This window comes from Gammaproteobacteria bacterium (assembly GCA_040183005.1).
Classification (GTDB): domain Bacteria; phylum Pseudomonadota; class Gammaproteobacteria.
This window is the reverse complement of sequence record JAMPIW010000007.1, coordinates 1,210,447-1,325,789: the sequence shown is the minus strand read 5'-3', so window position 1 is coordinate 1,325,789 and position 115,343 is coordinate 1,210,447. Positions and strand designations below refer to the sequence as shown.

Below are 115,343 nucleotides of genomic sequence, written 5' to 3'. Positions count from 1 at the left end.
GCGCCAGAGAGCATTGTACGTCTGCTCGACATAGGCATGGATCCTTTCAACTTCTCTGATGCCTTGCTGGGCATCTTGGCTCAACGCCTGACAAAGCGCTTATGTAGCGATTGCAAACAGACATATATTCCGGACGACCAGGAAATGTATGGTCTGTCCGAAGAATATTGCGAAAATCTTGCTAAAAATGAAAGTAAGAAGGAATGCATAGTTCAAGTGCTGAATGAGTGGAAAATGCGTTATGCAACGGAGGACGGCAAGCATCACTTGTGTCGAGCTGTTGGTTGCGAAAAATGTGACAATACTGGATATCGAGGGCGTCTGGGCATTCACGAATTGCTTATTGCAAGTGATGCGATAAAGAAAGCCATTGTCGATCATCTGTCAGTGCCGCAGGTCACCGCTATTGCTCTTGATGAAGGTATGCGCAGTCTTAAACAGGATGGAATAGAGAAAGTGGTGCAAGGCCATACAGATATCAGTCGCATACGCGCTGTTTGCTCGAAATAATACAGACCGTACTGGCAGCTCACGGAAAAAGCACGCGTAATATAGTGGATCCCACAGTCAAGGCAATAATGCATTGAGTTTAATTCTACTTTGTCAAATTAGAAGGCTGGCCAACGACGCGCAGGAATTATTCAATAACCAATTGTTTAATAATGGTAAATAACGATGTCGACGTGAAAATATCTCCTCCTGTCTCGAAGCCGTCCTTCAACGCCTCCCTCGCGCCCTTGATGCGCATTTGGAGGGCTACTCCTCGTTTTTGTCTCGCGTACACGCAACGTCCTGGCAAGCCTTCCAGGGTTACGTGCGCGGTTTATTCCAGTCTGAGCGAGCCAACATGCTGAGGATCAACGAGGCCAATTGCCACCGACCATCAGACGATGCCGCACATGCTGACCGAGGCGAGTGTTGATTGGGAGGGTTTGGGCGATGCGCTCGCCAAGGAGACCGATGATCTGCTGGGGGGAGAGTCCTCGGTGCTGATTCTCGATGAGAGCGCCATCGCCAATAAAGGCGAGTCGTCGGCGGGTGTAGCGCGACAGTGAAACGGCCGGCTGGGCAAGGTAGATAACTGTCAGGTGGGGGTGTTTGCGGCCTTATGCCGGGGCGAACACGCGAGCCTGATCGACGGCCGGTTGTATCTACCGCAACGGTGGGTGACGGATGCGGCCCGCTGCCAGCGGTAGTTGTCAAGCTAGTTGTCGCCTGAATGCTTGAATTTATGCTGCCTTTTTGAGTTCTAAATTTTCCTCCTTTGGATCGGGTTTTTCGGCGACTTGTTGATCGGGATTCAAGTGAACAACGCGGACTGGCTGCCAGTTTCGAGTAACGCCACTCCAACGCTCTGGATGTCTTTTCTTCGCTGCTTCATAGACGTCGACGCGCTTCTGTAGCAACGCAGTGTCCAGGCCCGCATGGCGCTCTGCGGGGGTAACGAATCTGATGGCACTGTGACGATGTTCATGGTTGTACCAATGAACAAACATGCTGACCCACTGCCTGGCGGCAATGAGACTTTCAAACGGTCGGAGGGGATAGACTGGCCGGTATTTCAACGTCTTGAATAGCGACTCCGAAAAAGGATTGTCGTTGCTGACCGCCGGGCGACTGAACGATGGCATCACGCCCAGCGCTTGCAGGGTGGCCAGCATCGTGGCGCCTTTCATCGGGCTGCCATTGTCAGAATGCAACACCACCTGATTCAGTGCGATGTTTTCCCGCTTGCAAATATCGCGCATAACTTCGCTTGCCAAGTCACTACTTTCTGCATCATAGATCTGCCAGCCAACGATTTTTCGGCTAAAAATATCCATGAACAAATACAGATAAAAATAGATTCCCTTCACCTGCGTTCGCAGATAAGTGATGTCCCAGCTAAATAACGCATTGGGCGCCGTTGCACAGAGCGCACGCGGCTTGTGGCGCTGTTGCGCGGGTCGTTCTGCGCCACGATGCCTGAGCTGATTTTCTTCTCTCAGAGCGCGGTAAATGGTTGACTCGGAAGCGATATATTGCCCACGGTCGGCCAGCCGTGGAACGATTTGACCTAGCGGAAGATCCCCAAATTCGTCTGAATTTACGACTGCCAGCAGGCGTTCGCGTTCCAGCACACTGAGCTTGTTTTTGGGCGCCTGCAACCGCATGGGTCGCTGATCGCCGCGTAATGGGTCGAGCTGCCAGCGTTGCAAAGTGCGTTCGCCCAGAGAGATCGCCGCACAGGCGCGATCCTGGTGCGCACCTGCAGCGATTGCTTCCGCCACCAGTGCCATGACTTGGCCGCGCTCTGCGAGGGAGGTCATTTGACCTCGTCCTCCCAGAGTGCGCGGAACTTTTTTTGCAGGATCAGCAAGGCTGCCGCCTCCGCCAATGCCTTCTCTTTTCGCACTAACTCACGCTTGAGTTTCTCATTTTCATCTTTCAATGTCCGAAATTCACGGGTGCCTGGTACCGCTTTCACCTCGGTACAAAAAGCCGTTTTCCAGCTTGTCAGATGATGGGCAAATAAACCTTTTTCACGACACCACGCATGCAAGGTCTCGCCTGACAAGCCATGGGTTTCATGCAATGCCACCAGTTGCTCCTCCGTACTCCAGTCCTGGGGCCGTTTCTCTTTTGTCACCGATACACTGAGCTTGCCCATCGATTTCCTTTTCATCCAATTCTTTAAAGTATGGAAACTAACGCTCAGGTCTTCCGCCACCGACCGGACTGTCCGATCTCCACGAGAAAATACCTTGACCAGTGCTTGTTCTATAAATGCCTCAGAATACGTTATTTTCATCGTCGCCTCTATTTTAGAAAATTAAAATTTAGAGGCGACAACTAGCCTGACACAGGGGGCCAGAAGGCGGCGATCCCGGAGGCAGAGCGCCGCTATCGCAGCAAGTCGGAGCTGGTGCTGGAAATGGTGGACACGGCGGTGCGCCGGGGCGTGCGTTTTGGCGCGATTGCGGTGGGCGGTGGCTATGGCAAGGAACCGACCTTCCTGCGCGAGCTTGACGGGCGCAGCCATCGTTTCATGGCCGACGTGCATTGCGATCAGCGTGTGTATGAGCAAGACCCGGCGCCAGTGGTGCCGGAGCGGTTCGGGTGGGGGCGCCGCCCCCGCCAGGCGGTAGCGCAGACATCCGCCGTGCGGGTCGACGACTGGGCCGCTGCCCAGCCGGCGACGGCGTGGCGCAAGTTGACGGTGCGCCAAGGCGAGCGAGGCAAGCTGGCGGCAGAGTACCTGCACGCCCATGTCTGGGTATGGGATGGGCGCGAGGCGCAGTCGCGTCGCTGGCACCTGCTGGTGCGACGGGAGGTGGGCGCCGGCACCGTTTCGCGCTATTGCCTGTCCAATGCCTCCGACGATACGCCACTGGAAGCACTGGCCCGCCTCCAGGCGCAGCGCTACTTCATCGAGCACAGCTTCCGGGAGGCCAAGACCGAATGCGGATTGGCAGACTACCAGGTGCGCCGCTGGGATGCGTGGCACCATCACATGGCGCTGGTGATGCTGGGCACCTTGTTTCTGGTCAAGCAGAAGCGGGTGGCCCGACAGCGCTGGCCGATGCTGTCGCTCAATGACCTCGTCACCGCCATGGCTCAGCTGTTGCCGCGTCGGTCGCAGACCGCCGAGGCAATTGCCGATGTGATCAACAGGCGCCACCGCATGCGCCAGTCGGCCCAGGAATCGTGCGTCAGGCGGTCAATGGCGGCACGGGAATGAAATGTGACAAAGTAGAATTAATGGGGTCGAACACTGGCGCCTAACGCATGACAAAACGGCTGTCGCAAAGGGCCAATGGTTCAAAATAAATTATGGGTGTCCTTGTCTTTTCCTTTTTCCTTGTCTTTTGTCTTTTCTCTGCCCCCCGGCGCTGTCCACACTCACCCGGGTGGTGGTGTCCGGCCTCTGCCCAGCCGGGTGATAGCAGCAACCCACCGACCAGGGTGATCAGGAATAGGCCCTTCGAGAAAGGCGTTTTTATAGCCGTCGCCGCCTCGAACAGCGCACGGGTGGCCATCAGGTAGTTCTTTGGCGCCTGCCAGGGAAAGCGACGCGTAAGCGAGCGCAGGCCGACACCTGTGAGGGCGCTAAACCGTGCTGTATTGGCACAGCTGGTGAAGTCGATGGTCACCGTGCCGCTCCCCGGAATAGCCCCCACACCTAACGGAAACGCGGTGGGGCGGGTAATCACCGGGGCGCAGGTGGCGCCAGCGGTCTGCGTCAACGTCAACCCGTCGATCTGCGCATTCTGGAGGCTGGATTTGCCGGTGATGAGGGCGGACGGGTCGGCGCTGCATTGATGCACAAAAACATCCTCTGTACCGTACCATTCGTGTCCCCCTCCGCCAAGTTGCTGGCGACCGATGTGAATGTCACCAAGCGCCCGTCGGCGCTCTTAGGCAGTCCTGCGACGGCGGGCAACGGCCAGACCGGCGAGACCCAGCCCCACCAGTGCCAATGACGCGGGTTCGGGAACCGTGGTGTGGGGGCCAAGCGCCGCAAGCAATATGGCCTGATCACCTGCGGTGAAGGACTTGTTGCGTGCGGCTTCGATGCCTTCATTGTTGACCCACATCAAATCGAAACAAGGGGCGGCACACGCTCCAGGGTGACCCACGCCGAACAAATGGGCGATCTCATGAGCAGCGCTGTTGCCCAGCGCCTGTGAGATCTCGGCAACGGTCGCGTTCAAAAGAGATGGCGACGAAGGGTCAGCGCTTCCCGCTCCCAACGCAAAACTACCTGCCCATGTTCTGGCAAAGGTGGGGTTAAATATTGAATTGCCGAACTGGTCGTTGGCATTGACCGCGCCTGCTTTGCCGAATAATCTGCTGCAACCGGTTTCAGTAGCCGGGCACGGCAAGGCGGGATTGATGGCCGGATATGGCACGCCTGGCGGATTGCTGTAATTGTTCTGTGAAAATACATACGCGCTATCGTCGATTCCCCATGTGTACCAGGAGGCAAGGCCACCGGTATTTGTCACGAAGGATATGTCGTAAGACGCGTAATCTTGGGATACGAGCGACATGATGTTGTTGGCTACTGTGTCGCGCTGGGCCGCATTGAGCCCGAAGGCGCTGCCGGTGAAACTCGCCAACCCGGCGGTGTTGGATTGATAGGTCAGGCTCGGAAAAGCGGCGTTGCCATCAAAATCCATCAAAACATAGGCAGTGGCATTGGCTGGGGAATTTGCCAACAACAGTGAACTCAAGGCGATTGCCGTGGATAGAATTTGTCGATAGAACATTTTGAACGCGCCCCTCTTAATATATATAAAATTAGTATTAATGGGGTCGGACACGATTCAATGAACAAACCTATCCCTTGCCGCTCCACTGCACGGCCCCTATCCGTATTCGATTTGGTCTTCAGTAACGCATCAAACATGGCCCTGCTCCTCTTTGTTGTCGCCGCCACCCCTGCCTACGGTGCCACGTGATACTGTTCACTCTATATGACCGACCGCCTGTCTTCTCGACCTTGACTTAACAAATAACACACGTCTGACAGCACTTCTTTGATCTAGATCAATCTTTCATTACATAAGCACGGCGTTGCTTTAATTTCCCTTCCGTCAAACTTACCTAAAATGATGCACCCGCTTGATTAAATCATTATTATTCAAAAATAATCGACAGCTATCAGGAGATCAGTCATGGCGCAAACAGAAACCAAGGTGCTTACCGCCCACGTTCCATTGCCGCTGGCCGAGAAAGTCGATCAGATGGCCACTCGCCTTGAGCGTTCGCGTGGCTGGATCATGAAGCAGGCGCTGTCGGACTGGATCGAGCAGGAAGAGGAACGTAGCCGTCTGACGCGAGTAGCATTGGCCGATGTGGATGCTGGGCGCGTCATCGACCATCAGGCCGTGCAGGCGTGGGCCGATAGCCTCAGCACTGACGCCCCGTTGCCGATACCGCGCTAATGGAATTGAAGTGGACGAGCAAAGCGTTATCCGATCTGGCGCGGCTATATGAATTTCTGGCTCTGGTGAACAGGGGAGCTGCTGCTCACACTGTGCGGTCGCTTGCCGCCGCACCAGCAAGCCTGTTGGCGAACCCGCGCATCGGCGAAAGGCTCGAAGAATTCGAGGCGCGCGAGGTACGTCGAATTCTCGTCGGGCGCTACGAAATTCAGGAATCTACCATTTATGTGCTGCCGCTGTGGCATACGCGCGAGGATCGTTAGGGTGATATGGGTATTTACGTGACAAAATGATGTCAGCTCCCCCGAACTCCGCAGGGCTGTCAAAATCACCAATAGGAACCAACTCATGAATTCATCACTTGCACACCCCACGCCCTTTCAACAATTGCGCGCCGTTGCCGGGATTTATCCGGACGCCTTGGATTTTTCCACGATGCACGGCTTCCTGACGGGAATGGCCATGGTTCCATATGAGGTGATTGACCAGCCCTGGTTGCCGCTGGCCCTGGGTTTGCCCGATGAGGCAGATATTCCTGATGAAATTATCGATCTTGCGATGCAGGTGTCCGATGACATTGTGGAGGATTTGATCAAGGGGACATTCGAGCCCCAGGCGGCAACAGAGCTGCGCGGTGGTGATACCCTGCCCAGGATGGATCTTTGGTGCCAAGGCTTTGTTCAAGCCTGTGCATTGGCAAGCGAGGACTGGGAGGACATGACCAGTGACGATCTTGATCTCGCCAAACTGTTGTTGAGCATCAATGTCATCGCTGACCCGGAGCGTTATGGGCCGCTCTTGTTCAGCAAGGACGTGTCCTTCACTGATGCTGGCTTTCTTGCTGAAATTCGTGGGCTTACGGGGGCTATCATCAATAATATGGCAGGCCGGGTATTTGAAAAAGGTTTGCTAGACGAAGAGGATGATTTTGCAGGGCAGGATGTGGAATTTGATTTTACCGAGGACGAACTGCGAGAAATCCCGGAAGAAGGCTTGATGTTATTCGTCCTTACCATGGGCGATCGTCTGCCGCGCGTGGTGGTCGATGAATGCGTGCGGCGTGGCGCGGACATGCTGCTGTTCCTGACGGCTTATCTTGCTGATGATCAACACTGGGAGCCGGATGTTGCAGGTGACCGGTGGTGGGCCTTGCTGCACTGTATCTTCATTCTGGGCGCCATCGACGACCCCCGCGCCGCCGTCCCGCTGCTGGGCCTTTTCAAACGCATGCCGGATCTGCCGGATGATGATCTGTGGGACTGGGTGTCTGCTTACTGGCCGGCCCTGTTCAGGAACAAGCGCGAAGCTGCTGCCCCTGCCTTGCGCCGCATCGCCGAAGACCGCACCTTGGGCTGGTATCCCCGTAGCTTTGCTACGGAGTGTGTCCTGGAGGCCGCCGCGGCATCAGGCAGTGAGGCTCTGGAAGAGGCGCTGGACGGGGTTGTTGCTGCCATTGCTGCCGACGAAACCGAAGATGACGATACACGCTACCGAATGGGAGCGATGCTCTTGAATTTTCCGCGTGAACGGCACAGGTCATTGCTGGAATCGCTGGTGCTCAGGCAGCAACAGGCCGGATTGCTGTATATGGACTTTAATCTCGATGACATAGCTGACGCTTTTCAAACCGGTGACGCCCCTGAATGGGAGCGCTTTCCCGATCCCTGGTCCTTTTATGACCCCGAGGCCATCGCGCAGCGCCAGCGCCGCTGGGCGGAAGAAGATATCGCCGGCGAGGACAGTTTTTTGTTTGACGATGAAGAGTTTATGCCGGTTGAGACCTACGTGCGGGAACAGCCCAAAGTCGGACGAAATGACCCCTGTCCCTGTGGAAGTGGTAAGAAATACAAGAAGTGTTGTTTACATTGACCTGCTTGGCGGTTCAAGCGCTTTTTAAAGGTGCCTGGGGTGCTACTTACGCAAAGCCGCGCGTCGCCCACGCTTTACATCGACGCCCGCGAGGATCAACAATCCCAGCACGAAATAGCCGCCGGTGATGAGCATGGCGAGGCGGTGGTCTCCACTGGATAGCCAGCTTACCAAGCCATAGGTGATCGGGCCAAAGATGGCGGAGAGTTTCACCGCCAAACCCCACAGGCCGAAAAAATCGGCGTGGCGCGCGGCGGGGGCGAGCAGCCCCACCAGGGCGCGGCCCGCCTATTGGCTGGCCCCCAATAAATTATGGGTGTCCTGATCTGCTGGTGATCTGCTCTGGGGGGAAACGGACCATGGATGTTCACGGAGAAAGATGGGCAGGTTTGCAGGATAGCATGAGGTAATCATGCCCGGCCCCATTTGTTCGAGCACGGCGGTACTATCGCTTCCGCTAGAAAAATAACCCCCCGCAGTGAACACGGGGGGTTATAAATAGTACTACTTCAGTTGTCAGGCGGAAGCTTGTGATGAAACGCTGCTTTTCCTGCGCCGTGCCATGAAGCCCATCAACCCCAGGCCGACCAGCATCATCGCGTATGATTCCGCTTCGGGTACGGGTGTCACGTCAATCCCGGTGTAGCGAATGCCCGCATCCGGAAAGGTCATGCTGGTGATCAAAGTGCCACCTAACGTGTAGTTGTACAGGTTGTTGCCCGATGCGAGAAAAACATCGTTGTTATTGCCCAGCGCCAAGCTGTCAATATTGAAAGTCACACCAAAGAAGCTAGTTTGGTTCAGTGCCAAGTTACGTAAGGTCACACCTTGTTGCGAACCGGTATAGGAGGCGACGAGCATGTTATTGCTGTAGTCAATATCGGTATAGTTGATGGCGGCATCAGGGAAAGTCATGTTGGTGACCAGCGTGCCATTTGTCATGTAATCATACAAATGGTTTCCGGAAGCCAAGTAGACATGGCCACTATCGCCTGCTGCAATGCCGCTGATGTTGAAGCCAGTCGTCACGGCGTTCAGCTGATTCAAACTGTAGTCGCGAACCGTAAAACCCATTTGCGAGCCGTTGTAGGAAGCCAGAACGTTGCCGCCACCAACGGCAACGTCAGTGTAATTAATGGCCGAATCCGGAAACGTCATGTTGTTGATCAGTGTGCCATTGATGTTGTAGTTGATAAGATGGTTGCCTGCCGAGATGTACAGATCATTGTTCACCCCCAGGGCAATACCGCTAGCTGTCACACCTGTACTGAAAAATCCCGTCTGAACCAATGCTTGGGTACGCTCAGTCACGCCCAACTGAGATCCTGCATAAGTCGCGTAGATATTCTCTGCCTGTGCGGAGATGGAAAATATGGATGCCACAGCAATAATTGCTAGCTTTGATTTCACGGTTGAACCCTCCAGTTTTATGATTTAGGAAAATTAAAAAGCAATAAGTTGCCCATGGTAGGCTCACGCAAAGTACTTGAGTTGGAGGCAAATTACAATCAGGGCAAAGGGAGTCAGGCACGTTTTTGTGCATGAGCTTGCCCCCTTCGCTTCATCACATCATACTGCATCCATACCCAATTGATCTTCAGGAACACATTAAGCATGACCCATCTTCCTCCTTAACGGGCGAGGTGAGTTGAATGCTCGTAGGGCGCTAATTAAGCGAGTGCAGGCTTGGCGCCTGAGAGGGCAGCAGATAGAAATAATCGCTTTAATATGGCGCATCCCCATGTTGGTGATTGATGGACCCTGTTGTTTAGCGAATTTAATGGGGGGCGATGGCGATACTACTTACGCAACGCCGCGCGCCGCCCACGCTTTACATCGACTCCAGCCAGGATCAACAATCCCAGCACGAAATAGCTGCCGGTGATGAGCATGGCGAGGCGGTGGTCTCCACCGGATAGCCAGCTTACCAGGCCATAGGTGATCGGGCCAAAGATGGCAGAGAGTTTGACTGCCAAACCCCACAGACCGAAAAATTCGGCGTGGCGTGCGGCGGGGGCGAGCAGCCCCACTAGGGCGCGGCCCGCCGATTGGCTGGCGCCCATGCACAACCCGGCTACGTTGGCGGCGGCCCAGAACATGCCCGGCCCCTGTGCCGTCCACGCCAGCGCAATCATCACGAGCCAGCCCAGCAGGGTCAGGGCAAGCGTGGGGACGTGGCCGAGGCGGTCCTGGATGTAGCCAAACAGAAAGGCCCCGCCGGCGGCGGTGACGTTGACCACCATGACCAGCAGCAAGGTCTGTTGGGTGTCAAAGTGCATTACCTGCTGGGCGTATATCGCGGCGAGGGTGATAACCGTATTGATGCCTGCCGAGTAAAATACCGTGCATATCAAAAAGCGTCGCAGGTCACGGTAACGGCGCGCGTGTTTGATGGTGGCGCCGAGGCGGGTGAATGCCTCGCCAATCAGGTTGCGGCCCGGAGGGTGTGGCTGGGGGATGGCTCGTTCGCGCAGGAACAGGAATGTTGGCAGGCTGGACAGGGCAAACAGCCCGGCGGTGATCAGCATGGTCACGGGCACAAATGAAGATGCCTGGTCGCCACGCGCTTGCGCCCAGCTTACATAGGCCAGCGATAACCCCAGGCTTACCAGGCCGCCCATATAGCCCAGGCTCCAGCCCCAGCCGGATACCTTGCCCAGGCTGCGGCTGCGCGCCAGCTCGGGAAGAAAGGCGGCGATGAGATTTTCGCCGCTGCCGAAAAAGAAGTTGGAAAGCACGATGAATACGATGGCGAGCGCCAGGTTGCCGGGGCCGGCCAAGGCAAGTCCTGCGGTGCCCAGCACGCAACCTGCAGTGGTAAAAAGCAGCAGTTGTTTCTTGGCGGCGTAGGCGTCCGCATAGGCGCCCAGCACTGGCGCTGTCAGCATGACCAGGAAGTATGAGATCGCCAGCGCCGCCGTCCAGGCAAACGTCGCCCAATCCTGGTTGCCCGCCACCACCGAGACGAAATAGGCGTTGAAGATGGCGGTGATGACGACTGTGGTATAGCCCGAATTGGCGAAGTCGTACATCGCCCACGCCCAGACTTCGCGGCGTGAGACGCCAGCGGCCAGGGAGGAACGCGTAGCCATCAGGCCCCTTCCAGCAGCGCTAAAAATTCCTGTTCCGCAAGCATCGTCACGCCTAGTTCCCGTGCCTTGTCCGCCTTGGAGCCGGCTTCGGCCCCCACAACAACGTAACTGGTCTTGCGCGAGACGCTGCCGCTCACTTTGCCACCCAGCGCCTCGATGCGCACCTTTGACTCATCGCGGCTCATGCTGTCCAGCGTGCCGGTGAGGACAAAGGTCTTGCCGGAGAGCGGCGTATAGGCACGGCTGATCTCCTCCTGTGGCCAGTGGATGCCGGCATAGAGCAAGGCGTCGATGACCTCCCGGTTATGCGGTTGAGCGAAGAAATGATGAATGCTCGCGGCGACCACCGGGCCGACATCGGGAACGGCCTGCAGCTCATCTATAGAGGCGTTAATAAGTGGTTCGAGGCCGCCAAAGTAACGGGCAAGCTGCTTTGCGGTCACCTCGCCGACTTGACTGATGCCCAAGGCGTAGAGAAAGCGGGGCAGGGTAGTGCGTTTGGATTTTTCGATGGCGGCGAGCAGATTGTCTGCCGACTTGTCCCCCATGCGCTCCAGCGCCACGAGCGCCTCTTTGGTGAGGTGATAGAGGTCGGCCACGGTCTTTACCTGCCCTTTCTCCACCAGTTGCGCCACCAGTTTGTCGCCCAGGCCATCAATGTCCATGGCGTGGCGCGAGGCGAAATGGAGGATCGCGCCCATGCGTTGCGCTGGGCAGTAAAGTCCGCCTATGCAGTGGTGTGCAGACTCGTTTTCCAGGCGCACCACCTCTGAGCCGCACATCGGGCATGTCTTGGGCATATGCCATACACTGGCGTGCTTGGGACGCTTTTCCGCGATCACGCCCACCACCTCGGGGATTACATCCCCCGCGCGGCGCACGATGACGGTGTCGCCGATATGGATATCCTTGCGCCGCAACTCATCCTCGTTGTGCAGCGTGGCACGGCTCACGGTCACACCGCCGACCTCGACTGGGTGCAGCATCGCAACCGGGGTGATGACTCCGGTGCGGCCTACCGAAGCGAGGATGTCCTCGACGACAGTGGTCTCTTCCTGGGCGGGGAATTTGTGGGCGATGCCCCAGCGTGGCGCACGGGCGGTAAAGCCGAGGGTATCGCGAGCGGCAAGCTCATCCACCTTGTAGACCACCCCATCCACTTCAAAGGGCAGATCGTTACGGCGCGCGGTTATTTCCTGGTAATAAGCCAGACACTCTTCAATACCGTGTACGGCACGGAAGAATTCAGTGACGGGGAAGCCCCATTCCTTGAGGTGTTTTACGATCTGCGAATAACGCGGCGCAGGCAGTTCCGAAACCTCGCCCAGCCCCCACGGAAAGAAACTCAAAGGGCGACCGGCAGTGATGCGTGGATCGAGTTGACGCAGACTGCCAGCGGCGGCATTGCGCGGGTTGGCAAAGATATTTTCACTTCGCGCCAAGCGTTCTTCGTTGAGACGTTCGAAGTCGCGCTTGGGGATGACCACCTCACCTCGCACTTCCAGTACCGCCGGCCAGCCTTTGCCGAGCAAGCACAGCGGCACGCTCTTTATGGTGCGTGCATTGGCTGTCACGTCCTCGCCCTTCGTTCCGTCACCGCGTGTCCCCGCCCGCACCAGTAGGCCGTTTTCATAGCGCAAGCTGAGCGAGGCGCCGTCGAATTTAGGTTCGGCGGTGTAGCGCACGGCTTCGGATGTTTCAAGCCCTTGGCGCACGCGCCGGCCCCAGTCCCGGACTTCCGCTTCGTCGAAGGCGTTGTCCAGTGAGGTCATGGGAATGCCATGGTGTACCTCGCCGAGGAATTCCAGCGGCTTCGCCCCCACGCGCTGGGTGGGGGAACCAGGAGTGATCAGATCGGGGTGTTCTGCCTCAAGCCGTTGCAATTCGCGCAACAGACGGTCATATTCGGCATCGGAGATGATGGGGGCGTCGAGGACGTAGTAACGGTAGTTGTGATGATTGATTTCGTCACGCAACTGGGTGACGCGATTATTGGTAGGCTTGGTGTCGGAGATGGGCATGGCTGCCTATGCCAGTACACCCGCCAACAGCGGATGCAAAATTGTGGCGCTCCCTAGGGGATTCGAACCCCTGTTGCTGCCGTGAGAGGGCGGCGTCCTAGGCCTCTAGACGAAGGGAGCAGTGTGCAAAAAGAAGTGGTATTATACGCGCTAATTATGAATGCTCAAGATTCTTTTAATGACAGGTTAAAAAAGGCAGGGAAAACCATAAGCACGCCCAGAGTCATACCTCGCGCCGAACATTCCATCTCGCGCACCAATATCAGCGACAGCGCAGTCAAGGTGCTTTACCGCCTGAAGGACGCCGGCTATAAGGCCTACCTGGTCGGCGGCGGTGTACGTGACATGCTGCTGGGTCGCGAACCCAAGGATTTCGATATCGCCACCGATGCGCATCCCGAGGAAGTGCAAGAGCAGTTCCGCAGTTGTCATCTCATCGGGCGCCGCTTCCGGCTGGCCCACGTGCGTGTCGGGCGTGATGTTGTTGAAGTGGCTACGTTCCGTGCCAATGTGCCCAGCGCAGAAGAAGGTGAGGCCCGCAGTGCAAAAAGGGGCGAAGACCTGCATACCGAAAGCGGGCGCATCATGCGCGACAACGTCTACGGCACGCTCGAAGAAGACGCTTGGCGCCGTGATTTCACCATCAATGCCCTGTATTACAATATCGCCGACTTTTCCGTGGTGGATTATACCGGCGGTCTGGAAGACCTCAAGGCAGGCTGGATACGCTTGATCGGCGATCCCGTGCAGCGTTACCGCGAAGACCCGGTGCGCATGCTGCGTGCGGTGCGCTTTGCCGCCAAGCTGGGTTTCCGCATCCACCCCGACACCGAGGATCCGCTGTTTGATCTGGGCTATCTGCTGGAGGATATCCCCTCCGCCCGCCTCTATGAAGAAGTGCTCAAATTGTTCATGGGCGGCTGTGCCTTGGAAACCTTCGAACTGCTGCGTCATTATCGCCTGTTCGAGCATTTATTCCCGCAGACCGAGGATGATCTTGCGCAGGAGCGGGAAGGCTTCCCCTCTGAATTGGTGGCGCGCGCCCTGGCCAATACCGATGCGCGTGTTGCCGCCGGAAAACCCGTGACCCCGGCATTTTTATTCGCGGCCCTGCTGTGGGGCCCGATGCGCCGCCAGGCCGAGCCGTTGCAGGCGGGAGGGGAGAGCGAAATCCAGGCCATTCAGGAAGCGGGTGATGTGGTGGTCATGCGCCAGGTGCAGCGCATAGCCTTGCCTAAACGTTTCAGTCTGCCAATGCGCGAAATCTGGACCATGCAGCCCCGTTTCACCCAGATCAACGGCAAACGCCCCTTTAGTTTGCTTACCCACCCCCGTTTTCGCGCAGCTTATGACTTCCTTCTCTTGAGAGGCGAGTCGGGCGAGGATGTCCTGGACTTGTGCGAGTGGTGGACAAAGTTTCAGGAAGTGAATGCCGACGCACAGGGACGTGCTAGTGCTGCGGGAGGCAGGATGCTGGGAGCAGCCGACGCACACGGACGTGCTAGTGCTGCGGGAGGCACGACTGCACGGATGCAGGAGGTAGAGCAACGCAAGGAGCGGTTGCCGAGGATGCCGGGAGCGGCCGACGAACGGCACGTGCCAGTGGCGGCGATAGATGCGGAAACTCGCGCGCCCGCCAAAAAACGCCGCCGCCCACGCAAGCGTCGCAAACCGGCTGGCGCAGCGGCAGGGTGATGGGCTTGTGATTCGGGCCTATATAGGGCTGGGTAGCAACCTCAATGATCCAGTGCGGCAGGTGAAGGCTGCGCTTGCCGCATTGAACGACATCCCCGAAACCCGCTGTGTGCGGCATTCGTCGCTGTATCGCAGTGCGCCGCTGGGGCAGGCCGGCCAGCCGGATTACATCAACGCCGTAGCCATGCTCGACACTCATCTGTCGGCACAGCAGTTGTTGTCGGAACTGCAAGGGATTGAGCGCATTCACGGCCGTGTGCGCGGTTCCGAGCAGTGGGGGCCGCGCACCCTTGATTTGGATTTATTACTGTACGGAGATATGCGTTTGGAGAGTGAAGAATTGACGGTGCCCCATCCACGGCTGGCGGAGCGCAGCTTTGTGCTGTATCCCCTGTGCGAAATCGCCCCCGACCTGGAGATTCCAGGGTTTGGCGGCGTACGGCAATTGATGGCCGCGTGCCGGGCGCATGATACGCTATCTTGTGAGGTGCTGGCGTGACGCGCGGCCAGCCTGGCTATATCGTCGTCGAGGGGCCGATAGGGGTGGGTAAGACCAGTCTCGTGAAGCGCCTGGCGGAGACCTTCGGTAGCGAGCTGCTGCTGGAGGATGCCGCGTCCAACCCCTTTCTTGAGCGTTTTTACCAAAACCCACGTCAGGCAGCCCTGCAAACCCAGTTGTACTTCCTGCTGCAGCGCACACGCCAGATGCAGGAGCTGCGCCAATCGCTATTGCTGCCGGAAACCTCCCAGCCGGGGCGGGTAGCGGATTTCTTGATGGAGAAGGATTACCTGTTCGCCCAACTCACCCTGGACGACGATGAGTTGCGCCTCTATGAACAGGTGTACCGGCAATTGACGCTGGATATCCCCCCGCCGGACCTGGTGATCTACCTCCAGGCGCCAGTGGAAGTGTTGCTGGCGCGTGTCGCCAAACGTGGTCTCGGCTATGAAAGGCTGATCGAGTCCGCTTACTTGCAACGCCTGGCGGAAGCCTATGCGCGGTTTTTCCACAACTATGCCGCCGCGCCGCTCCTGATCGTCAACGCCGCTACCGCCAATTTTGCAGAAAACGACAAGGATTACAATGCACTGGTAGAGCATGTGCGCACCCCTCGGGGCGGGCGCCATTACCTTAATCCCCTGCCTTTTGCTGTTTAGAGCCGCGAAGAAACGCCAACAGGCTCGTGGCCCCTGCCTGAATATTTTTGGAGATGACGTCATGAATGCCCAGCCTCTACCCCACGTCACCCTTAACACTCTGCGCGATATGAGGCGCGCGGGTGAAAAATTCGCCTGCCTGACCGCCTATGACGCCAGCTTTGCGCGTCTAATAGATGACGCAGGCGTTGAGGTGATTCTGGTGGGAGACTCGCTGGGTATGGTGGTGCAGGGGCGCGAGACCACTCTACCGGTGACGGTCGATGACATTGTTTATCACAGTCGTTGTGTGACACGTGGCTGCAGCCGCGCACTGCTGATGGTGGACATGCCATTCATGAGCTACGCCACGCCGGAGCAGGCATTGCGCAACGCTGCACGTTTGATGCAGGAAGGCGGGGCGCATATGGTCAAGCTGGAGGGGGGCGCTGTGCAAGCCGACATCGTGTGTCAGCTTACCGAACGCGGCATTCCAGTGTGCGCCCACCTGGGACTCCAGCCGCAATCAGTACATAAGCTGGGCGGCTACCGGGTGCAGGGGCGCGAAGCCTCCGCCGCGCAAGTAATGCGTGACGACGCTCGTGCATTACAGGCCGCAGGCGCCGATATGCTGCTGCTGGAATGCGTGCCCGCTGCCCTGGCAGCGGAAATCACCCTCGCAAGCGAAATCCCAGTGATCGGCATCGGCGCGGGGTCGGGCTGTGATGCTCAAGTGCTGGTGCTGTATGACATGTTGGGCATTACGCTGGGTAAACGGCCCAAGTTTTCCAAGAATTTCATGCAGGGCAATCATACCCCGCAGGCCGCCATCGCAGCTTACGCGCACGCCGTCAAAAATGGCATCTTCCCCGCGCCAGAGCACACCTTTAACTGATGCATACCGTTCGCGCTATTGCCGATGTGCGTAGCATGGTTCGTCTGTGGCGTGGCCAGGACGAGCGTATTGCCTTTGTGCCCACCATGGGCAACCTCCATGCGGGGCATATCCATCTGGTCAATCAGGCCAGGCACCGCGCTGACCGCGTGGTAGTGAGCATATTCGTGAATCCCATGCAGTTTGGAGAAAATGAAGATTTTGCGTCCTATCCCCGCACATTATCCGAAGACAGCATCAAACTGGCCGAAAATGGTGCACACCTTTTGTTTGTGCCCGAGTCTGGTGAGATCTATCCCAGGGGAGTTGCCGGTGCCACGCGGGTAGAGGTGCCAGGAATCTCGGATATCCTGTGCGGCGCGTCTCGCCCCGGCCACTTTACCGGCGTCGCCACCGTGGTCAATACGTTATTTAATATCGTCCAGCCCGATATGGCGCTGTTTGGTGAAAAGGATTACCAGCAGCTGCTGGTAATCCGGCGTATGGTGGCGGATCTGTGTCTGCCCGTCACGGTTGTTGGCGTGCCGACCGTGCGCGAGCCCGATGGGCTAGCCATGAGCTCACGCAACAGCTACCTCTCCGCCGAGGAAAGGGCGCGCGCCCCCCAGATCTACCGGGTGCTATGTCAGGCGAAAGAGCGGATTCAGGGCGGCGAGGTCAACTATACGGCGATCGAGTCAGAGGCTGGGCAAGCGTTGACCGCCGCAGGTTTCCATCCTGACTACGTCAGCGTGCGCCGCGCGGAGGATCTGATGCCTGCATCCGTGGCGGACCACGCCTTGATGATTCTTGCAGCAGCCAGGCTGGGAAAGACGCGCCTGATCGATAACTTGCCGATAGAATTGAAAAACCGGCAACAAAACCCCATAATATCAGTCTAATGGGGTGCGTTAGGCTCTACTAACGCATCCTGCATAGCCTAGAGGAGCTGCCAAATGCAGTACACCCTACTGAAGTCCAAGCTGCACCGCGCCTGCGTGACCCACTCCGAGCTGGAGTATGAAGGGTCGTGCGCGATTGACGCCACGCTGCTGGAGGCGGCGAGTATTCACGAATACGAGCAGATCCAGATCTACAACATCACCAATGGCGAGCGCTTCACCACCTACGCGATCCGTGCCGAAGCAGGCAGCGGCATCATCTCCGTCAACGGCGCTGCCGCGCACAAGGCCAAACCGGGGGATCGAGTCATCATCTGCACTTATGCGGTGTTAAATCAGCATGAGCTGGCTTCCTTCAGGCCCGTCATGGTATACCTCGACGAAACCAACCGCATCACGCATTACCGCAATCACATCCCGGCCCAAGTGGCGTAAAGTCAATCGATCTTAATCGATTGCGGAGTTCCCTGACCCGCAATTGTGGGTCAGCGTCGCCCAGGACTTGGGGAAGGGGGCAGCGCCTTGGCGCTGATCTTCTAAGGCATCGGCTGTCTCTCTCCGTGGCGCTACTGGTAATCTAGCAAGAGCGGTCGCTGTGACTGGCACCGTTAACTGCTGACACGCCTTCGGCACCCCCTTCCATCAGAGCGCACCATCGGGATGATTCGGGCCAGGAGGGGCAGGTTGGAATGATGAATCTAGACCTGCAGCGTGTCGCATCTCACGCGGGGTGGGTGCGGCCTCATATGCGGTCAGGCAGGAAAAAGTCGCGCCTAATATGGCCTGATGGCCAGGAAAAAGTCCTAGATCGGGGTAAATTAGAGGCTAAGATGAGCTTAATAGGTGGGGTACGATCCAAATTGCCTTGGTCGACCGTCGGTGGGAGGCGGCCCTTAAGCGAACGGGCCGGGGAGTCCTAGCGCAGAAAAGGCGAATGGGGCTTTGGTTGGTGGTTAGATGCTCAAGGTGTACACGGCGCAGAGCCCGGATTTTGCTTATATGACCAGCATGTATTAATCCCTGGTTCATACGCGGCCTTCCAATCTATGGCATTTATATTGAAATTACCGTCTGTGTAATTATATGTGCCATTGCTTTGGCCGAAACCTGTTCCAGGAGTCCAAGTGAAACTGCCTGCAGTTACATTATTTTTTTGTCCTCCAGCGACCACGTCGAAGCTCCCGCCGGAGGAAGAGGAGAGTAGGTTGACCGTATTGGTGACTATTGCTGGTGTTGAGGTTGCGGCGGCGCCTGTGTACGGTATGGCGCTCATGTCCACAACAAAACGAGCGGAGATATCAGGGGTTTCAATGTCTTGAGTGATCTTGGGCTTTGTAGCGAAGGTGCTTTTCAAGAATTCCTGAGCCATTCCCCCATCATTTAGCACCATCCGCAATTGTACTCTCTGGGGGTTGCCAGTGCCGGAGCCGGAGCCTGCTGAAGCGGGGTCCAAGGGCGCGAGTCCAGGGCCGCTAAAGCCCCCATTGCCTATAAGCCCGGCAGAGGACGTGCCAGGCTGGCCATTTGGCCAGCAGCATACTCCTACTCTAATGTAAGTCTCCTGGGCGAAGCCTTTAGTGGGGTCGCCTATGATTTGGTGCCAATAGTCAGTAGTGCCTTCTCTGACGAGTTCGCTTAAGAAAGGTGTCTTCTGTGGGTCTGCCGTAGTGCCATGAACGCAGCCTACATCCACTCCCCCCCGGTTACAGCTGAGGTTGATGATGCCAGGAGTGGGCGATAGGCTGGGACTCGGCTGAAAATTGAGCGCAAATTCGGCCGCGCCTTCTTTTATGCCAAGCATAAAAATGAAGAGGGCGGCAAGGACTGGCAGCAGGTATCTTGGCATTATATCCATCGGCAGTCCTTGTTAATTCCTAAAAGTTTGGTGTGATTAGTCAAGCTGAAAATGTCTATTTAACGCATTCATCAGGGATGATATGTATATATCATAAAAGGCAGGCTATCTCAAGAGTTAGGCGTGTCTTTTTTGGGTTGCCATGTTTTTGACGCCCGAGAGGTAAGGTGACGGCATGAGGCCAAAGGCTGGGTGGGATTGCAATTGTGAGTTGGATACTTGGCGCCGACTACCTGTTATTATTATATTTATCGTAATTATGTATTATTTTGGATTTTGGCATTTGAATCGTTGGATTTAAGGTGTTATTCATCCATTCTCCTGAGGAAGATTATGGCAGAATTATCTAAATTACAGATAGAAGCAGCGCTCAAGGCCTTCATTGACCCTTATCTTCAACGGGACTTGGTGTCGGCAAACGCCGTGAAGCAGGTTGCGATTGATGGCGGCAAGGTAACTGTGGATGTGTTGCTGGGTTATCCGGCCAAGGGCTATCAGCAGGAGCTTGCGGCCGCGCTGAAAAAGCAGATTGAGGAAGTCGGCGGTGTGAAAAGCGCTGAGGTGCGTGTTTCCTCTAAAATTGTCACACATGCTGTGCAGCATGGCGTTAAGCCATTGAAGGGCGTGAAAAATATTATAGCCGTGGCGTCCGGCAAGGGTGGTGTTGGTAAGTCGACGACGGCGGTGAATCTTGCGCTGGCGCTGGCGGCGGAGGGCGCGGCGGTGGGGATTCTGGATGCGGATATCTATGGCCCCAGCCAGCCGCTCATGTTGGGCGTTCATGCCCGGCCGGAGTCGCGTGACGGTAAGTCCATGGAGCCGTTGATGAGTTACGGTATCCAGTCCATGTCTATAGGATACCTTGTCGACGACGAGGCGCCGATGATCTGGCGTGGCCCGATGGTTACGCAGGCGCTGGAGCAACTGCTGAGAGATACCAATTGGCGGGATTTGGATTACTTGATCGTTGATCTCCCTCCGGGTACGGGTGATACGCAACTGACCCTCACGCAAAAGATTCCGGTGAGTGGTGCGGTGATCGTCACCACGCCGCAGGACATCGCTCTAATGGATGCGCGCCGGGGGCTGAAAATGTTTGAGAAGGTGGAAGTGCCGGTGTTTGGCGTCGTCGAGAACATGAGTACGCATATTTGCAGCCACTGCGGGCACGAAGAACATATATTCGGTTCAGGTGGTGGCCAGCGAATGGCTGAGCAGTATGGGGTGGATTTCCTGGGGTCATTGCCGCTCGATATCCGCATCCGTGAAGATGCCGATGGCGGCCGTCCCACCGTGGTGGCCGATCCAGACGGGAGGATTGCGCAGATCTATCGCGACATTGCCCGGCGCGTCGCGGCCAAGCTGTCGTTGCGGGGGAAGGATTACGCCGCCAAATTTCCCAATATCGTGGTTCAGAACACGTAATCCGAAAAAAGCTATTGAACCGCAGAGTACGCAGAGGACGCAAAGAAATTCAGGGAGTTAGCGTAACAAGCGTGCCCACCTGGCGGGGGTGGTTTGGCATATTTTGTCAAGGTCTCGTTTTTCCTCTGCATTCTCTGCGCGCTCTGCGGTGAATCGCCATTTTCAGGATAATATTAGGGCGGGCGAGGAGTCTTGTCCCTACTTCGAGAGGTTGTTGAATGAGTATCAAGTCTGATAAATGGATCCGGCGCATGGTCGATAAGCACGGCATGATCGAGCCGTTCGAGCCGGGCCAGGTGCGCGAGCGCGAGGCGGGCAGGATTATTTCTTATGGCACGTCCAGCTACGGGTACGATGTCCGTTGTGCGGATGAATTCAAGATTTTCACCAATATCAATTCGGCGATTGTCGATCCCAAAAATTTCGATGCCAACAGCTTTGTCGATGTGCAGTCGGATGTGTGCATCATCCCGCCGAACTCCTTTGCCCTGGCACGCACGGTGGAATATTTCCGCATCCCGCGCAGCGTGCTGACCATCTGTCTGGGTAAGTCCACCTATGCGCGCTGCGGCATCATCGTCAATGTGACCCCGCTGGAGCCGGAATGGGAAGGGCATGTGACCCTGGAGTTTTCCAACACCACGACCCTGCCGGCCAAGATTTATGCCAATGAAGGTGTCGCCCAGATGTTGTTTCTGGAATCTGACGAGGTGTGCGAGACCTCGTACAAGGATCGTGGCGGCAAATATCAGGGGCAGACCGGGGTGACGCTGCCGAAGGCATGATGTTTTGGGCGGGGTTCAGGCCGGAGGGGTTTGCTTTTTGCTTTCAGGTTTTTGGTTCTCGAACTGCATAGATTCGATCTGCATTTTAAGCCAGCCATCTTCGTCATCGTGCTGCTCCAGAACTACGGGCAGGTAGTGAAAGTCGATAGCGCACCACACTGTGGTGTTTCTGCTGTCGCCTGTGCGCCGGATCTTTAGTGTGCGCAATGTTCCCATGGCGGTTTTGACCTGTTCTTCGCCCAGGATGACGAACCGGTAATTCTTGACTTTATCGCTATCCGCGATCAGGTATTCCAGGGTTTTTCGGCCATTTTGCAGGTCGTTCATGATGGCAAGCTGGTAGCTGAGCTTGTCCTGGATTTTTGGGCGCAGTGGCGTATGCCACGATTTGCTGCTGGTGATGTTGGTGGTGGTGTTTTTTTCCCAGTTGAAGATCTGCTTTATCCATTTGTCGCTTTTCCCGCTACGGCGGCTGAGGTATTCCAGTGGGCGAGGCTGCGCGTTTTGTCCCTCGCCTTCGTAGGTCCACTCGCTGCGTTCTACGATTTCTTGTTTTACAAATTTGGCGAGCAGTCCGGTAGCGTGGGTTACCGATTGATAAAGATACCCTCCGTCGTCGGTCTTGGTCAGGGTGCGGATGTTCTCGCCCAGCGGGATGCCTGCTTTGCTCAGGGTGTAACGGGCGGTGAAAAGGGGGAGAGGGTCGGCAAAGGCGGTGGAATAAAGGGTCATGCCCAGCAAGAAGGCTGCGAAGTAGGGCCACAGGCTAGATATCTTGCGGTTGTGTCTATCATTGCGGATCGTGCGGGTTGTTATCGGCATCGGTATAGTCCACTGGCGATGTTAGGCGTGTTCCGTCAAGTACTACTTGATTGCGCTCATGGTCGAGTTGCAGCCGTCCTTCAGCGAACCAGTGTATCGCCAAGGGATAGATGCGATGTTCCTGTTCGAGTACCCGGTGTGCAAGTGTCTTGACGTTGTCATCCGGTAATATCGGCACGCGCGTCTGAACTATGACAGGTCCGCCATCCAGTTCATTGGTGACAAAGTGGACGCTGGCGCCGTGTTCCCGCATGCCTGTCCCAAGTGCGCGGCTGTGGGTGTCGAGGCCGGGCAAGGCGGGCAGCAGAGAGGGGTGGATGTTTAGCATACGCCCAAGATAGTGCGTCACGAATCCGGGGCCGAGGATGCGCATGAAACCGGCGAGCACGACCAGTGCCGGTTCGAAGCGGTCGATCATCGTTTGCAGCGCGGTGTCAAACGCGTCCCGGCCTGGGAAGGTCTTGTGGTCAAGCACCAGTGCCGGGATGCCCGCCCGCCGGGCGCGCTCCAGGCCGAAGGCGTTGGGGTTGTTGCTAATTACGGCGCGAATCTCGACGGGCGGTGTTTTGCGGGCGGCTGCGTCGATGATCGCCTGGAGATTACTGCCGCTGCCGGAGATCAGGACAACGATGGGTAACGGAGCGCTTGCATCATGCACGGATTAAAACCTGCTCCAGGCCGTCTTGCGCTGCTTCAATCGAACCGATGCGCCACGCTGTTTCGCCCTGCGCATTGAGTATGTCCACCGTGGCGTTGGCGTCGGCCTCCGCCACGCACACGACCATGCCGATGCCGCAGTTGAAGGTACGGTACATTTCCTGCTCCGCGATATTGCCTTTTTCCTGCAGCCAATCAAAGATGGGGAGGCGTGGCCATGCAGTCTTGCCGATCACGGCCTGGGTGTTGTCGGGCATCACGCGCGGCAGGTTTTCCAGCAGTCCGCCACCGGTGATGTGGGCCAGGGCATGCACCTGGATCTGCGCAAACAGTTTGAGTAATGGCTTGACATAGATGCGCGTGGGCTCCAGAAGGGTGTCGCCCAGCGTGCGGCCATGAAAGTCCTGGGATAGATCCGCGCCGCTGACGGCGATGACTTTGCGGATCAGGGAATAGCCGTTGGAGTGCGGGCCGCTGGAGGCGATGCCGATCAATGCGTCGCCGGGCTGGACTTTGCTGCCGTCGATGATGTTTTCCTTTTCCACTACGCCGACGCTGAAGCCTGCCAGGTCATAGTCACCATGGCTGTACATGCCGGGCATTTCGGCGGTCTCTCCGCCTACCAGTGCGGCACCGGCGAGTTCGCAACCTGCGCCGATGCCCTTGATGACATCCTCCGCCTGGTCGATGCTCAGGTGGCCGGTGGCGTAATAGTCAAGGAAAAACAGTGGCTCGGCGCCCTGCACAACCAGATCATTGACGCACATCGCCACCAGGTCGATGCCGATGGTGTCGTGTTTGCCCATTTCTATCGCCAGCTTCAGCTTGGTGCCGACACCATCGGTGGTGGAGACCAGTACCGGCTTGCGATAGCGGTCGAGTGGCAGTTCAAACAGCGCACCAAAGCCGCCCAGGCCGCCGAGCACGCCGGGACGGGTGGTGCGTGCTGCAATGGGTTTGATTCTTTTTACCAGGTTGTTGCCGGCCTCAATGTCTACGCCTGCATCGCGGTAGCTCAGGCTGGTTCCATGTTGGGCAGTGTCGGATTTCGAGTTCATCTGGGTAATCGCATTATTTTATTCTATGGGGAAGGTGTATTATAACTATTATACGCGGGGTTATTTTCAGTGGCATGATTTTTTGAGGATGCGGGTGTCTAATTGTAAAACGCAGTTGCGCATCAGGGTTATTGCCCTGTTTACTCTGTTGATGAGTAGTGTTATGCCAGGTTTGTTGTCTGCCGCCGAAGTGGAAGGCCTGTATGAGGCCGAGATCCAGGTGGTGGGTCAAGGCAAGGCGGAGCAGGGCGAGGCAATACGTGCGGCGCTGGCTGAGGTGCTGATGAAGGTGACGGGACGGCGCGGAGTTGCGGCGCTTCCGACGCTGGCCCCCATGTTCAAGCGCGCCGATAAGGTGGCGCAGCAATACCGCTACCGCCCACTGACGGAGGATATGGCGCGGATCATTCCGGTGGCTCCCTCCGCAGTTCAGCCTCCCGGCAAGCCAGTGGCGGCGAAGGGGCAGGTATTATGGGTAAGTTTTGATTCTGCTACCGTGAATCAGGCATTGCGCCAGGCCGGGTTGCCGGTATGGGGGCGGGTGCGCCCGGCGACATTGATCCTGTTAGCGATGGAAGGACAGGATCAGCGCACTGTTTTGCTGGGCGATAGCCGCCCCGAGTTGCAGTCGATTATGGAAAACCGCGCGCGCCGCCGTGGCTTGCCGGTTCTCCTGCCGCAGGATGCGGAAGCAGAGGGTGGCGTGCGCTTTGCCGATGTTTGGAGTAATGCACGGGATGCCCTGCTCAAGGCCGCAGCACGCGGGCAGACCGAGGCGGTGCTGGCGGGCCGGTTAAGCCTCCGCTCGGGCACCTGGCGGGTGCGCTGGACGTTTTATCAAGGCGGCGGGGAGGCCGTCAACTGGGAGAGCGTCGCCAGTGCGCCGCAGGATGTGCTTGAGGCGGGTATCGATGGTGCGGCGGATGAGCTGGCCAAAAGGTTTGCCCAGGTGTTGAGCGATGCTGCCGCCACCAGTGTATTGATGACGGTGACAAATATCACTACGCTCGATGATTATGCACGGACCATGAATTATTTGCAGTCGCTGGCCGGTGTGACGGAGGCAGCGGTGGTGCGTGTGAAAGCAGACAGCGTAACATTCCGTGTATTGACCCGCAGCAGCGATTCGGGTCTTGCTCAAAGCATTGCTTTAGGCAGCATCCTGAGCGTCGCCAATTCTGATCCCGCTGCGTCGGAGTTGAAATACATCTTATTGCCATGAACCGTCGCGACATCCCGAACATCATCAGCATGGCGCGCATACTGCTCGTGCCGCTGGTGGTGTGGCTACTCATGCGGGAGCGCTTTGCCGAGGCGTTGCTACTGTTCGCCGTGGCGGGGGCGTCGGATGCGCTGGATGGCTATCTCGCCAAGCATTTCCATTGGACCAGCCGTCTGGGCTCCATTCTGGATCCGCTCGCCGACAAGCTGCTGCTGGTGTCGTCGTATCTGGTATTGGGTTGGCTGGGCATCATTCCGGTGTGGCTGGTGGCTGCCGTGATTGTCCGCGACGCGCTGATTCTGTTTGGCGCCATTGCCTATCACTATCTGATTGGCCATGTTGAAATGGCACCTACCCTGGTGAGCAAGATCAATACCCTCGCCCAGATTGTGCTGGTGCTTGCGCTGGTAATGTCGTTGAGCGTGATACCGTTGCCTTCGTGGGCTATCACTGGCATGATTTATTTTGTTCTGGCGACGACCGTATTGAGCGGGCTGGATTATTTTAGAACCTGGACCCTTCGTGCGATGCGCGGACGCTCGGACCGGCATTGCAGATAACATTATCATTGATAAGAAATAGAGAATAAATGCCGTCGCTGACTGATTCTCAAAAGTGGCTGACGCTATTAGGTGTCGCAGCTGTTGGCGCGCTGTTGTACCTGCTGGCGCCGGTGCTTACGCCATTTCTTGTCGCGGCCCTGCTGGCCTATGCCATGGACCCGCTTGCCGACCGCCTTGAAAAGCTGGGATTATCCCGCACCATGGCGGTCGTGCTCGTCTTGGCCGGACTGTTGGCGCTGTTGCTGCTGCTATTGCTGATCGGTCTGCCGTTGCTGGCGCATCAGATCGAGATATTGATAAGCAAGCTGCCTGGCTATGTCGACTGGCTGCAATATACTGCGTTGCCCTGGTTGCAGACGAAATTGCAGCTTCAGGAACACTCCCTGGATCTGGATACCTTGAAACAGGCCATTGCCGATCACTGGCAAACCGCCGGTGGAGTGGTGGCGGGGGCGATGGCCTCCGTCACCCGTTCCGGTTTGACGCTGCTGGGCTGGCTCGTGAATCTGCTGCTGATCCCGGTGGTGACCTTTTACCTGCTGCGTGATTGGGATGTGCTTGTGGCCCGCATCCAGGAGTTGTTGCCGCGCACCGCAGAGCCGGTTGTAACCCGTTTGGCGCGTCAATGCGATGAGATGCTGGGGGCGTTTTTGCGTGGGCAGATCATGGTTATGCTGGCGCTGGGGACGATCTATTCCATTGGTCTGTGGATGGTCGGCCTGGATGTTGCCCTGCTGATCGGCATGGCGGCGGGGCTGCTCAGTTTCGTTCCTTATCTTGGGTTTGCCATTGGCCTGCTGGCGGCGAGCATTGCCGCCCTTGTCCAGTATCAGGATCTGTTCCATCTATTGCTGGTGTTGGCGGTGTTTGGCGTGGGGCAGATGCTGGAAGGTATGGTGCTTACGCCGTTGCTGGTCGGAGACCGTATCGGCCTACACCCGGTAATGGTGATCTTTGCCGTCATGGCGGGCGGGCAGTTGTTCGGCTTTTTCGGTATCCTGCTGGCGCTGCCGTTCGCCGCCGTGGTCATGGTGTTGCTGCGCCATGCGCATGAGCGTTATATGCATAGCCGGATCTATGACGCCGGGAATGGCGGTTCTTAGGATGAAAGATGCGGTCCTTCCCGTGATGGCACAACTCCCATTAGGCATAGGCTTGCGCGATGATGCCTCGTTCGCCAATTATTTCCCTGGCGCCAACAGCGAGGCCGTCTCCGCTGTGCAGCGCAGCGCGTGTGCCGAAGGCGAGCAAATGATCTATTTGTGGGGCGCCCCTGGGGTTGGCAAGACCCACCTGTTGCAGGCCGCCTGCCATGAGGCGAACGCGCGCGGCGAGGCTGTCGCCTATGTGCCATTGGCGCAGGCCGATGAGTTCTCGCCCAGACTATTGGAGGGATTCGAGCAGCTCGCATTGGTGTGCATCGACGACATCCAGGCGGTAGCCGGGATAGCGGCATGGGAGGCGGCACTGTTTCATCTATACAACCGCATGCGCGACAGCGGCTCACATTGCATGATCGCTGGCAGCGCCGCGCCCGGCGGGTTGGGTGTGGTGTTGCCCGACCTAACCTCGCGCCTGGCATGGGGGCTGGTATTACATCTTGATGCCCTCGATGACGAGGGCATGCTCGCTGCATTGCAATTGCGTGCGCGTCAGCGGGGGCTTGAGCTGCCGGTTGACGTGGCGCAGTTTCTGTTGCGCCGCGAGCGCCGCGACATGCCCGCCCTGTTCACCTTGCTGGAGCGCCTTGACCATGCTTCCCTGGCTGCCCAGCGCAAATTGACCATACCGTTTATCAAGGGAGTTATTGGAACCTAAAAACGGCAGTTGACCGCTTCTTTGGGTGGCTAGTAATATGTTTGTGAGACTTTATCATATCCTGCGGGTTCATCTGTTTGGTGAGGCCCGCTACGGGGTGGATTGCACGATTTTCAGTGCGCATGGCGGCGTTGCAACTCCTTGGAATGGAACAACCATTCCGCGTCGTTGCGCCTTGCCCTGCACCCCGAAAACCGCACACTCTACCCCGTCCAACTGCCGTTTTTAGGTTGAAGCGTGAGCGAAAAACGCGTATTACCCAGCGACATTGATGCTTCCGTGCGCCGCGCACTCGCCGAAGATATTGGCAGCGGCGATGTCACCGCCATGCTGATCCCGGTCGATGCGGTGTGTGATGCCACCGTTATCAGCCGTGAGGATGCCGTGCTGTGCGGAACGGCGTGGTTTGACGCTGTTTTCCGGCAGATGGATAGCGCCATTCAGATCACCTGGCATGCCGTCGACGGCGATGCCGTAACTGCCAACCAGACATTGTGCACACTGCATGGCCCGGCGCGGCCGCTGTTGAGCGGGGAACGCACCGCTCTGAATTTTCTGCAAACCCTCTCCGGTACCGCGACCCAGGCGCGGCATTACGCCGATGCGGTGCAAGGCGCCAAGGTAAAAATCCTCGACACCCGTAAAACCATTCCCGGCCTGCGCGACGCGCAAAAATACGCCGTGCGTTGCGGCGGCTGCCACAATCACCGGCATGGGCTGTACGACGGCATTCTGATCAAGGAAAATCACATTCTCGCCGCAGGTTCCATCCGGGAGGCAATAGCAACGGCACGCGTCCATGCCCAAGACCGGCCGGTGGAAGTGGAAGTGGAAAATCTCGACGAGGTGCGCGAGGCTTTGGCGGCGGGTGCGGATATCCTGCTGTTGGATAATTTCGACCTGGAACAGATGCGTGCGGCGGTTGCGTTAAACGCTGGACAGGCTAAACTGGAGGCCTCTGGCGGCATCGGTCTGGACAACCTGCGCCAGATCGCCGACACTGGGGTGGATTTTATTTCGCTGGGCGCAATCACCAAGCACTTGCATGCGATTGACCTTTCCATGCGCTTTACCGAGACGTATTGGCTGGCTTGACAGGAACTACGTGTCCCAGTTGTCTGTCATAGTGAATGAAATAGGCGTTGTGCGCCTCTGGATTGATGATTAATACGATAAATTATGGAGGTTTTGTGAAAATATCTTATTTACCCGCTGCTATGGCCCTGATAACGGCGGTTTCGTTCGGACCGCTGCTGGCGGTAGGCGCGGAAAAGGCTCCCGTAGATGCGGCCCACGGCAACGTGGCGCAGGTTGCCACGCCCAGCGAAGGCAAGGTGGTCTCCACTAAGGACGCTTCTATCTATACCTACATGGAGCTGGAAGGTGCCGACGGCAAACGGTTCTGGATTGCCGCGCCGACCACCAAGGCCAAAGTGGGCGATAAGGTGCGTTTTGCCGAGAGCATGGTGATGGAGAAGTTCACCAGTAAAACGCTGAATCGCACATTCGATAGGATCATTTTTGTTTCTTCGGCTTCGGTGGTCAAATAATCCACCGGGTGGTGCATAGAAAAGGGGCGCATTCGCGCCCCTTTGTTTATACCCTGACTTATTCACTCACCACGCTGAAGTTCGGCGTGGCAGGTAATCTCGGCATTGCCTGCTTGGGGAATTCCCCGGTCAAGCTGTTGAGGAACGCGACGATGTCGCTGACCTGTTCCGCACTCAAATCCTTGTTGAGCTGGGTTTTGCCCATTACCCGCACCGCTTCGTCCAGGGTCTTGACGGCGCCGTTGTGGAAATACGGTGCGGTCAAGGCCACGTTGCGCCAGGTCGGTACGCGGAACATGTGTTTGTCGGCCGCGTTCTTGGTGACTTCAAAACGCCCTTCATCCTCGGCCAATTTGTACTTTGCCACATAGTCGTTGTTCTCCATCATGGGGAATTTCTGGTAAAACCCTTCGCCCATCGGCAATGCCGGCCCAGCGAAATTCACGCCGCTGTGACACGCAGTACACCCCACATCCTGCGCGGTTTTCATGCCGCGCTGCGCCGCCGGTGATAATGCTTTTTTATCGCCCTTCACAAAGCGATCAAACGCACTGTTGGGAGTGATGAGGGTGCGCTCGTAGGCTGCAATGGCCTTCGCTATGTTGTCATAGCTCAGGGCATTGGGGCCGCCGAACACCTTGGCGAACTGCACCTTGTAGCCAGGGATCGACGAAAGGCGGTCGACCACCGCCTTCTCGTTGGGCATGGCCATCTCGATGGGGTTCATGATCGGTCCCTTGGCCTGATCCTCCAGCGTGGCGGCCCGTCCGTCCCAGAACTGGGTGGTGAGAAACGCCGCATTCCATACGGTGGGGGCGTTGCGTCCACCCGCCTTGCCGCCCACGCCGATGGATACCGGGCGGTTGTCCGTGCCGCTGCCGCTCACGTCATGGCAGGAGTTGCAGGATAGCGTGCCGTTCACGGACAGGCGCGGATCAAAATATAACTGCTTGCCCAGCTCCACCTTGGCGGCGCTCATGGGGTTGTCCTTGGGGATGGGCGGCTGTTTGGGCAGGGCCTCAAAGGCCGATGCGTTTGGCGCTAACCCTATGGACAAGACACTGCCGATGACAAACGGTAATGCACGAATCATGATTTTCATTTTCTGCTCCTCCTGTTGATTTTACTAATGCCACTGTTATGTAAGTAAATTTTTTCCAATTTCGCCCGCCACTGCCGCTGAGTTAGACTTGATCTAAATTTAACCATGTAATTTAGACTTTGTCTAGATTTTTTTTGGCCGGATGGTGGCTCTGTGTAAAGAGTGGCTTAAAAAACACGCATGGCATTTGATATAGATCAAAAAAAGTGCACTTCGGTTTGTCTGCCGGTCGAATGGACATACAGGCTATTTGAATGCCGCGGGCATTTCTGTTAGGTTGGACTGGCTGTTTGCTCTGTTGGGAGGTAAGACCATGCGAGTATTTCAAGTTATCGTATGCCTCGTGCTGGTCGTGCTCGGCGGCTACGCAAATGCATCCGTTCACATACTACCTTCAGCGCAGGACTATCTCCTCAAGACGGATCTGGAGCTGTCCTCTGGACAGATTCTGGCCGCTGGCACCCAGTGGTATCGCGCCCCGGACATTGAACGTTTGAGGAAAGAATTGGCCGCTGGTACGTTCGCAGGAGATGCGAAAAAGGGACGGTTGATTTTATTCGGATATGGTCTCGTCAATAACACCTATACGACGATCGGTGATGGCCGGAAAGATGGCAAGCCTTCGCTCGCTGAAGGGAAAATCATCAATTGCACGTCATGTCACGGCCAAAGCGGCACCACCCCCTACGCTTGGCCATTCTTCCGTACTCTCACGCATTTCGGCCTGAAGGAACAGGGTGATCGCGGCGAATATTTCGGCGGATTGGGGTACCATCGAGACGCACGCCTGCGAGCGCGCGATTGTGGGCGTGAATGTGGCAGCATCGTCGTTATACCCACCGAGTCATTCGAAATGGATGCACTGATCGCGTGGATAACAGCAGTGCGCGATGGGGTTTACCCTGGCGAGGGTATTCTGATTCCGGCCTTTAAAACACTGAAGGACGTGGCCAAGATCCCGGGCAGCCGTATTCCGCTTTTTCCAAACATTTTGGAAATGAAAGCCGATCCAGTGGCGGGCACCGAGATATTTAAGAACAGCTGCGCCGGTTGTCACGGCGAAGACGGCCTGGGGCAATGGGAAGATGGCGTTGGCTTTGTATTTCCGCCCCTCGCGGGCAGCGCATCCTTCTCTCATGCGGGTGGACCATTCATGATTCCAGTGGGGGCGGCATTCATAAAACATCAGATGCCGCTCACCAGCCCCGGCGCGCTGACTGACCAAGAGGCCCTGAATGTAATGGCTTATGTCGCGACCCTGCCGCGTGATTCGGTATGGTGGCAGACCTATTATTTTCAGCACTCGCCCTGCAGTCGACCACCCTACCTGCCGCTTAATGTTGGCGCCATACCCAAGGGCTTTCCCTTCTCTGCCGAGCAAGCTCAGTTTGGCCCCTGGAAACCCATCGCCGACTGGCTCGCCAGCGACACTTGCAAGAACCTCAACCCATCGAGTACACCGTCTTTGGGTGAGGGATTTGAGGTCAATAAGTCTAAGAAACATCGCGTTAAATAGCATGGCCTATTGGATGCCGAATGCAGGGTTTCTGGTATTTCCACTCTGCTGCGCGAACATGAATAGATCGAATGGCCCCGGACCAATCGGCCAAGGCACCAACCGGCAGCGTGGTCTTCACACGTTCTCCTTAGTCCGCCGCCTGAGCTTCTCGTTAATGATTTGGCTTGTAGCCGCATGTGCTGCTCCGCCCGTAGTAAAGGAGGTGCCACGCGTGCCCCCACCAGTGGCGGTCAAGCCACCGCCACCACCGAAGATCGCTTTGGTGCTGGGTGGTGGAGCGGCGCGGGGATTCGCTCATATCGGTGTCATCAAGGTTCTCGAGGCGCAGGGCATCGTGCCGGATATGGTGGTCGGCACCAGCGCCGGAAGCGTGGTCGGTGCGCTATACGCCGGTGGGTATACCGGCTTTGATCTACAGAAAATCGCATTCCAGCTGGAAGAATCCAGCGTGAGCGACTATATGCTGCCGTCCCGTGGCTTCATCAAGGGTGAGCAATTACAGACGTTTATAAACAAGGCGTTGCAGAACCGGGGTATCGAGTACCTGGCTAAACCCTATGCCGCCGTGGCTACCGACTTGCAAAGCGGGGAAATGGTCGCGTTTCGGCGCGGCAATACCGGCATGGCAGTGCGCGCCTCCAGCAGCGTACCAGGCGTGTTTCAACCGGTCTCGATTGCCGGGCACGAATATGTGGACGGTGGGTTGGTCAGCCCCGTTCCCGTCAACGCGGCGCGGAGCCTCGGCGCTGATATAGTGATCGCGGTAGACATCTCCAAAAAACCAGGCGCCGCCAAGATCGAAGACACGCTGGACGTCCTGTTGCAGACCTTCACCATCATGGGGCAATCGATAAGCAGCTATGAATTAGCCGGCGCCGACATAGTGATTCGCCCCAACACGGGCATGATTGGCGCCACCGATTTCGAAAGCAAGCATCTTGCTATTCTGGAAGGAGAGAGGGCGGCGCAAGCGGCATTACCGCTGATCCGCAAGCAAATCCAGGGATGGCGTAGGAAGTGAGCCGCGTCCACAGCAAAGGCGGAGTTTGTTTTTGCACGGAAAATTACGACAGGTGTTGCGGGGGAGTCTGAACACATGCGAACAAGAGTGAGGCTTATTGATTGTATGGTAAAAGCTGGGATTGTCATCCCAGCCTACGGTACTGGCGGCCTGCCGGAGAGACTCCTACACTTTTCCCATCATAAGCACAGGAAGAGTGCGTGACCTGTCGCTTTCATAAGGTTACGTCAGCTTGTACAGGGCTGTACGTGGTGCATATACACCAGTAGAATTCCATGACTTCACTTAAGAAAGACACACCATGCGCGTATCACGATTTTTATTATCTACCGTCAAAGAAACCCCGTCCGATGCTGAGGTGATTAGCCACCAACTGATGCTGCGCGCCGGGATGATCCGCAAGCTTGCTGCCGGCCTTTATACATGGCTGCCTTTGGGGCTGCGCGTATTACGTAAGGTAGAGGCCATCGTGCGCGAGGAGATGGACCGCGCCGGGGCGCTGGAGGTGTTGATGCCCGCCGTGCAACCCGCCGAGCTGTGGCAGGAGTCCGGACGTTGGGAGCAGTATGGGCCGGAGCTGCTGCGTCTCAAGGATCGCCACGGTCGTGAATTTTGTTTTGGCCCGACGCACGAAGAGGTCATCACCGATCTGATCCGCCGCGAGATCCGCAGCTACAAGCAGCTGCCCTCCAACTTTTATCAGATTCAGACCAAGTTCCGCGATGAGACCCGCCCGCGTTTCGGCGTGATGCGTGCCCGCGAGTTCATCATGAAGGATGCCTATTCCTTCCATCTCGATCAGACTTCGCTGCAAGAGACCTATGATCTGATGCATCAAACCTATACGCGCATCTTCACGCGTCTCGGATTGGAATTCCGTCCCGTGGAGGCAGACACCGGCAGTATCGGCGGGCGCTACTCGCATGAATTCCATGTGCTGGCCGATTCGGGCGAGGACGCCATCGCATTTTGCGATAGCTGTAACTACGCCGCGAATGTAGAAATGGCCACCAGTCGCCTGCCCGCGCCCGCGCATGAAGCGCCACGTGAGAAGGAGAAAGTCTCTACACCGGGCATCCGCACTGTCGACGAACAGGCGCAGATGCTTGGCATCTCCTTTGAGCGCATCGTCAAGAGCGTGGTGGTGATCGCCGATGATAAACCGGTAGTGTTTTTTATTGGTGGAGGTGACGAACTCAACACGATAAAAGCGGCGCGTGCTCTCGGTGCGACAAATCTGCGTATGGCGGAAGTCGCCGAAGTATTTTCCGCCACCGGCGCACCGGTGGGTTTTGTTGGCCCGCTGGGACTGCCCGCCGGTTTGACTGTGATGGTGGATCAGCAGGCCGCCCAGGCCCGCAATTTCTCCAGCGGCGCGAACGAGCTGGATTACCACTGGATCAATCTCAATTGGGGCGAAGACTTGGCGCTACCGCCGGTGGCCGACCTGCGCACAGTGCGCGCGGGTGAGCAATGTCCGCGTTGCGAGGGACGGCTGGCGATCCGCCGTGGCATCGAGGTAGGCCACATTTTTCAACTGGGCGACAAGTACAGCAAGGCGCTGAACGCCACCTGTCTGGATGAACAAGGACGCAGCATCGTGATGACGATGGGTTGCTATGGCATCGGCGTGTCGCGCATCGTCGCTTCCGCCATCGAGCAGAACAACGATGACAAGGGCATCATCTGGCCCGACGCTATCGCGCCTTTCCAGGTCGCACTGTTGCCGATGAATATGCACAAATCACAGCGCATCCGTGACGCCGCTGACACCCTTTATAGTGAATTGCAGGCGGCAGGCGTCGAGGTGTTATACGACGATCGCAAGGAGCGCGCGGGCGTGATGTTCACGGATATGGAGCTGATTGGCATCCCGCACCGTTTGGTGCTTGGCGAGAGCAAGCTGGACGAAGGTGTGATTGAATATAAGGGACGGCGTGACGCAGAGAGTCAGAATATTCCTCTGATCCAGGTTGTGGAATTTATCAAGGCCAGATCAGGGCTGAAATAACTAAAACATCTCCATCGGATCCACATCCAGCGCCCAGCGTACCTTGCGCGCCAGCGGCAATTTTTCAAGGCGGGGTATCCAGGCGTCGAGCAGGCGGTGCAGATCGCTGCGGCGCGTGGCCTGTAGCAACAGGTGGGCGCGGTAACGGCCCGCGCGTTTTTCCATTGGGGCAGGCACAGGGCCCATTAATTCAATACCTTCCATCATCTGTATTTCAGCAGCGGTGCGCGCCTCGTTGAGGAATTGCTGAGGGAGCTCACGGTTGCCCGCCTCGGCGCGCAGCAGCACCAGGTTGCTGAACGGGGGCAGATGTGTCTCGCGCCGTTCTTCCAGTGCCGCTGCGGCGAAGCTGTGATAGCCCTGGGTGATGAGCAAATGCAGCAAGGGATGATCGGGGTGGTGGGTCTGGATTACCACCTGCCCCGGTTTGTCGGCGCGTCCCGCGCGCCCGGCCACCTGAACAATCAACTGCGCCATGCGCTCACTGGCGCGGAAGTCGGCACCGAACAATCCTTGATCCGCGTCCAAAATGCCGACCAATGTGACATCGGGAAAGTGGTGGCCCTTGGCGAGCATTTGTGTGCCGATCAATATTTGACTTTCGCCTGTATGCACGCTGTCCAGCAAGGCCTGTAATGCGCCTTTGCGCCGCGTGCTGTCGCGGTCAATGCGCAGCACGGGGGTGTTCGAAAAGTGGCGTTGCAGCGCCTGCTCTATGCGCTCGGTGCCGTGTCCCAATGAGCGTAGATCCGCGCTGTTGCACTTCGGGCAGTGCTTGTCTATGTGGCGTTGCGTGCCGCAGTGGTGGCATTGCAGCAGGCGCGATCCGTGATGTAATGTCAGTCGCGCGTCGCAGCGCCGGCACTCGGCAACCCAGCCGCAGTCGTGACAGAGCAGGGTGGGCGCGTAGCCGCGCCGGTTCAGGAACAGCAGCACTTGATTGTTGCCGGCAAGGTGGCGTTTGATCAGGCTGAGCAAGGGCTGGGACAGGCTGTCTTCCATGGGCTGGTGGCGCACGTCCAGCACTTCAATAGTGGGGTGCAGCGCGCTACCTGCCCGTTCCGGCAGCGTGAGCAGGTGATAACGCCCGGTGGTGACGTTATGCAGGCTTTCCAGCGCGGGGGTGGCGGAACCCAGGAGGATGGGAATCTGTGCCTGATGCGCGCGCATCACCGCCACATCGCGTGCCGAGTAACGAAAACCCTCCTGCTGTTTGAGTGACAGGTCGTGCTCTTCGTCAATAATAAATACACCGGGCCGGGCCAGTGGCGTGAACACCGCTGAACGGGTGCCGATGACGATAGGTGCCTGTCCGTCACGCGCCATCAGCCAGGCGGTCAGCCGTTCCCGGTCGGATAGCCCTGAATGCAACACCGCCAGCGGCACATTGAAACGATGCTGGAAACGCGTGACAAGCTGCGGGGTAAGTCCAATCTCCGGCACCAGCACCAGCGCCTGAAGTCCTTGAGCAAGCACCTGCTCAATGATGCGCAGATAAACCTCGGTTTTGCCGCTGCCAGTGACGCCATCCAGCAGAAATGCCTGATAACGTTGCAGCGAGCCGCACACTGCTGTGACAGCCTCGTTTTGAGCGACATTTAATGATGGTGGGGATTCGTTGGGTTTTCGATCCGGTACCGTCAGGCAGGGACTTTCCTTGCTCTCCACCCAGCCTTTTTCGATGAGCGCGCGCATCGCTCCCCGCCAATCGCCGGTTTGCTCCGCCAACTGTTCTGCGATCATCCCGTCAGGAGAGGTTTGCAGTAAACGCAACAGGGCCGCTTGTCGCGGGGCACGGGACAGGTCGCTGATTTCAACAGTCTTGCCCGCCTCAGTAAGCAGCCAGCAGCGAGTGCCCCGTATTTGCAGCGTATGCCCCGTGCGCAGCAGTCCAGGCAGTGCAGCGGAAAGCACCTCGCCCAAGGGGTGATGGTAGTAGCCGCTTGCCCACCTGGCGAGCTGCATGATGTCCGGCGGCAACACCGGCTGCTCGTCCAGCACCTCCAGCACCGCCTTGAGCCGTGCGCCTTCCACCGTGCTTTGCGAGTCCACCTCCAACAGTATGCCAATTGTTTTTGTCCTGCCGAACGGCACGCGCAGACGCACACCGGGCAGGAGCTGGGTAGTATCGCAGCCGGGTGGAGGCAGATAATCGAAATTGCGGTGTAGCGGTGAGGGGATGGCAAGGCGCAATATAGGTTGGGATTTAGGCATAGCATCATTTTAACAGTACGCCGGAAATAATGGCCTAAAGAAAAGCAAGCAACAGGACGATATGAGCATTACCCACTTTGGCTTAACCAGGACTCAACCGCTCAAAATAAGGAGATGTACATGACGACCCCCCATGAACTTGTTAAAGGTATCTCTGGCCTTGTCTCCCTTCCTGAGGTGTGTGTGCGTGTCAACGAAATGGCCGAGAACCCCCGTTACTCTGCCTCGGACATTGGTAAGGTGATCGGCCAGGATGCAGCGTTGACGGCGCGTCTGCTGAAGATCGCAAATAGCCCGTTTTACAGCCACGTGTCGCGTGTCGACACGGTGTCGCGTGCCGTTACATTAATTGGTGCGCGGGAGTTGCGTGATCTGGTTGTGGCGACATCGGCGATGCGGATGTTTTCAGGTATCCCCAGCACACTGGTCGATATGGACAGCTTCTGGCGCCATAGTATTTGCTGCGGTGTGGTGGCGAAGATGCTAGGGCCACATTGCGGCGTGCTGCATAGTGAGCGCTTGTTTGTTGCCGGCTTGTTACATGATGTTGGGTACTTGATCATGTATACCAAAATAGCGGAGTTGATGAAAGTTGCGTTGGTGCGCGCCCGTGATTCCGGCACCCCTGCCTATCTCGCCGAACGTGAGGTGATAGGCTTCGATCATGCGCAGGTGGGTGGCGAGCTGATGCGTTTGTGGCGCCTGCCGGTGAGCCTGCAAGAGGTGTTGGAGTTTCATCATGAGCCAGGCAAGGCGGAGCAATTTGGCCTGGAGACCGCTATCGTTCATATCGCCGGCGTGGTCGCAAACCAGGTGGAGCCGGACGGGGCGCGCAAGAAATCGACGGAAACCGTGGATCCTGTGGCATGGAAAATCACCGGTTTGACAGAAGAGATCATTGAATCCATCCTGCCGGAAGCCCGCGCGCGGTTTGTTGAGGCACAGTTATTGATGCTGCCGGGAATGAGAGCGGCGCATTGATTGTCGCCAAAACCTAGACCCTCGCTGTCCTTGAGGGTCTGAGTTTCGTTTGTGAATGGCAGCCGTTTTTATTCGTTCATCAATTCCGGCGACCAGCCTGCATCACGCGCCTTGCGGATCGCCTCGGTATGGATGCGTTCGTGGCGCTGGCGCATTTCTTCGGGTAGATGTTTTACGAGGTGGCCGTGGTGGTCCCATTCCTGGCAGACCTTGTCCATGATCATCTGAATCTGCGCCAAATTCCATCCTTCGCACGTTTCTGTTTCTGGGATAATGCCGAAAACCCAAGCGTCCTTGATGACGCCGCCGATGGTGGTCATACCGCCGAATTCATCGTTGGCTATACCGACGTAGATCTGGTCTTTTTTCACTAGGGTTTTCCTTTCAGGTGTTCTGATTCGCTGCTATTATACACCTGCTTGTTCATCAGATAGCCGAACGCCCTCGATATAAAGATGAAAGACTCGACCCAGAATCCAATCCGCGCGCATATTGAAATATACACCACGCTGATATGCCCCTATTGCGTGCGCGCCAAGGCGTTGCTCAAGCTGAAAGGCGCGGAATATTTCGAATACAACGTCGGTTTCGATGCGGAAGCCAGGGAGCGCATGCTTGATCGCGCTCAAGGGCAGCGCAGCGTGCCGCAGATTTTCATCAATGATCAGCATATCGGCGGGTTCGACGATATAAACGCACTGAACCGGCGCGGCGAACTCGATGCGTTGCTGGCTCAAGCTCCGATGGAGTCGAAAGCATGAAAATTGGCACCCCGTTATCCCCCGGCGCAACTCGCGTGATGCTGCTCGGTAGCGGTGAACTGGGCAAGGAAGTTATCATTGCCCTGCAGCGCCTGGGAGTGGAAGTGATCGCTGTGGATCGCTATCCCGATGCGCCGGGGCATCAGGTGGCGCATCGTGCGCATGTCATCAATATGGCTGACGGAGAGGCGTTGCGTGCCCTGGTGGAGCAGGAACGCCCGCACATCATCGTGCCTGAAATTGAGGCCATTGCCACCGACATGCTGGTACGGATCGAGGAAGAAGGTCTGGCGGAGGTTATTCCCACTGCGCGCGCCGCACAGCTCACCATGAATCGTGAAGGTATCCGCCGCCTGGCGGCGGAAACGCTGGAGCTGCTGACCTCGCGCTACGCCTTCGCTGAAAGCCTCACCGAATTGAAAATCGCTATCGATGGTGGCATCGGCTATCCGTGCATCGTCAAACCGGTGATGTCGTCCTCGGGCAAGGGGCAGTCTACCGTCAATGAACCTGAGGATGTCGCCACCGCCTGGGAGTATGCCATGAGCGGTGGGCGCGTGCATCGGGGCCGGGTCATCGTTGAAGAGATGATCGACTTTGACTTCGAGATCACCCTGCTCACCGTGCGGGCGCAGGGTGAATCTGGCGCGGTCGAGACTTATTTCTGCGAGCCCATTGGCCACGTGCAGGTCAAGGGTGATTACGTGGAAAGCTGGCAGCCACAGGCTATGAGCAGCGCGGCGCTGAAGCGCGCGCAACAGATCGCCAAAGCGGTTACCGATAATCTTGGTGGGCGTGGCATCTTTGGCGTGGAGCTGTTCGTGAAGGGGGATCAGGTCTGGTTCAGCGAGGTTAGCCCACGTCCACACGACACCGGCATGGTCACCATGATAAGCCAGACACAAAATGAATTTGAGTTGCATGCGCGCGCCATCCTGGGTTTGCCGGTGTCCACCGCATTGCGCGCTCCCGGCGCCAGCGCGGTGATCTACGGTGGCATGGAAGAGCAGGGCATTGCTTTTGAGGGCGTCGATGAAGCGCTGCGTGTGCCGCAGACCGATCTGCGCCTGTTCGGCAAACCCGAAGCATTCGCACGCCGCCGCATGGGCGTGGCACTGGCTAATGGTGCAACCACCGACGAGGCGCGCAACCGCGCCAAGCTGGCGGCGAGCAAGGTGCGGCCGGTTATTTCGTAGGGTGTTACTGCATGAACAATAGACAGCAAATCACCCAGGCGCGACGTTGGATCGTCAAGGTCGGTAGCTCACTGCTTACCAATAACGGGCGAGGTCTGGACGAAGGCCTGATCGGCGCCTGGGCAGCACAGATCGCCGCATTGCGTGCCAGCGGCATCGAGCTGGTGCTGGTCTCCTCTGGCGCAGTGGCCGAAGGCGTTAAGCGCCTGGGCTGGACGCGCCGCCCCAGCGCGCTGCACGAATTGCAGGCTGCGGCGGCGGTGGGGCAGATGGGGCTGGTGCAAACCTACGAGACCTGCTTCCAGCGCCACGGTATCCGCACCGCGCAGATCCTGCTCACCCACGACGACCTCGCCGACCGGCAACGTTACCTGAACGCGCGCAGCACCTTGCGCACCTTGCTCTCCCTGGGTGTGGTGCCGGTGGTCAACGAAAACGATACAGTGGCGGTGGAAGAAATCCGCTTCGGCGACAACGACACCCTCGGTGCATTGGTCACCAACCTGATCGAGGCCGACCTTCTGGTGTTGCTCACCGATCAGCCCGGCATGTACGAACGTGACCCGCGCAAAGATCCCGGCGCCCCCTTGATTAGCGAGGCCCTTGCCGGAGATCCGCAACTCGAACAAATGGCCGGTGCCGGTGGCGTGGGCAGCCTGGGACGCGGCGGCATGCTCACCAAGGTGCGCGCCGCCGCCCGCGCCGCGCGCTCCGGCGCTGCTACGGTCATCGCCTACGGGCGCGAGGCCAACATCTTGCAGCGCATTGCTGAAGGAGAAAAGGTCGGCACTTTGCTGTTGCCCGGCCAGGAGGCGCTGGCGGCACGCAAGCAGTGGCTGGCTGGACAATTGCAGGTTCGGGGACGATTGGTGCTGGATGCGGGCGCGGTGCGTGTGTTGCGTGAGGCTGGACGCAGTCTGCTTCCTGTCGGGGTAGTTGCTGTGGAAGGCAGTTTCGGGCGCGGTGACGTAGTGGCTTGTGTGGGTGAAGACGGCACAGAAGTGGCCCGTGGCCTAGTGAATTACAGCGCCGAGGATACACGTAAAATCATGCGCCAGCCGAGCGATAAAATTGAGGGATTGCTGGGTTACGTGGACGAGCCGGAGCTAATGCATAGAGATAATTTGGTGTTGACGTAATTGTTTAGCTCGGGAGATGTGATCCCCGGCTGGCAACAACATCAGGATTGAGGGGTGGGGCAACTCGGAGAGAGTTGCCCCAGGCAGAAATTAAGCCTGTAGCGCCCGGATATGCTGGTTCAAGCGGCTTTTGTGGCGGGCGGCCTTGTTCTTGCTCATGATGCCCTTGCGCGCCATGCGGTCGATGAGCGGGGTGGCGCTGGCATAGGCGCTTTGCGCCTGGGTCTTGTCACCCGACTCGATGGTGTTTACCACCTTCTTGATCGCGGAGCGTACGCTGGAGCGCATGCTGGTGTTGTGTTGACGATGTACTTCCGCCTGACGGGCGCGTTTTTTAGCTTGTGCAGTGTTGGCCAAGGTTGTGGACTCCTGAAATCCGGTAAATTCGTTAAGTCTGTTACTATGCTGGTTTTCCCATCTTTTGTCAATTCCGGCATGCGCATAGTAAGATAGATGCTATTGATTCCTCCGCGTATCCCCCGCCTTTGAGAATATTGTTATGGGTTTATTGAGATCCACCGCCACGGTCAGCGCAATGACCATGGTCTCGCGCGTGCTGGGTTTTGTGCGCGATATGGTGATTGCGCGGGTGTTCGGTGCGGGTGCGGGTGCGGATGCCTTTTTTGTGGCGTTCCGTATCCCTAACTTTTTGCGCCGTCTGTTTGCGGAAGGGTCGTTCTCTCAGGCCTTTGTGCCCGTGCTGTCCGAATACAAAACCCAGCGTAGCCACGACGAGGTGAAAAAACTGGCCGATGATGTGGCGGGTACGCTGGGGGCATTGCTGTTTCTGATTACGCTCGCCGGCATCATTGCTGCGCCGCTGCTGATCATGATCTTTGCGCCGGGTTTTCTGGACGAACCGCACAAGTATGATCTGACGGTGGAGATGTTGCGCATCACCTTTCCCTATATATTGTTCATCTCGTTGACCGCGTTTGCCGGGGGCATACTCAACAGCTACGGACGTTTTGTCGTGCCGGCCCTGACACCGGTTTTTTTGAACCTGGCGATGATCGGCACCGCGCTTTGGCTCGCGCCGCTTATGGATGAGCCGATAGTGGCGCTGGCGTGGGGCGTGTTCATTGCCGGCATCGTGCAGTTGTTGTTTCAGTTGCCCTTTTTGTATCGCCTGCGCCTGCTGCCACGCCCGCGCTGGGCATGGAAGCAGGAAGGGGTGCAGCGCGTCCTCACGCTGATGCTGCCCAGCCTGTTTGGCTCGTCGGTGGCGCAGGTCAGCTTGCTGATTGATACAGTCATTGCCTCATTTTTAGTGACAGGCAGCGTGTCGTGGCTCTACTACTCGGATCGCCTGGTGGAGTTTCCGCTGGGGGTGTTCGGCGTTGCGCTGGCCACTGTAATCCTGCCCAGCCTATCGCTTAAACATGCGCAGGCGTCAAGCGAGGGGTTCTCGCACACCATGGATTGGGGGTTGCGGTGGGTGATGCTAGTCGGCACACCAGCAATGGTCGGCTTGCTGGTGTTGGCGGGACCCTTGCTTATCTCGCTGTTCCAATATGGCAAGTATAGTGCGCATGACGTGGAGATGTCCTCGCGTAGTCTGATGGGGTATGGTCTGGGCGTGCTCGCCTTTATGCTCATCAAGGTGCTGGCGCCGGGCTTCTTCGCGCGGCAGGACACCCGCACCCCGGTGCGCATCGGCCTGATCGCACTGGGTCTCGGTTTGGCATTCAAGGCGGTGCTTGTATTGCCGCTGGCTCACGCGGGGCTTGCATTGTCCTCGACGCTGGCCGCCTATCTGAATGCGTGGCTGCTGTACCGCGCATTGCGGCGCGAAGGAGTCTACCGGCCCGAACCGGGGTGGTGGCGATTGATGCTGCAAGTAGGATTTGCCAACGCCGCAATGGCTGCCTTGTTGTGGTGGGGCGCGGCGGATTGGTCAGTGTGGATGGCCTGGAGCGGCTCGCAACGTATCATGTATCTTTTGCTTTTGGTGAGTGCAGGCGCAGCGGCCTATTTTGCCTGTTTGTGGGTGACAGGCGTGCGCTACCATCACTTTCGCCAGAAGGCCAAGTGAGGGTGTCAAGCGTGTATAATCTGAAACCCTGCCGCTATGTTTTCCGTGGCTAAAGTAGACATTTTAAATTCATGGAATTAATCCGCGGCCTTTGCAATCTTCGCCCCCGTCATCGCGGTTGTGTGGCGACGATTGGTAATTTTGACGGTGTGCATCTGGGGCACCAAGCGGTTTTGGGGCAACTGGCGGAAAAGGCGGCGGAGCTGGATCTGCCCTCGGTGGTGATCACCTTCGAGCCGTATCCACAGGAGTTTTTTGCGCAAAGCGCGGTGCCGCCACGCCTGACGCGATTCAGGGAAAAGATCCAGGCGTTGCGTCGCTTTTCAGTTGATCGTGTGCTGTGCCTGCCATTTAACCGCACACTCTCTGAAACAAACGCACAGGATTTTATCCGCCGTATTCTGGTGGAAGGGCTGGGAGTGCGTTATCTCGTGGTGGGTGATGATTTCCGTTTCGGCCACCAGCGCCAGGGTGATTTTGCCATGCTCAAGGAAGCGGGTGCGCGGTACGGTTTCCAAGTGGTGAACCGGCATACCTTCAGCATTGATGGCGCGCGCGTCAGCAGCACACGTATCCGCGAGGCGTTGGCCCATGGCGACCTGAATACCGCCGGGAAACTGCTCGGGCGGCCTTATCGCATGTGCGGGCGTGTGGCGCATGGTGACCAGCGGGGACGGACCATCGGTTTCCCCACCGCCAATATTTATCTGCATCGCAAGGCATCGCCAGTGCAAGGCGTGTTCGCGGTGGAGATGTTTGGACTCGATGCGGAACCTCTCCCCGGCGTGGCGAATGTCGGCACGCGGCCCACGGTGGACGGTACGCGTGCCCTGTTGGAGATACACCTGTTAGATTTCGCACAGGATATTTATGGTCGCTACGTGCAAGTGGATTTCCTGCACAAACTACGCGATGAGCAGAAGTTCGCCTCGCTGGATGAATTGAAGCGGCAGATAGAGTTCGATGCCGTGCAGGCGCGGGGCTTTTTCGACAATAAAATTGAATTGATTTGAAGTTTTGCCACAGGGGCATGGAGAACACAGAGGATTCTTTCATAGAACTTTGTGTTTCTGTGGCAATAAGAAACGACTTGCTAGAATGAGGTTGATGTGACTGATTACAAAGATACGCTAAATCTGCCCCAAACAGATTTCCCTATGAAGGCCAATCTCGCGGGCCGCGAGCCTGAAATGCTCAAGCGTTGGCAGGAGCTGGGCCTGTACCAAAAGCTGCGCGCGACGCGCGCCGGGCAGGAGAAGTTCGTGCTTCATGACGGCCCACCCTATGCCAACGGTGATATTCACATCGGTCATGCGGTGAACAAGGTGCTCAAGGACATTATCGTCAAGGCGCGCAGCATGAATGGCCTGGATGCGCCTTATGTGCCGGGCTGGGATTGCCATGGCTTGCCTATTGAGCTGATGGTGGAGAAAAAAATCGGCAAGGCGGGCGTCAAGGTCGATGCCAAAACCTTTCGTAAAGCGTGCCGCGATTATGCGCACAGCCAAGTAGCGCGGCAGAGCCAGGATTTTCAGCGCCTGGGCGTGATCGGCGACTGGGAACGTCCTTATCTGACGATGGATTTCAAAACCGAGGCGGACATCATCCGCGCCTTGGGCCGTATTATCAATAATGGTCATTTGCACAAGGGCGCAAAGCCTGTGCATTGGTGTACAGATTGCGGGTCGGCGCTGGCCGAGGCAGAGGTGGAATACGAAGACAAGACCTCGCCCGCCATCGACGTGCGCTTTGCGGTGCTCGATGAAGTGGCACTGGCAGCACGTTTGCAGCATGTCCCGGAACACGAAGGCCAAGGACCCGCCTCAGTAGTAATCTGGACCACCACGCCATGGACGCTGCCCGCTAATCAGGCGGTGGCGCTGCATCCCGATCTGGATTATGCGCTGGTGCAATGCACCACGGAACATGGCGCCGAGCGGCTATTGCTCGCTGAAGGCTTGCTCAAAAATGCAATGGCGCGTTACGGCATCGAGGATTATCACGTCATCGCCTATGGCCGTGGCGCGGATCTGGAAGGGTTGAAACTGGCGCATCCGTTCTATGATCGCGAGGTACCGGTGATCCTCGGTGAGCATGTCACGCTTGAGGCGGGCACCGGTGCGGTGCATACCGCCCCAGCGCATGGTCAGGAAGATTATGTGGCAGGCGCGCGCTACGGCCTGCCGGTGGACAATCCGGTGGATGCGGGCGGTAAGTTTCTGCCGGGTGTCGAATTGTTCGCGGGCGAGCATGTGCTGAAGGCAAACGATCATGTGCTCGAAGTGCTCAAGGCCAAAGGCGCACTGCTGCATGGCGAGTCGATCCGCCACAGCTATCCGCATTGCTGGCGGCACAAAACACCGATCATCTTCCGCGCCACGCCGCAGTGGTTTATCCGCATGGACGCGGTGTATCCTGGCGCCGTAGGGAGCGAGCGCCAGGACATCAATATGGAGCAGCGCGGCTTGCGTGAACAGGCGCTCGCAGCTATTCGCGATGTTAAATGGATTCCCGGCTGGGGTCAGGCGCGCATCGAGGGCATGGTGAACAACCGCCCCGACTGGTGCATCTCGCGGCAGCGTACCTGGGGCGTGCCGATTGCACTGTTTGTGCATAAAGAGAGCGGCGCGCTGCATCCGCGCACGGCAGAGTTGATAGAGGAAGTGGCGCAGCTTGTCGAAGCGGGTGGCATCGACGCCTGGTTCGAGCTTGACCCGACTGAACTACTGGGCGTTGAGGCCGGTGATTATGACAAGGTGAGCGATACGCTGGATGTCTGGTTCGACTCCGGCGTGACGCATGCCGCCGTGCTGGAACAACGCGGCGAGCTGCAATTCCCGGCGGATATGTATCTGGAAGGTTCCGATCAACATCGTGGCTGGTTCCAGTCGTCGCTGCTGACCTCGGTGGCGATGCGCGGCATTGCGCCTTACAAATCGGTGTTGACGCACGGCTTCACTGTGGACGCGCAGGGCATGAAAATGTCCAAATCCAAGGGCAATGTCGTCGCGCCGCAGCAGGTGATAAGCACGCTGGGCGCGGACATCCTGCGCCTGTGGGTGGCCGCCACCGATTACAGTGCGGAGATGAGCGTATCCGACGAGATTTTGAAACGCATTGCCGATGCCTATCGCCGTATACGCAATACCGCGCGTTTCATGCTGTCCAATTTAAACGGCTTTGATCCGGAAAAACACCTGGTTGCCACTGACAAAATGCTGTCTCTGGACGCGTGGGCAGTTGAGCGCACGCGGCAGTTACAAGAAGAGGTGTGCGCTGCTTATGAACGATGCGAATTTCATTTTATTTACCACGCAGTTCACAATTTCTGTACTGTGGAGATGGGTGGTTTTTATCTGGACATCATCAAAGACCGTCAGTATACCACCCAGGCCGACAGCCACGCGCGCCGTTCCGCGCAAACAGCGATGTATCACATCCTTGAAGCTATGGCGCGTTGGCTGGCGCCGGTTTTGAGTTTTACCGCAGAAGAGATTTGGCAACACATGCCTGGACAGCGCAGCGATTCTGTATTGCTGGAGACATGGTACGCATTGCCGTCGTGCATCACCGCCAATGAAGTGAACTGGCCTCACGTCATTGAGCTGCGTCGGCAGGTTCAGACGGTGTTGGAAGGAAAGCGCGTGGCGCGTGAAATCGGTTCTTCGCTGGATGCAGAGGTGGATCTGTATTGCGATGAAAAGTTGAAGGAAGAACTTTTAAAATTGGAGGATGAGTTGCGTTTTGTACTGATTACTTCCTATGCGCGAGTCCATCCGGTAGAAAAACATGTTGACGTGGCCGGTGCAGTGAGGGCGTCATCCTCAGAAGGCGAATTGCTGATGAAAGTTGCGCCATCAACGCATACCAAGTGCATCCGCTGCTGGCATCATCGCGAGGACGTAGGAAGCCACCCGGAACACCCGGAAATCTGCGGGCGCTGCGTCGAAAACGTCGCAGGCAACGGCGAGCAGAGGCGGTACGCGTGATGCTGAAATGGCTATGGGTGTCGCTGGTCGTGATCGTACTCGATCAGGCGACCAAGTTTCTCGCCAGCGGCACGCTGATTTTGCACGATCCGGTGGCGGTGCTGCCGTTTTTCAATCTCACCCTGATGCACAACACCGGCGCAGCATTTAGCTTCCTGCACGATGCCTCCGGCTGGCAGCGCTGGTTCTTCACTGCGCTGGCGGCCATTGTCAGCGTGGTGCTGGTAGTGTGGCTGCGCCGTCTTCAGCCCCAGGAAAAGTGGATGGCTGCCGCCCTTGCGCTGGTGCTGGGTGGCGCTGTGGGCAATCTCATTGACCGTGTTATGTATGGCTACGTTGTCGATTTCATTCAGTTATATTATGAAGACTGGTACTACCCGGCCTTTAACATTGCCGACGCGGCTATCACTGTGGGCGCAGTGATGCTGGTGATTGATACGCTACGCAGCAAGGAAAAGCAGGGTAGACTGAGCTGATCCCATTTTTAAATCCGTAGGGTGCGTCCCACGCACCAATGATTGTGGTGCGTGGGACGCACCCTACATAACCAAGAGGTTGTGAAAAACCACTATATCTACCGCAGTGGAATATTTTTATAGCCTCTGAGGGCCGCTCCCTCCCCACATCTCGCCGCTGGTCTTGCCTTTTGTCTCCCCAATACCTCTTTGGCGCACAAGTTGCATTGTCTCGGACATCAACATAGCCAATGAGGGAAGATGATGTCTGACATGCTGACAACGCCACAGCCAACCAATGGCCGTGGGCCGGCGCTGAATACCGGGAACCCTGCCGCCAAAAGCGCGGACACAGGGGAAAAAAGTGTTTTTTATGATGCGCTTGCGGCGCTGCTAGGGTTGGGCGAGGCGCCGGGTTCGGCTGCGGCTGTTTCCCAGTCTTCCATAGATTCGCCACCTCAGGAGCCGTCAACGGACGGCAATTCCTTGCCATCGGCGGCCGGTATTGGATTGCCGCTTGTTGTGCCAGCTTCCGTGCCTGTTTCCTTGGTGCCAGGTGGAGGGACGCTCCCTGCCGCAAGTGATGCTCCCCTAGCACCCTCACCTGATGCGCTTGCCGGAAAGCTGACGACGCTTATACCGGCGGCAGGGAATCAGCCCTTGCTATCACCGCTTTCTCAAGCTGGAGCTTCCGCGTTTGTAATACCATCCGCTGCATTGCCCGCAGCGCTTCCAGCGACGATGGATATGGCTGCCGGATTGTTGCAGGGAGCGGTGGCGGATAAAGCTGACGCGCGTGATGTGGCGTTACCACTGGCTGGCGTAACCGGTTATGCGGCGGCACCTTTGTCTAGCCTCCAGGCAAGCTCATCCGCCCCGGCGCCAATCAGCACTGCCATAACTCTCCCCGTCGGCGCCGATGGCTGGGGCCAGGAGCTGGGAAGCCGCGTCCAATGGTTGGCTCATAATAATGTGCAGGCAGCGGAGTTGAGAATTAATCCTCCCCATCTGGGGCCCATCGAAATACGTATCAAGGTCGACGGGGATCAAACCAGCGTGTCGTTCAGTTCGCAGCATGTAGTGACGCGCGACGCCCTTGAAGCCGCCATCCCGCGGTTACGCGACATGCTCGGCGATAACGGCCTTAACCTGGCAAATGTTAATGTCTCATCCCAGTCCTTTTCCGATCAGCGCGGGCAGCAGGCCGGTTCTCACGATGTCTATCGTGCGTCCCTAAGCGAATCTTCGGAGGCGGTGCTAGACGATTCCTCATCAGCCAATCTCAGCAGGGATATAGCTATTGGATTGGTGGATTATTACGCCTAAATGAGCGCTCAGAGATTAGTCCTACTGTGTCACAAAGTGATCAAGGGATGCAGTGCAAGGCAAAATCGGGCGAAAAAGCGCAGTTTACACGTGGTAAATGAGCATTTTGAGCCCGATTTTAACACCGCAATGCGCCCTTCAGCACTTTGTGACACAGTAGGATTAGCGGCCCGGCAAAAAAAGCGCCGGGTCGACGCGGGTGTTGTTGAGGCTCACGCTCCAGTGCAGGTGCGGGCCGGTGGCACGCCCTGTCATTCCCACCGCGCCGATGATCGCGCCGCGTGCTAATCGCTGGCCGGGCTGGACGGTGATGCTGCTCAGGTGGCAATACATGGTGACGAGGCCTTGGCCATGGTCGATGAATACGGTGTTGCCATTGAAGAAATAATCGCCGGTGGCGATCACCATTCCGTCCGACGGGGTGCGCACCGGCGTGCCGCTGGGGGCGGCGATGTCCAGGCCGCTATGCGGGTTGCGCGGCTGGCCGTTGAAGAAACGCCGTAGGCCAAAGGGACTGGATAAATCGCCCTGCGCCGGCCGAAGGAAGTCCAGTGATATATCGCGCTGCTCGCTCCACTGAGCGAATGCCGCTTTGATCTGTTCCGCTTCTTTTTCGATGCGTTTCAGATCCTCTGGTGGCGGTTCAACCTTGCGCTGGTCTTTGAGGGTGATGTGCTGGGCGGCATACTCCTTGCCGCGCACAGTAAATTCTATGGTTTCTTTTATGCCTGTCACGGGCTGCACGTCCAGCCTGTATTCGCCGGGTGTGGTGTCCAGGGGTATGCCAACGATAGCGGCCCAGCCCGTTTCATTCGGGGTAATGAGTACCCGTTGTCCATTGAAGTAGGCGACGGGGGGTGTCGGTTTGTTGTCCTGTGCTATGCGCGCCCACCAATCCTTTTCAGGGACGGGAGTTACTGGCAGAGAAATAATGGCGACACCGCCCGGCACGGGTTCGGTGCGGGGCAGGGTGTTGGCGGCCAGCAAAGTTGTGGAAAAGGCCAGCATGAGCAGCAGCGCAAGTGCCCGCGATATTAACCCAGATTGTCCCACGGCGAAATAGAGCGTACAGCGCCGTTCGTGGTGAGCTTGTCGAATCATGAACGGCCCTTCGACAGGCTCAGGGCGAACGGTTTTGGGGCTAATGGATAATCTGTGATTAGCTTAATCATCAAGCACCTTTTCGACACTACAAATCAAACGCCCACGCGCGAGGCGTGCCTCTACCTTATCGCCCGGCGCCGCGTCGGCTGCGGCGCGCAACACGGTGCGTTGCGGCAGGCGGCTGACGATGGCGTAGCCGCGGCCTAGTGTGGCCAGCGGGCTGACAGTGTCCAATGCGCGGCTCCTGGAGATTAATCGCTGATGGCTTCTTTCCAGCGTGAGTTGCAGGGCGCCGTGCAGGCGTTGCTCAAGGTTTGCATGGTGAATCTGGAGCTGCGTCAGCCGGTGCAGTGGGGTGTGGCGATGCAGGCGTGCGGAGATTTCGGCCAAAGATGCATGTTTGTGCCGAAAAACAACACGCTGTGCATGGTTCAGGCGTTGTTCCAGTTCGTCGAGCCGTTGAGTCTGATGGCGTAAGCGGCTTCCGGGATGCTGCTGTTGCAGGCGCCGCTCCATCCAGTCCAGCGTCTGGCGCTTGCGGTCCAGCTTGTCGTGGATGCGCGTTTCAAGACGCTGTTGTTGACGGACGAACTGCTGCAGCCATTCGCTTTGATCGGGGCTGGCCAGCTCGGCGGCGGCGGAGGGTGTGGCGGCGCGCTGATCGGCCACGAAGTCGGCAATGGTAACGTCGATTTCATGGCCGATACCGGTGACGACCGGTAACTCGCAGGCATGGATGGCGCGCGCCACTATCTCTTCATTGAATGCCCATAAATCTTCCAGTGAGCCACCGCCGCGCGCCACAATCAACACATCACAGTCCTTGCGCCGTGACGCGGTGCGTATCGCTAGTGCAATCTGTGCCGCTGAACCTGTTCCTTGCACCGGTACAGGATAGACAATCACCGGAATGGCAGGAAAACGCCGTTTTAACACGGTGAGTATGTCGCGGACCGCCGCGCCGGTGGGGGAGGTTACGACGCCGATGCAGTGGGGCAGGGCGGGGAGTGGTTTCTTGCGCTCGGCATCGAACAGACCCTCGGCGGCCAGGCGCTGCTTGAGCATGTCGAACGCACGACGCAGCGCGCCATCCCCCGCCTCTTCTATGTGTTCAACAATGAGCTGGAATTCGCCGCGGCCTTCATACAGGCTGACCTGCGCGCGCGCCAGTACCTGCATGCCGTTTTCCGGCGTAAAGCCCAGGCGCAGGTTGCGCTGACGGAACATGGCGCAGCGCACCGCCGCAGCCTCATCTTTGAGGGTAAAGTAGAGGTGGCCGGAGGAGGGCTTGGCCAGATTGGATATCTCCCCTTCCACCCAGATTAACGGGAAGCTTCCTTCCAGCACTGAGCGCGCGGCGTGATTGAGTTGCGACACGCTGTAGACTTCGCGCTGAGGGAGATCTTTCCGAGGATCATCAAAGAGTTCTTGCATGGCATGAATGATACCATTCATGGTCGGCGTTTTGCGGGTTGTCCGCAGAAAGGGAGATAAGGGTAGGAGCGGCTGCTCGTGGCCCCGCGCAAAAAGGCGGGAGGGGGTGCCAGTATGTAACGGGTCCCCGAGGTTACCTGCCACTCCTACAAACTGTAGCTGCTAAATTTGAAACTCTAAATCAATAGTGGTGCGTGGGACACACCCTGCATATGATTAGTCGTGGCCTCAGCCGTCCATGGCGACCCACGATGCATCCTTGCTCACTCAGGCCAATCAGGCGCCGAAAGTTTGTGGTGTCTTTATTCCCATGGCCGATGAACCGGCCATCTCACCTAAGTTATTAAGGACCTTCTGTGCCGATTGAACCAGATAGCCAATAGGATCCCACTCCATGATCGCCGTCAGGACGAAATAGGCCCCGATCATTGGGAAGACGGTGGCGCACAATGTCGACGTTGGATCTGCCAACGCCATGCCCAATAAGGCCATTCCGACAATTGTCCTAAAGCCCTTGTCGGCGCCACTTATGTTCGCTGTCATTTCAAAATACTTCATTACATGTACCTCCATTTGATAGGGACTTCCTCGCATCCTTGTCCGCTCAGGCGTAATCAGGCGCTGAAAGCTTGTGGTGTCCTTATTCCCTTGGCCGATGAACCTGCCATCTCACCTAAGTGATTAAGGACGTTTTGTATTGACTGAACCAGATAGCCAATAGGATCCCATTCCATGATCGCCGTCAGAACAAAATAGGCCCCGATCATTGGGAAGACTGTGGCGTACAATGCCGACGTTGGATGTGCCAACGCCATGCCTAGCAAGGCCATTCCGGCTATCGCTCTAAAGCCCTTGTCGGCGCCACTTATGTTCGCTGTCATTTCAAAATACTTCATTACATGTACCTCCATTTGGTAGGGACTTCCTCATGCCATCCAGGAGAGAGGGGCCGGATGGCATGAGTTAGTCTGTCAGTGTTTTGTTGCACCACGATTAAAAAACAGTATCTGTTCCGTGGACTGCTCGCCGTTTCCGACTTAATTGGGAATTTATTCCCAATTAAGTCGGATGTCAAGCCTCTTGCCGGAAATTTTTCACTTGATGGCAACAAAAGGAGGGGTGGTGGGCAAGTTCAGCGATAAGAAGGTGGTGGATTTCTGATGCCGGGCACGAGGAAACAGTTTTTCACAAAAGACAACGTGCATGTCATGACCGGTGAGGGTGGATATGCGTTTTGCGGGTTATTTGCGGAAATTGAAATAAAAGGGTAGGAGCGGCTGCTCGTGGCCCCGTGCCAAAAGGCGGGAGGGGGTGCCAGTATGTAACGGGTCCCCGAGGTTACCTGCCACTCCTGCAAACTGTTGCTGCTAAATTTGAAACATTAAATTGACAGTGGAGCAGTAATGCGTCCCGCGCACAAATGGTTGTGGTGCGTGGAACGCACCCTACATGTGTTTAGTCGTGGCCTCAGCCATCCATGGCGGCCCACGGTGCATCCTTGCCCACGCACCTGCCATCAGGCGCTGAGAGCTTGTCGTGACATTAACCCCATGGCCGGCGAGCTGACCATCTCACCCAGGTGGTTAATGACCTTCTGTGCTGACTGAACCAGATAGCCAATAGGATCCCATTCCATGATCGCCGTCAGGACGAAATAGGCCCCGATCACTGGAAACACGGTGGCGTACAATGTGGATGTTGGGTGTGCCAACGCCACGCCTAGCAAGGTCATTCCGACAATCGTTCTAAAGCCCTTGTCGGCGCCACCTATGTTCGCTGTCATTTCAAAATCCTTCATTCCATATACCTCCATTTAATGGGGACTAACTCATGCCATCCAGGAGAGAGGTGCCGGATAGCATGAGTTAGTCTGTCAGTGTTTTGTTACGCCGTGATTAAAAAGCACTGGGTTACGGTGTAAAAAAGCAACTGGGTTGCTGCACGCAATATCACGCAGACATCGTGCCATATTTTTCTTTCCGGGGTTACTAAAATTAACATTATGAAAAATATAACAAAAAATTATGATGTTGATGGGTTAGCCGGTATGCGCAAGCAAGATATTGCACATTTATAAGGCGGCAAGAGCAAGGTAAGGCACCCGTATGTCGCAGTAATAAGCGCGCGGAAGGCGCTAATCAGGCCAAAATCCCCAAAGAATCTGCACGAACGTCCCTGAATGGGGACATCCCATAGCTTGCTATTATTTATCTATTTGATTTTATTGTATTTCGTATGTCTTCATATCACTACGCGCAAGCATGCTTGGAGTTGCTGGGATCAGGCAGGTGTATGATTGCATTTAAGATATCCCGGCAGTTCGGTGCAGGACGCACGGCAATCCCATATTTTTTATGCTATTTACCTGGTCAAGGATAAAATTTATACTTATCAGTTAATTCTTTTCCCAATTAAGGCGGAACCCTCCCCATGCGCGTCCTCCAGGAAGCCCTTACCTTTGATGATGTTCTGCTGGTGCCGGATCACTCCACGGTGTTGCCCAAACAGGTAAGCCTGGAAACCCAGCTTACCCGTGGAATCAAGTTGAATATTCCCTTGCTATCGGCCGCCATGGATACCGTGACTGAGGCGCGGCTGGCGATTACGTTGGCGCAGGAAGGCGGTATCGGGATTGTCCACAAGAACATGAGCACCGAAGAGCAGGCGGAGCAGGTGCGCATCGTCAAAAAGTTTGAGAGCGGCGTCATCAAAGATCCTATCTCTGTTTCGCCGAATACCAGTATTCGCGATGTGCTGGCTTTGACGCGCGCCCATAATATTTCGGGTGTGCCGGTGGTGGATGGGGAAGATCTGGTCGGTATCGTAACCAATCGGGATCTGCGCTTTGAGACGGAGAGTCGTTACGGCAACCCTGTCTCCACCATCATGACACCCAAGGAGCGCCTGGTCACCGTGCGCGAAGGCGCCGGGCGTGATGAGGTGGTGGCGCTATTGCACAAGCACCGCATCGAAAAAATCCTGGTGGTGAACGACAGGTTTCAATTGCGCGGGATGATCACCGTGAAGGACATTCAGAAGGCCAAGGAAAAGCCTAATGCATGCAAGGACCATCTGGAGCGCTTGCGTGTCGGAGCGGCTGTGGGTACGGGTGAGGGCACTGATGAGCGCGTTGCCGCGCTGGTGGCCGCCGGTGTCGATGTCATTGTCGTTGATACCGCGCACGGCCACTCACAGGGCGTGCTGGACCGGGTGCGCTGGGTGAAGCGCAATTTTCCGGAGATACAGCTTATTGGCGGCAATATCGCTACCGCCGAAGCAGCGCTGGCACTGGTGGACGCAGGCGCCGATGCCGTGAAGGTCGGTATCGGTCCGGGATCAATCTGCACCACACGCATCGTCACCGGTGTGGGCGTGCCGCAGATTACGGCGATTAACAACGTCGCCAACGCCTTGCAGGGCATGGGTGTGCCGGTCATCGCCGATGGCGGTATCCGTTATTCGGGCGATCTTGCCAAGGCCATCGCTGCGGGCGCCTCTTCGGTGATGATCGGCAGCATGTTCGCTGGCACCGAGGAATCCCCCGGCGATGTCGAGCTTTACCAGGGCCGTTCCTACAAGTCATACCGTGGCATGGGTTCGATAGGCGCCATGCAGCAGGGCTCCAGCGACCGCTATTTTCAGGAACTGACTGCTGAGGCCGAGAAACTGGTGCCGGAAGGCATTGAGGGCCGCGTGCCCTATAAAGGCAGCATGGTGGCCATCGTGCATCAGTTGATGGGCGGGGTGCGCGCCAGCATGGGCTATACCGGATGCAAAGATATCGTGGAGATGCGCACCAAGCCAAAATTCGTGCGCGTCACCAGCGCCGGTATGCGTGAAAGCCATGTGCATGACGTGACGATCACCCGCGAAGCGCCGAATTATCGGATTGACTGATCTGTATTAACAAATCCGCAGATACAAGCCACAGAGTTCACAGAGAACACAGAGGTGGTGCGGGTTCTCGTCCCCGTGAAGGGTGCAATGCCGCATTGTCTCCTTCATGGGGAAATCGTTTTTTCTCTGTGAACTCTGTGTTCTCTGTGATTAATAAATTAAAACGGGCACAACATTGACTAATATCCACGACCACCGCATCCTGATCCTCGACTTTGGTTCCCAGTACACCCAGCTCATCGCGCGCCGGGTGCGCGAGGCGGGAGTCTATTGCGAGCTGCATCCCTACGACATGGATGAGGTAGCGATTCGCGCCTTCAAGCCGCGTGGTGTCATCCTCTCCGGCGGGCCGGAATCGGTCACGCTCGAATCAACGCCGCGCGCCCCGCAAGTGGTGTTTGAGCTGGGCGTGCCGGTGCTTGGCATCTGCTATGGCATGCAGACCATGGCCGCGCAATTGGGCGGCGCCGTAGAGTCCTCCACGCACCGCGAATTCGGCTATGCCCAGGTGCGCGCGCGTGGACATTCACGGCTATTGCGCGACATCGAGGACCACACCACCCCCGAAGGCTACGGCATACTCGATGTTTGGATGAGCCACGGCGACCGTGTCGCCCGTCTGCCGGAAGGTTTCAAGATGATTGCCAGCACCGAAGCTGCGCCCATGGCGGGCATGGCCGATGAGACGCGCGGTTTCTACGGTCTGCAATTTCATCCCGAGGTGACCCACACCCGTCAGGGCGCACGTATCCTGCAACGCTTTGTGCTCGACATCTGCGGCTGCGCGGCATTGTGGACCATGGGAAATATCGTCAGCGACAGCATTCGTCTGGTTCATGAGCGAGTCGGGAACGATGAAGTGCTGCTGGCGCTGTCCGGCGGTGTGGATTCCTCTGTGGTGGCGGCGCTGCTGCATAAAGCGTTGGGTGATCGGCTGACCTGCGTATTTGTCGATAACGGCCTGCTGCGTCTGAATGAAGGCGACCAGGTGATGGCGACCTTTGCCCGGCACATGGGCATCAAGGTGATCCGCGTCAATGCCGAGCAGCGTTTTATGGATGCCCTCAAAGGCGAGGCCGACCCGGAAAAGAAGCGCAAGATCATCGGCAATCTGTTCGTCGAGATTTTCGAGGAAGAGGCCGCCAAACTCACCAATGTGCAATGGCTGGCGCAGGGTACTATCTATCCTGATGTCATCGAATCCGCCGGAGCCAAAACCGGCAAGGCGCACGTCATCAAGACTCACCATAACGTTGGCGGTCTGCCTGCGGACATGCGGCTCAAGCTGATCGAGCCGCTACGCGAGCTATTCAAGGACGAAGTGCGCCGCCTCGGTGTTGAGCTTGGCCTGCCTTTCGACATGGTCTATCGCCATCCCTTCCCCGGGCCGGGCCTGGGCGTGCGCATCCTCGGCGAGGTGAAAAAAGAATACGCCGATCTGCTGCGCCGCGCCGACGCCATCTTCATCGAAGAGCTGCGTAAAAACGATCTGTATAACAAGGTCAGTCAAGCCTTCGCCGTGTTCTTGCCGGTGAAGTCCGTGGGTGTTATGGGCGATGGGCGGCGCTATGATTATGTTGTAGCGCTACGCGCCGTCGAAACTGTCGACTTCATGACCGCGCACTGGGCGCATCTGCCCTATGATGTGCTGGGAATTATCTCCAACCGCATTATCAATGAAGTGCCTGGAATCTCACGCATCACCTACGACATCTCCGGCAAGCCCCCGGCGACCATTGAATGGGAGTGACGAAGTAGCGGGAGAAGCACGTGATACTCGAAACGGATGTCAAATGGATGCGCCACGCCTTATCCCTCGCCGAACGCGCGGCTACAGAGGGTGAGGTGCCGGTGGGCGCGGTGCTGGTAAAGAATGGTCAGGTTATCGGAGAAGGCTGGAACCGGCCAATTACGGAGTACGACCCTACTGCTCACGCCGAGATTATGGCGTTGCGGGCGGGGGGTAAACTGCTTGAGAACTACCGTCTGCTAGACACCACGCTCTATGTGACCCTGGAGCCCTGCGCCATGTGCGCCGGAGCCATCATTCATGCGCGCGTAAGCCGGGTGGTATACGGCGCGGCCGATCCCAAGGGCGGAGCGGCGGGCAGCGTATTTAATATTCTTTGTTCAGATCGCCTCAACCATCGGGTAACCTGCGAAGGCGGGCTGCTCGCCGAGCCGTGCGGCGCAATGCTAAGCAGCTTCTTCTCGGCGCGGCGCAAGGCGCAGCGGCCTGATGGAGTTGTTTTCGTCGCCGCGGATGAAAATCTTGCTGATCCCCGTGATCCCCGTGATCCCCGTGAAGGTGACAATGAGGGAGCAATGTGAAAACCAAGATTGCTAGTTGTTCTGAAGCCGGAAAACGCGTATTCTAGCGCTCTCTTTGGAGAGGTACCGAAGCGGTCATAACGGCGCCGACTCGAAATCGGATGGGGGTGCGAGCCCCACGTGGGTTCGAATCCCACCCTCTCCGCCAGATATACTCAGGGTCGAGCATGATTCAGGTGGTCTTGGTTGATGACCATGCGCTGGTGCGCAGTGGCATAAAGCGCATGCTCGCGGACGTTCCGGGCATTGACGTGATTGCCGAGGTTGGCAGCGGCGAAGAGGCGGTCCTCCTGGTCAGGCAATGTAAGCCCGATGTCGTGCTCATGGATGTGAATATGCCTGGCATCGGCGGGCTAGGGGCGACGCGCAAGTTGCTGCAGATCGATCCCACCATAAAGATCATTGTCGTCACAGTCCATGATAGTGAGCCTTTCCCTAACCACTTTATGCAGGCCGGCGCCGCCGGTTATCTGACCAAAGACTGCGGCATCGACGAAATCGTGCGCGCCATAGAGACGGTATACAAAGGAGGCCGCTACATTGCCCCTGCTATCGCTCAGAGTCTGGCGCTGAGCCTGTTGCCGGGCGCGGCTGAGTCGCCTTTTGACAAGCTGTCGTCACGCGAGATGCAGGTGATGCTAATGGTGGCGAAGGGGATCAAAGTGCCGGATATCTCGGACAAGCTTTGCCTTAGCCCCAAGACTGTCAACACCTACCGTTATCGCCTGTTCGAGAAGCTGGGTGTGCAGGGCGACGTCGAATTGACGCATCTTGCGATGCGTTATCGAATGATTGAGGATTGAGCCATCGCCTTTTTTGCAGCTCCATGCTGCTCTCGATAATAATCCCCGTCCGCTGTGATTCAATCCATGCCCAAGGATGCACTCCCGCCCGCCATTTTTCTCATGGGGCCGACCGCCGCAGGCAAGACTGATCTTGCCCTGGGGCTGGTCCGCCATCTGCCGTGCGACATCATCAGCGTCGATTCTGCGCTTGTCTATCGCGGCATGGATATCGGTACCGCCAAGCCGGGGCCAGACGTGTTGGCGACTGCGCCGCACCGCCTGATTGATATTCGCGACCCCTCTGAGACGTATTCGGCTGCGCAATTCCGTGATGATGCCCTGCGGGAGATGGCGCAGATTACCCAGGCGGGCCGGATTCCCCTGTTGGTGGGTGGGACAATGCTGTATTTCCGGGCTTTGCAGCAGGGGTTGACGGACATGCCGTCCGCAGACAGTGCGGTGCGCGCACGCCTGGAAGCCGAGGCGGGCGACTTGGGATGGGCTGCGCTTCATGCCCGGCTGGCGCAGGTGGATCCTGTCGCAGCGCAACGGATACACCCCAACGATCCACAGCGCATTCAGCGCGCCCTGGAAGTGTATGAATTGAGTGGGGTGCCGATGAGTGAGTTATATGCGCAACATGCCGCCGTGCGACTGCCTTATCGCATATTGAAGCTGGTGGTGTCGCCAGCGGATCGCGCCGTGTTGCATCGGCGCATTGGGGTGCGATTTCATGCTATGTTGGAGGCTGGATTCGTGGACGAGGTCATAAGGTTGCGCAGTCGCGGTGACCTGCATGTGGATCTTCCCTCGATACGTGCCGTGGGTTACCGGCAGGTGTGGAGCTATCTTGAGGGGGATATGGCATACTCGGAAATGGTCGAGCGTGCCATCATAGCCACGCGCCAGTTCGCCAAGCGGCAGATGACCTGGCTGCGTAGTACGCCGGATGCGGTATGGTTTGACGGCGGGCAAAATATTTTTGATGAGGTGTTGCAATATCTTGCTGGCGCCTTGATCATAAAGCGTTGATGGTGGGCTATGTTATACTCTGCCTGAATGCACGGCTTGAAAAACCGTTTGGACTACACAACAAAAAAAGGAGACACTCACATGACTAAAGGGCAAGGTATACAAGACCCTTTCCTGAATGCACTACGCAAAGAGCGGGTGCCCGTTTCCATCTATCTGGTGAACGGAATCAAGTTGCAAGGGCAGATCGAATCGTTTGACCAGTTCGCTGTGTTGCTGAAAAACACAGTCAGCCAGATGGTCTATAAGCACGCCATTTCCACTGTTGTACCGGCGCGCAATGTCAAGTATGCGGGTGCTGGCGAGGCAGTAGCAGAGAGTGATGAAGAGTAACAGCCTGCGCCCCGGTGAATGGAGTTGTTCGCCGGAGTGAGTTTGCCCGAACACTCACGGAAAGCGGAGCGCGCGATCCTCGTCAATGTGGATTTTCGCGCGGCAGGGATCCGCGAAGAGCTCGATGAGTTTCGTGAGCTTGCGCGTTCTGCGGGGGTCGAACCCGTTGCTGTTATTAGCGGCAGCCGTCAGACTCCCGACCCCAAGTATTTTGTGGGCAGCGGCAAGGCTGAGGAGATTCGCGCCTGCGTCGAAAGCATGAAGGCCGACGTGGTGCTCATCAATCACGCCATTTCGCCAGGCCAGGAGCGTAATCTGGAGCGCTTGCTACAATGCCGGGTGCTGGACCGCGTTGGCCTGATCCTGGATATTTTTGCGCAACGCGCCCATTCGTTCGAGGGAAAGTTACAGGTCGAGCTGGCGCAGTTGCGCCATTTGTCCACGCGACTGGTGCGCGGCTGGACGCACTTGGAGCGGCAGAAGGGCGGTATTGGCCTGCGCGGCCCAGGTGAGACACAGCTCGAGACCGACCGGCGGCTCGTTGCGGAAAGGATCAAGCAGCTCAACAAGCGCCTCGAAAAGGTGGGCGGGCAGCGCGACGGACGCAGAAAAGCCAGGCGCAAGGCGGCTATCAAGACGGTATCCCTGGTGGGTTATACCAACGCAGGCAAATCGACGCTGTTCAACCGCTTGACGGGTTCCACGGTTTATGCGGCGGATCAGTTGTTCGCTACGCTGGACCCTACCTTGCGGCGTGTCAAACTGCCCGGCGCTGATCCTGTCATTTTGGCCGACACGGTAGGATTTATCCGCCATCTGCCCCATAATCTGGTAGCGGCGTTCCGTTCCACGCTGGAAGAGACCAGTGAGGCGGCTCTGTTATTGCATGTTATCGATGCGCATAATGACAAGCGTCATGAATGCATCGAGCAGGTGAACGAGGTGCTCAAGGAAATCGGAGCTGACTCCATTCCGTGCATTGAGATCTACAACAAGATTGATATGCTTGAAAGTTGTGCCCCACATGTCGATTATGATGCCGAAGGCCGGGTGCAGCGGGTCTGGTTATCCGCCGCGACGGGCGCAGGGCTGGACATGTTGCGGCAGGTATTGTCGAACTATTCATGGGACGATGGTCAAAAGCAAGAGCGCGCGGAAGCCGCTGATACAGAATGTCCGGAATGCGCATAAATTGCAGATTTTTGTAACTGTAAGATGTACCTTTAATAAAAATATTATGGAGTATCTATCTGATGGCCTGGAATGAACCGGGTGGTTCCCGCGATAACGACCCTTGGGGTAACCGCGGTGGCAATCGTGGCAATAAACAGTCTCCACCTGATCTTGACGAGATGATTCGCAAGGTGCAGCAAAAACTTGGCGGCTTGTTTGGCGGCAAGGGTGGTGGTCGACCCGAAGGCCCCAAAGGGCCGGGGACTGCGCCCGCCAAGATTGTTGGCATAATTGCAGGTGTTGCGGTAGTCGTATGGGTAGCTACGGGTATTTATATCGTTGATGAAGGAACGCGGGGCGTTGTGACGCGCTTTGGTCAATATGTCGACACCACCTTGCCCGGTCCGCATTGGCATATCCCGGCCCCCATTGAGACGGTGCAAGTTGTCAATGTCGAGCAGATCCGTACTGTAGAAATCGGCTATCGCTCCGGTGGTGGAGGCGGGGGCGCCCAGGCCGGTTCGGTATCGAACGAGGCCCTGATGTTGACCAAAGATGAAAACATCATCAATGTCAAATTTGCCGTGCAATATAAGGTCAAGGATGCGCGCGATTATTTGTTTAATACCCGTGATCCCGATGCTGCCCTGCGCCAAGCGACGGAAAGCGCAGTACGTGATGTCGTGGGCAAAAACAACATGGATTTCGTACTCAAAGAGGGGCGTAGCGAGATTGGCGCCCGCGCTATCGAGCTGATTCAGAAAACGCTGGATCGCTATGGCGCCGGTTTGTTAGTCAGCAGCCTCAACATGCAGGATGCCCAGCCTCCGGAGGAGGTGCAGAGCGCCTTTCTGGATGCGGTTAAATCGCGTGAAGATGAGCAGCGGCTGATCAACGAGGCCGAGGCCTATGCCAATGACGTGATCCCCAAGGCGCGCGGCGGCGCGGCTCGCCAGATAGAAGAGGCGAATGGCTATAAAGCCCAGGTGGTGGCACAGGCAAAAGGTGAGGCCAGCCGTTTTGAGCAGGTGTTGACGGAGTATCAAAAGGCACCCAAAGTGATGCGTGACCGTCTCTATATCGAAGCCATGGAGTCTGTGCTGTCAAAGAGCAGCAAGGTGATGGTGGATGTGAAAGGCGGTAACAATCTTCTGTATCTACCGTTGGATCGCATGACCCAGCGGCAGGCCGGTGGCGCCGCTTCCGGCAGTTCGGCCATTGAGCCGGCGCAGATACCGGACGGCTCGTCGGTGATCCCTTCGGATGCCGGTCGCGCGCGTGACAATGTACGTGCACGGGAGCAACGTTAATGGACCAGAAAAAAATATTTGGCTTGATTGGCCTGATCGGCGCCGTGCTGATAATAGGCTCGATGTCGGTGTTTACTGTGGGTGAACAGCAGCGCGCCGTACTGTTTCGTCTTGGTGAGGTGGTGGATTCCGACTTTGCACCGGGGCTGCATTTTAAATTCCCTTTTATCAATAATGTCCGCAAGTTTGATGCGCGCATTCTTACCCTGGAAGCGGCGCCTGAGCGCTATCTGACGGCGGAAAAGAAGAATGTGATCGTTGATTCTTTCGTCAAATGGAAGATCAGCGATGTGGCTCGCTATTACACCACCATGGGTGGCGATGAAGAGCGTGCCAACGTGCGTCTGGCCCAGCTTATCAAAAATGGCCTGCGTGATGAATTCGGCAAGCGCACCATTCAGGAAGTGATATCGGGTGAGCGTGAGCAGATCATGGCGATTCTGACTGCCAATTCCAACAAGCAAGCCAAGGAGTTCGGCATAAGTGTTGTCGACGTGCGCATCAAGCGCATTGATTTGCCGGAAGAGGTCAGTAGCTCGGTGTTTCAGCGCATGGTGGCGGAACGTTCACGAGTAGCCAAGGACCTGCGTTCGCGAGGTGCTGAAGCGGCAGAGCGCATCCGCGCTGATGCAGATCGCCAGCGCGCCGTGATCGTTGCCGAGGCCTATCGCGAGGCGGAGCGCACACGTGGTGAAGGCGACGCCCAGGCGTCCGATATTTATGCCCAGGCATTCAAAAAGAACCCTGAGTTCTATGCTTTCTACCGCAGTATTAATGCCTACAAAGCGACGTTTAAAGACCAGAACGATATGGTTGTCCTTGATCCTGGTTCGGAGTTCTTCAAGTATTTCAAGAGCTCGAACCCCAAGTAATTTTTGTGCAGGATAAACAAGCAAGGGGGGTGTGTGGCGAATAAAAACCGTCGCCACCCCTTTTGTGTGGTCTCGGCCGGGGAGGGTTAATGTGGCAAGATTTCCTGGCAGCGGTCGCGTTGGTGCTGGTACTTGAAGGTGTCATGCCGTTTCTCAATCCCCAGGGTATGCGCCGGACCATGCTGCTTATCACGCAGATGGATGACCGCTCGTTGCGTATCGCGGGCTTAGTCAGTATGGTGCTGGGTGTTATCGTGCTGAGTCTGGTTCGCTAGCTGGATTTTTGGTATTCTTATGCCTGCTTCTCCTGTGCTCCTTCTTGAAAATACCATGCCCATCCATTCCGCTGTCTGTATTTTTGGCCAGATTTGACTCCCAATGATTGATCGTTCCTTTTCAGAGAAAGACCGCTGGCTGTTGCCCGAGGGCATAGAGGAAGTTCTGCCGCAGCAGGCCGAACACCTTGAAAGATTGCGCCGGGATTTGCTCGATTTGTTCCATGGCTGGGGTTACGAGCTGGTTATCCCGCCACTGATCGAATATCTCGAATCGCTGTTGATCGGCACCGGCGATGATCTCGATGTGCAGACCTTCAAGCTTATCGACCAGTTGACGGGCCGTCTGATGGGTGTGCGTGCCGATATGACGCCACAGGTGGCGCGCATTGATGCCCATCGCCTCAAGCGCGAAGCGCCCACCCGCCTGTGTTACATCGACACGGTACTGCGCACCTATCCGTCCGGCTTTACCCGCAGCCGCAGCCCGTTGCAAATCGGCGCCGAACTCTATGGTCACGCCGGTATCGAGAGCGATGTCGAAGTGCTGCACCTAATGGTGGAGATGCTTTCTGCAACTGGCATCAAGCAGGCGCATATCGATCTTGGCCACGTCGGCATCTTCCGCGCCCTGACGCATGATGCCGGGCTTGAGCGCGAGCAGGAAATGGCCCTGTTTAACGCCTTGCAACGCAAGGCCAAACCTGAAATAGAGGAATTGCTGGCGCAGCTTGCGATGAGTCCGGAGCAGCGCCGGAGATTGACCTGCCTGGTAGATCTGAATGGTGGTGAAGAGGTGCTGGCTGAGGCGAGCGTTGCGCTCAGCGCCGCCGGTGATAGGGTGCTGGCCGCACTGGATAACCTGCGGCAAATCGCCGCCCTGGCGCGTCGTCGTATGCCCTCCACCCCGCTGCATTTTGATCTTGCCGAGCTGCGTGGTTATCACTATCAGACAGGTCTGGTATATGCGGCGTTTGTACCGGGCCATGGTCAGGAGATTGCGCGCGGCGGACGTTATGACGACATCGGCAAGGTCTTCGGACGTGCCCGTCCAGCCACGGGATTTAGCGCCGACCTTAACACCCTGATTTCCCTGAGCGCCGTCACGCCTTACCAGGTGCGCGCGATTCTGGCGCCCGACGATAATGCTGACGATCAGAGCCTGCAAGCGCTGGTGCGCGAGCTTCGTCAACGCGGTGAACGGGTTATCCATGCCTTGCCAGGCGCTGGAGGTGATATCCGCGAGATGGGCTGTGACCGTATTCTGGAGCGGCGCGAGGGCAAATGGACGGTTGTTTCTTTGTAATGGCTTGTATCAATACCTGCAAAAATTAAGTCGAGAAAGCACATGGGCAAGAATGTTGTTGTTATAGGCACGCAATGGGGCGATGAAGGCAAGGGCAAGATCGTGGATCTGCTCACCGACCGCGTCGGCGCTGTGGTGCGTTTTCAGGGCGGGCATAATGCAGGCCACACGCTGGTCATTGACGGCGATAAAACCGTCCTGCACCTGATTCCCTCCGGCATTCTGCGTGAGAATGTTTCATGCCTGATCGGCAATGGCGTCGTGCTCTCCCCACAGGCGTTGCGCGAAGAGATCACCATGCTTGAAAAGCGCGGCGTACCCGCGCGTGAGCGCCTGAAAATCAGTGAGGCATGCCCGCTAATTCTGCCCTATCACGTGGCACTGGATCGTGCGCGCGAGATTGCGCGCGGTGCGGCGGCGATAGGCACCACCGGTCGCGGCATCGGTCCGGCGTATGAAGACAAGGTGGCGCGCCGCGCGTTGCGTCTGGGCGACTTGTTCCACCGCGAGCGATTTGCCGCCAAGCTCGGTGAAGTGCTGGATTATCACAATTTTGTGCTACAGAATTATTTCAAGATCGATGCTATTGATTTTCAGCAGGTGCTTGATGAGACGCTGGCCATGGCCGACTACCTCAAGCCGATGGTGGCGGACGTGACGGAGTTGCTGCATCAGTATCGTGGTCGTGGCGAAAGCGTGCTGTTCGAGGGTGCCCAAGGGGCATTGCTGGACATTGATCACGGGACCTATCCCTTTGTCACCTCTTCCAATACCACGGCGGGCGGTGCGGCCACTGGAACCGGCATGGGGCCGCGCGACCTCGATTATATCCTCGGTATCACCAAAGCCTATACCACGCGCGTCGGCTCCGGCCCGTTCCCCACCGAATTGTTCGATGAGATGGGCGAACATTTATCCAAGCGTGGCCATGAATTCGGCTCCACCACCGGCCGCGCACGCCGTTGCGGCTGGTTCGATGCCGTGGCCTTGCGCCGCACCTTGCAGATCAACAGCGTCTCCGGTTTGTGCATCACCAAACTTGATGTGCTGGATGGGCTGGACACAATACGGCTGTGTGTCGGCTACCGCTGCGGCGGCGTGGAGCGGCTCACCCCGCCCGTGGGCGCCGAGGCGTTTGCCACCTGTGAGCCGGTATATATCGACATGCCGGGGTGGACAGAGTCTACCGTGGGCATCAAGTATTACGATGAATTGCCCGAGAATGCGCGTGCCTATCTCAGGCGCATCGAAGCGATAGTCGAGACGCCAATAGACATCATTTCCACTGGCCCGGACCGCGCGGATACGATTGTGCTGAGGCATCCGGCGGATTGAGCGTCTGCGCAAACAAGGCTCCACCTGTTGCGGGCGTCTTTGGCAGCCTGTCCACCAGGGCTATTTAAGCCTCATCGCTGACGAGTCGAAGGTAGTTTCTCCTCTTGAAAAAGGAGTGTGAGAGGGGGCCATAGTGCGGTCAATTGCCGTTTCTAGTTTGGCCCCGTCAAACTCGCCGCCACGCGCGAATTTAACCTCCCCGAGGTGCCTAAAACGCCATCACAAAATATAGCGCCGCACGCTGTGTTTCTTGTGATGTGATTTGCTATGACTACCCTCTTGAATAAAGTATTATTACCGGGTTGTGCCATCAAGAGTGATCTAGCAAGGAATTCTGCGTGTTTGAAATAGTCAAAGCCGGCGGCTGGGTGATGGCGCCAATCATATTGTGCTCCATTGCCGCGCTGGCGATCATCGGTGAACGGCTATGGTCGTTGCAGAGAAAACGCATTTGCCCCTCGCGCCTGGTGCCGCAGATCTGGCAATGGGTAAAGGACGGTCAGCTCGATGCCAGCCATGTTGCCGCGTTGCGCAATGACTCTCCGCTGGGTCGCATCCTCGCTGCCGGTTTGATTAATCTGCGCCGTGACCGCACGATCATGAAGGAGGCGATTGAGGACGTGGGCCGCCAGGTGGTGCCGGAGCTGGAGCGCTACCTGAACACGCTGGGCACGATTGCGGCGATTTCGCCGCTGCTGGGGCTGCTGGGCACGGTGACGGGCATCATCCGGGCTTTTCACGCCATTTCCGGGGGGGAAGGCATGGGCAGTCCCGCACTGCTGGCCGGGGGTATTTCCGAAGCGTTGATCACCACTGCTGCGGGTCTGGTGGTGGCGATTCCCAGTCTGATGTTTTACCGCTACTTTCGCGGACGTGTGGACGAGCTGGTGGTCTACATGGAACAAGAATCCCTTAAAATGGTTGAGATGCTGCACGGCGAGCGCGACGGCGAAAAAGAGGCCACGCCAGTGGTGCGGAAGAAGAGCGCGTGAATTTCCGCAAATCCCGCAGAGAAGAACCCGATGTCAACCTTATCCCGCTGGTTGATGTAGCGCTCCTGCTGGTGGTGTTTTTTATGCTTTCCACCACGTTCAATAAGCAGTCTGCGATTACCCTTGATCTGCCGGAGGCCTCCGCCGAGCATCGTCAGGAGTCGAAAAAACCGCTGGAAATTACCATTGACGCTGAAGGGCGTTTCTACGTCAATCAGCAACGGGTGATCAATACCCAGATTGAAACCCTGAAACAGGCGATTCGCGCGGCGGCAGGTGATGACGCAAAAATTCCACTACTGATCAGTGCCGACGCCAAGACCGCGCACCAAGCCGTTGTTACCGCCATGGATGCCGCAGGCCAGCTTGGTTTCACGCACCTTTCACTGGCCACCACAAAAAAGCCAGATCACCGATAATTAATAATGACTGATTCATCCTCCCCGAGCATCTCCATGGTATATCGCCGCCTGCTTGGATATGCGCGGCCCTACTGGAAAATCTTCGCTATCTCTATCATCGCCATGGTGATTCTGGCGGCCACCGACACCGGATTTGCCGCGCTGATGAAGCCCATGCTGGATGGCAGCTTTGTAAACAAAGACCCGGATACCATCCGCATCATCCCGCTGGCGATTATCGGATTGTTTATTCTGCGCGGTGTCAGTGGATTTTTATCCTCCTATGGGATGACCTGGGTGGGGCGGCAGGTGATCAATAATCTGCGCCGGGAGATGTTCGAGCATATGCTGCGTCTGCCTGCCGGGTTCTATGACAAAAGTTCCTCAGGGCAGTTGATTTCAAAGTTGGTCTATGATGTGGAGCAGGTCGCGGAGGCATCCACCAGTGTGTTGACCGTTGTTGTGCGGGATACCTTGACCATCGCCGGCCTGCTGGCCTGGATGTTTTACCTGAACTGGATGCTGGCCATTACCTTTATGTTGACCGGCCCTCTCATCGCATTACTGGTGGTCTATGTGAATAGGCGTTTCCGGCGCATCAGTGGCCGCATCCAGGCAAGCATGGGCGGTGTTACCGAGGCGGTGGGCCAGACTATTGAAGGGCAGCGTGTCATCAAGATTTTTGGCGGTCAGCGCCACCAGGCGGAAATTTTTGACAACGTGAACGCAGTCAACCGGCGTCAGCACATGAAAATGACGGCGACGCGGGAAGCGAGTGTCCCTTTGGTTCAGCTGGTTGCGGGGGCTGCGCTGGCTGGCATCATCTATTTGGCGACCATGGATTCCATGCTGGCAACGATTACGGTGGGCACGTTTATGTCGTTCATCGTTGCCATGACCATGCTGCTTACACCGCTCAAGCGCCTGACCACTATTCATTCCTCGATTCAGCGCGGCATCGTTGCCTCGGAAAGCATTTTTGGCCTGCTGGATTGTGAGGCGGAAAAAGATACCGGCACGGTACGCATCGAGCGTGCGCGTGGCGCCATCGAATACGGCAATGTCTCGTTTAGCTATGACTCAACGAAGGGCAGGGTGCTGGAAAATATCAGCCTGAAGATCGAACCCGGCCAGACAGTCGCATTTGTCGGACGCTCCGGTAGTGGTAAAACAACGCTGGTCAGCCTGCTGCCGCGTTTTTATGACCTGACTACAGGCCGTATCACGCTCGATGGTTGCGATATCCGCGACTTCAAGCTTGAAGACCTGCGCAATCAAATCGCACTTGTGGGCCAGGATGTGACCCTGTTCAATGACACTATCGCCAATAACATTGCATATGGACGCTGGAGTGATGTGAGCGAGACAGATATCATTCGTGCCGCCGAGGCGGCGCATGCGATGGGGTTTATTCGTAAGCTGCCGGAGGGTTTGCAGACCATTGTCGGTGAGAAGGGCATGATGTTGTCCGGCGGTCAGCGGCAACGTCTGGCGATTGCCCGTGCTCTGCTGAAGGACGCGCCTGTGCTGATTCTCGATGAGGCCACGGCCTCGCTGGATACCGAATCAGAGCGCATGATCCAGGCTGCGCTTGCCCAGCTTGTGCGCAACCGTACCACGTTGATTATCGCCCACCGGCTGTCCACCATTGAACAGGCGGATGTGATTGTGGTGATGGATGCCGGGCAGATCGTGGAGCAGGGCGGGCACACCGAACTGCTGGCGTGTGGCGGGCATTACGCCAATCTGCATCGCATGCAGTTTGCTGCGGAGATCAGTTAACGCGCATGCAGCGGCTGGATCATTATTGGTACAGCAATAATCCCATATCGGTATTGCTGGCGCCCCTGTCCTGGCTGTTCTGTCTGGTGGTCATGCTGCGCCGCATGGCCTATCGCGCCGGATTGCGCAAGGTCACGCGGCTGCCCGTGCCGGTAATTGTGATTGGAAATATCAGTGTCGGTGGTACTGGCAAAACGCCGTTGGTGGCGTGGTTGGTTGGGCATCTCGAACAGGCTGGATATTCGCCCGCTATTGTCAGTCGCGGCTATGGTGGCAAGGCCTGCCAGTGGCCACAATTGGTGAATGCAGGTAGTGACCCCGCGCTGGTGGGGGATGAGGCTGTGCTGTTGGCGCGGCGATGCGGATGCCCGATGGCAGTTGCGCCAAATCGCGTTGCCGCAGCCAGAAAGGTGCTGGAAAGTGCGGCGTGCGACATTATTATCTCCGACGATGGTTTGCAACATTATGCGCTGGGCCGTGATATAGAAATCGCAGTGATCGACGGCACGCGCCGCTTCGGCAATGGTTATTGTCTGCCAGCAGGGCCATTGCGCGAGCCACAAGGCCGATTAAAGAGCGTGGATCTGGTCGTGGTGAACAACGGGCAGGCAGGGCAAGGCCAGTTTTCCATGCGACTGCGTAGCGGCTTGATCCGTAATTTATGCGATGAATCCATGACGCGCCAACCCACGGATTTTCAGGGGCAGGTTATCCACGCGGTTGCAGGCATTGGCCATCCGTCGCGGTTTTTTGAGCACCTTAAAAGTCTCGGAATGACCATCATCGAACATGTTTTCCCGGATCACCATCCGTTTGTGGCGCAGGATATTCAATTCGGCGACAATGCGCCTGTTATCATGACTGAAAAAGACGCGGCAAAATGCCGCAGGTTTGCCGGTGCGCAGCACTGGTATCTGCCGGTGGATGCAGAGCTGGATGAGGGGTTTGGTAAGCGATTACTTAACTTGCTAAGAACCTGTTCACGATCTCGCTGAAGAGCGCATTGCGGCGTTAAAATCGAACTCAAAATGCTCACATAGTTCGTGTATGCTCCGCTTTTTCGTTCGATTTTGCCTTGCACTGCATCCCTTGATCGAGATCGTGAACAGGTTCTCACATTGAAGAAGGTGAAAAATGGATAAAAAATTACTCGATATTCTTGTGTGCCCCATCTGCAAGAGTCCGCTCGTTTACAAAAAGGCAGAAGCGGAACTCATCTGCAAGGCGGATCGCCTGGCCTATCCAATCCGCGACGAAATCCCCGTCATGCTCGAAGAAGAGGCGCGTAAACTTGGAGCGGACGAGGAAGTCTGACAATGTTCCGCGTCATCATTCCCGCACGTCACGCGTCCACCCGGTTACCCGGCAAGCCGCTACTTGAGATTGGCGGCAAGCCCATGATTCAGCACGTCTATGAGCGCGCGCTGGAAAGCGGTGCTGCCGAAGTGGTGGTGGCCACCGATGACGAGCGCATCCGCAGCGTAGCGCTAGGCTTTGGTGCGCATGTGTGCATGACGGCAGCGCATCACCCCTCCGGCACTGACCGCCTCGCTGAAGTGGCGCGGCTGATGGGCTATGCCGGCGATCAAATCATCGTCAACCTGCAAGGCGACGAACCCCTCATGCCGCCCGCGCTGATCCGTCAGGTCGCCGAAAACCTGCAAGCACACTCGCAGGCCAGCATCGCCACATTGTGCGAGCGCATCAAGACCGCAGGCGAGCTGTTCGATCCCCATCTTGTCAAGGTCGTGATGGATCAACAGAATTACGCCCTCTATTTTAGCCGCGCCGCCATCCCCTGGGATCGCGATGCCTTCACCGCAACTACCGGCGAACTGCCTGCCCGCTCCGAACACTACCGGCATATCGGCCTGTATGCCTATCACGCCGCCTTCCTCCAGGACTATGTCCAATGGCCGCCGTGCGTGCTGGAACAGACTGAATCCCTGGAGCAGCTAAGAGCCTTGTGGCAGGGCCGTAAGATTCATGTCGCCGAGGCGTTGGCGCCGCCGGGGATTGGCGTTGATACGGGGGAGGACTTGCTGCGGGTGCGGCGGGTGCTTGAAGATTAAGCGCCCAGCAAATTCAGGTCCAAAAACACCGGATTGAGCTCGGTTTTATCGCCGTTCAGGACAGGGATGGTAAAGGTAGAGGGCACACGGCGGTGGGCCTCGCCGAGCTGATCCGGCTGGATCATGGTGTGCCTCTCGCAATCCTGAAGGATTAGCGCTGGCTCATCCTCCAGCACTTCAATAATCTGGCAGCGCGCGCCGTTATAGTGAACATGCAGGCCGATCAGGCCGCGCAATTGCGTCAGGGAGTAAGAGGGCGTGTGTTCGGGGTAGTACGTCATGATCCTATGCTAGAAGTAGTCAGATTGAAAAGCAAGGTAAGGCTTAAAAACGGCGATTCACCGCAGAGCGCACGGAGAACGCAGAGAAAAAAGACCTTGGCAAGTTGTGTCGAGTCACCCGCTGGGTGAAAGTGCGCCTTACGCTAACCATATGAATTTCTTTGCGCTCTCCGCGCGCTCTGCGGTTCATATAGTTTTTTAAAGTTAAACCACCGTATTCCGGAGTAGAAAATGGTACGTGTTTTATTCGTTTGCATGGGTAATATCTGCCGTTCGCCGACGGCTGAGGGTGTGTTTCGGAATCTGGTGAGCCAGCATGGCCTGGAATCCATCGTCGAGATCGATTCGGCGGGTACGCACGCCTATCACATTGGACATGAGCCGGACCGTCGTTCCCAGGTAGCGGCGTTGCGGCGCGGGGTTGATCTCAGCGCACAACGCGCGCGCCGGGTAGACGTGACAGATTTTGACAGCTTTGATTATATTCTGGCGATGGATGAGGAAAACCTGGATAACTTGCGCGCGGTTTGCCCACCGGGTTATCAGCACAAACTCAAGCTGTTTCTGGAATACGCCCCGCACCTCAGTGAGAAGGAAGTGCCCGATCCGTATTATGGCGGACTCACCGGATTTGAGCGCGTGTTGGACCTGATCGAGGCCGCCGCCGAGGGGCTGATAGCAGAGGTCAGAAAACCTCGACGTTGAGAGCAGGCTACTGAGGCTGGAAACAAGCGATGGGCCAGTTCGCCATTGAATTATTCTCATCACCCCTCGTTTAATTTGCAATCCCTGCCAATATGAAAACAATCGCTATCGACTATGGCACCTCAAATTGTGCCGCATCGTTTGTACATGATGGCGAACCCTGTCTGGTTCAGCTCGAGTCCGGGAGCGCTTTTCTTCCTTCAGTATTGTGGGTGGCACGTTCACCGATTCGGCACCTTACCCTGTCCAATAGCGACATTGAAATCATTGCCGCATCGCTGCGAGAAGAACAGGCAGCGCTCAGGCAAAGGCGACAGACTGAAGGACACCTATCGGGTATTTCGATAGAGCCAACTGGCCTGGAGGCGCTGGACGAAGCCGGCATCCAAATGATGGCGCGTAATGCTGTGCGCAGAGAGGCCTTGCTGCACGCCGAACAAGGAGGTAAACCACAGAGCTTGAGCGCATCACTGATTCGGACGTCTGAGGTACTGCTGGGTACTGAAGCGCTACGTATGCATATGGATGACCCAAGTATTGGGTATTTGATTAAATCGCCTAAAAACTTTCTTGCCGTGGAACTTCACCCCGACAAAGTTGAATTATTTGTAGCGATCACAGCGGTGTTTTTGCGCCACCTCAAGTTGAGTGCAGAACGGGCGCTGGGGGCGGAAGCCGAGCTAATCGTGCTGGGCAGGCCTGTCAAATACCACGGCGCGCGCGCCTTTGAACCGGGCGCGCTGGACATCATGCGTCGCGCAGCCGCTGAGGCAGGGATCAATGATTTTATTTTCGAGTATGAACCGATTGCGGCGGCAGTGGCTTACGAGCATCAGCTCACTACCGATAAGACCGTTCTGGTGTTGGATGCGGGCGGCGGCACTACCGATTGCACCCTGATGAAGCTGGGGCCAGACAGAAAAATGAAGGCGGATCGAGAGGCCGACATTCTCAGTACCACTGGGGAGCGGCTGGGCGGTACCGATCTGGATGTGTCGTTTGCCAAGGCATTCTTTGGTCCGGCATTGGGTATTGGCACGCATTTCAAATCGGGATTGCCGGTACCCAAGCGCGGCATCATGGATGCGCTGTCTGTTACCGATATCCCAGCCCAGACCCGATTTTATGGCAGGGCCATGGCGAAGGAGCTCAACGACTATTTGCGCGATGCGGTTGATCAAGTGCCTATTCGGCGGCTCATCGAACTCAGGGAAGGTCATTTATCCATGCGGGTCAATCGCAGTGCAGAGCTAGGAAAAATCGGGCTTTCCGATAAGGATGATACGATTGTGCCGCTCGATTACTTTGAAAATCCGATAGACATATCTGTGAGTCGGGCGGAATTGGAGCACACCATACATCACTATATCGGAAAAATTATCCACCTGATGCAGGCCGCTTGTAGTCATGCTAAAGCACCGCCGGATGAGATATTCATGACCGGTGGAACGTCGAAAATTCCCCTGATGAATCAGATCGTCCGTGAACAATTTCCAGGCGTCCCCATCGTCTATGGCGATAGTTTTGGCAGTGTGGCAAAGGGGCTTGCGATACGGGCAGAGACTATTGCCAACGGATGAGAGGAGTTCGCAGGTAAAAGTAGAACGTATTGCATCATCCTAAATACGGCAATTGGACAGGGCAGTACTCAGAGTGTGTCCCGGTTCATGAGACGATCACACCCGCGAGGTAACGTGGTAATGCTCGCCTGCAAGCTCGATAGTAGACCCCATGGACGTGTGATAACTGGGGTGTGATATGAAAAAAAATAGGGGTCTTCGTGAAATCGAGTGGGTGAAATTTAACATGAAAACCTCCGCAAGCCTTGTGGCATCAGGCAAAATGCATCCTGCACCTGTTGCAGAAAATGGGAGGTTTTTTCAATGGCTATTTCACGCAAACCCAAACGCATTCTCGACGCATACCGATTCCCCTGTTTTCGCCCGCTGGAAAAGATACGCGGCATCTTTGGCGACTCCAAAGCACGGATCATCACGCTCGTTCGGCGCTCAAAAAAACGGCCTGCAACAGTTGCGGCAGAACGCGCTCTGGTTGGTACGACAAGAGGCTTCGACGAGTTCGCGACCTCTCCTGTGGCGACACACGTATCTATCTGGAAATCGAAATTCGACGGGTGCTTTGTCGGCACTGCGGGAAAGTGAAACGCGAACGACTCGACTTTCTCGCCGACAACCCACTCTATACAAAGCGATTTTCTTGGTATGTAGGCAGACGGTGTCGCGCCAGCACGGTGTCGGACATTGCCCGCGAATTGCTTCTGGACTGGCACACCGTCAAGGAACTGGACAAGCAATACATGACCGCGCAACTGGAACGCGCCGGAACGCCAGCACCCAAGGCCATTGGCATCGACGAAATATCGATTCGCAAAGGACATACCTATCGCATTGTAGTCAGCGACTTGATCCGTGGTCGTCCCATCTGGTTTGGCGGTGCCGACCGTTCGGAGGACAGCATGCGACAGTTCTATGACTGGCTGGGAGAGAAGAAATCCAAAGGCATTTGTCTTGCAGTGATGGATATGTGGAAGCCCTTTCGTAACGTAACCAACGAACGCGCCCCGCAGGCGGCCATCCTGTTCGACAAATTCCACATCATGAGCCATCTCGGCGATGCTCTGGATAAAGTCAGAAAGATGGAATATGCACGTCTTCAGGGCAAGGATAGGCGCTACATTAAGGGGCAGAAATACGTACTGCTTTCCAATCACGAAAATATGACACTGGACGGCAGACGTTCTTTGAAGGCTTTGCTGGCAGCGAACAAACGGCTGAACACGGCGTACCTGCTGAAAGAGTCGTTTGGCCAGTTGTGGGATTACAGGAGCGAAGCATGGGCGCGGCGTTTCTTCGAGAATTGGAAAACCAGCCTGAAGTGGCAGCGCCTGAAACCTTACGAGAAATTTGCCGAGATGATTGAGCGCCATTGGGATGGGATCGCAGCCTATTGCAAGCCAGAGAATAAAGTTTCACTCGGCTTTGTTGAGGGGCTCAACAATAAGATACGCGTCATCCAACGCCGTGCATATGGTCTGCGCGATGAAGAATATCTGCGACTAAAAATACTCACGTCTATGCTCCCGAGGCTCTAAAAAACATGAAATTTACCCACACGATCACGCGAAGAGCCAAAAATAGTAAGTGGCCAGGATCGAGTAACACTCAATTCGGGGTGCGACGGAGAGCCCTCGGATTACGCTATCGCTTCATCCGGGTTACTTGTTTTAACCTGGCGCCACAATCGCCGCCCGGATATTAGAAATATCCTGGTTAAGTAGTATACTGCCCCACTAAATTTCAATAAATTTACAGAGCAAACCATGCGTAAACAGGAACTGGGCTCGCTTAAACATCAAGCCAAGCGACTAACCGCGATTCAATTCCGTCCACTTAAGCGTGGCGGGTTACCTCGGCCACTGGATAAAATGGGCGGTAAGCGTTTACTTGTTGCTGGGCCGGCGCAAGTTGCCGATAACTTGTTGGTTATATTTCTGGTGCGTGATGGTGACACTCTGGAGCGCCGTGCGTTTTTTGCGCACTTGTTTCAAGACGGGCTGCCTAGTGGGGGCTGCTCCCGCTCGCGATTTTGCATTATCATCCCAGCCACAAAGGGATACGTATCATGTATCATGCTTAACTGTCAAACTGACCGAGATTACTTAGACCGCCTTTTGCCCGGCGCCCCAGAGCTTGCTCTCGACACGCCGCAAGGTCTAAACCCAGCCAACGCGACAGACCGTCTTCAGCTTGTAAGTATTTTTTGTCGCTGTTGTGGTATTACACTGGGCGAAGGCGAGTTGCTGTCATGAAGCCAGATTTTTGCAAATCGCTGGTATGGCGCGAAACAACAGAGGGCGGGCAGTTAATCACCCCGTTTCATTTTGATGATGGCGATAACATCGTAATTTTTGCCCGCCGCCTATCACAAGGCTGGCAGTTGGACGATAATGGTGAAGCTTTGTTTCGTCTTGCTGCAAGTGGCGTTGATCCCGAGTCCGAACGGGTGCAAGCACGTATTGCAGATTTGCAATCATTGCTGGGGGTATGTTGCGACCAAGATGGTGAGACGCTCTATTCACTAGCGGATAATATAACAATCGCCGAGCGAGCTTTTGCAGTTGCCGAAGCAGCCTCTCAGCTTGTTGCACTGTCCTGTTTGCGCCAAACACGCCAAACTTCAGGTTTTCGTGAGCGTATTATGGATATCGTTGAACAAGTTGCAAAATCCGCCAATATCATCATGCGCCGCGATGTGGCTGCTGACGAAAGCAAATCCATTTTTGTGGATGCTTACTTGGTGGTCCCCCGACCAGTATTGATTGTTGCTGCAACATCTGCGCAACGGTTAATGGAGGCCGAGATTATTTTTCTTGATTGTGCGCGCCGCAAAGAATCAGCTTACGTTTTAGCTTTAGTCGAAGATGTGCGTGCAATTGGTGTAAAACAGTACACGCGGGCAAACTACTATACCGACAAAACTGTAGAGTTTGCCAGTGACATTGCCATTGCTGATTTAATTCGTGGCCAGATTTCCTCCCCGGTACATTAGCGCGTACCCTGGGTTAGCTTGGTAGGATGCGGTGACCAACGGGAACCGCATCCTACGAGCTTGAGCACGGTTTTAAACAGCGCAGGCAAACCAATAGGGTTTAGCGTTTGTACCCCGAGACCATGATAAATGGGCTGGGGGGTGCCATTTGCTCTGATTTTATGTCCACAAACCCCACTTCGCGGAGGATATTTTCCATCTCGGTGGTGGAGTAGGAGGTGCCGCTGACGGTGTTGATGATCTGGTTGACTCCAATCAGCGCAGCGAGCGCAGGCCCTTTTTTGTCGGCATGCAACAGCTGTTCCTGGATCATGATGACGCCATCTTTGTTCATGGAGTCATAACACTTCTTGAGCAGTTTTTTGATGTTTTCCGGCGATTCCTGGTTGGTCATCGACGATAGCAGCATGGCGTCATTGCCGGTGCCCAGGCTGTCGGTGTTGTAGTCGCCGGGCAGGAGCTTGACGCGATCCTGCATGTGGTACATGTCGACGATTTCTTTGGCGATTTTCAGGTTCTGCGGGCGGTCCATGGCCACGGCATTCAGGCCGGGATAACTCTCGCAGAATTTCACGGCAAAGGTCGCCGGGCCGCAGCCCACGTCCATCAGCTGTTTTTTACCCGAAAGATCGAACAGGCTGGTCAATAGATTGGATTGCGACAGCGCGCGATTGTGCATGCCCATCATGTAATTGCGTGTTTCTTCGTCGCTGTACTCCTGATGCATCAGCGCCGACGGCGTGCCGGTTTTTACCGTGTTATACAGTCCGCCCCAGGCCTGATACCAGTTTTCGAACATGTAGACGATGCCGCCCTGGTAGAATTTGCTGGAGCTGGTGAGAAAGGTTTGACTAAACGGGTTGTTGCGGAACACATCGCCATCACGGTCGAGGAAGTCGATCGAGACCAGGGCGCTGAGCAGTGCGCCCAGACAACGCCGGTCGGCGCCGGTTTCATTGGTCAAGGTGTCCAGGTCTTTTGCTTTGCCGTCCAGCAGATTGAAAATATCGAGCCGGTTAGCCGCGTGCAGGACGCAGGATTGCCAGTAGCCGGAGGCCACTTGCATGACCCGCATCGGGTCCATGCCTTCTGGTACTTCCCAATTGCCCTGGTTTTCATTTTTCGATGATGCAGACATCGTTGCCCTCCATTGTATTTTTAAAGCATATTAATAACGTACGCAGCACTATGAAGTATATTGCCAGATTTATCCAGACCGAAAGCCTGAGAAGCCGATAAGTCGCTTAAAATCAGGCGATTATAAAGCCTCTGCGAGGCCAGGGATAGTATGGGCCTGGGCGCAGCGTTTACAGATACAGGCCTTGTGCTTTGCGGCAGGCGGAACTGCGTCCAGCAGGGTTTGAGGAAAAGATTCCTCGCGGCACCAGCAAGGTTGGTGCTGGCGATCGTTGGCCATATTGCATTCATTTTCAGCGCCGCACAATGGGCAGCGACGAGGGTCGATAGCGGAGGGTTCTGTCATGGCAGTGTTTTATTCATGCCTGAATGTTTGCAGCTAAAACCGGCGATTCGGTTGTCAAAAAAAACGGCGGGTACGGTATTCCGTACCCGCCGGTCTTGAAGCTAAAGTTTATTCGCTTCCTGTCGAATCCGTTTTTGGATTGACGGCAGGAGTTTCGACGGTGGCTTTGGGCGCTACCGGGATGACATTGGACGGGGTCGCGTCGGTAGACGGTGCTTCGCTCATAAACGTCATTTGCCTGGGCGCGCGGGCCTCTTCTTGGCCCCGGTTTTCCTGGATTGCGACAGGGGCAGGCGGTGTCGCTTTAATGGGTGGCGGCAAGGAAGGTGCGTCACCTGTGTTTTCAGCCGCTACAGCCACGTTGCCGGAGTCCGGCGATGGCTGATCAATATTCCCTGGGCGATAGGCATTTCTGCGCGGTGGGTAATAAGGCGCAGACGTTTTCTTCTCGACTTGGGGCGATTCGCCAGTTTCAGTTGATGCGTGGCTGGCTTCAATCCTGGGTTCCGTGCGGGGTGTGGCGGCGAGAACATTATTCTCATTCTGCCGCATTTCTTCTCCGCCTGCGTCCTCGGTGTCTCCGGCAAACTCCGTGCCGGCTTCTCCAGGAGCCCTTGGTTCTCTACGGCGGCGGCGTCCACCACGGCGTCCACGCCGGCCACCGGGACGCTGGCCGGCGGTTCTTGCCGTAAGCTCTGCTTCACCTGAAACGGCCTGCCCGGCTTCCGTTGTGGTATCACCCGCAGCGGCTTCGATAATGGGTTCTTCAAAAGTGGGCTGTGGCAGCGCCCTTGATGGCGTTCTTTGGGCAGGAAGGGCCGCTTGCGGGGCTGTTTCTGCCTTTGCAGGCAACTCGGAAGGCACCGTTTTCTTGCGTTCCTCTGTGCCGCGCGGCGGCCTCTTGCGCTGCGATTCGTCGCGGCGCGGTTTGGCTTGCTGAGAAGGTGCGGACCGCGCCTTGTGAGGCGGAGCCTTTCTCCTGGAATCTGATTCGTCGATGCTTGTCGTAGCCTTGGTCTCAACCTCGGTTTTGGTTGCTGCCGGTAGGCCACCGCCAAACAAGCTTGCCCATAGCCGCTTGATGAAGCCGCCTTCAGCTTCTGGTCGCGCAGATTTCTGGGCGGGGGAGGGTGCAGGAGCAGGGGTAGCGGGAACCACGCCTTTTACAGCGGGTTCTTCGATGCCGACCTTTTTCGCAGGCGCGACCCTTCTTTCAACGGTTTCTTCCGGTTTTTTTACCAGTTCATAACTTGCCGGCGCGCCTTCCTCCGCAACATCATCGGCACGCACGCGTTCGATTTCATAGTGCGGTGTTTCAAGCGCGGGGTTGGGTATCAATGTGATACGACTCTTGTGCCGGTTCTCGATGGCGCTGATTGCCGCACGCTTTTCGTTAAGCAAAAAGGTGGCGACAGCCACTGGCAGCTGAGCGAGGATCTTGTCCATCCGGCCCTTGCCTTTGGAGGCCTCTTCTTCGATTATGCGCAGAATGGAGAGCGCCAGCGATTCCACGTTGCGGACGTTGCCTTGTCCCTCGCAACGCGGACAGACAATCTGGCTGAACTCGCCCAATGAGGGCCGCAGGCGCTGGCGTGACATCTCCAGCAGGCCGAAGCGCGAAATGCGGCCGATCTGGACACGCGCCCGGTCCATTTTGAGGGCCTCTTTGAGGCGGTTTTCCACCTCGCGCTGATTGCGCGCGGGGGTCATGTCGATGAAATCGATGACGATCAATCCGCCCAGGTCACGCAGGCGCAATTGGCGGGCGATTTCGTCAGCGGCTTCGAGGTTGGTGTTGAGCGCGGTCTCTTCGATGTCTCCGCCCTTGGTGGCGCGTCCTGAGTTGATGTCGATGGCCACCATCGCCTCGGCATGGTCAATGACGATTGCACCGCCGGACGGCAGGCGCACTTCATGCTGGAACGCTGTTTCGATCTGGCTTTCGATCTGGTAGCGCGAGAAGAGCGGCACGCTATCCTGATACAGCTTGATTTTATTCAGGCTGTTGGGCATGACCTGCTGCACAAAGTCACGCCCTTGCTGGTATACCTCTGGGTCATCGATGAGGATTTCGCCGATGTCCTGGCGGAAGTAATCGCGGATGGCGCGGATGATGATGCTGCTTTCCTGGTATACCAGGAAAGGCGCGGATTTCTGGTTGGAGGCGGTTTCGATGGCTTCCCACAAGCGCAGCAGGTAGTCCAGATCCCACTGAAGCTCCTCGGCGCTCTTGCCGACACCGGCGGTGCGCACGATGATACCCATGCCGTCAGGGACGTTCAGTACGCCCATGATGTCGCGCAATTCACTGCGGTCTTCACCTTCAATACGGCGCGATACGCCTCCGGCGCGCGGATTGTTGGGCATCAAGACCAGATAACGGCCGGCCAGGCTGATAAAGGTGGTGAGCGCCGCACCCTTGTTGCCACGCTCTTCCTTGTCGATTTGCACGACGACTTCCTGGCCTTCGCGCAACACGTCTTTAATGTTGACGCGGCCGCCCTCGGGCGTGTGGCTGAAATACGAAGGGGTGATTTCCTTTAACGGCAGAAAACCGTGCCGTTCTCCGCCGTATTCGATAAAGGCGGCCTCCAGGCTAGGCTCGACGCGGGTGATTTTCCCTTTGTATATATTGGATTTTTTCTGTTCCCGTGACGGTGTTTCGATGTCCAGGTCGTAAAGGTGTTGTCCATCAACCAAGGCTACGCGCAACTCTTCCGGTTGAGTTGCGTTAATTAACATTCTTTTCATGTTTTAAATTTCTCTGGCGTTCAACCACAGCCAGCGACGGTTGCCGTACTGTCGAACCGGGGGCGAGGGGAGGCGCCGGGCACGCCTGCTCATGGCAGAATGCCGATCAACCTTCTCTTCGCCCGCACTCTTTATCGGACAATTGCGCCAGGCAGTGCGCACCATGGATGCAAACGCATCGCTCTCGCTGATTCTTGAGTTATTGATTCGGTCCTCGCAGGCACAGGCCGCGCGGATCATCAACAAAAACGGTGTGTTGCTTATAGTGTTGTATCTGCCTGATACGCCATAAATCCGGCACACCTCGATGGGCGGCGAGGTGGTTCGATATACCGCATAGGTCGCGTTTTGTGGGAACGCAATTTATTGATCGCTCTTTAAACGGGTCGAGCGACACCAAACCCCATCAACGTAAATGTATGTTATGTGTCATTTTCATGCGGACGTTCCGGAGCCTGTTCAAGCGGCGGTGTATTGGGCGATGAGTAGAAGCCCTACCGCCTGCCTTGATATGAGGCATCAACGTTGCCAAAGTTCCGTTTCCAGCGCCGCATACGCATAAAATGGTTATCGTCCTCTCGCGCCACTGTCATACGTTATGCATCAACAAAATGAACTGTCGCGGGTACATCATAATATAACACGTTAATCAACAGCATCAAATCAGTCAAATAAAATGTTATTATTTGACGCATGTCTATTTCAAAAACTCATCAAGGCCCCCGGCTCGTCAGTATTGACGACGCCCACGAGGGGCAGCGCATCGACAATTTTCTGATTACAGCCCTGAAAGGTGTCCCGAAAAGCCATATATATCGCGTATTGCGCAAGGGCGAGGTGCGGGTCAACAAGGGACGCATCAAACCTACCTATCGCTTGCAGGCGGGCGATACGGTGCGCATTCCGCCTATCCATGTGGCGGAGCCGGGTGAGTATGTGCCGCCTACCGCCCATGTCTTGCAACGGATAGAAAACAGCATTATTTATGAAGATAGTGCGTTGATTATCATAAATAAACCGTCGGGGATCGCAGTTCATGGCGGTAGCGGCCTGAGCTATGGTGTGATCGAGGCGTTGCGCGCCGCCCGCCCGGATGCGCACCATCTGGAACTGGTGCATCGCCTGGACCGCGATACCTCCGGATGCCTGATGATCGCCAAAAAACGCAGTATGCTACGCAGTTTGCATGAGTTGTTGCGGACGGATCACGGCATCGACAAGTGCTATCTGGCGCTGATTATGGGGCAGTGGCAGGGCGGAAAGCGGGTCGTCGATGCCGCGCTGAGTAAAAATGAGTTGCGCTCCGGCGAACGCGTCGTGCGCGTTTCCGACGAGGGCAAGTCCTCCGCCAGCGTGTTTCGGCCGCAGCGGGTTTTTGCCGAGGCCAGTTTGATGGAGGTGCGGCCTTTGACGGGGCGTACCCATCAGATCCGCGTCCATGCCGCGCATGTCGGGCAGCCGGTTGCCGGGGATGAGAAGTACGGTGACGCGGAATTTAACCGGCGGATGGCGGCGCTGGGCGTGAAACGCCTGTTTTTGCATGCCCACGCGCTGACCTTCGAGGTGCCGGAAACGGGTCAGAAGGTTAGTGTCACGGCCCCGTTGAGCGATGACTTGAAAGAGGTTTTGGCGCGTCTTGAGAAGGCTGAGAAAGCCCATGATGCCGAGTAGGTTCAAGCTGTTGGTGTTTGATTGGGACGGCACGCTGATGGACTCTGAGGCGCGCATCGTCACCAGTTTCAACGCGGCCATGACGGATGCGGGGCTGGCGCCGCTCGCGGATGAGGCTGTCAGGAATATCATTGGCCTGGGCTTGCGCGAGGCGCTGGATCAATTGGTGCCGGGGGCCGATAACCTGCTCCAGCAGCGCTTGGCGGATCGCTATCGCCACCATTTTCTTTACGCCAATCAAATCCCTGCGAAATTGTTTCCAGGCGCGGCGGATATTGTGTACGATCTGCGCCAGCAGGGCTATCTACTGGCGGTTGCGACCGGCAAAGGGCGGCAGGGTCTCAATCGCTCGTTGGCGGAATCGGGCTGCGAAGGTCTGTTTCATGCCACGCGCTGCGCCGATGAGACCTTTTCCAAGCCACATCCCCGCATGTTACTGGAGATTATGGACGAAATGTGCGTTGCCCCGCATGAAACGCTCATGATAGGTGATACCGAATACGATATGCAGATGGCCGGTAATGCGGGAACGGCGGCGCTGGCGGTGAGCTATGGCGTGCATGGGCGCGACCGCCTGTTGCAATGCGGCCCCTTGGCGTGCCTGGATAGTATCGCGGAAATCAGGGAATGGCTAATACCTGTCAACCTGAACACCAAAACTCCAGAACCCCAGAACCCTCTGAATAAAATCAGAGAGCTTTAATAGATTTTTACAACAATTCAATAAGCGGTACATCATCATGTCAGATAATCAGCAAGAGTCCTCAGCCTCCGCAACGCCGGGTGGTGAACCCGCCAAACCAGAGGATAAGTGGACTGGCGGAGCGCCCGCGCCCACCACGTCCGCTGCGCCATCAGGTGAAGAGGGTGGCGAGTGGGAGCGCGGCGTCCTCAAGAAGCTGGCCTTCTCCGCTATTGACGAACAGCGCCGCACTCGCCGCTGGGGCATCTTTTTCAAGGTGCTGACCTTCGCCTATTTGTTTACGTTGCTTTATCTGGTGCTGCCCAAGGATCATGCGATCGACGTTGGCAAGAAGCACACCGCGCTGGTGGAAATCCGTGGTGAAATCTCCGATAGCAGCGAGGCCAATGCCGATAGCATTATTACCGGCTTGCGCGCCGCATTTGAGGACAAAAATACCAAAGGCGTGATTATCCGGATCAACAGCCCCGGCGGCAGCCCGGTGCAGGCGGGGTATGTCAACGACGAGATCAAACGCCTGCGCACTGAATATCCCGATATTCCCTTGTATGTGGTTATTACCGATATCTGTGCCTCGGGTGGCTATTACATTGCCGCCGCTGCCGACAAGATTTATGCCGACAAGGCCAGCCTGGTAGGCTCCATCGGCGTAATCATGGACGGCTTCGGATTCGTTGATACCATGAAAAAACTTGGGGTAGAGCGCCGCTTGTTGACGGCGGGTGAGCATAAAGGCTTCCTCGATCCCTTCTCACCGCAAAAGCCGGAGGAGGTTGAGCACGTCAGGACGCTGCTCGGCAACATTCACCAGCAGTTCATTGATACTGTTAAGAAAGGGCGGGGAGCGCGTCTCAAGGACGATCCCAATCTGTTTAGCGGTTATATCTGGACCGGCGAGCAGGCCATCGGCGTCGGGCTGGTCGATGCGCTGGGCAGCAGCAGCTATGTTGCCCGCGAGGTCATTGGCGCGGAGGATATCGTTGATTACAGCGAGAAGCCGCCGTATTTGCAGCAATTTGCCCAGCGCTTCGGTATGGCGATGTCGGGTGCCTTTTCATCGGCATCAAACGCCGGCCTGAAACAGTTGGGTGGCTTGAGTGACAACATCAAATAATAACCGTTGAAACAAGCACACACCGGCCATGTCAGGAAATACTATCGGAAAACTTTTTACGGTGACCTCGTTCGGCGAGAGCCACGGTGCGGCGATTGGTTGCATCGTCGACGGCTGCCCACCGGGCATGGCGCTGTGCGAAGAGGATTTGCAGCATGATCTGGACCGCCGCAAACCCGGCACCTCACGCCATACCACGCAGCGCCGTGAAGAGGATAGGGTGCAGATCCTCTCCGGCGTTTTTGAAGGGCACACCACGGGCGCGCCGATTGGGTTGCTGATACACAACACCGATCAGCGTTCCAAGGATTATTCCAAGATCATGGATCAGTTCCGCCCCGGTCACGCGGACTATACCTACCAGCAAAAATATGGTCTGCGCGACTATCGTGGCGGTGGACGTTCCTCGGCGCGAGAGACGGCCATGCGCGTGGCGGCAGGTGGGATCGCCAAAAAATACCTGCACGAGCGTTACGGGGTAACAATCCGCGGTTATCTGGCGCAACTGGGGCCGATCAAGGCCGAGGCCTTTGACTGGGATGAAGTAGAGAAAAACCCTTTCTTTTGCCCAGATGCGGTCAAGGTTCCGGAAATGGAGGCGTACATGGATGCGCTACGCAAAGAGGGCAACTCCATCGGCGCGCGCATCAATGTGGTGGCCAGTGGCATGCCGCCGGGGTGGGGCGAGCCGGTGTTCGACCGCCTCGACGCCGATATCGCCCATGCCCTGATGAGCATCAATGCTGTCAAAGGCGTGGAGATTGGCGCCGGTTTCGGCTGCATCGAGCAAAAAGGCACTGAACACCGTGACGAGATCACGCCGCAAGGCTTTTTGAGCAACCATGCGGGCGGTATTCTGGGTGGCATTTCATCCGGCCAGGATATTGTCGCCAGCATCGCGCTCAAGCCGACCTCCAGTATCCGCCTGCCCGGGCGTAGTGTGAATGTGCATGGTGACCCGGAGGAGGTGGTGACGCATGGCCGCCACGATCCCTGCGTTGGCATCCGCGCCACCCCAATTGCCGAGGCGATGCTCGCCATCGTGCTAATGGACCACATGCTGCGCCACCGTGCGCAGAATAGGGATGTCGTATCGCAAACACCGGTTATTCCCTCTCAGGCACAGTAGGTGTGGCTTGCACGCGAGGGGTGGTTCGCGGGTAATAACCCTGAGCGGGTAATAGCCCTGAATAGCGTATGGCCCGCTCCTGCAATTAACTCGTAACCGTAGCTATGCCCTATTGGCGCCTGTCCGCGTTTTATTTTTTCTTTTTCGCCTCGCTCGGCGCGCTGCTGCCTTACTGGGGGCTGTATCTCGAATCGCTGGGGTTTAACCCGGTCCAGATCGGTGAATTGATGGCGCTGATTATGGCGACCAAGATCATCTCCCCCAATGTCTGGGGCTGGATCGCCGATCACACCGGCAAGCCCATGGCTGTCGTGCGGCTGGGTTCCCTGGCAGCGGCGCTGGCCTTCAGTGGCATCCTGCTTGGCAGCAGTTATGGTTGGCTGGCGTTGGTGATGATTGTATTCAGCTTTTTCTGGAATGCCACGCTGCCGCAGTTCGAGGCCGCTACCTTTAGCCATCTGGGTGATCAGGTGCATCGCTACAGTAGTATCCGCTTGTGGGGGTCTATCGGGTTTATTGTGGCGGTAGCGGCGCTGGGTCCGCTGTTCGAGCATGCTGGTGTGGGGCTGTTGCCGCTGATCTTGCTGGGGCTGATGGCGGGCATCTGGTTGATGAGCCTGCTGGTGCCGGAGCGCGCCGCTGCTCACTTGATTCTTGATCACGAGCCGTTACGCAAGGTGTTGGGGCGCCCCGAGGTGCTGGCTCTGCTGGCGGTGTGTTTTCTGGTGCAGGCCAGCCACGGCCCTTACTACACCTTCTATTCCATCTACCTCGAAGATCATGGCTATTCCCGCAGCCTGATCGGACAGTTATGGGCACTGGGCGTGATTGCTGAGGTGGGTGTTTTTCTTGTCATGCACCGGCTGGCGCCACGTTTTGGCTTGCGCGCCATATTCCTTGCCAGCCTAGCCCTGGCCGCGCTGCGCTGGGCATTGATCGGGCTGTTCGTGGACAATCTGCCGATGATGTTTTTTGCGCAAATCCTGCACGCCGCCAGTTTTGGGGTTTATCATGCCGTGGCGATACAGCTTGTGCATAAATATTTTACCGGACGCAACCAGGGACGTGGCCAGGCGCTCTACAGCAGTCTCAGCTTTGGTGCGGGTGGCGCGGTTGGCAGCCTGTACAGCGGTTACGCCTGGAGCAGCTTAGGCGCCACCACTACCTATTTTTTGGCAGCGTTTATAGGCGTTGCGGCTTTTCTGGTGGCCTGGCGCTTCATTAGGGCGGATCAGCTGGTGGACGCAAGAAAAAATTGACGTGGCGCACCGCTATGGGTATCATTCCCCGCTTCGTGCTGCACCTGCTTTGGTGGACGTTGCGATAGTAATGCAGGACGTTCGGGGTATAGCGCAGTCTGGTAGCGCGCCTGCTTTGGGAGCAGGATGTCGGGGGTTCGAATCCCTCTACCCCGACCATATTTATGGATTTATGGCGTTATACTGTGCGGCTTGGACCAAGCGCCCGTAGCTCATCCGGATAGAGCATCGGCCTTCTAAGCCGAGGGTAGCAGGTTCGAGTCCTGCCGGGCGCACCAGTATCTAAAGCTGCATGTTAGGTCTGGAAAAGAAGTTAAGTTATGGTGGCCGTAGCTCAGTTGGTAGAGTCCCGGATTGTGATTCCGGTTGTCGTGGGTTCGAGCCCCATCGGTCACCCCAATTCAAAGCCAAAAGCCATACCCGCAAGGATTTGGTTTTTTTGGCGGTAGATTCCAATGCCGCGAGGCAGTTGGGTTTCTACCCTGAAGGGTGCAAGTCAAAAGCCTCTTCAGGTATTGATCACACTGGCAAAGTGTGTTTCACTACCTATCCCCTTATATGGGCCGTTAGCTCAGTTGGTAGAGCTGCTGACTCTTAATCAGTAGGTCGCAGGTTCGAGTCCCGCACGGCCCACCATTTAAGCAGATGTTGTAAAGTGACGGCGGATACGTCCCCTCAGGCTGGATACTCATCCAGACAGGAGGCTGTATGGCCGTCAAGATCACCATCGTATCGACCAAGGGCGGGGTCGGCAAGACCACGCTCACCGCCAATCTCGGCGGCCTGCTGGCGGACCTCGGGCAGCGCGTGCTGCTGGTGGACGCCGACATCCAGCCGACCCTCTCCAGCTACTACTCCCTGCAATTGCGCGCCGCCGGCGGGCTGTCCGACCTCATTACCCGCAGTGCACCCGCCGAGGTGATCAGCCGGACGGTCTTCGAGCGGCTGGACATCGTCGTCTCCGACGACCCGGAAGGGCGGCTGCAGAACTGGCTCCTCTATACGCCCGACGGCCGGCCCCGGCTCAAGCATGTCCTGCTGTCCGCACTGGACAGCGCGTATGACGTCATCCTGATCGACACCCAGGGCGCGGTCGGCCCCCTTCAGGACACCGCCGTGCTGGCGGCAGGGTTCGATCTGTGTAAAGTACTCCCGCACCTGGTTGCGCCGCAACATCCGCTTACTGATCTCCCGATGCTTCTCGTCAAAGCAGACGGCTCTTTGCCAAGTCCAGCCCAATCGTTGTAATCTTCATCTCGGTCTCCTCTCCTTTCGTTTCGATGGTTTGTTACAGCTCCATCGTGGCGCATTCGACGCCGGTTTAGAAGGAGGAGGAGACCATCACATCAGGCATTGGATCAACTCATTCACCACAAGGCGCACAGAGTTCGTAGATGTGACGGAGAGCATTCGGTGCATGCACCTTCGGTTATTGCACCCTGCCACTATGTGGTCCGCTCATCCAAGGCATTAGAGTTAACGTTGATTTAAGAGCTCTCCCGTGAAACGACCATGCACAGCCCAGTTGGAGCATTGCGGGCATTTCTCACTCTCTCGCGAGAGAGTTATGGGTGTCCTTATTGTTTTTTGAAAATATCGACCACACATTTAGCTTGATCCCAAAAACGGCGATCGTAACTTACTGTTCAGGTCAAAATACGATCGTCCAGCCCTCCCGCTGGGCCTGTTCTTTGGTGTAAGCGACGCCATCGACCTTGAGGCCTTCGTGGTTCAACAGTGTAATAATGCCCCCCTGGTTTCCGAGTTGCACGGTTTGCGGCAAGGTAACCACCTTTGCCTCGCCTGGCGGCAAGATCCCGCTGAGCGGATGCTTTTGTTTGGCTTTGTTCGCAATGGTCCAGCCAGCCAGATCGATCGGCTGCGGGGAGGTGTTGAGCAGTGTCACTGTTTCCTTTTCCGGTGCCGGGCCGATCGGATTCACCAGCGCGGCAACGATGCGCACTATGCCTTGCGGTTCAAACGGCTGGGGTGTTGGTCCTGGGGTGGGAGTCGGTTCGATGCGGTGGCCGGTGATGTCGTCGCTGTGCCAGCCCTGCGACTGGAATTTCAGGAAGACCGCCACCCACTGATTTTGTGCCGGAAAGTGGATGAGCATGGCGCCATCCTGCCATACCCCGTCGTCTTCCCGAAACTGCGCGGAGTTGGCCTGGTTCATGTGGATATCGTGGATGCCATTGCCGGGCTTGAAGCCGAAGATCTTGTCCTTGATGTCTTCCGGCCCCCAGCGCTCGCCAAAGGCATAGACCAACGCGCTTTCATCGGCCATCACACGCTGTATATAATGGTCGATGACTTCGTTCAGGTCATTGTCCGGGCCGGGCACATTGAAAGGCAGCGGGCGCATCCGGCTGCGATCAAAGAGGTTGCCACGGATAAAGTCCAGCGCCAGGCCATTGGGTTTGCGTTCCAGCGGCGTGAAGCCGAGCGGCAAGTCGACCAAGCCCGCCGTGACGGGATGCTGAAATGCATCGTCCACGAGATATTCGAGTTCAGAAGGGCTTTGCTGTGATTTGACGTTGACAGCGATCCGATAGTCCGTCCCTTCGTCCACGATGTGCACTTGATAATGCGGGCTCTCCCCCTGGCCGAGCCGCCGGTCTATCGCCCGTCCCTTCAGAACTCCATAGCGCTGTAGTGACATGGTGTTTCCCTCCTGGATTACATTGTGACCGTAATTTTCAACCACCGTTTTTAGGATCATATCAGCGGCTTTCCCCTTTTGCCACCTGCTGTAATACCCAATCCAGTGCACCGTGCGGCAGCAGCCGTTTGAGGGTGGCAAAGAAGTGCGCAGGCGCCGTGACGGGGTAGCGTATCTTTGGGCGCGGGCTTTCGAGGGCGTGGATCACTTTTTTTAACACGGCTTCGGGCGGCAGGGTGAAGGGTGCGGCGGGGCCTTGCTTGGTCAGGCGCCGTTCCAGGCCGCGATAGCGTTCGCGGTGGGCGCTATGTTCAGGGTCGATATTTTGCCGGTAAGCCGCATGGGCGTTGGCGCGGAAGCGGCTTTTGATCGGGCCGGGTTCGATGATTGAGACGTGGATGCCGCTGCCCGCCAGCTCCAGACGCAAGGTATCGGTAAGGCCTTCCAGGGCGAATTTGCTGGCGTTGTAGGCGCCGCGATAAGGCAGTGCGACGAATCCCAGCAGCGAGCTGTTCTGGATGATGCGCCCTGTGCCTTGAGCACGCATCACTGGGATGATGCGATTGGTCAGTTCCAGCATGCCGAACAGATTGGTCTCGAATTGCGCCCGCAATACCTCACGCCGCAAATCCTCCACCGCCCCCGGCTGGCCATATCCCGCATTATTGAACAGCCCATAGATCCTGCCCCCGGTACGAGCCAAGATCTCGTCCACGGCAGCGTGGATGGAGTTCGTGCTGTTCAGATCGAGGAGCAGGCTTTCCAGCCCTTTGGCTTGCAAGGCTTCCACATCCTCCATCTTGCGCGCCGTAGCGAATACTCGATAACCGCGAGCCTTCAGTCCTTCGGCCACGCATCGTCCGATGCCGCTGGAGCAGCCGGTGATTAATATGGGTTTTATTTTCATGTGATTGATGACCGGCGATTTTTTGTGTGGCTATATTCTACGCCAGCAGCACAGCCACAATCCCGTATAAAAATCTCGTCAAACATCGCCGCACCGCAACTCGCCGACCTTACTTCCTCTGGTTTCCATTGTCGTATACCAAAACGGTATCTTGCTTTTAGTGCTTATCGGGTCGTCTCCTGCAAACGTTACGGATAGCGGTAACTACGGTGGTAAAGATCATTATCTGTAGTGGTCTTGGGTGCTAACCCCACAAGCACCCTGCTTTCATCAAACGAGGCGTACGCGACCAAAATGGCCTGGGTATCTCACGCTACGTTCTGGCCAGGCTACTTGCTAATGCATGGACTTCCTCGGCCGATACAGCACGTAGACCGACAGCGTTTTTCTTTCATCCGGATCAAACGAGGGTTATTAGTGTGCCTGTGTTCCGCTATTTTTTAATTGCTTTGGTGCTTGGCCTCATGGGGTCATTAACGGCCTGTGGTGGTGGGTCCGGCGCAGGGGCTGATAATGGCGGTGCCCCATCGGTTGCCGTGAATCGCTCGGTGATTGCAGTCAATGATCCGACATGTCCTAACGGTGGCATCCTCGTTGAGACTGGGATAGATAAAAATATCAATGGGGTGCTAGACGCAAACGAGGTAACAAAGTCAGAAGCTGTGTGCAACGGTGCTAACGGAGTTAATACCCTCATCACACAAAGCATCGAACCCGCTGGATCTCATTGTCTCAACGGTGGCGTGCGGCTCGACTCCGGCATGGATACCAATCACAACGGCACCCTAGACTCCGCCGAGATCAGCTCATCGTCTTACGTGTGCAACGGTGGAGGTGTGTCATCATCCTCTCCCGCAGTCTTGGTCGCGAGCACGTCCGAGCCGCCTGGTAGTAATTGCCTTGCCGGGGGTTCGAAAATTGAGGCTGGACTAGACTTAAACAGCAGTGGCGCTCTTGATCCAAGAGAAATCACGTCCACGACATATGCCTGCTTGCCCCACGAGGCAGGGATCGTGGAAAACATGAAAATTCATGCGCTTGGTGCCGGAGACTTTATTGCGGTATGGACCCAACAGAATGGCACGGGTGCGGATCTGTGGGCGAGCCGCTACCGTGTTGGCCCAGGTTGGGATATACCCGGGATGCTGCAAAATGGTGCTGAAAACAGGCTTTCGTCGGTAGACCTTGCAGTAAATGGCAAAGGCAGTGCGGTCGTGACGTGGCGGGAATACATACGCAAAAATGGAAGCATTAGCTACAAGGCCAGATACTATACTGCTGCCGGTGGATGGCAAGCTGCAAGCACGATCAATACCGTAGACCTGTCTTCGGTGAGTTGGGGTCCCAACGTCGATAAAGTTGTTATGGATGCAAGCGGAAATGTGACCGTGATGAGTGGAGTAGCCACCTTTAGTGGCACGAATAGTATCTGGGCGCGCCGGTATCAGCCAGGAACTGGCTGGAACCCGCTGCAAAGCATTGCGAATCTCGGTGCCGATTTCAACATCTACGAAGCACTGCCGCGTGCAATAACCGATTCTGCGGGCAACGTCATGATGACATGGGCCTCTGCGGGTGAGATATGGTCCGAGCGTTATCTGGTTGCGTCGGGCTGGGACGGCCCCCATAGCCTCGGTGTCCCATGCGTTAGCTCTGGAGGCGTATCATCGCATGGGCTGGATCGTTTTGGTAACGTGTTGGCTGCGTGCGTATCAACCGGCATAGACGGTGTCACCAAACTATCGGCGAACCGCTACGCTCCGGGCAAGGGATGGGGCATCGCCGGTGACATGGATGCGTTGGATATCAACCTTGAGATTGGTGTGTCCTTCGCTATGGACCCCGCTGGCAATGCTATTATCTATTGGATCGGGACGGATGGGATAAAATCAAATCGGTATAACGTTACTCTAGGCTGGGAGACGCCACAGTTGTTGGGGCCGCACGTTTTTTGGAGCGGTTCGAATAAGTTAGCGTTCAACTCCGGCGGCAATGTCATCGCGTTATGGGCCGATACTGGCGGTACCGTTCTACACGCAAGCCAGAGTACAAGCGGGTCCGCATGGCAGGCCAGCAACATTTCTGGCGCCATTCCTTCGGTTTCAAGTGCTATATCCTCTGAGCGTGGCTATGACGTTGCGATTGATGACGCTAGCAACGCAGTTGCCATCTGGAGTCAGTTTGACGGCACGCGCAGAAATTTTTGGTTTAATACATTCATTCCCGGTACGGGGTGGGCCAGCCCACAGTTAGTGATCCCCTAGCACGACAAATCAACAAGGAGTTCGGATGATAATCCGGGAACACCGTGCTGGGTCAATACTGCTGTCGGATGGGATGCTGATGTTGCGGCGGTTTCCCCCCGGATTACGCTACGCTTCATCCGGGCTACTTGCTTCACCAGTCATGATGCGGCAGGCTGGGTTTTGTTTCTTCATTTCTTCGTCAGCCGCTTCTGCCTTAGCAAAGAACCGCACAGGGATAGCAGTAAGCCCGTCCATTGATAGCTACGCAGCATACGGCGCTACAGACATTTCTTCTAGGCAGTGCCGGTACTACCATTTCATTGCGGAAGTTGGACGCATCTCTCGTTTCCTTATATGACAAGCTAGGCGTGTGAAGCGAGGCTTCCGCAGTAAACCTTGGCATGTTCATGTCAAACCTCCTCTCGTTTATGATATTTATATTTACGGTTACAATGAGATGATTCGTCTCAAGTTGCTGCGCCCTGCGCTAAACTTCCTCGCAAACGCTCTGTTGCAAGTCTGTATCTTCATAACAATGCCAGCCTTTGCATCCTTTGCCACGGGTACATGTAGTAACCCAAATTTCGTTTTGGCGCATCTGCGGAAAAATCCGATTGCCGCTTTCAAAGGACGTGCTCAAACTGGTGCCTGAATATTTTGCGCTGCTCGTTTTTAAGCTGTTTTGTGCGGTAAATCCTGGAATGTTCATGTTTTATCTCCTTGTTAATTGTTGAGCCTATCGATCATAATATGGCGACATTTTGGTAACCAAGAATGGAAACTCCTCGGTCACATCCACACGTACGTAATATTTCTCGGCGACATCGGTCTGTCGGTGGTTGTACGAAAAAATCACATCCATTATCTTGCGCGTTCCACTCAGGCGAGATGGGCGCACATCCACCCCGGTGAGCGCGCAATCCCTTCCGAAACACTCGGCCGCCGTGGCATAGATGGCGGGATAACGCATGACCAGATAGTTGAGTGCACGGTGTTCATCCGTTGCCCCGGCGTTGTCCGCCATCTGCATGACTCGGTCGAACAATTCGTCAGCCATGGGTTTAAACTTTTCCGCAGTGATTTTGTCCGGCTTGGGAATCGCCTTTATCAGCGACTTTCGATCGAAGGAATAGATCTGATCGAATGCAACCATTGGTACCATCAGTCCGTTACACGCCTCGGGTGGAGCAATGGGGCCGCGTAGACCGATGACAATGTCCAAGTCCATTGGGCTGGGGGCAGGGCGGATGGCCTCTATCAGCAGGTCGAGGTCCACGGGGTCGCGTGGCTGTAGGATATAGGTTTCCATGCCTTGAATAATGAATACCCAGCAGAGTTGCCGCGCGAGATAGCGGTTTTCCCGTTGCGATAATGCGGAGAAAAACGCCTCACGGTCTGTTTTCCCGGCTGTTTCAGAGCGGCCGATCGCTTGCATAAACTCCTTCTCGATGCCAAGGCGCGGAAAGCGCGGCTCGATTCGACCTATGGCATAGATGTACGAAGGGGGTGTGGAGACCGCTCCGCCCCCACAGGTTGCACATGTCCCACCGTTGCCTCCGGGTGGTGCCATCATAGTGGATGTATCATCAGAAGATGCACTAACCAGTAGTTGTATCGCTTCATTTTGTTCCATAACACTTCCCCCTGAAAATAGAGATGGATCGTTGTGGCTTGAATTCTATTTACTTTGAATGATGCCCTGTAAAAGTCATCCAGCGGTTGAGGATGGCAGTACGCCGTATACAGCCATCGCAGGGTTTGATACCAATCGCGTATGTCATGTGCTTGATGACATCACCCAAACCGACGTCTTCCTGTACGAGGAATCCAGGAAGACGTACCCGGTGGGGTTGGTGTCCTTTCTTTGTTCTTTCATCACTCATAGCGTCCTCCTTGTTTTACGTTATTGTCGTGCATGATTCCTCGCCACCGCTTGGTATGCTGCCCAAGCATCCATCAGAGGCGGTACAACGCTGTTTCGTCGTGGAGAATTGCCGTGAGTTATGGCCATTCTTATCTCCCCTGCGGTTGCAGTAGGAAACAGCGACCACAGCAACGCAATCGCGCCCGTTACGAATGGGGTCGCAACACTTGTTCCTCCTTGCGTGAGCGTTTTACCATCGGTGCTGAGGCTGGTGATTCCTTCGCCGGGCGCACTCAACCCCTGTTTTCCGATAGAGTTTCCCAGATTTGTGTCATTTATCGGTCTTCCCGAAAGGTCGCAGGCCGCTACCGGGATGACCCATGGATGCCGGGTGATGGCAGAGCTGCCGAGGGTGCCCTGATTACCAGCCGCAGCGACAACGATGACGCCGCGCATTGCGGCATATCCCAGGGCATCTTCCAGTGTGCGCTCACCATTTGGGGAGGGCTGTGCAAGGGAGGCGCTCAGATTAATCAATCGCGCGCCAGCATCAATACACTCTATGAGTGTTGTGGCGAGTTCTTGGGGAGTTGTGCTCGGTATCTCTCTATTTACCGAGGCCGATTCTGCGAAGATGGGGCGCACTAGCAGGGTGCAGTTGGGGCAGATGGCCGGCGCGGCGGTATACCTTTTTGCGAACAAGATGCCAGCCACAAAGGTACCGTGAAAGCAGGCGAAGCTATTGGCTTGAGTACAAGCGCTGTGAAACGCGCTTGTTGCACGGATATTTTCATTGGCAAGATCAGGATGATGCGTGGCGACGGGGCCATCTATCAGGCCGATGATGATTTCAGGCCTGCCACTGCTGAGGGCCTTCAGCTCTTTTAACTTTACCAATTCCAGAGGATCCATGGCATTTCCTTGTCAACCAGCTCAATTCGAATCCAAGTTATTGAGGTACAACTCAATTTCGTGGGAACAGTTTGACGTTAGCACAAGTGTTGATCACAATTTTTGATCTGGATCAATAAAACCGTATTTTTAAAGAGGGATCCCCATGGGTCTGCTACATCTCACGCCAGCAACACCGCCACAATCCCCGTAATAAAAATCCCGTCAAACGTCCCCGCGCCGCCGATGGAGGCAATGGGGGTGCCCATTTTGCGGATATCTTTCAGGCGCAGCAGGTCGGCGCCGATCAATACGCCGAGGGTGCCGCATATATAGGCGAGTGCCGCGCTGTGTTCCGGCGCGATGATGATGGCGGTGAGCGCGGCGGTAACGGGGCCGACGAAGATCGGCATACCTATCCCCAGGCCGGGAATGGGGCGGCTGGTCAGGTGGCTGACGGTGGCGACGATGGTGATGGCAAGCGCGGCCTGTGTCAGGTCGATGGGATTGTGGCGCATCAGGTAATAGGAAAAGAGCAGGGGGATCAGGCAGCCGCCGACATTGACGGCGATCACCGTTTTGCCGGTGAATGCCGGCATCCGCGGACGCAGCAGGCGGCGTAGCGACTCAGGGATGACCATGTCCGGTGGCGGGCGTTCGGCCTTGATCTGAAACAGTGGCAGGTTGATGGCGCTGCCGAACAGCGAGGCGAACAGCAGTGTGAAGGCTGAAGAGGGTGACATGCCCAGCTTTTCGACGGCGACCGTTAGCAGTCCGATCTGCACGAAGGCAAGCAGCGTGCTTATCAGCAGGACGAGCAGGATTAGATATAAGGGCGAGAAGGGACACCTTGGTTATTGTCCGAGCCGAAGCGCGTCTGCCAGAAGCCCTGTGAGGCAGATGGCATTGGTGGGGTGGGTGATGCTGTCGGTGCTCCAAATATTTTTCACCCCGGCCCGGATCAGTGTCTCTTCCGTGTCCTCGGCGAAGATAGCATGAGTGATCAGGCAGTGTATGGCAGCCGCGCCGGATGCCTTTATCTGCCGTGTTGCGACGGCGAGGGTGTGGCCGGTGCTGGCGATGTCGTCTACCAGAACCACAGTCCTTCCCCGGAAGTCTATGGAAGGCAGCGTGATGTTGACGGTGTGGTCATCAATGCGCTCTTTGCGTGCCACAGCATAGTCCGTGTAGCAATATTCGGCGATGCGGCGCACCCATTGCTCCGACTCACTGTCGGGGCCGAGCAGCAAGGGTTTGTCAAGGCGCGAGCGCAGAAAGTCGGCCATCAACGGCGCTGAATTTAGGGCGGTGGCGCGGGCGGCGGGCACTGCTTCTTCCAAGCGGCTAATGCGGTGCAGATGCGGGTCCACCGTGATCACGGCATCGAACAATCCCGCCAAAAAATTACCGATAATGTGTTGGCTTACCGCCTCGCCTGGTTCAAATGCGCAGTCCTGGCGCATGTAGCAGAGGTAGGGCGCGACCAGGGTGAGATGGAGTACGCCCTGTTTGCGTGCCTGCGTGGCGCACAGCATCAATTCAATCAGCTTGTGATTGGGCTGGTTTAGGCTGCGGCAGACAATAACTTGCGAAGGGAGTCCGACGGGCAGGCGCACCCTGCTTTCGCCGTCCGGAAAGCGGTGGACATCGGCAATCCGGCAGGGTACATCCAAAGCTGCCGCCAGCTTTTCCGATGGCTCCGCATAGTCAGGAAAGCCCAGCACGAGCATTAGAGTTCCCCATAGAATTGAGACACACCTTCCGCCGTGCCAACGGTATACCCGCTGCCGCGCTCTTGGGTGAGCGCGCGTGCAAAATTGAAATCGGCGTTGAATTCGGCGTGTACCCGGTACAAAGGCTCGCCCTTTTCCACCAGGTCGCCGAGTTTTTTGAGGAGATCCACGCCCGCGCCCTTATCCATCGGCGCCCCTGCCATACGCGCCAGGCGGGCCAGCAGGAAATTGTCTATGCCCGTGATCACGCCATCTTGTTCGGCGGTCACTTCGTAAGTGAGATGGCCAGGAGCTGGTTGTGTGGTTTGCCGCCCCTGCGCCTCGATGATGGCGTTCATCTTGGCCAATGCCCGGCCTGAATCGAGGATGTCGCGTGCTATGGCATAGCCAAAGCCACCGCGCACATCAGGGTCAAATTCCAGCACGCGGCCAGCCAGGCGCAGGGCCTTCTGGCGCAGATCGGTTGGCGCTCGCGGATCGTTTTCCAGCACCTGCATCACGTCGCGTGCCTCCAGTACCGGGCCAATACCGCGCCCTACCGGCTGGCGGCCATCGGTGATGATGACCTCCAAGTGCAGCCCCAGGCGGTCGCCGACGAATTCAAACAGCTTGCGCAATTGCAGTGCCTCGTGCATGTGGCGCACCTTGGCGCTTGGTCCCACCGGGATGTCGATCAGCAGGTGAGTAGAGCCGGCGGCCATCTTTTTGGCGAGGATGGAGGCCACCAACTGGCCTTGCGAGTCGATCCCCAGCGGGCGTTCGACGGAGATCAGCACGTCGTCCACCGGCGCAAGCCGTGCGGTGCCACCCCACGCCAGGCAGCCGCGCTGGCTGCGCACGATGGAATGCAACGCCTCCGGCGGTAGATCGACCCTGGCCAGCACCTCCATGGTGTCGGCAGTACCGGCGGGCGAGGTGATGGCGCGGCTCGATGTCTTGGGGATCAACATGCCATGCGCCGCTACAATGGGCACCACCAACATCGAGGTGCGGTTGCCGGGGATGCCACCGATGCAGTGCTTGTCGGCCACCAGCGCTTCGTGCCAATTGAGGCGGTCGCCGGATTCGAGCATGGCATGAGTAAGATGGAGCACCTCGTCCCGGTCGAGCCCGGTCTGGCCCGACGCCACCAAAAAAGCCGCCATCTCCATTCTCGAATAGCGGTTGCCGGCGATGTCCTGGGTGATGGCGTGAAAATCCTCCGCGGTGAGGCGTTCACCAGTTATTTTGCGCCGTACCGCATCCATGGAACGCGGAGGCTCGGCATGCGCCACCTTTACCAGCCCGCCCTGGGCAATACCCATCTGGGTGAATGCCTGCTCGGAAAGCCCCAGCTCATCAGGAGTGACTATGGAGGCATCATCCACCACGTTGAGCACGGCAAGTACGGTGTTGCCATTGGCGCTGATCTCGATCTTCGATAGGGCCTGAAAACCCTCGGCGCGATAGATCACGCACTCGCGGTGCAGGTAGGCGACATTCTCCCGGTAGGTGTCAATCGCTACCCGCCGCAGTTTCAGCGTGTCAGGATGCTGTGTGGTGCGTTTGGCGGTCATGGCTTTATGTTACAGCCAGATAGCTTTCTGTGGCGATAGCTGGTATTGGTTCCGCCGCCTCTTCTTTCCGCCGCTCCTGCTGCTGCAACGCCCACATGCGCGCGTATACATTGCCCTGTTGCAACAGATCACTGTGCGTGCCGCGCTCCACAATGCGTCCGTGCTCCATGACGATGATCTGATCGGCGTCCACGATGGTGGACAGGCGGTGGGCGATGACCAGTGTGGTGTGGTCGGCGGCGACTTCGGCGAGTGCGGCGAGGATTGCCTGTTCGGAGTGGGAGTCTAGCGCCGAGGTCGCCTCATCGAAGATCAGGATCTTGGGGTTTTTCAGTATGGTGCGCGCGATGGCGACGCGCTGTTTTTCGCCGCCGGAGAGCTTAAGGCCACGTTCGCCGACCTGGGTGTCGTAGCCCAAGGGCAGTGATTCGATGAAGTCGTGTATGTGCGCCATCCGCGCGGCGCGAATTACCTCTTCGCGCGGTGCGTCGGGTTGGGCATAGGCGATGTTGTAATAGATGGTGTCGTTGAACAGCACCGTGTCTTGTGGGACGATGCCGATGGCCGCACGCAGGCTTTGCTGGCTGATCTCGCGTATGTCCTGGCCGTTGATCAGGATGCGCCCGCCGTCCACATCATAAAAACGGAATAGCAGGCGCGACAGCGTCGATTTGCCCGCGCCGCTGGTGCCCACCACTGCGACTTTATGCCCCGGCGGAATGTCAAAGTCGAGATCGTGCAGGATCTGCCGTTCAGCTTGATAACCAAAATTGACATGCTCGAAGCGCACTGCGCCGTTGCCGACTACCAGGGCGGGCGCGCCGGGCTTGTCGCGGATATCCAGCGGTTTGTCGAGCAGGCTGAACATCTTTTCCATGTCGGTGAGCGAGTGCTTGATTTCCCGATAAACGAATCCAAGAAAGTTGAGCGGGATGAATAATTGCAACAGATAAGCGTTGACCAGCACCAGATCGCCCATGGTCATGGTGCCATCCACCACGCCCTGGCTGGCCAGGATCATCAGCAATGTGACACCGGCAGCGATAATCGCACCCTGTCCGAAGTTAAGGAAGGACAGTGAGGTTTGGTTCTTGATCGCGGCGTGCTCCCACCCCTTCATGTGTTCGTCATAACGCCGCGCTTCGTAGTCCTCATTGTTGAAGTATTTCACTGTCTCGTAATTAAGCAGGCTGTCGATGGCGCGGTTATTGGCCTTCGAATCCATCTCGTTCATCACGCGGCGTACGCCCATGCGCTGCTCGGTGACCACCAGGCTAAAGATGATGTAGATAATGATCGTGACAGTGGTGATGATGGCGAACCATGGGTTGTAATTGGCGAACAGAATCACCGCCACCATGGCGATCTCAAGAATGGTTGGCAGAATGTTGAACAGCATGAAAGACAGCAAAAAACTCATGCCGCGTGTGCCGCGCTCGATATCGCGCGACATGCCGCCGGTCTGGCGCTCCAGATGAAAACGCAGCGCCAGCGAGTGCAGATGGCGGAATACTTTGAGCGCGATGTTGCGGATGGCACGTTGCGCCACCTTGGCAAACACTACGTCGCGCAGCTCACTGAATAAAGTGCTCGCCAGGCGTAGCGCCCCATAGCCGATCAGCAGGGCGAGTGGCAGGATGATAATAGTGTGGTGAGTCTTGTCCAGGGCGTCGACCACCCCTTTGAGCGCCAAAGGTATGGTGACGCCAGCCAGCTTCGCCAGCACCAGAAAAGCCATCGCCAGTACCACCCGCGCGCGGTACTCCCAAAGATAGGGCAGCAGGGTGCGGATGGTTTTCCAGTCGTTGCGGTTTTCAGACGGCGGGGCAGTGTGTTGCATGTGCATAGGGTGGGGCGCTCAGAAAAGCTCTTGTTAGGAATAGAGTTTACAGGATTTATCTTGTTATCGCCCTGGCATGGTTATGCCATTAGACGTCTTGAAAAGTGTATAATCATGCCCATTTGATTGTATTCTCGTCGTTTTGCCTTGTTCGTTGAGAGGATTTTAGTGTTATGCCCATTTACGAATACCGATGCGATGCCTGTGGCCACTCTCTGGATGCCATTCAGAAAATGAGTGATTCCCCGCTGATTGAATGTCCGGCGTGTGGCCAGCCGCAATTGAAGAAACTGATCTCCGCCGCCGGATTTCGTTTGAAGGGAAGCGGCTGGTATGAGACCGACTTCAAGGGGGGTGCAAAGAAGAAAGAGACGGCATCCGCCACCTCCGATGCGCCGAGCGGCACGAGTGCCACACCACCCTCTACCCCTAAGTCCTGAGGGTGACTAACTAATGCCGCGTCTGCGCCGTTATTTGATCGCTGGCCTGTTGGTCTGGCTGCCGCTGGGTGTTACCGTGCTGGTGATCAAGCTGCTGGTCGACTTCATGGACCAGACCCTGCTGGTGCTGCCCGCCGCCTATCACCCCGATAAGCTGTTGGGTTTCCATATCCCCGGTTTGGGGGTGCTGCTGTCTGTTGCGGTGGTGCTGGCCACGGGCATTGTGGTGGCCAATTTCTTTGGGCGGCAGATGGTGGCGGTGTGGGAGAAGTTTTTATCGCGCATCCCGCTGGTGCGCCCCATCTATTCGGCGGTCAAGCAGCTCACCGAGACGGTGTTCACCTCCGGCGGGCAGTCGTTCCGCAAGGTACTTCTCATTGAATACCCGCGCCGTGGCCTGTGGACGCTGGCATTCCAAACTGGCACCGCCGTCGGCGAGGCCCAGGCCAAGACTGCGGATGAGGTGGTCAATGTCTATGTCCCCACTACCCCCAATCCGACGTCCGGCTTTTTTCTCATGGTTCCGCGCAAGGATGTGGTGGAACTGGAGATGAGTGTCGACGATGGACTCAAGATGATCATCTCCATGGGCGCAGTGGTGCCGAAGTGGAATGGCAAGGGCGTGGCTGAAGTGCGTGCCGACGTTGCCCCGCAGGGCGGCGAAACGTAATATTTATCTGCTCACCCTTCCCCCTCTATCGCTTGCGGGAGAGGGCTGGGGAGAGGGTGAATGCGTAACATATCTAACCCCAAAAATATTAGGAAAAGCATCATGCGCAGTCATTACTGTGGGCATTTGAACGAATCTTTGCTGGGCCAGGATGTCGAATTATGTGGCTGGGTACACCGTCGCCGTGATCATGGCGGAGTGATCTTTGTTGACCTGCGCGACCGCGAAGGACTGGTTCAAGTGGTGTTCGATCCTGAAAATCCTGAGACATTCATGACCGCCGAGCGTGTGCGCAGCGAATACGTGCTACGCATCAAGGGTACGGTGCGCCGTCGCCCCGCAGGTACAGAAAATCCCAATATGGCAACTGGCCAGGTTGAGATCGCATGTCAATCCCTGGAGATTCTTAACCGCGCCGAGCCGCCACCGTTTTCAGTGGTTGATGCCATATCCGATGAAAGCGATGTCAACGAAGAAACCCGTTTGCGCTACCGCTACATCGACCTGCGTCGTCCGCAGATGTTGCAGCGCCTGCGCATGCGTGCGCACGTGACGCGTACGCTGCGTGGGTTTCTCGATGCGCAGGGTTTTCTGGATGTCGAAACCCCGATACTGACCAAATCCACGCCGGAAGGCGCGCGTGATTACCTGGTGCCGAGCCGTACCCATCCTGGTGAATTTTTCGCGCTGCCGCAGTCACCACAGCTTTTCAAACAGTTGCTGATGATGGGCGGGCTGGACCGCTATTATCAGATCGTGCGCTGCTTCCGCGATGAAGACCTGCGCGCCGATCGTCAGCCGGAATTCACCCAGATCGACATCGAGACCTCGTTCATGGATGAGGATCAGATCATGAACCTCAAAGAAGACATGCTGCGCGAGTTGTTCGCTGAGGTGTTGGAGGTTGCTCTGCCCAAGCCATTTCCGCGCATGACCTATGCCGAGGCGATGGCGCGTTTCGGCGTGGACAAGCCCGATCTGCGTATCCCGCTGGAGCTGGTGGATATTGGCGACCTGATGAAAAATGTTGACTTCAAGGTGTTCTCCGGTGCAGCCAATGATCCCAAGGGGCGTGTGGCGGCGTTGCGCTTGCCTGGCGGCAGTTCATTGAGCCGCAAGGAAATCGACGACTACACCCAGTTTGTGGCGATTTATGGCGCCAAGGGCTTGGCCTATATCAAGGTTAACGACCGTGCTGCGGGCCGCGAAGGTTTGCAGTCGCCGATCCTCAAGTTTATTCCTGACGACGTGGTTGAGTCGATCCTGGCGCGTACCAGTGCGGAAAATAACGATCTGATCTTCTTTGGTGCCGACAAGGCTACAGTGGTCAATGAATCACTGGGCGCGTTGCGTATCAAGCTGGGGCATGATCGTGGCTTGGTGGAACGTGAGTGGCGACCGCTGTGGGTGGTTGATTTTCCGATGTTCGAGTGGGATGAAAAAGGTAATCGCTGGTCGGCCTTGCATCACCCGTTCACAGCCCCTACAGTAAACGATATTGAACAGCTCGAAGCCAATCCCGGCGCAGCCCTGTCGCGCGCTTACGACATGGTTCTCAACGGCACCGAGGCGGGCGGTGGTTCGATCCGTATTCACCGGCCTGAAATGCAGGCGGCAGTATTCCGTATTCTGGGCATCGGCGAGGAAGAGGCGCGTGATAAATTTGGCTTCCTTCTCGATGCCCTCACCTACGGCTGCCCGCCGCATGGCGGTATTGCCTTTGGTCTGGACCGATTGGTGATGTTGATGAGTGGCGCGCAGTCGATTCGCGACGTGATGGCCTTCCCCAAGACCCAGACCGCCGCATGCCCGCTCACATCCGCGCCTTCGCCCGTGGGTGATGCGCATTTGCGGGAGTTGGGTATCAGGCTTCGTGCCACCACGACGGCGGCTTAGAAATGTAGGGTGCGCCATGCGCACCGTTTTTAGGATTATGGTGCGTGGGACGCACTCTTGAGGTGTAAATAAATGGCGGCAACAGCGCGAGCAATTCAGCAGTTCAGCGAGCTTTCCGACGAGGAATGCGACGCGCGCATCCGTGCTGCGAAGGCTGCGCTGGGTGAGCGGCTGGTCATTCTTGGCCATCACTATCAGCGCGAAGAAGTGTACCGCCATGCCGATTACACCGGCGATTCGCTCAAGCTGTCGCGCAAGGCCGCCAGTTCCAACGCGGAATTTATTGTATTTTGCGGTGTGCATTTCATGGCGGAGGTGGCGGATATTCTGTCGCGTCCCGAGCAGATTTCCATATTGCCGGATCTCGCGGCAGGCTGTTCGATGGCCGATATGGCGAACCTCGCCAAAGTGGAGCGTGCCTGGCGTGAGTTGAGCGAGGTGCTGGATCCCGATGAACAGGTGACGCCCGTCACCTACATCAATTCCGCTGCCGACCTGAAGGCGTTTTGCGGGCGCCATGGTGGCATCGTGTGCACCTCCACCAACGCTCGCCATGTATTGGAATGGTCCTTCGCACGGCGTGCGAAAGTGTTGTTCTTCCCCGATCAGCACCTGGGGCGCAACACCGGCTACCGTATGGGCATCCCACTTGATCAGATGGTGGTGTGGGATTTCAACCAGCCGTTGGGTGGCTTGACGGCCGAGCAGATCCGCGCTGCCAAAATGATTTTGTGGAAGGGCTTTTGCTCCGTGCATCAGATGTTCAAGCCGCAGCACATCGACCAATTCCTTGCGCGTTTTCCTGATACCAAGGTGATATCCCACCCCGAGTGTTCCTTCGAGGTGTGCGAGAAATCCGATTATGTCGGCTCCACCGAATACATCATCAATACGGTCACCGAATCCGCGCCCGGCACGCGTTGGCTGGTGGGCACGGAGCTTAACCTGGTGCAGCGCCTCCATGAGCGTCTTCAGCATGAAGGCAAGTCTGTACACTTCATGTCGCCCACCGTGTGCATGTGCTCCACCATGTTCCGCGTTGACCCACAGCATTTGCTATGGACGCTGGAGAATCTGGTGGAGGGCCAGGTGGTCAATCGCATCCGCGTGCCGGAACACGAGGCGCGTGAGGCGCGGCTGGCGCTGGAGCGGATGTTTGAGGTTTTGTGAAAGTTTAGAATCGGGGTTTAAAGAGAATCCATGGCCGGACATAGTAAATGGGCGAATATCCAGCATCGCAAGAATTCCCAGGACGCCAGACGCGGTAAGCTGTTCACCAAATTAATCAGGGAAATCACCGTTTCCGCTCGCGCCGGTGGTCCTGACGCAGCATCCAATCCCCGCTTGCGCACGGCAATCGACAAAGCCCTGGTCAACAATATGACGCGCGATACCATCGAGCGCGCGGTAAAGCGTGGCGCGGGCGCCCAGGAAGGTGATAATTTCGAAGAGGTTCGCTACGAGGGCTATGGCCCCGGCGGCGTCGCTGTCATCGTGGATTGCATGACCGACAAACGCACGCGCACCGTGGCCGATGTGCGCCATGCCTTCACCAAGCATGGCGGCAATCTCGGCACTGAAGGCTCGGTCGCCTACCTGTTCAAGAAAACCGGCATTCTCACCTATCCGCCCGGCAGTAATGAAGACAAGATCATTGAAGTCGCATTGGAGGCGGGCGCCGATGATGTGGCAGTTCATGACGATGGTTCCATCGACGTGCTCACTGCCCCCGAGGCGTTCGCAATAGTGAAAGAGGCGATGAGCTCGGCGGGCCTTTCCCCGGCGCAGGCAGAGATCACCATGCAGGCCTCCACCAGTGCCGTTCTTGACCGCGAAGACGCCGAAAAAATGCTCAAGTTGCTGGATATACTGGAAGATCTGGATGACGTGCAGAACGTCTATTCCAACGCGGATATATCCGCGGAAATCATGGCCCAGCTTTAGAGCCTATCTGTGAATAAATCACCCCTATGACCCGCATTATCGGTATCGACCCCGGTTCACGCATCACAGGCTTTGGCGTCATCGACGTGGAAGGCGGCCGGGTGAGTTATGTTACCAGCGGCTGTGTGCGAATGTCTGACGTATCGCTTCCTGCGCGCCTCAAGACCATTTTTGAAGGGATCAGCGAGATTGTTTCAACATATAATCCTCAAGTCATGGCTATTGAACAAGTGTTCATGAGGCACAACGTAGATTCGGCGCTCAAACTTGGGCAGGCGCGCGGCGCGGCGATTTGCGCGGGGGTTGTGCAGTCACTCCTGGTGTATGAATACACCCCGGCGCAGATCAAACAGGCCATCGCCGGCAAGGGCAATGCCGCCAAGGCGCAGGTGCAGCATATGGTCAAGGCGTTGCTCAAGCTGCCCGGCTCGCCGCAGGCCGACGCAGCGGACGCGCTGGCCTGCGCGCTGTGCCACAGCCATGTTCATCAGACACTGCAAGCCCTGAATGTGTCAAAGGGGCAGGCGGTGCGTGGCATGCGCGCCGGACGGCTGCGATGATCGGGCGTTTACACGGCAAGTTGTTGTGGAAGCAGGCGCCGCATTTGCTGCTGGATGTGCAGGGTGTCGGCTATGAAGTCGAAGCACCGATGACTACCTTTTATGAGCTGCCCGCCGCAGGCAGCGAAATTACTCTGCTCACTCATCTGGTGGTGCGCGAAGATGCCCATCTTCTGTTCGGTTTTGCCAGTGAGGCCGAGCGCACTCTGTTTCGCCAGTTGATCAAGGTCAGTGGCATTGGCGCCAAGTTGGCGTTGGCCATATTGTCAGGCATCTCCGTCGACGCCTTTGCCCGTTGTGTGCATGATAACGACATCGCCACGCTGATCCGTCTGCCAGGCGTAGGCAAAAAGACCGCCGAACGTTTGATTATCGAAATGCGTGACCGTCTTGCCATCAAGGGCAGCGCGACAGAGATGTTGGGTCTGGGCGGCGGCGTAATCACTGCGACGGAAAACAACCCGCGCAACGATGCCATCAGCGCATTGATCGCGCTAGGCTACAAACCCCCGGAGGCGAGTCGCATGGCGCAGGCGATAGATGCTGCCGGACTCACCAGCGAAGAAATCATACGCCGTGCCTTACAGGCGGCTGTGAAGTAAAGTGTAGGGCGGGTTAATAACCCGCCAAGCGTCGCATAGCGACACAAAACACGCATCCCCATCTTTAAAGAGGTAAAAAAGTGGATGTAAAACAAGCCATACAAACGCGCCGTTCTGTAAAGGTGTACGATCCGGAACACCGCATGAGCGAGAGCGAGATACGCATGCTCATGGAACACGCCATCCTGTCCCCCACTGCATTCAACATCCAACACTGGCGCTTTGTTCAGGTGCGTGATCCCGCATTGCGCTCGGAACTCCGCAAGGCATCGTGGGGCCAGCCCCAGGTCACCGACGCCTCATTGTTGCTGGTGGTATGTATGGATCTCAAAGCCTGGGACAAAAATCCGCAACGCTACTCGCGCAATGCCCCGCCCCATATACAGGATCACATGGTCACAGGCATCCGCGAATACTACACAAACAATGAACAGGCACAGCGCGATGAAGGTATGCGTTCTGCCTCGCTGGCCGCCATGAGCATCATGTTGCTCGCCAGGGAGATGGGTTATGACTCCTGTCCGATGGACGGCTTCGACTTCGACGTTGTGGCTCGCCTTATTCAATTACCGCACGATCACGCTATTTGCATGATGATTGCCATCGGCAAAAAGATGCAGGAGCCGCGCCCGCGTGGTGGGCAACTGGATCTAGAAGAGGTTTTCTTTATGGATCATTTTTAGCCGCTCTATAAACCCAAAAACGGCGATTCACCGCAGAGCACGCAAAGAATGCAGAGGAAAAACAAGACATTGACAAGATGTACCAAGTCACCCCCTGGGTGGGTGTGCTTGTTACGCTAACCCCCTGAATTTCTTTGCGTCCTCTGCGTTCTCCGCGGTTCAATAGCTTTTTTTAGGTTAAAGCCACTCAAAAGCTTCCCGGAATTGATCTTTACCTTTCCGGTATACGATCTCGCCATGAGATAAGATGATGCTATCAAAATTCCACTGAAGTATGTGGTTAATGGAAGTCTTGAACGCATTCCTGTCTTTTATGAAGGTCTTGAATATGCGCGTGGGACCAAAGCGTCGATAGGCTCCATTCAACCGTAGAAATAATTTTTCTGATGATGAACTGGTGCTGTGAATATTGAATGCCAAGTCGGTCAAAATTAAAGTGCGGCTTGCCTTGTGGCAGAAAACAACCTCGTTATATCGCGGCATTCCCTTGACCATATGCTGTTCAAGTTCGCCTTGCCATGCCGCAGGTGCATCATCCTCAAAAGTTATTTCCTTTGGTGGCGATATTTTTATTTGCGGCATCCCTGGTGGTTTGTAATATGTTGCGTTTGGGTAGGCATTAATCCAATCGCATAAAAACAGATTGTGCATGCAATTCGGCGCCACAATCGCACATACATCACCCATTGGATCAAGCTGTTTTCTTATATCGTTCTCATATGAAACTGGTGAATGCAGCACGAGTTTGCCCGAGTTCAGTTTGATGATTGTCATGCGAACGCCCAGATTGGCAATGAAGAAGCGGAAGGGCCTATCCACGGTCCACATGTTGTCAGCGATTTTCTTCATGATTATCTCCATGTTCTTACTGTCTTCTGGCAGGTATTCAAGGTTATGATTTCTCCGGGGCCATATTCAAAAGCGTCGTCAAGGATGTCCTTAAATCTTGATACTTGTCTTTTCCCAGGAGTGTTTCATAGTGCTGTTCTATGGCCCGTACTATGGAAATGCACTGTTCAATTAGTTGTTGTCCCTTTTTTGTATAGGTGACCGATTTGGCCCGGCCATCTTCCTTATCCATTTCAACCCTCAAATATCCTTTGCGTTCAAGTTCCTTGGCAATCTTCCCCGCGGCTTGCTTGGAGAGCCCGGCATGTCGTGCCAGCGTTGTAAGCTGTAGACCCGCTCTGTCGAGGTGACGCAGCACGTTGAAGTCGGACAGGGTTATATCGCAAATTCCGTGCGCTTCCAGTTGGGACAGCAAGTTTTGCTCAAATCCCCTGAACGCGAGAATCATCAATCTGGCAATGGGTTGTTTGTCTGGATCGTTTTTCATGGGCGGAAAAAAGATGTTTTGTTTATCTTGCTGTAATGATAAATCAGGTTTACTAATAAAGTAAATATGGTTTACTAAATGGCCGCAATCCATCTTGCGCAAGGCAACTGCGGGCAATATGAAAAATCTCATACAACTCGTATGGTTGATGAGTTTGGCAAAAGGTGTATGCTTGAATTCCGGCAATTACCCAAGAGGATCGCAATGATGACGAAATTGATGACGGTTGTGGCACTGTCTGCTTGCATGGCGTTGGGGTCGGGCGCAGCATGGTCTTGCAGCATGGCTGGAGCTAACGCCCATATTGGCGCCGTAACTGCGGTGGATGCGGCGGCACACACATTTACTGTGATGGACGCCGAAACCCGGCAGCCTATCACGTTTGTTGCTACGCCGGCCTTGCTCAAAGGCGTTGCCAAGAATCAGCAGGTGACGGTGACTTTTGAAAAAGATGGCAATAAGCTTGCTGCCAAGGCAATCAAGCTGTAATCCGCTTCTTGGTCCTGACGGCGGCGTGTGCGCCGTCGGGATTGCTCCCTCCTTTTTTCCTGATATCCCAGTCCAACTGTCGTTTTTAGGTTGAATGATGCAGTGGCGCCAACACGGTGTTTACGGGCGGTTTTCTGGTGTCCGGCGCGGGATAGTCCAGTGTGTAGTGCAATCCCCGGCTTTCCTTGCGCAGCATGGCTGAGCGGATGATCAAGTCGGCCACTAGCGCCAGGTTGCGCAGTTCGATAAGGTCGTTGGTGACGCGGAAGTTGCCGTAGTATTCGGCGATTTCGCTGAGTAACAAGTCGATGCGGCGCTTGGCGCGCTCCAGGCGTTTGTTGGTGCGTACTACGCCAACATAGTCCCACATGAAGCGTCGCAGCTCGTCCCAGTTGTGTGCCACCACCACTTCTTCGTCTGAATCGGTGACGCGGCTTTCATCCCAGGCGGGGAGCGGCGGGGGGAGGGGCGCTGTGGCCAGTTGGGCTGCAATGTCTTCGCTCGCCGCCTTGGCGAACACCAGGCATTCCAGCAGGGAATTGCTGGCCATGCGGTTGGCCCCGTGCAAGCCGGTGAAGGCGGTCTCGCCGATGGCGTAGAGGCCCTTTACGTCGGTTTGGCCGAGCATGTTGGTCATTACTCCGCCGCAAGTATAGTGGGCGGCGGGGACGACGGGGATGGGCTCTTTGGTCATGTCATAGCCGAGTTCCAGGCAGCGCGTATAGACGGTGGGGAAGTGACGTTTGATAAAGTCTGCCGGCTTATGGCTGATGTCGAGCAGGACATATTCACAGCCCACACGTTTCATTTCGTAGTCGATGGCGCGCGCCACGATGTCACGCGGGGCGAGTTCACCGCGCGAGTCAAACTTGTGCATGAAGGGTGTGCCGTCGGGCAATAATAGCCGTCCACCCTCGCCGCGCACCGCTTCGGTGATCAAGAAAGATTTCGCTTCGGGGTGGTACAAGCAGGTGGGATGGAATTGAATGAATTCCATGTTTGCCACCCGGCACCCTGCGCGCCATGCCATGGCGATACCGTCGCCGGTGGCGACATCGGGGTTGCTGGTATAGAGATAGACCTTGCCGGCCCCGCCTGTGGCCAGCACCACGAAGCGGGCGCTCAGGGCGTGAATGTGATGGGCGGTACGGTCCAGGATATAAGCGCCCAGGCAGCGTTCGGTATCGAGCCCCAATTTGCTCCCGGTGATCAGGTCAATGGCAATATGGTGCTCGAAAAGGCTGATATTGGGGTGACGCCGGACCTGCTGCTCCAGGGTGGTTTCCACCGCTCGGCCTGTAGCGTCCGCCGCATGTATGACGCGCCGGTGGCTGTGCCCGCCTTCGCGCGTCAGGTGGTAGTCGATGGTGCCGTCGGGGAGTGTCTGTTGGGTAAAAGGAACGCCATGGTCGATCAGCCACTGGACGGCCTCTCTGCCATGCTCGACGACAAATCGGACTACGTTTTCGTCGCAGAGCCCCGCACCGGCATCCAGGGTGTCCTTTACATGTGATGCTACAGAATCGCTTTCATCCAGAACTGCCGAGATGCCGCCCTGGGCATACAGCGTGGCGCCCTCGGTGAGTGGGCCTTTGGTGACGAGCGCGATGTGCGCCTGGGGTGCCAGATGCAGTGCCAAGCTCAGCCCGGCGGCGCCGCCGCCGATAATAAGAACATCGTAGTTATCCTGGTTTTGATTCTTTTGCATAAGCAAGGTTGGCGATCTCATGGTTTGTGTGCATAATCACTGGCTATGCGAACGCTGAAAATTTTTCAGCAAGTGCGGCTCTTTATCCGGTTTTGTGCTGCCTACCAGGATCGGTGCCGTTTCTACGGTGTTTTGGTGAGGAGTGTGTATACGCCACAGCAAGTGAGAGCAAGAATATAATAAATGGCGCCTTTGGGCGAACTCTATAAAACCTTAATTGTCTACGGAAATGAGCATATGGAATTGTTCAAGCCGTAAGGGGACGTGCCCGGATGGGCGAAGAAAGCACCGATCAACGGCTGGTTCAGCTTGTACAGCGTGGCGACAAGAAGGCGTTCGATATTCTTGTGCTCAAATATCAGCATAAAATTATCAAGCTGATATCCCGCTATGTCCGTGATTCAAGTGAAGTATTTGATGTGTCCCAAGAGGCATTTCTGAAGGCATACCGGGCGCTGCCCAGCTTTCGCGGCGAAAGCGCTTTTTATACCTGGCTGTACCGGATAGCCATCAATACGGCAAAGAATTATTTGATCGCCCAAGGCCGAAGGCCACCCGGCGCCGATGTGGAGATTGAGGATGCCGAACTCTACGAGGGCGATACGGAGCTTAAAGAAATAGCGACGCCGGAGCATCTTCTGCTGCGGGATGAGATTGAAAAGACGATTTTTGAGGCGATAGAACAGTTGCCTGAAGATTTGCGCACGGCGATAACCTTGCGTGAGTTGGAAGGCCTGAGTTACGAAGAGATCGCCGAGGCGATGGCGTGCCCGGTGGGAACTGTGCGTTCCCGGATCTTCCGGGCCCGTGAAGTAATAAATAGCAGGCTCCAGCCGCTGCTCGAGTCGTAACAGGTGAGATATATGACGGAAAAACTCAACGAAAAGATCTCGGCGCTGATGGATGGCGATCTGGCGGGGCGCGACGCTCAGGATGTTATCCAGGATTTGAAGCAGAGCGCGGAATTGAGGCAATGCTGGGAACGTTACCATCTGATTGGCGACGCTCTCAGAAATAATCTTCCCTCTGTTGTTCGGCATGACCTCGCCAGCCGGGTTTCGGCAGCGATAGAAAGCGAAACTTCCCAGCCTCTTCCCTCAGTTGTTCCTTTTGTTCCCCGGCAAAAAAACAAACCCGCTCCCTTCTTCCTCAAGCCCCTTGCTGGACTGGCTATAGCTGCTTCCGTGGCGGCGGTGGCTGTGGTGAGTTTTGATATGGGTGGAGACGTAACCCCTGCCGTGCAAACGATGGCCGCGATTCCTGCGCAGATGCAAAGTGTCAATCGCCCGTCGGTGTCAGTGGCCCCGCTGGTAGTTGATGAGGTTGCCACACAATCCAGACTCAATGATTATCTGGTCAATCACAGTCAATATTCCACCGTGATGCAGGGAGAAATGCTGCCATCTGCAAGGATAGTAGGCTATAACCCAAATGAATGAAAATACCTAGAGGCCAGCGGATGAGAGTATCTCTGCCTGAGCGGGGGCGCGCGCGGCCTTCCTTTTTCTTTGTCTGTTGGTTATCCAGAACTGTAGCGTATCTTTGGGGTGCGGTGCTGCTGCTTGTGGTCACTACATCCCTTGCGCGTGCCGGAGATACGGCGGCGGAAGTGCGCCAATGGCTGGATAAAATGTCCCATTCCAGCCAAAAGATTAATTTCGAGGGGACGTTTGTTTACCGGCGTGGCGATCAAGTGACGGCAATGAAGATTGTTCACGTTGCCGATGAGAATGGCGAGCGCGAAAAACTGAGTTCGCTGAACGGCCCGGTGCGGGAAATTATCCGCGATAAGGGTGTCGCCCGCATCACAACGGATAAAAAGTCGGTTGTGATCGAGAAGCGGGGTGCGTCACGGTCGTTGGCGTCGAAGACGCCCGAGCAAATCGATCAAATCGAGAAATATTATAGTTTTTCCTCGGGCGGCGAGAGCAGGGCGGCGAGCCGTCCGGTGCGTATTGTCAATATTGTTCCCAAGGATGATTACCGCTATGGCTATCGTGTTTCGCTGGATCAGCAGACGGGAACCATGCTGCAGTCCGATTTGCTAAATGAAGAAGGTGCTCCGATAGAGCAGGTTATGTTTATTACCTTCGATCTGCTTGATAAGGTACCTCCCGCCATGCGGGAGCCCGCCAAACATGGTGAGCCGGCTGGCATTCCCTCGGATGGGTCGCAGGTATCGCAGCCGTTGACCGGCGGCGAAGGCTGGAGGGTGGGCAGGATGCCGGGAGGCTTTGTTCTTGCCGAGCATTACCGGCATCAGGTGCCGCATAGCCAGGTATTCATGAATCATATGGTGCTCACGGACGGTTTGGCGTCGGTTTCCATATTCATAGAAAAGAACAATTCTCATCATGCCTCACCCTTTGTGGGTGTTTCGCGCATGGGGGTGGCGAATGCCTATGGCACCCGCATCAATGATTATCAGGTGACAGTGGTGGGCGAGGTGCCGGTGGCGACGGTGGAAATGATAGGTAAATCGATCAAATATCAAAGCCCAGGGGCCGCGAAATGATCGAGGAAAACGCACGCGTAGTGGCGGTTGAGGGCGATGTCGCATGGGTGGAGACGCGCCGCAACAGCGTGTGCGGCAGTTGCGCCGCTAATAAAGGATGCGGCACCACCGCACTGGCGAAGGTGGTTGGGGTGAAATATGCCCGGCTCAGAGTGTTGAACGCCACCGCCGCGAAAGCCGGTGATGATGTGGTGATCGGCATTGAGGAAAATGCACTGGTGCGCGGCTCTTTGGCGATGTACGCGGTTCCGATAGTCCTTCTGCTGGTATTCGCTGGACTGGGTGATGCCTTGAATAATCAAATGCAAATCACCACATCCGAGACAATAAGTGTTGTGTCAGGCCTGCTTGGTCTGGCGGGCGGTTTTTTTTGGGTAAGCCGGTATGCGGGAAAGATCAGTTATGATGGCCGTTATCAACCCGTGATGCTGCGCAAAGTGGCAGTTTCTGGGGCACGTGTCGAGTTTTTACACGGTATGCAGAGTGAAGTTTAAGCGGGTTTTCAGGCTCGATGGAGTACGTTCAAAATGAGGGACATCATGGCACATAGCATGTCAGTTTTTACAACGAAACCAGTGATGGGCGGCAGGTTTGGCCTGTTGTTATCCATGCTGCTGTTAATGCTTCCCGTGGCCTCCGTTCAGGCCAGGGAGCTACCGGATTTCACCAGGATTGTGGAGACGACAAGCCCCGCAGTGGTGAATATCAGCACCACGCAAAAGGCTCAGCCTGGCCGCCCGAAGGGGCCGCACGGCAAGATGCCCCATGGCGTCCCACCGGAAGGCGTACCCTTCGACGATTTTTTCCGACGTTTTTTTGATGACAAAAAAGATGGCGGCGGCCCCGACGGCGAGGATGCGCCGGATGACTTTAACGGGAAATCGCTGGGTTCCGGCTTTATTATCTCCCCCGACGGCTATGTGCTGACCAATAACCATGTCATCAAGGATGCCGATGAAATTATCGTGCGCCTCAGCGACAAGCGCGAGCTGGTCGCGAAGCTGATTGGAACAGACAAGCGTAGCGACGTCGCCGTGCTGAAGGTTGAGGCGGATAACCTGCCTGTGGTGAAAATCGGCAAATCCAGGGAGCTAAAGGCCGGTGAATGGGTGCTAGCCATCGGTTCGCCCTTTGATTTCGATCATACCGTGACGGCCGGCATTGTCAGCGCCGTGGGCCGCAGCCTGCCCAGCGAGAACTATGTGCCCTTCATACAAACCGATGTGGCGATCAATCCCGGCAATTCGGGCGGGCCGTTGTTTAATCTCGATGGCGAAGTGGTGGGAGTCAATTCCCAGATCTACAGTCGCACCGGTGGCTATATGGGCCTGTCGTTCTCCATTCCGATTGACTTGGCAATGAACGTGGTCGATCAACTGAAGGCCAGTGGACGCGTCACGCGTGGCTGGCTGGGTGTGTTGGTACAGGATGTCACCCGTGAATTGGCAGAATCTTTCGGCATGAAAACCCCTAACGGGGCACTGGCGGCACGGATTCTGCCTGACAGCCCGGCGCAGAAGGCCGGTTTGCAGGTGGGAGATGTCATCGTCGAGTTTGACGGCAAGGAAGTGGACAGCTCCTCCGCGCTTCCACCCTTGGTGGGCAGTAGCAGAATCGGTCAAAAAGTGCCGGTAAAGGTCATCCGCGACCGCAAACCGCTGGTATTGCATGTTGCCAT

The 115,343-nt window shown here is 56.5% G+C and carries 108 protein-coding genes, 6 tRNA genes and 5 pseudogenes (2 of these 119 only partly in view); 81 read left to right on the top strand and 38 right to left on the bottom strand.

The window, feature by feature from the left end:
* Together tadA (M3A44_12210) and M3A44_12205 are read left to right on the top strand one after the other, a co-directional pair.
* Positions 1–510, top strand: the end of a protein-coding gene (gene tadA, locus M3A44_12210; GenBank protein MEQ6342379.1) for a Flp pilus assembly complex ATPase component TadA. Its footprint begins 1,338 nt before the window's first position; only the last 510 of its 1,848 coding nucleotides appear in the window; its start codon lies beyond the left edge, outside the window; it ends in the stop codon at positions 508–510.
* Positions 511–899: 389 nt separating this feature from the next.
* The gene (locus M3A44_12205; protein ID MEQ6342378.1) at positions 900–1,055 is read left to right on the top strand and encodes a transposase; all 156 of its coding nucleotides are present in this window, start codon (positions 900–902) and stop codon (positions 1,053–1,055) included.
* Positions 1,056–1,229: 174 nt separating this feature from the next.
* Here the strand turns inward: M3A44_12205 and M3A44_12200 are convergent.
* Positions 1,230–2,791 (bottom strand): IS3 family transposase gene (locus M3A44_12200; protein MEQ6342377.1). Its coding sequence is split into 2 segments (ribosomal slippage): positions 1,230–2,338 and positions 2,338–2,791, totalling 1,563 coding nucleotides; the frame shifts between segments, so codons are not numbered across the junction.
* Positions 2,792–2,905: 114 nt separating this feature from the next.
* On the opposite strand from M3A44_12200, the gene M3A44_12195 reads away from it, so the two are divergent.
* Entirely contained in the window at positions 2,906–3,721 is an 816-nt protein-coding gene (locus tag M3A44_12195) for a transposase (GenBank protein ID MEQ6342376.1), read from the top strand.
* Between the two features lie 40 nt (positions 3,722–3,761).
* Here M3A44_12195 and M3A44_12190 read toward each other — a convergent pair whose 3' ends face one another.
* Complete coding sequence (locus tag M3A44_12190) at positions 3,762–4,307, bottom strand: hypothetical protein (GenBank protein ID MEQ6342375.1); 546 nt, start codon at positions 4,305–4,307, stop codon at positions 3,762–3,764.
* A gap of 90 nt (positions 4,308–4,397) precedes the next feature.
* Positions 4,398–5,306: a PEP-CTERM sorting domain-containing protein gene (locus M3A44_12185; protein ID MEQ6342374.1), complete on the bottom strand. Its 909-nt coding sequence runs from the start codon at positions 5,304–5,306 to the stop codon at positions 4,398–4,400.
* Positions 5,307–5,660: 354 nt separating this feature from the next.
* Between M3A44_12185 and M3A44_12180 the strand changes: the two genes are divergently transcribed.
* The 4 genes and pseudogenes from M3A44_12180 (at position 5,661) to M3A44_12165 (ending at position 7,799) form a co-directional block, all read left to right on the top strand.
* Positions 5,661–5,930, top strand: a complete 270-nt coding sequence (locus M3A44_12180) for a ribbon-helix-helix domain-containing protein (protein MEQ6342373.1) — start codon at positions 5,661–5,663, stop codon at positions 5,928–5,930.
* Positions 5,930–6,193: a type II toxin-antitoxin system RelE/ParE family toxin gene (locus M3A44_12175; protein ID MEQ6342372.1), complete on the top strand. Its 264-nt coding sequence runs from the start codon at positions 5,930–5,932 to the stop codon at positions 6,191–6,193. Before M3A44_12180 ends, M3A44_12175 begins: the two co-directional genes overlap by 1 nt.
* A gap of 199 nt (positions 6,194–6,392) precedes the next feature.
* Positions 6,393–6,653: pseudogene (locus M3A44_12170) on the top strand (UPF0149 family protein).
* 1,050 nt (positions 6,654–7,703) lie between these two features.
* Positions 7,704–7,799: pseudogene (locus M3A44_12165) on the top strand (SEC-C metal-binding domain-containing protein).
* Between the two features lie 42 nt (positions 7,800–7,841).
* On the opposite strand, the pseudogene M3A44_12160 reads toward M3A44_12165, so the two are convergent.
* The 5 genes and pseudogenes from M3A44_12160 to M3A44_12140 all read right to left on the bottom strand — a co-directional run bounded on the left by M3A44_12160 (position 7,842) and on the right by M3A44_12140 (position 13,032).
* A pseudogene (locus tag M3A44_12160) lies at positions 7,842–8,105 on the bottom strand (MFS transporter).
* 210 nt (positions 8,106–8,315) lie between these two features.
* The gene (locus tag M3A44_12155; GenBank protein MEQ6342371.1) at positions 8,316–9,209 is read right to left on the bottom strand and encodes an FxDxF family PEP-CTERM protein; all 894 of its coding nucleotides are present in this window, start codon (positions 9,207–9,209) and stop codon (positions 8,316–8,318) included.
* A gap of 389 nt (positions 9,210–9,598) precedes the next feature.
* Positions 9,599–10,891, bottom strand: a complete 1,293-nt coding sequence (locus M3A44_12150; protein MEQ6342370.1) for an MFS transporter — start codon at positions 10,889–10,891, stop codon at positions 9,599–9,601.
* Entirely contained in the window at positions 10,891–12,912 is a 2,022-nt protein-coding gene (gene ligA / locus M3A44_12145; GenBank protein ID MEQ6342369.1) for an NAD-dependent DNA ligase LigA, read from the bottom strand. The genes M3A44_12150 and ligA overlap by 1 nt, the downstream gene beginning before the upstream one ends.
* A 44-nt stretch (positions 12,913–12,956) precedes the next feature.
* Positions 12,957–13,032 (bottom strand) — tRNA-Glu (locus M3A44_12140).
* Positions 13,033–13,068: 36 nt separating this feature from the next.
* Here M3A44_12140 and pcnB point away from each other — a divergent pair.
* The 6 genes from pcnB (at position 13,069) to M3A44_12110 (ending at position 17,955) form a co-directional block, all read left to right on the top strand.
* Positions 13,069–14,607, top strand: a complete 1,539-nt coding sequence (gene pcnB / locus M3A44_12135) for a polynucleotide adenylyltransferase PcnB (GenBank protein ID MEQ6342368.1) — start codon at positions 13,069–13,071, stop codon at positions 14,605–14,607.
* A complete protein-coding gene (gene folK / locus M3A44_12130; protein MEQ6342367.1) occupies positions 14,528–15,106 on the top strand; it encodes a 2-amino-4-hydroxy-6-hydroxymethyldihydropteridine diphosphokinase in 579 nt (192 codons plus the stop codon). Before pcnB ends, folK begins: the two co-directional genes overlap by 80 nt.
* On the top strand, positions 15,103–15,765 hold the full coding sequence (locus tag M3A44_12125) for a deoxynucleoside kinase (protein ID MEQ6342366.1): 663 nt from the start codon (positions 15,103–15,105) through the stop codon (positions 15,763–15,765). The genes folK and M3A44_12125 overlap by 4 nt, the downstream gene beginning before the upstream one ends.
* 61 nt (positions 15,766–15,826) lie before the next feature.
* On the top strand, positions 15,827–16,639 hold the full coding sequence (gene panB / locus M3A44_12120) for a 3-methyl-2-oxobutanoate hydroxymethyltransferase (protein ID MEQ6342365.1): 813 nt from the start codon (positions 15,827–15,829) through the stop codon (positions 16,637–16,639).
* A complete protein-coding gene (gene panC / locus M3A44_12115) occupies positions 16,639–17,520 on the top strand; it encodes a pantoate--beta-alanine ligase (GenBank protein MEQ6342364.1) in 882 nt (293 codons plus the stop codon). The genes panB and panC overlap by 1 nt, the downstream gene beginning before the upstream one ends.
* A 54-nt stretch (positions 17,521–17,574) precedes the next feature.
* The gene (locus M3A44_12110; protein ID MEQ6342363.1) at positions 17,575–17,955 is read left to right on the top strand and encodes an aspartate 1-decarboxylase; all 381 of its coding nucleotides are present in this window, start codon (positions 17,575–17,577) and stop codon (positions 17,953–17,955) included.
* 526 nt (positions 17,956–18,481) lie between these two features.
* Here M3A44_12110 and M3A44_12105 read toward each other — a convergent pair.
* A complete protein-coding gene (locus tag M3A44_12105) occupies positions 18,482–18,889 on the bottom strand; it encodes a hypothetical protein (protein ID MEQ6342362.1) in 408 nt (135 codons plus the stop codon).
* An 819-nt stretch (positions 18,890–19,708) separates the two neighbouring features.
* Here M3A44_12105 and apbC point away from each other — a divergent pair.
* Positions 19,709–20,800, top strand: coding sequence for an iron-sulfur cluster carrier protein ApbC (apbC, locus tag M3A44_12100; GenBank protein MEQ6342361.1), 1,092 nt, complete (start codon positions 19,709–19,711; stop codon positions 20,798–20,800).
* Between the two features lie 218 nt (positions 20,801–21,018).
* The gene (dcd, locus tag M3A44_12095; protein ID MEQ6342360.1) at positions 21,019–21,585 is read left to right on the top strand and encodes a dCTP deaminase; all 567 of its coding nucleotides are present in this window, start codon (positions 21,019–21,021) and stop codon (positions 21,583–21,585) included.
* Positions 21,586–21,600: 15 nt separating this feature from the next.
* Here dcd and M3A44_12090 read toward each other — a convergent pair whose 3' ends face one another.
* Genes M3A44_12090 through purM form a run of 3 tightly spaced genes read right to left on the bottom strand, consistent with a single transcriptional unit; the run spans position 21,601 to position 24,122 of the window.
* Positions 21,601–22,407 carry a DUF3108 domain-containing protein gene (locus M3A44_12090; GenBank protein MEQ6342359.1) on the bottom strand — a complete coding sequence of 269 codons (807 nt, stop codon included), beginning with the start codon at positions 22,405–22,407 and terminating at the stop codon, positions 21,601–21,603.
* Positions 22,376–23,065 carry a phosphoribosylglycinamide formyltransferase gene (purN, locus tag M3A44_12085; protein MEQ6342358.1) on the bottom strand — a complete coding sequence of 230 codons (690 nt, stop codon included), beginning with the start codon at positions 23,063–23,065 and terminating at the stop codon, positions 22,376–22,378. The genes M3A44_12090 and purN overlap by 32 nt, the downstream gene beginning before the upstream one ends.
* Complete coding sequence (purM, locus tag M3A44_12080) at positions 23,058–24,122, bottom strand: phosphoribosylformylglycinamidine cyclo-ligase (GenBank protein MEQ6342357.1); 1,065 nt, start codon at positions 24,120–24,122, stop codon at positions 23,058–23,060. Before purM ends, purN begins: the two co-directional genes overlap by 8 nt.
* A 94-nt stretch (positions 24,123–24,216) precedes the next feature.
* Here purM and M3A44_12075 point away from each other — a divergent pair, with 94 nt between their 5' ends.
* From M3A44_12075 to M3A44_12050, 6 genes are all read left to right on the top strand, one after another.
* Positions 24,217–25,344 (top strand): DUF2066 domain-containing protein, encoded by a 1,128-nt coding sequence (locus M3A44_12075; protein MEQ6342356.1) that lies wholly within the window; start codon positions 24,217–24,219, stop codon positions 25,342–25,344.
* Complete coding sequence (locus tag M3A44_12070) at positions 25,341–25,904, top strand: CDP-alcohol phosphatidyltransferase family protein (GenBank protein MEQ6342355.1); 564 nt, start codon at positions 25,341–25,343, stop codon at positions 25,902–25,904. The genes M3A44_12075 and M3A44_12070 overlap by 4 nt, the downstream gene beginning before the upstream one ends.
* Positions 25,905–25,942: 38 nt before the next feature.
* The gene (locus tag M3A44_12065) at positions 25,943–27,010 is read left to right on the top strand and encodes an AI-2E family transporter (GenBank protein ID MEQ6342354.1); all 1,068 of its coding nucleotides are present in this window, start codon (positions 25,943–25,945) and stop codon (positions 27,008–27,010) included.
* Between the two features lies 1 nt (position 27,011).
* Positions 27,012–27,725 carry a DnaA regulatory inactivator Hda gene (hda, locus tag M3A44_12060; protein MEQ6342353.1) on the top strand — a complete coding sequence of 238 codons (714 nt, stop codon included), beginning with the start codon at positions 27,012–27,014 and terminating at the stop codon, positions 27,723–27,725.
* Positions 27,726–27,962: 237 nt separating this feature from the next.
* Positions 27,963–28,820, top strand: a complete 858-nt coding sequence (nadC, locus tag M3A44_12055; protein ID MEQ6342352.1) for a carboxylating nicotinate-nucleotide diphosphorylase — start codon at positions 27,963–27,965, stop codon at positions 28,818–28,820.
* Positions 28,821–28,915: 95 nt separating this feature from the next.
* Complete coding sequence (locus tag M3A44_12050; GenBank protein MEQ6342351.1) at positions 28,916–29,275, top strand: hypothetical protein; 360 nt, start codon at positions 28,916–28,918, stop codon at positions 29,273–29,275.
* 58 nt (positions 29,276–29,333) lie between these two features.
* On the opposite strand, the gene M3A44_12045 is transcribed toward M3A44_12050, so the two are convergent.
* Positions 29,334–30,368: a cytochrome-c peroxidase gene (locus M3A44_12045; GenBank protein ID MEQ6342350.1), complete on the bottom strand. Its 1,035-nt coding sequence runs from the start codon at positions 30,366–30,368 to the stop codon at positions 29,334–29,336.
* Between the two features lie 322 nt (positions 30,369–30,690).
* Between M3A44_12045 and M3A44_12040 the strand changes: the two genes are divergently transcribed.
* The 3 genes from M3A44_12040 to M3A44_12030 all read left to right on the top strand — a co-directional run bounded on the left by M3A44_12040 (position 30,691) and on the right by M3A44_12030 (position 34,928).
* Entirely contained in the window at positions 30,691–31,893 is a 1,203-nt protein-coding gene (locus M3A44_12040) for a c-type cytochrome (protein MEQ6342349.1), read from the top strand.
* Positions 31,894–32,050: 157 nt separating this feature from the next.
* Complete coding sequence (locus tag M3A44_12035; GenBank protein ID MEQ6342348.1) at positions 32,051–32,917, top strand: patatin-like phospholipase family protein; 867 nt, start codon at positions 32,051–32,053, stop codon at positions 32,915–32,917.
* 301 nt (positions 32,918–33,218) lie between these two features.
* Positions 33,219–34,928: a proline--tRNA ligase gene (locus M3A44_12030; protein ID MEQ6342347.1), complete on the top strand. Its 1,710-nt coding sequence runs from the start codon at positions 33,219–33,221 to the stop codon at positions 34,926–34,928.
* Here the strand turns inward: M3A44_12030 and M3A44_12025 are convergent, their stop codons facing one another.
* Positions 34,929–37,142, bottom strand: coding sequence for a primosomal protein N' (locus M3A44_12025; protein ID MEQ6342346.1), 2,214 nt, complete (start codon positions 37,140–37,142; stop codon positions 34,929–34,931).
* 120 nt (positions 37,143–37,262) lie between these two features.
* Here M3A44_12025 and M3A44_12020 point away from each other — a divergent pair, with 120 nt between their 5' ends.
* Entirely contained in the window at positions 37,263–38,123 is an 861-nt protein-coding gene (locus M3A44_12020; protein ID MEQ6342345.1) for an HDOD domain-containing protein, read from the top strand.
* A gap of 68 nt (positions 38,124–38,191) precedes the next feature.
* Here the strand turns inward: M3A44_12020 and M3A44_12015 are convergent, their stop codons facing one another.
* Complete coding sequence (locus M3A44_12015; GenBank protein MEQ6342344.1) at positions 38,192–38,443, bottom strand: hypothetical protein; 252 nt, start codon at positions 38,441–38,443, stop codon at positions 38,192–38,194.
* Positions 38,444–38,578: 135 nt separating this feature from the next.
* Here M3A44_12015 and grxC point away from each other — a divergent pair, with 135 nt between their 5' ends.
* From grxC to proB, 3 genes are read left to right on the top strand one after another with little or no spacing between them, the layout of a single operon-like run.
* Entirely contained in the window at positions 38,579–38,884 is a 306-nt protein-coding gene (gene grxC / locus M3A44_12010; protein ID MEQ6342343.1) for a glutaredoxin 3, read from the top strand.
* Entirely contained in the window at positions 38,881–40,080 is a 1,200-nt protein-coding gene (gene purT, locus M3A44_12005; protein MEQ6342342.1) for a formate-dependent phosphoribosylglycinamide formyltransferase, read from the top strand. Before grxC ends, purT begins: the two co-directional genes overlap by 4 nt.
* 11 nt (positions 40,081–40,091) lie before the next feature.
* Complete coding sequence (gene proB, locus M3A44_12000; protein ID MEQ6342341.1) at positions 40,092–41,219, top strand: glutamate 5-kinase; 1,128 nt, start codon at positions 40,092–40,094, stop codon at positions 41,217–41,219.
* Between the two features lie 90 nt (positions 41,220–41,309).
* Here proB and rpsT read toward each other — a convergent pair whose 3' ends face one another.
* Positions 41,310–41,576, bottom strand: a complete 267-nt coding sequence (rpsT, locus tag M3A44_11995; GenBank protein MEQ6342340.1) for a 30S ribosomal protein S20 — start codon at positions 41,574–41,576, stop codon at positions 41,310–41,312.
* A gap of 142 nt (positions 41,577–41,718) precedes the next feature.
* On the opposite strand from rpsT, the gene murJ reads away from it, so the two are divergent.
* From murJ to M3A44_11970, 5 genes are all read left to right on the top strand, one after another.
* A complete protein-coding gene (gene murJ, locus M3A44_11990; protein MEQ6342339.1) occupies positions 41,719–43,254 on the top strand; it encodes a murein biosynthesis integral membrane protein MurJ in 1,536 nt (511 codons plus the stop codon).
* A gap of 71 nt (positions 43,255–43,325) precedes the next feature.
* Positions 43,326–44,267 (top strand): bifunctional riboflavin kinase/FAD synthetase, encoded by a 942-nt coding sequence (gene ribF / locus M3A44_11985; protein ID MEQ6342338.1) that lies wholly within the window; start codon positions 43,326–43,328, stop codon positions 44,265–44,267.
* A 96-nt stretch (positions 44,268–44,363) separates the two neighbouring features.
* Positions 44,364–47,243 carry an isoleucine--tRNA ligase gene (gene ileS, locus M3A44_11980; protein MEQ6342337.1) on the top strand — a complete coding sequence of 960 codons (2,880 nt, stop codon included), beginning with the start codon at positions 44,364–44,366 and terminating at the stop codon, positions 47,241–47,243.
* Positions 47,243–47,719: a signal peptidase II gene (gene lspA / locus M3A44_11975; protein MEQ6342336.1), complete on the top strand. Its 477-nt coding sequence runs from the start codon at positions 47,243–47,245 to the stop codon at positions 47,717–47,719. The genes ileS and lspA overlap by 1 nt, the downstream gene beginning before the upstream one ends.
* 240 nt (positions 47,720–47,959) lie before the next feature.
* A complete protein-coding gene (locus M3A44_11970; protein MEQ6342335.1) occupies positions 47,960–49,024 on the top strand; it encodes a flagellar hook-length control protein FliK in 1,065 nt (354 codons plus the stop codon).
* Positions 49,025–49,186: 162 nt separating this feature from the next.
* Here the strand turns inward: M3A44_11970 and M3A44_11965 are convergent, their stop codons facing one another.
* The 5 genes from M3A44_11965 to M3A44_11945 form a co-directional block, all read right to left on the bottom strand.
* Complete coding sequence (locus tag M3A44_11965) at positions 49,187–50,125, bottom strand: peptidoglycan DD-metalloendopeptidase family protein (GenBank protein ID MEQ6342334.1); 939 nt, start codon at positions 50,123–50,125, stop codon at positions 49,187–49,189.
* 63 nt (positions 50,126–50,188) lie between these two features.
* A complete protein-coding gene (gene xseA, locus M3A44_11960) occupies positions 50,189–51,583 on the bottom strand; it encodes an exodeoxyribonuclease VII large subunit (protein ID MEQ6342333.1) in 1,395 nt (464 codons plus the stop codon).
* A gap of 255 nt (positions 51,584–51,838) precedes the next feature.
* Positions 51,839–52,120, bottom strand: coding sequence for a DUF2892 domain-containing protein (locus tag M3A44_11955; protein MEQ6342332.1), 282 nt, complete (start codon positions 52,118–52,120; stop codon positions 51,839–51,841).
* Between the two features lie 56 nt (positions 52,121–52,176).
* A complete protein-coding gene (locus M3A44_11950) occupies positions 52,177–52,458 on the bottom strand; it encodes a DUF2892 domain-containing protein (GenBank protein ID MEQ6342331.1) in 282 nt (93 codons plus the stop codon).
* 620 nt (positions 52,459–53,078) lie between these two features.
* Positions 53,079–53,345 carry a DUF2892 domain-containing protein gene (locus M3A44_11945; protein ID MEQ6342330.1) on the bottom strand — a complete coding sequence of 89 codons (267 nt, stop codon included), beginning with the start codon at positions 53,343–53,345 and terminating at the stop codon, positions 53,079–53,081.
* Positions 53,346–53,992: 647 nt separating this feature from the next.
* Here M3A44_11945 and guaB point away from each other — a divergent pair.
* The 19 genes and pseudogenes from guaB to kdsB all read left to right on the top strand — a co-directional run bounded on the left by guaB (position 53,993) and on the right by kdsB (position 71,458).
* Positions 53,993–55,459 carry an IMP dehydrogenase gene (gene guaB / locus M3A44_11940; GenBank protein ID MEQ6342329.1) on the top strand — a complete coding sequence of 489 codons (1,467 nt, stop codon included), beginning with the start codon at positions 53,993–53,995 and terminating at the stop codon, positions 55,457–55,459.
* A 175-nt stretch (positions 55,460–55,634) separates the two neighbouring features.
* On the top strand, positions 55,635–57,209 hold the full coding sequence (gene guaA / locus M3A44_11935; GenBank protein MEQ6342328.1) for a glutamine-hydrolyzing GMP synthase: 1,575 nt from the start codon (positions 55,635–55,637) through the stop codon (positions 57,207–57,209).
* A gap of 47 nt (positions 57,210–57,256) precedes the next feature.
* Positions 57,257–57,790, top strand: coding sequence for a tRNA adenosine(34) deaminase TadA (gene tadA / locus M3A44_11930; GenBank protein MEQ6342327.1), 534 nt, complete (start codon positions 57,257–57,259; stop codon positions 57,788–57,790).
* Positions 57,791–57,847: 57 nt separating this feature from the next.
* Positions 57,848–57,938, top strand: a tRNA-Ser gene (locus M3A44_11925).
* A 19-nt stretch (positions 57,939–57,957) separates the two neighbouring features.
* Positions 57,958–58,593: a UvrY/SirA/GacA family response regulator transcription factor gene (uvrY, locus tag M3A44_11920; GenBank protein MEQ6342326.1), complete on the top strand. Its 636-nt coding sequence runs from the start codon at positions 57,958–57,960 to the stop codon at positions 58,591–58,593.
* 66 nt (positions 58,594–58,659) lie between these two features.
* Positions 58,660–59,517: pseudogene (gene miaA / locus M3A44_11915) on the top strand (tRNA (adenosine(37)-N6)-dimethylallyltransferase MiaA).
* A 171-nt stretch (positions 59,518–59,688) separates the two neighbouring features.
* Complete coding sequence (hfq, locus tag M3A44_11910; GenBank protein MEQ6342325.1) at positions 59,689–59,940, top strand: RNA chaperone Hfq; 252 nt, start codon at positions 59,689–59,691, stop codon at positions 59,938–59,940.
* 42 nt (positions 59,941–59,982) lie between these two features.
* Entirely contained in the window at positions 59,983–61,131 is a 1,149-nt protein-coding gene (gene hflX, locus M3A44_11905; GenBank protein ID MEQ6342324.1) for a GTPase HflX, read from the top strand.
* A 62-nt stretch (positions 61,132–61,193) separates the two neighbouring features.
* Positions 61,194–62,423, top strand: coding sequence for an FtsH protease activity modulator HflK (gene hflK / locus M3A44_11900; GenBank protein ID MEQ6342323.1), 1,230 nt, complete (start codon positions 61,194–61,196; stop codon positions 62,421–62,423).
* Positions 62,423–63,295 (top strand): protease modulator HflC, encoded by an 873-nt coding sequence (gene hflC, locus M3A44_11895; protein MEQ6342322.1) that lies wholly within the window; start codon positions 62,423–62,425, stop codon positions 63,293–63,295. Before hflK ends, hflC begins: the two co-directional genes overlap by 1 nt.
* Before the next feature lie 89 nt (positions 63,296–63,384).
* On the top strand, positions 63,385–63,570 hold the full coding sequence (locus M3A44_11890; protein ID MEQ6342321.1) for a DUF2065 domain-containing protein: 186 nt from the start codon (positions 63,385–63,387) through the stop codon (positions 63,568–63,570).
* A 103-nt stretch (positions 63,571–63,673) separates the two neighbouring features.
* A complete protein-coding gene (locus M3A44_11885; GenBank protein ID MEQ6342320.1) occupies positions 63,674–64,876 on the top strand; it encodes an ATP phosphoribosyltransferase regulatory subunit in 1,203 nt (400 codons plus the stop codon).
* Positions 64,877–64,918: 42 nt separating this feature from the next.
* A complete protein-coding gene (locus M3A44_11880) occupies positions 64,919–66,211 on the top strand; it encodes an adenylosuccinate synthase (protein MEQ6342319.1) in 1,293 nt (430 codons plus the stop codon).
* Positions 66,212–66,549: 338 nt separating this feature from the next.
* Complete coding sequence (locus tag M3A44_11875; GenBank protein MEQ6342318.1) at positions 66,550–67,203, top strand: MotA/TolQ/ExbB proton channel family protein; 654 nt, start codon at positions 66,550–66,552, stop codon at positions 67,201–67,203.
* Positions 67,200–67,622, top strand: coding sequence for a biopolymer transporter ExbD (locus M3A44_11870; GenBank protein ID MEQ6342317.1), 423 nt, complete (start codon positions 67,200–67,202; stop codon positions 67,620–67,622). The genes M3A44_11875 and M3A44_11870 overlap by 4 nt, the downstream gene beginning before the upstream one ends.
* A gap of 6 nt (positions 67,623–67,628) precedes the next feature.
* Positions 67,629–69,386, top strand: coding sequence for a lipid A export permease/ATP-binding protein MsbA (gene msbA, locus M3A44_11865; GenBank protein MEQ6342316.1), 1,758 nt, complete (start codon positions 67,629–67,631; stop codon positions 69,384–69,386).
* A 5-nt stretch (positions 69,387–69,391) separates the two neighbouring features.
* A complete protein-coding gene (lpxK, locus tag M3A44_11860; protein MEQ6342315.1) occupies positions 69,392–70,381 on the top strand; it encodes a tetraacyldisaccharide 4'-kinase in 990 nt (329 codons plus the stop codon).
* 139 nt (positions 70,382–70,520) lie between these two features.
* The gene (locus M3A44_11855; protein MEQ6342314.1) at positions 70,521–70,700 is read left to right on the top strand and encodes a Trm112 family protein; all 180 of its coding nucleotides are present in this window, start codon (positions 70,521–70,523) and stop codon (positions 70,698–70,700) included.
* Positions 70,701–70,702: 2 nt separating this feature from the next.
* Complete coding sequence (gene kdsB / locus M3A44_11850; protein MEQ6342313.1) at positions 70,703–71,458, top strand: 3-deoxy-manno-octulosonate cytidylyltransferase; 756 nt, start codon at positions 70,703–70,705, stop codon at positions 71,456–71,458.
* Here the strand turns inward: kdsB and M3A44_11845 are convergent.
* Positions 71,455–71,739: a hypothetical protein gene (locus M3A44_11845; GenBank protein MEQ6342312.1), complete on the bottom strand. Its 285-nt coding sequence runs from the start codon at positions 71,737–71,739 to the stop codon at positions 71,455–71,457. The genes kdsB and M3A44_11845 overlap by 4 nt on opposite strands.
* Before the next feature lie 231 nt (positions 71,740–71,970).
* Here M3A44_11845 and M3A44_11840 point away from each other — a divergent pair, with 231 nt between their 5' ends.
* The 4 genes from M3A44_11840 (at position 71,971) to M3A44_11825 (ending at position 77,013) form a co-directional block, all read left to right on the top strand.
* Positions 71,971–72,444 (top strand): low molecular weight phosphotyrosine protein phosphatase, encoded by a 474-nt coding sequence (locus M3A44_11840; GenBank protein ID MEQ6342311.1) that lies wholly within the window; start codon positions 71,971–71,973, stop codon positions 72,442–72,444.
* 92 nt (positions 72,445–72,536) lie between these two features.
* Positions 72,537–74,024 carry a molecular chaperone gene (gene yegD / locus M3A44_11835; protein MEQ6342310.1) on the top strand — a complete coding sequence of 496 codons (1,488 nt, stop codon included), beginning with the start codon at positions 72,537–72,539 and terminating at the stop codon, positions 74,022–74,024.
* Positions 74,025–74,269: 245 nt separating this feature from the next.
* The gene (locus M3A44_11830) at positions 74,270–75,556 is read left to right on the top strand and encodes an ISL3 family transposase (protein MEQ6342309.1); all 1,287 of its coding nucleotides are present in this window, start codon (positions 74,270–74,272) and stop codon (positions 75,554–75,556) included.
* A gap of 713 nt (positions 75,557–76,269) precedes the next feature.
* Positions 76,270–77,013 (top strand): DUF1828 domain-containing protein, encoded by a 744-nt coding sequence (locus M3A44_11825; GenBank protein MEQ6342308.1) that lies wholly within the window; start codon positions 76,270–76,272, stop codon positions 77,011–77,013.
* A gap of 100 nt (positions 77,014–77,113) precedes the next feature.
* On the opposite strand, the gene M3A44_11820 is transcribed toward M3A44_11825, so the two are convergent.
* The 3 genes from M3A44_11820 to rne form a co-directional block, all read right to left on the bottom strand.
* Positions 77,114–78,151 carry an acetylserotonin O-methyltransferase gene (locus M3A44_11820; protein MEQ6342307.1) on the bottom strand — a complete coding sequence of 346 codons (1,038 nt, stop codon included), beginning with the start codon at positions 78,149–78,151 and terminating at the stop codon, positions 77,114–77,116.
* Positions 78,152–78,271: 120 nt separating this feature from the next.
* Positions 78,272–78,430 (bottom strand): cysteine-rich CWC family protein, encoded by a 159-nt coding sequence (locus M3A44_11815; GenBank protein MEQ6342306.1) that lies wholly within the window; start codon positions 78,428–78,430, stop codon positions 78,272–78,274.
* A gap of 174 nt (positions 78,431–78,604) precedes the next feature.
* On the bottom strand, positions 78,605–81,247 hold the full coding sequence (gene rne, locus M3A44_11810) for a ribonuclease E (protein ID MEQ6342305.1): 2,643 nt from the start codon (positions 81,245–81,247) through the stop codon (positions 78,605–78,607).
* 693 nt (positions 81,248–81,940) lie between these two features.
* Between rne and rluC the strand changes: the two genes are divergently transcribed.
* The 10 genes and pseudogenes from rluC (at position 81,941) to M3A44_11760 (ending at position 88,248) form a co-directional block, all read left to right on the top strand.
* Positions 81,941–82,918 carry a 23S rRNA pseudouridine(955/2504/2580) synthase RluC gene (gene rluC, locus M3A44_11805; protein ID MEQ6342304.1) on the top strand — a complete coding sequence of 326 codons (978 nt, stop codon included), beginning with the start codon at positions 81,941–81,943 and terminating at the stop codon, positions 82,916–82,918.
* Positions 82,905–83,621, top strand: a complete 717-nt coding sequence (locus tag M3A44_11800) for an HAD-IIIA family hydrolase (protein MEQ6342303.1) — start codon at positions 82,905–82,907, stop codon at positions 83,619–83,621. The genes rluC and M3A44_11800 overlap by 14 nt, the downstream gene beginning before the upstream one ends.
* Positions 83,622–83,658: 37 nt before the next feature.
* Positions 83,659–84,735 (top strand): S49 family peptidase, encoded by a 1,077-nt coding sequence (locus M3A44_11795; protein ID MEQ6342302.1) that lies wholly within the window; start codon positions 83,659–83,661, stop codon positions 84,733–84,735.
* A gap of 28 nt (positions 84,736–84,763) precedes the next feature.
* Positions 84,764–85,864 carry a chorismate synthase gene (gene aroC, locus M3A44_11790; protein ID MEQ6342301.1) on the top strand — a complete coding sequence of 367 codons (1,101 nt, stop codon included), beginning with the start codon at positions 84,764–84,766 and terminating at the stop codon, positions 85,862–85,864.
* A gap of 104 nt (positions 85,865–85,968) precedes the next feature.
* Positions 85,969–87,123, top strand: coding sequence for an MFS transporter (locus tag M3A44_11785; protein ID MEQ6342300.1), 1,155 nt, complete (start codon positions 85,969–85,971; stop codon positions 87,121–87,123).
* 82 nt (positions 87,124–87,205) lie between these two features.
* Positions 87,206–87,282 (top strand) — tRNA-Pro (locus M3A44_11780).
* A gap of 42 nt (positions 87,283–87,324) precedes the next feature.
* A tRNA-Arg gene (locus tag M3A44_11775) sits at positions 87,325–87,401 on the top strand.
* 45 nt (positions 87,402–87,446) lie between these two features.
* A tRNA-His gene (locus M3A44_11770) sits at positions 87,447–87,522 on the top strand.
* Positions 87,523–87,683: 161 nt separating this feature from the next.
* Positions 87,684–87,759, top strand: a tRNA-Lys gene (locus M3A44_11765).
* Between the two features lie 72 nt (positions 87,760–87,831).
* Positions 87,832–88,248, top strand: a pseudogene (locus M3A44_11760) (ParA family protein).
* A gap of 526 nt (positions 88,249–88,774) precedes the next feature.
* Here M3A44_11760 and M3A44_11755 read toward each other — a convergent pair.
* Both M3A44_11755 and M3A44_11750 read right to left on the bottom strand, forming a co-directional pair.
* Entirely contained in the window at positions 88,775–89,785 is a 1,011-nt protein-coding gene (locus M3A44_11755) for a DUF2278 family protein (protein ID MEQ6342299.1), read from the bottom strand.
* A 61-nt stretch (positions 89,786–89,846) separates the two neighbouring features.
* Positions 89,847–90,692, bottom strand: a complete 846-nt coding sequence (locus M3A44_11750; protein ID MEQ6342298.1) for an SDR family oxidoreductase — start codon at positions 90,690–90,692, stop codon at positions 89,847–89,849.
* Between the two features lie 419 nt (positions 90,693–91,111).
* Between M3A44_11750 and M3A44_11745 the strand changes: the two genes are divergently transcribed.
* Positions 91,112–92,956 carry a hypothetical protein gene (locus M3A44_11745; protein MEQ6342297.1) on the top strand — a complete coding sequence of 615 codons (1,845 nt, stop codon included), beginning with the start codon at positions 91,112–91,114 and terminating at the stop codon, positions 92,954–92,956.
* Between the two features lie 469 nt (positions 92,957–93,425).
* Here M3A44_11745 and M3A44_11740 read toward each other — a convergent pair whose 3' ends face one another.
* The 8 genes from M3A44_11740 to M3A44_11705 form a co-directional block, all read right to left on the bottom strand.
* The gene (locus M3A44_11740) at positions 93,426–93,647 is read right to left on the bottom strand and encodes a hypothetical protein (protein MEQ6342296.1); all 222 of its coding nucleotides are present in this window, start codon (positions 93,645–93,647) and stop codon (positions 93,426–93,428) included.
* A gap of 27 nt (positions 93,648–93,674) precedes the next feature.
* Positions 93,675–94,571 carry a hypothetical protein gene (locus tag M3A44_11735; protein ID MEQ6342295.1) on the bottom strand — a complete coding sequence of 299 codons (897 nt, stop codon included), beginning with the start codon at positions 94,569–94,571 and terminating at the stop codon, positions 93,675–93,677.
* A 49-nt stretch (positions 94,572–94,620) separates the two neighbouring features.
* Positions 94,621–94,821 (bottom strand): hypothetical protein, encoded by a 201-nt coding sequence (locus M3A44_11730; protein ID MEQ6342294.1) that lies wholly within the window; start codon positions 94,819–94,821, stop codon positions 94,621–94,623.
* Positions 94,822–94,841: 20 nt separating this feature from the next.
* Complete coding sequence (locus M3A44_11725) at positions 94,842–95,714, bottom strand: S8 family serine peptidase (GenBank protein ID MEQ6342293.1); 873 nt, start codon at positions 95,712–95,714, stop codon at positions 94,842–94,844.
* A gap of 161 nt (positions 95,715–95,875) precedes the next feature.
* Positions 95,876–96,478 (bottom strand): DUF1614 domain-containing protein, encoded by a 603-nt coding sequence (locus M3A44_11720; GenBank protein ID MEQ6342292.1) that lies wholly within the window; start codon positions 96,476–96,478, stop codon positions 95,876–95,878.
* A 69-nt stretch (positions 96,479–96,547) separates the two neighbouring features.
* Positions 96,548–97,423 (bottom strand): ribose-phosphate diphosphokinase, encoded by an 876-nt coding sequence (locus tag M3A44_11715; GenBank protein ID MEQ6342291.1) that lies wholly within the window; start codon positions 97,421–97,423, stop codon positions 96,548–96,550.
* Positions 97,423–98,982, bottom strand: coding sequence for a thymidine phosphorylase family protein (locus M3A44_11710; protein MEQ6342290.1), 1,560 nt, complete (start codon positions 98,980–98,982; stop codon positions 97,423–97,425). Before M3A44_11710 ends, M3A44_11715 begins: the two co-directional genes overlap by 1 nt.
* Before the next feature lie 4 nt (positions 98,983–98,986).
* Positions 98,987–100,828 (bottom strand): ABC transporter ATP-binding protein/permease, encoded by a 1,842-nt coding sequence (locus M3A44_11705; protein ID MEQ6342289.1) that lies wholly within the window; start codon positions 100,826–100,828, stop codon positions 98,987–98,989.
* Positions 100,829–100,995: 167 nt separating this feature from the next.
* Here M3A44_11705 and M3A44_11700 point away from each other — a divergent pair, with 167 nt between their 5' ends.
* From M3A44_11700 to M3A44_11665, 8 genes are all read left to right on the top strand, one after another.
* Positions 100,996–101,262, top strand: a complete 267-nt coding sequence (locus M3A44_11700; GenBank protein MEQ6342288.1) for a zinc ribbon domain-containing protein — start codon at positions 100,996–100,998, stop codon at positions 101,260–101,262.
* 13 nt (positions 101,263–101,275) lie between these two features.
* Positions 101,276–101,932 carry a DUF502 domain-containing protein gene (locus M3A44_11695; protein ID MEQ6342287.1) on the top strand — a complete coding sequence of 219 codons (657 nt, stop codon included), beginning with the start codon at positions 101,276–101,278 and terminating at the stop codon, positions 101,930–101,932.
* A 102-nt stretch (positions 101,933–102,034) separates the two neighbouring features.
* On the top strand, positions 102,035–103,828 hold the full coding sequence (gene aspS, locus M3A44_11690) for an aspartate--tRNA ligase (protein MEQ6342286.1): 1,794 nt from the start codon (positions 102,035–102,037) through the stop codon (positions 103,826–103,828).
* A 72-nt stretch (positions 103,829–103,900) separates the two neighbouring features.
* A complete protein-coding gene (gene nadA, locus M3A44_11685) occupies positions 103,901–104,998 on the top strand; it encodes a quinolinate synthase NadA (GenBank protein ID MEQ6342285.1) in 1,098 nt (365 codons plus the stop codon).
* A 30-nt stretch (positions 104,999–105,028) separates the two neighbouring features.
* Complete coding sequence (locus tag M3A44_11680) at positions 105,029–105,772, top strand: YebC/PmpR family DNA-binding transcriptional regulator (protein ID MEQ6342284.1); 744 nt, start codon at positions 105,029–105,031, stop codon at positions 105,770–105,772.
* 26 nt (positions 105,773–105,798) lie between these two features.
* Positions 105,799–106,332 (top strand): crossover junction endodeoxyribonuclease RuvC, encoded by a 534-nt coding sequence (ruvC, locus tag M3A44_11675; protein MEQ6342283.1) that lies wholly within the window; start codon positions 105,799–105,801, stop codon positions 106,330–106,332.
* A complete protein-coding gene (gene ruvA, locus M3A44_11670) occupies positions 106,329–106,934 on the top strand; it encodes a Holliday junction branch migration protein RuvA (GenBank protein ID MEQ6342282.1) in 606 nt (201 codons plus the stop codon). Before ruvC ends, ruvA begins: the two co-directional genes overlap by 4 nt.
* An 80-nt stretch (positions 106,935–107,014) precedes the next feature.
* Positions 107,015–107,617: a nitroreductase family protein gene (locus M3A44_11665; protein ID MEQ6342281.1), complete on the top strand. Its 603-nt coding sequence runs from the start codon at positions 107,015–107,017 to the stop codon at positions 107,615–107,617.
* Between the two features lie 177 nt (positions 107,618–107,794).
* Here the strand turns inward: M3A44_11665 and M3A44_11660 are convergent, their stop codons facing one another.
* Positions 107,795–108,466 carry a DUF4336 domain-containing protein gene (locus M3A44_11660; protein ID MEQ6342280.1) on the bottom strand — a complete coding sequence of 224 codons (672 nt, stop codon included), beginning with the start codon at positions 108,464–108,466 and terminating at the stop codon, positions 107,795–107,797.
* Between the two features lie 43 nt (positions 108,467–108,509).
* A complete protein-coding gene (locus M3A44_11655) occupies positions 108,510–109,070 on the bottom strand; it encodes a MarR family transcriptional regulator (protein ID MEQ6342279.1) in 561 nt (186 codons plus the stop codon).
* Between the two features lie 87 nt (positions 109,071–109,157).
* Between M3A44_11655 and M3A44_11650 the strand changes: the two genes are divergently transcribed.
* Positions 109,158–109,442 carry a hypothetical protein gene (locus M3A44_11650; GenBank protein ID MEQ6342278.1) on the top strand — a complete coding sequence of 95 codons (285 nt, stop codon included), beginning with the start codon at positions 109,158–109,160 and terminating at the stop codon, positions 109,440–109,442.
* 85 nt (positions 109,443–109,527) lie between these two features.
* On the opposite strand, the gene nadB is transcribed toward M3A44_11650, so the two are convergent.
* The gene (nadB, locus tag M3A44_11645) at positions 109,528–111,150 is read right to left on the bottom strand and encodes an L-aspartate oxidase (GenBank protein ID MEQ6342277.1); all 1,623 of its coding nucleotides are present in this window, start codon (positions 111,148–111,150) and stop codon (positions 109,528–109,530) included.
* A gap of 272 nt (positions 111,151–111,422) precedes the next feature.
* On the opposite strand from nadB, the gene rpoE reads away from it, so the two are divergent.
* From rpoE to M3A44_11620, 5 genes are all read left to right on the top strand, one after another.
* Complete coding sequence (rpoE, locus tag M3A44_11640) at positions 111,423–112,001, top strand: RNA polymerase sigma factor RpoE (GenBank protein MEQ6342276.1); 579 nt, start codon at positions 111,423–111,425, stop codon at positions 111,999–112,001.
* A gap of 12 nt (positions 112,002–112,013) precedes the next feature.
* Positions 112,014–112,589: a sigma-E factor negative regulatory protein gene (locus M3A44_11635; protein MEQ6342275.1), complete on the top strand. Its 576-nt coding sequence runs from the start codon at positions 112,014–112,016 to the stop codon at positions 112,587–112,589.
* A 125-nt stretch (positions 112,590–112,714) separates the two neighbouring features.
* On the top strand, positions 112,715–113,665 hold the full coding sequence (locus M3A44_11630) for a MucB/RseB C-terminal domain-containing protein (protein ID MEQ6342274.1): 951 nt from the start codon (positions 112,715–112,717) through the stop codon (positions 113,663–113,665).
* Positions 113,662–114,159, top strand: coding sequence for a SoxR reducing system RseC family protein (locus M3A44_11625; protein MEQ6342273.1), 498 nt, complete (start codon positions 113,662–113,664; stop codon positions 114,157–114,159). Before M3A44_11630 ends, M3A44_11625 begins: the two co-directional genes overlap by 4 nt.
* A gap of 114 nt (positions 114,160–114,273) precedes the next feature.
* A protein-coding gene (locus M3A44_11620; GenBank protein ID MEQ6342272.1) for a DegQ family serine endoprotease crosses the window boundary here: on the top strand, positions 114,274–115,343 show its 5' portion. The gene runs 364 nt beyond the window's last position; the window shows 1,070 of its 1,434 coding nt (coding positions 1–1,070); it begins with the start codon at positions 114,274–114,276; the stop codon falls past the right edge of the window.

Coding starts and splice junctions, on each gene's coding strand:
- M3A44_11855 (MEQ6342314.1), top strand. CDS start 70,521: ATGGATAAAAAATTACTCGATATTCTTGTGTGCCCCATCTGCAAGAGT.
- guaB (MEQ6342329.1), top strand. CDS start 53,993: ATGCGCGTCCTCCAGGAAGCCCTTACCTTTGATGATGTTCTGCTGGTG.
- grxC (MEQ6342343.1), top strand. CDS start 38,579: ATGAAAGACTCGACCCAGAATCCAATCCGCGCGCATATTGAAATATAC.
- M3A44_11660 (MEQ6342280.1), bottom strand. CDS start 108,466: ATGAAGAAAATCGCTGACAACATGTGGACCGTGGATAGGCCCTTCCGC.
- M3A44_11705 (MEQ6342289.1), bottom strand. CDS start 100,828: ATGCACATGCAACACACTGCCCCGCCGTCTGAAAACCGCAACGACTGG.
- M3A44_12020 (MEQ6342345.1), top strand. CDS start 37,263: ATGACGACCCCCCATGAACTTGTTAAAGGTATCTCTGGCCTTGTCTCC.
- M3A44_11715 (MEQ6342291.1), bottom strand. CDS start 97,423: ATGCTCGTGCTGGGCTTTCCTGACTATGCGGAGCCATCGGAAAAGCTG.
- ruvA (MEQ6342282.1), top strand. CDS start 106,329: ATGATCGGGCGTTTACACGGCAAGTTGTTGTGGAAGCAGGCGCCGCAT.
- M3A44_11750 (MEQ6342298.1), bottom strand. CDS start 90,692: ATGAAAATAAAACCCATATTAATCACCGGCTGCTCCAGCGGCATCGGA.
- M3A44_11845 (MEQ6342312.1), bottom strand. CDS start 71,739: ATGACGTACTACCCCGAACACACGCCCTCTTACTCCCTGACGCAATTG.
- panC (MEQ6342364.1), top strand. CDS start 16,639: ATGCATACCGTTCGCGCTATTGCCGATGTGCGTAGCATGGTTCGTCTG.
- lpxK (MEQ6342315.1), top strand. CDS start 69,392: ATGCAGCGGCTGGATCATTATTGGTACAGCAATAATCCCATATCGGTA.
- M3A44_12180 (MEQ6342373.1), top strand. CDS start 5,661: ATGGCGCAAACAGAAACCAAGGTGCTTACCGCCCACGTTCCATTGCCG.
- M3A44_11680 (MEQ6342284.1), top strand. CDS start 105,029: ATGGCCGGACATAGTAAATGGGCGAATATCCAGCATCGCAAGAATTCC.
- folK (MEQ6342367.1), top strand. CDS start 14,528: ATGCGGAAACTCGCGCGCCCGCCAAAAAACGCCGCCGCCCACGCAAGC.
- M3A44_12090 (MEQ6342359.1), bottom strand. CDS start 22,407: ATGCCGATAACAACCCGCACGATCCGCAATGATAGACACAACCGCAAG.
- M3A44_12045 (MEQ6342350.1), bottom strand. CDS start 30,368: ATGATTCGTGCATTACCGTTTGTCATCGGCAGTGTCTTGTCCATAGGG.
- M3A44_11755 (MEQ6342299.1), bottom strand. CDS start 89,785: ATGTCACTACAGCGCTATGGAGTTCTGAAGGGACGGGCGATAGACCGG.
- murJ (MEQ6342339.1), top strand. CDS start 41,719: ATGGGTTTATTGAGATCCACCGCCACGGTCAGCGCAATGACCATGGTC.
- M3A44_11890 (MEQ6342321.1), top strand. CDS start 63,385: ATGTGGCAAGATTTCCTGGCAGCGGTCGCGTTGGTGCTGGTACTTGAA.
- M3A44_12030 (MEQ6342347.1), top strand. CDS start 33,219: ATGCGCGTATCACGATTTTTATTATCTACCGTCAAAGAAACCCCGTCC.
- M3A44_12110 (MEQ6342363.1), top strand. CDS start 17,575: ATGCAGTACACCCTACTGAAGTCCAAGCTGCACCGCGCCTGCGTGACC.
- M3A44_11815 (MEQ6342306.1), bottom strand. CDS start 78,430: ATGGCCAACGATCGCCAGCACCAACCTTGCTGGTGCCGCGAGGAATCT.
- M3A44_12175 (MEQ6342372.1), top strand. CDS start 5,930: ATGGAATTGAAGTGGACGAGCAAAGCGTTATCCGATCTGGCGCGGCTA.
- dcd (MEQ6342360.1), top strand. CDS start 21,019: ATGAGTATCAAGTCTGATAAATGGATCCGGCGCATGGTCGATAAGCAC.
- lspA (MEQ6342336.1), top strand. CDS start 47,243: ATGCTGAAATGGCTATGGGTGTCGCTGGTCGTGATCGTACTCGATCAG.
- rne (MEQ6342305.1), bottom strand. CDS start 81,247: ATGAAAAGAATGTTAATTAACGCAACTCAACCGGAAGAGTTGCGCGTA.
- M3A44_11965 (MEQ6342334.1), bottom strand. CDS start 50,125: ATGATTCGACAAGCTCACCACGAACGGCGCTGTACGCTCTATTTCGCC.
- purM (MEQ6342357.1), bottom strand. CDS start 24,122: ATGAACTCGAAATCCGACACTGCCCAACATGGAACCAGCCTGAGCTAC.
- M3A44_12205 (MEQ6342378.1), top strand. CDS start 900: ATGCTGACCGAGGCGAGTGTTGATTGGGAGGGTTTGGGCGATGCGCTC.
- hda (MEQ6342353.1), top strand. CDS start 27,012: ATGAAAGATGCGGTCCTTCCCGTGATGGCACAACTCCCATTAGGCATA.
- M3A44_11880 (MEQ6342319.1), top strand. CDS start 64,919: ATGGGCAAGAATGTTGTTGTTATAGGCACGCAATGGGGCGATGAAGGC.
- xseA (MEQ6342333.1), bottom strand. CDS start 51,583: ATGAATGGTATCATTCATGCCATGCAAGAACTCTTTGATGATCCTCGG.
- M3A44_12070 (MEQ6342355.1), top strand. CDS start 25,341: ATGAACCGTCGCGACATCCCGAACATCATCAGCATGGCGCGCATACTG.
- M3A44_12105 (MEQ6342362.1), bottom strand. CDS start 18,889: ATGGCTCAGGAATTCTTGAAAAGCACCTTCGCTACAAAGCCCAAGATC.
- M3A44_11955 (MEQ6342332.1), bottom strand. CDS start 52,120: ATGAAGTATTTTGAAATGACAGCGAACATAAGTGGCGCCGACAAGGGC.
- M3A44_11840 (MEQ6342311.1), top strand. CDS start 71,971: ATGGTACGTGTTTTATTCGTTTGCATGGGTAATATCTGCCGTTCGCCG.
- rpoE (MEQ6342276.1), top strand. CDS start 111,423: ATGGGCGAAGAAAGCACCGATCAACGGCTGGTTCAGCTTGTACAGCGT.
- purT (MEQ6342342.1), top strand. CDS start 38,881: ATGAAAATTGGCACCCCGTTATCCCCCGGCGCAACTCGCGTGATGCTG.
- M3A44_12035 (MEQ6342348.1), top strand. CDS start 32,051: ATGATTTGGCTTGTAGCCGCATGTGCTGCTCCGCCCGTAGTAAAGGAG.
- M3A44_11635 (MEQ6342275.1), top strand. CDS start 112,014: ATGACGGAAAAACTCAACGAAAAGATCTCGGCGCTGATGGATGGCGAT.
- tadA (MEQ6342327.1), top strand. CDS start 57,257: ATGCGCCACGCCTTATCCCTCGCCGAACGCGCGGCTACAGAGGGTGAG.
- nadA (MEQ6342285.1), top strand. CDS start 103,901: ATGGCGGCAACAGCGCGAGCAATTCAGCAGTTCAGCGAGCTTTCCGAC.
- M3A44_11825 (MEQ6342308.1), top strand. CDS start 76,270: ATGAAGCCAGATTTTTGCAAATCGCTGGTATGGCGCGAAACAACAGAG.
- msbA (MEQ6342316.1), top strand. CDS start 67,629: ATGACTGATTCATCCTCCCCGAGCATCTCCATGGTATATCGCCGCCTG.
- proB (MEQ6342341.1), top strand. CDS start 40,092: ATGAACAATAGACAGCAAATCACCCAGGCGCGACGTTGGATCGTCAAG.
- M3A44_11650 (MEQ6342278.1), top strand. CDS start 109,158: ATGATGACGAAATTGATGACGGTTGTGGCACTGTCTGCTTGCATGGCG.
- aspS (MEQ6342286.1), top strand. CDS start 102,035: ATGCGCAGTCATTACTGTGGGCATTTGAACGAATCTTTGCTGGGCCAG.
- M3A44_11885 (MEQ6342320.1), top strand. CDS start 63,674: ATGATTGATCGTTCCTTTTCAGAGAAAGACCGCTGGCTGTTGCCCGAG.
- kdsB (MEQ6342313.1), top strand. CDS start 70,703: ATGTTCCGCGTCATCATTCCCGCACGTCACGCGTCCACCCGGTTACCC.
- M3A44_11695 (MEQ6342287.1), top strand. CDS start 101,276: ATGCCGCGTCTGCGCCGTTATTTGATCGCTGGCCTGTTGGTCTGGCTG.
- hfq (MEQ6342325.1), top strand. CDS start 59,689: ATGACTAAAGGGCAAGGTATACAAGACCCTTTCCTGAATGCACTACGC.
- M3A44_11700 (MEQ6342288.1), top strand. CDS start 100,996: ATGCCCATTTACGAATACCGATGCGATGCCTGTGGCCACTCTCTGGAT.
- hflK (MEQ6342323.1), top strand. CDS start 61,194: ATGGCCTGGAATGAACCGGGTGGTTCCCGCGATAACGACCCTTGGGGT.
- ruvC (MEQ6342283.1), top strand. CDS start 105,799: ATGACCCGCATTATCGGTATCGACCCCGGTTCACGCATCACAGGCTTT.
- M3A44_11725 (MEQ6342293.1), bottom strand. CDS start 95,714: ATGGATCCTCTGGAATTGGTAAAGTTAAAAGAGCTGAAGGCCCTCAGC.
- M3A44_12040 (MEQ6342349.1), top strand. CDS start 30,691: ATGCGAGTATTTCAAGTTATCGTATGCCTCGTGCTGGTCGTGCTCGGC.
- M3A44_11735 (MEQ6342295.1), bottom strand. CDS start 94,571: ATGGAACAAAATGAAGCGATACAACTACTGGTTAGTGCATCTTCTGAT.
- nadB (MEQ6342277.1), bottom strand. CDS start 111,150: ATGCAAAAGAATCAAAACCAGGATAACTACGATGTTCTTATTATCGGC.
- rluC (MEQ6342304.1), top strand. CDS start 81,941: ATGTCTATTTCAAAAACTCATCAAGGCCCCCGGCTCGTCAGTATTGAC.
- M3A44_12015 (MEQ6342344.1), bottom strand. CDS start 38,443: ATGACCACCATCGGCGGCGTCATCAAGGACGCTTGGGTTTTCGGCATT.
- apbC (MEQ6342361.1), top strand. CDS start 19,709: ATGGCAGAATTATCTAAATTACAGATAGAAGCAGCGCTCAAGGCCTTC.
- M3A44_11970 (MEQ6342335.1), top strand. CDS start 47,960: ATGATGTCTGACATGCTGACAACGCCACAGCCAACCAATGGCCGTGGG.
- M3A44_11730 (MEQ6342294.1), bottom strand. CDS start 94,821: ATGAGTGATGAAAGAACAAAGAAAGGACACCAACCCCACCGGGTACGT.
- M3A44_11795 (MEQ6342302.1), top strand. CDS start 83,659: ATGTCAGATAATCAGCAAGAGTCCTCAGCCTCCGCAACGCCGGGTGGT.
- M3A44_11785 (MEQ6342300.1), top strand. CDS start 85,969: ATGCCCTATTGGCGCCTGTCCGCGTTTTATTTTTTCTTTTTCGCCTCG.
- ligA (MEQ6342369.1), bottom strand. CDS start 12,912: ATGCCCATCTCCGACACCAAGCCTACCAATAATCGCGTCACCCAGTTG.
- M3A44_12025 (MEQ6342346.1), bottom strand. CDS start 37,142: ATGCCTAAATCCCAACCTATATTGCGCCTTGCCATCCCCTCACCGCTA.
- M3A44_11800 (MEQ6342303.1), top strand. CDS start 82,905: ATGATGCCGAGTAGGTTCAAGCTGTTGGTGTTTGATTGGGACGGCACG.
- M3A44_11740 (MEQ6342296.1), bottom strand. CDS start 93,647: ATGAACATTCCAGGATTTACCGCACAAAACAGCTTAAAAACGAGCAGC.
- M3A44_11945 (MEQ6342330.1), bottom strand. CDS start 53,345: ATGACAGCGAACATAGGTGGCGCCGACAAGGGCTTTAGAACGATTGTC.
- uvrY (MEQ6342326.1), top strand. CDS start 57,958: ATGATTCAGGTGGTCTTGGTTGATGACCATGCGCTGGTGCGCAGTGGC.
- M3A44_11625 (MEQ6342273.1), top strand. CDS start 113,662: ATGATCGAGGAAAACGCACGCGTAGTGGCGGTTGAGGGCGATGTCGCA.
- aroC (MEQ6342301.1), top strand. CDS start 84,764: ATGTCAGGAAATACTATCGGAAAACTTTTTACGGTGACCTCGTTCGGC.
- M3A44_11820 (MEQ6342307.1), bottom strand. CDS start 78,151: ATGTCTGCATCATCGAAAAATGAAAACCAGGGCAATTGGGAAGTACCA.
- ribF (MEQ6342338.1), top strand. CDS start 43,326: ATGGAATTAATCCGCGGCCTTTGCAATCTTCGCCCCCGTCATCGCGGT.
- panB (MEQ6342365.1), top strand. CDS start 15,827: ATGAATGCCCAGCCTCTACCCCACGTCACCCTTAACACTCTGCGCGAT.
- hflC (MEQ6342322.1), top strand. CDS start 62,423: ATGGACCAGAAAAAAATATTTGGCTTGATTGGCCTGATCGGCGCCGTG.
- yegD (MEQ6342310.1), top strand. CDS start 72,537: ATGAAAACAATCGCTATCGACTATGGCACCTCAAATTGTGCCGCATCG.
- M3A44_12150 (MEQ6342370.1), bottom strand. CDS start 10,891: ATGGCTACGCGTTCCTCCCTGGCCGCTGGCGTCTCACGCCGCGAAGTC.
- M3A44_11950 (MEQ6342331.1), bottom strand. CDS start 52,458: ATGAAGTATTTTGAAATGACAGCGAACATAAGTGGCGCCGACAAGGGC.
- M3A44_11710 (MEQ6342290.1), bottom strand. CDS start 98,982: ATGACCGCCAAACGCACCACACAGCATCCTGACACGCTGAAACTGCGG.
- pcnB (MEQ6342368.1), top strand. CDS start 13,069: ATGAATGCTCAAGATTCTTTTAATGACAGGTTAAAAAAGGCAGGGAAA.